At 59.5% G+C, this 107132-nt stretch carries 102 protein-coding genes, 1 tRNA gene and 1 pseudogene; 55 read left to right on the top strand and 49 right to left on the bottom strand.

Translation table 11 applies throughout. From position 1 onward, the window contains the following. The first annotated feature begins 354 nt into the window (after positions 1-354). The 6 genes from VE934_RS09750 to VE934_RS09775 all read left to right on the top strand — a co-directional run bounded on the left by VE934_RS09750 (position 355) and on the right by VE934_RS09775 (position 8220). On the top strand, positions 355-720 hold the full coding sequence (locus tag VE934_RS09750; protein WP_324886870.1) for a YciI family protein: 366 nt from the start codon (positions 355-357) through the stop codon (positions 718-720). A 3-nt stretch (positions 721-723) separates the two neighbouring features. Next, positions 724-1971, top strand: a complete 1248-nt coding sequence (locus VE934_RS09755) for an RNA polymerase sigma factor (protein ID WP_324886872.1) — start codon at positions 724-726, stop codon at positions 1969-1971. Positions 1972-2272: 301 nt separating this feature from the next. Next, entirely contained in the window at positions 2273-3010 is a 738-nt protein-coding gene (imuA, locus tag VE934_RS09760; RefSeq protein WP_324886874.1) for a translesion DNA synthesis-associated protein ImuA, read from the top strand. Further along, positions 2973-4319 (top strand): DNA polymerase Y family protein, encoded by a 1347-nt coding sequence (locus VE934_RS09765; RefSeq protein WP_324886876.1) that lies wholly within the window; start codon positions 2973-2975, stop codon positions 4317-4319. The genes imuA and VE934_RS09765 overlap by 38 nt, the downstream gene beginning before the upstream one ends. An 11-nt stretch (positions 4320-4330) precedes the next feature. Then, positions 4331-7477, top strand: a complete 3147-nt coding sequence (locus VE934_RS09770; protein ID WP_324886878.1) for an error-prone DNA polymerase — start codon at positions 4331-4333, stop codon at positions 7475-7477. 80 nt (positions 7478-7557) lie between these two features. Beyond that, positions 7558-8220: a DsbA family oxidoreductase gene (locus VE934_RS09775; RefSeq protein ID WP_324886880.1), complete on the top strand. Its 663-nt coding sequence runs from the start codon at positions 7558-7560 to the stop codon at positions 8218-8220. A 45-nt stretch (positions 8221-8265) separates the two neighbouring features. Here the strand turns inward: VE934_RS09775 and VE934_RS09780 are convergent, their stop codons facing one another. Genes VE934_RS09780 through argA form a run of 3 tightly spaced genes read right to left on the bottom strand, consistent with a single transcriptional unit; the run spans position 8266 to position 10528 of the window. Further along, a complete protein-coding gene (locus VE934_RS09780) occupies positions 8266-8898 on the bottom strand; it encodes a LysE family translocator (protein WP_324886882.1) in 633 nt (210 codons plus the stop codon). Further along, the gene (locus tag VE934_RS09785) at positions 8895-9143 is read right to left on the bottom strand and encodes a DUF1272 domain-containing protein (protein ID WP_324886884.1); all 249 of its coding nucleotides are present in this window, start codon (positions 9141-9143) and stop codon (positions 8895-8897) included. Before VE934_RS09785 ends, VE934_RS09780 begins: the two co-directional genes overlap by 4 nt. Positions 9144-9178: 35 nt before the next feature. Beyond that, the gene (gene argA, locus VE934_RS09790) at positions 9179-10528 is read right to left on the bottom strand and encodes an amino-acid N-acetyltransferase (protein WP_324886886.1); all 1350 of its coding nucleotides are present in this window, start codon (positions 10526-10528) and stop codon (positions 9179-9181) included. Positions 10529-10638: 110 nt separating this feature from the next. On the opposite strand from argA, the gene VE934_RS09795 reads away from it, so the two are divergent. From VE934_RS09795 to VE934_RS09805, 3 genes are all read left to right on the top strand, one after another. Further along, on the top strand, positions 10639-11862 hold the full coding sequence (locus tag VE934_RS09795; RefSeq protein ID WP_324886888.1) for a GGDEF domain-containing protein: 1224 nt from the start codon (positions 10639-10641) through the stop codon (positions 11860-11862). Between the two features lie 127 nt (positions 11863-11989). After that, positions 11990-15913, top strand: coding sequence for an ATP-dependent RNA helicase HrpA (gene hrpA, locus VE934_RS09800; protein ID WP_414693832.1), 3924 nt, complete (start codon positions 11990-11992; stop codon positions 15911-15913). A gap of 37 nt (positions 15914-15950) precedes the next feature. After that, entirely contained in the window at positions 15951-17450 is a 1500-nt protein-coding gene (locus tag VE934_RS09805) for a tetratricopeptide repeat-containing glycosyltransferase family protein (RefSeq protein ID WP_324886892.1), read from the top strand. Positions 17451-17518: 68 nt separating this feature from the next. On the opposite strand, the gene VE934_RS09810 is transcribed toward VE934_RS09805, so the two are convergent. Continuing rightward, a complete protein-coding gene (locus VE934_RS09810) occupies positions 17519-17677 on the bottom strand; it encodes a DUF3309 family protein (protein WP_324886894.1) in 159 nt (52 codons plus the stop codon). Between the two features lie 183 nt (positions 17678-17860). Here VE934_RS09810 and VE934_RS09815 point away from each other — a divergent pair, with 183 nt between their 5' ends. After that, complete coding sequence (locus tag VE934_RS09815; RefSeq protein ID WP_324886896.1) at positions 17861-18442, top strand: hemerythrin domain-containing protein; 582 nt, start codon at positions 17861-17863, stop codon at positions 18440-18442. Positions 18443-18505: 63 nt separating this feature from the next. Here the strand turns inward: VE934_RS09815 and VE934_RS09820 are convergent, their stop codons facing one another. From VE934_RS09820 to lptF, 5 genes are all read right to left on the bottom strand, one after another. Continuing rightward, the gene (locus VE934_RS09820) at positions 18506-19693 is read right to left on the bottom strand and encodes a pyridoxal phosphate-dependent aminotransferase (protein ID WP_324886898.1); all 1188 of its coding nucleotides are present in this window, start codon (positions 19691-19693) and stop codon (positions 18506-18508) included. A gap of 5 nt (positions 19694-19698) precedes the next feature. Further along, complete coding sequence (locus VE934_RS09825; RefSeq protein WP_324886900.1) at positions 19699-20643, bottom strand: CysB family HTH-type transcriptional regulator; 945 nt, start codon at positions 20641-20643, stop codon at positions 19699-19701. A gap of 71 nt (positions 20644-20714) precedes the next feature. Next, positions 20715-21077, bottom strand: a complete 363-nt coding sequence (locus tag VE934_RS09830) for a CbiX/SirB N-terminal domain-containing protein (RefSeq protein ID WP_324886902.1) — start codon at positions 21075-21077, stop codon at positions 20715-20717. Further along, positions 21074-22228 carry an LPS export ABC transporter permease LptG gene (gene lptG / locus VE934_RS09835; RefSeq protein ID WP_324886904.1) on the bottom strand — a complete coding sequence of 385 codons (1155 nt, stop codon included), beginning with the start codon at positions 22226-22228 and terminating at the stop codon, positions 21074-21076. The genes VE934_RS09830 and lptG overlap by 4 nt, the downstream gene beginning before the upstream one ends. Beyond that, complete coding sequence (lptF, locus tag VE934_RS09840) at positions 22225-23349, bottom strand: LPS export ABC transporter permease LptF (RefSeq protein WP_324886906.1); 1125 nt, start codon at positions 23347-23349, stop codon at positions 22225-22227. The genes lptG and lptF overlap by 4 nt, the downstream gene beginning before the upstream one ends. 100 nt (positions 23350-23449) lie before the next feature. Between lptF and VE934_RS09845 the strand changes: the two genes are divergently transcribed. The 4 genes from VE934_RS09845 (at position 23450) to VE934_RS09860 (ending at position 27194) form a co-directional block, all read left to right on the top strand. Further along, positions 23450-24952 (top strand): leucyl aminopeptidase, encoded by a 1503-nt coding sequence (locus tag VE934_RS09845; protein WP_324886908.1) that lies wholly within the window; start codon positions 23450-23452, stop codon positions 24950-24952. Further along, complete coding sequence (locus VE934_RS09850) at positions 24949-25386, top strand: DNA polymerase III subunit chi (protein ID WP_324886910.1); 438 nt, start codon at positions 24949-24951, stop codon at positions 25384-25386. Before VE934_RS09845 ends, VE934_RS09850 begins: the two co-directional genes overlap by 4 nt. Further along, on the top strand, positions 25383-25715 hold the full coding sequence (locus VE934_RS09855; protein WP_324886912.1) for a hypothetical protein: 333 nt from the start codon (positions 25383-25385) through the stop codon (positions 25713-25715). Before VE934_RS09850 ends, VE934_RS09855 begins: the two co-directional genes overlap by 4 nt. Before the next feature lie 237 nt (positions 25716-25952). Then, the gene (locus tag VE934_RS09860) at positions 25953-27194 is read left to right on the top strand and encodes a branched-chain amino acid ABC transporter substrate-binding protein (RefSeq protein ID WP_324886913.1); all 1242 of its coding nucleotides are present in this window, start codon (positions 25953-25955) and stop codon (positions 27192-27194) included. Positions 27195-27355: 161 nt separating this feature from the next. Here the strand turns inward: VE934_RS09860 and VE934_RS09865 are convergent. The 4 genes from VE934_RS09865 to VE934_RS09880 all read right to left on the bottom strand — a co-directional run bounded on the left by VE934_RS09865 (position 27356) and on the right by VE934_RS09880 (position 29291). Beyond that, positions 27356-27445, bottom strand: a tRNA-Ser gene (locus VE934_RS09865). Positions 27446-27481: 36 nt separating this feature from the next. Beyond that, positions 27482-27856: a DUF2237 domain-containing protein gene (locus tag VE934_RS09870; protein WP_324886915.1), complete on the bottom strand. Its 375-nt coding sequence runs from the start codon at positions 27854-27856 to the stop codon at positions 27482-27484. 18 nt (positions 27857-27874) lie between these two features. Continuing rightward, positions 27875-28792, bottom strand: a complete 918-nt coding sequence (locus VE934_RS09875; RefSeq protein WP_324887063.1) for a stomatin-like protein — start codon at positions 28790-28792, stop codon at positions 27875-27877. 70 nt (positions 28793-28862) lie between these two features. Further along, a complete protein-coding gene (locus tag VE934_RS09880) occupies positions 28863-29291 on the bottom strand; it encodes an NfeD family protein (RefSeq protein ID WP_324886917.1) in 429 nt (142 codons plus the stop codon). Positions 29292-29456: 165 nt separating this feature from the next. On the opposite strand from VE934_RS09880, the gene VE934_RS09885 reads away from it, so the two are divergent. Then, positions 29457-31733, top strand: a complete 2277-nt coding sequence (locus tag VE934_RS09885; RefSeq protein ID WP_324886920.1) for an arginine/lysine/ornithine decarboxylase — start codon at positions 29457-29459, stop codon at positions 31731-31733. A 36-nt stretch (positions 31734-31769) separates the two neighbouring features. Here the strand turns inward: VE934_RS09885 and VE934_RS09890 are convergent, their stop codons facing one another. Further along, a complete protein-coding gene (locus tag VE934_RS09890; RefSeq protein WP_324887066.1) occupies positions 31770-32630 on the bottom strand; it encodes a DNA ligase in 861 nt (286 codons plus the stop codon). Positions 32631-32861: 231 nt separating this feature from the next. On the opposite strand from VE934_RS09890, the gene VE934_RS09895 reads away from it, so the two are divergent. Continuing rightward, the gene (locus tag VE934_RS09895; RefSeq protein WP_324886922.1) at positions 32862-33602 is read left to right on the top strand and encodes a GNAT family N-acetyltransferase; all 741 of its coding nucleotides are present in this window, start codon (positions 32862-32864) and stop codon (positions 33600-33602) included. A gap of 72 nt (positions 33603-33674) precedes the next feature. Here the strand turns inward: VE934_RS09895 and fabI are convergent, their stop codons facing one another. Further along, positions 33675-34475: an enoyl-ACP reductase FabI gene (fabI, locus tag VE934_RS09900; protein WP_324886924.1), complete on the bottom strand. Its 801-nt coding sequence runs from the start codon at positions 34473-34475 to the stop codon at positions 33675-33677. A 104-nt stretch (positions 34476-34579) separates the two neighbouring features. Here fabI and VE934_RS09905 point away from each other — a divergent pair, with 104 nt between their 5' ends. From VE934_RS09905 to VE934_RS09960, 12 genes are all read left to right on the top strand, one after another. Further along, complete coding sequence (locus VE934_RS09905; RefSeq protein WP_324886926.1) at positions 34580-36334, top strand: extracellular solute-binding protein; 1755 nt, start codon at positions 34580-34582, stop codon at positions 36332-36334. Between the two features lie 6 nt (positions 36335-36340). Further along, positions 36341-37357: a microcin C ABC transporter permease YejB gene (locus VE934_RS09910; protein WP_324886928.1), complete on the top strand. Its 1017-nt coding sequence runs from the start codon at positions 36341-36343 to the stop codon at positions 37355-37357. Continuing rightward, the gene (locus VE934_RS09915; RefSeq protein WP_324886930.1) at positions 37350-38393 is read left to right on the top strand and encodes an ABC transporter permease; all 1044 of its coding nucleotides are present in this window, start codon (positions 37350-37352) and stop codon (positions 38391-38393) included. Before VE934_RS09910 ends, VE934_RS09915 begins: the two co-directional genes overlap by 8 nt. After that, a complete protein-coding gene (locus VE934_RS09920; protein WP_324886932.1) occupies positions 38390-40000 on the top strand; it encodes a dipeptide ABC transporter ATP-binding protein in 1611 nt (536 codons plus the stop codon). The genes VE934_RS09915 and VE934_RS09920 overlap by 4 nt, the downstream gene beginning before the upstream one ends. A 158-nt stretch (positions 40001-40158) precedes the next feature. Further along, the gene (rimP, locus tag VE934_RS09925) at positions 40159-40737 is read left to right on the top strand and encodes a ribosome maturation factor RimP (protein ID WP_324886934.1); all 579 of its coding nucleotides are present in this window, start codon (positions 40159-40161) and stop codon (positions 40735-40737) included. 20 nt (positions 40738-40757) lie between these two features. Beyond that, the gene (gene nusA / locus VE934_RS09930) at positions 40758-42284 is read left to right on the top strand and encodes a transcription termination factor NusA (protein WP_324886936.1); all 1527 of its coding nucleotides are present in this window, start codon (positions 40758-40760) and stop codon (positions 42282-42284) included. Positions 42285-42311: 27 nt separating this feature from the next. Continuing rightward, positions 42312-45206: a translation initiation factor IF-2 gene (gene infB, locus VE934_RS09935; protein ID WP_324886938.1), complete on the top strand. Its 2895-nt coding sequence runs from the start codon at positions 42312-42314 to the stop codon at positions 45204-45206. Between the two features lie 46 nt (positions 45207-45252). Continuing rightward, positions 45253-45627: a 30S ribosome-binding factor RbfA gene (gene rbfA, locus VE934_RS09940; protein ID WP_324886940.1), complete on the top strand. Its 375-nt coding sequence runs from the start codon at positions 45253-45255 to the stop codon at positions 45625-45627. A 173-nt stretch (positions 45628-45800) separates the two neighbouring features. Then, entirely contained in the window at positions 45801-46805 is a 1005-nt protein-coding gene (truB, locus tag VE934_RS09945) for a tRNA pseudouridine(55) synthase TruB (RefSeq protein ID WP_324886942.1), read from the top strand. A gap of 33 nt (positions 46806-46838) precedes the next feature. Beyond that, the gene (gene typA, locus VE934_RS09950; protein ID WP_324886944.1) at positions 46839-48662 is read left to right on the top strand and encodes a translational GTPase TypA; all 1824 of its coding nucleotides are present in this window, start codon (positions 46839-46841) and stop codon (positions 48660-48662) included. Between the two features lie 141 nt (positions 48663-48803). Then, positions 48804-49688: a DMT family transporter gene (locus VE934_RS09955; protein WP_324886946.1), complete on the top strand. Its 885-nt coding sequence runs from the start codon at positions 48804-48806 to the stop codon at positions 49686-49688. Next, on the top strand, positions 49685-50815 hold the full coding sequence (locus VE934_RS09960) for an enoyl-CoA hydratase/isomerase family protein (RefSeq protein WP_324886948.1): 1131 nt from the start codon (positions 49685-49687) through the stop codon (positions 50813-50815). Before VE934_RS09955 ends, VE934_RS09960 begins: the two co-directional genes overlap by 4 nt. On the opposite strand, the gene VE934_RS09965 is transcribed toward VE934_RS09960, so the two are convergent. Next, the gene (locus VE934_RS09965) at positions 50812-51186 is read right to left on the bottom strand and encodes a phosphopantetheine adenylyltransferase (RefSeq protein WP_324886950.1); all 375 of its coding nucleotides are present in this window, start codon (positions 51184-51186) and stop codon (positions 50812-50814) included. The genes VE934_RS09960 and VE934_RS09965 overlap by 4 nt on opposite strands. 73 nt (positions 51187-51259) lie before the next feature. After that, positions 51260-51814: an SsrA-binding protein SmpB gene (smpB, locus tag VE934_RS09970; protein ID WP_324886952.1), complete on the bottom strand. Its 555-nt coding sequence runs from the start codon at positions 51812-51814 to the stop codon at positions 51260-51262. A 55-nt stretch (positions 51815-51869) separates the two neighbouring features. Here smpB and VE934_RS09975 point away from each other — a divergent pair, with 55 nt between their 5' ends. Beyond that, the gene (locus tag VE934_RS09975) at positions 51870-52319 is read left to right on the top strand and encodes a type II toxin-antitoxin system RatA family toxin (RefSeq protein WP_324886954.1); all 450 of its coding nucleotides are present in this window, start codon (positions 51870-51872) and stop codon (positions 52317-52319) included. Next, complete coding sequence (locus VE934_RS09980; protein WP_324886956.1) at positions 52316-52657, top strand: RnfH family protein; 342 nt, start codon at positions 52316-52318, stop codon at positions 52655-52657. Before VE934_RS09975 ends, VE934_RS09980 begins: the two co-directional genes overlap by 4 nt. A gap of 21 nt (positions 52658-52678) precedes the next feature. Here VE934_RS09980 and VE934_RS09985 read toward each other — a convergent pair whose 3' ends face one another. Beyond that, complete coding sequence (locus tag VE934_RS09985; RefSeq protein WP_324886958.1) at positions 52679-53215, bottom strand: DUF4124 domain-containing protein; 537 nt, start codon at positions 53213-53215, stop codon at positions 52679-52681. Between the two features lie 143 nt (positions 53216-53358). Here VE934_RS09985 and guaB point away from each other — a divergent pair, with 143 nt between their 5' ends. From guaB to VE934_RS10015, 6 genes are all read left to right on the top strand, one after another. Then, positions 53359-54828: an IMP dehydrogenase gene (gene guaB / locus VE934_RS09990; RefSeq protein ID WP_324886960.1), complete on the top strand. Its 1470-nt coding sequence runs from the start codon at positions 53359-53361 to the stop codon at positions 54826-54828. 46 nt (positions 54829-54874) lie between these two features. Continuing rightward, the gene (locus VE934_RS09995) at positions 54875-55465 is read left to right on the top strand and encodes a hypothetical protein (RefSeq protein ID WP_324886962.1); all 591 of its coding nucleotides are present in this window, start codon (positions 54875-54877) and stop codon (positions 55463-55465) included. A gap of 23 nt (positions 55466-55488) precedes the next feature. Then, complete coding sequence (gene guaA, locus VE934_RS10000) at positions 55489-57108, top strand: glutamine-hydrolyzing GMP synthase (protein ID WP_324886964.1); 1620 nt, start codon at positions 55489-55491, stop codon at positions 57106-57108. 299 nt (positions 57109-57407) lie between these two features. Next, complete coding sequence (locus VE934_RS10005) at positions 57408-57638, top strand: hypothetical protein (protein ID WP_324886966.1); 231 nt, start codon at positions 57408-57410, stop codon at positions 57636-57638. Between the two features lie 96 nt (positions 57639-57734). Beyond that, positions 57735-59114, top strand: a complete 1380-nt coding sequence (gene tadA / locus VE934_RS10010) for a tRNA adenosine(34) deaminase TadA (RefSeq protein WP_324886968.1) — start codon at positions 57735-57737, stop codon at positions 59112-59114. 45 nt (positions 59115-59159) lie between these two features. After that, positions 59160-60110 (top strand): LD-carboxypeptidase, encoded by a 951-nt coding sequence (locus VE934_RS10015; RefSeq protein WP_324886970.1) that lies wholly within the window; start codon positions 59160-59162, stop codon positions 60108-60110. A 57-nt stretch (positions 60111-60167) separates the two neighbouring features. Here the strand turns inward: VE934_RS10015 and VE934_RS10020 are convergent, their stop codons facing one another. Next, the gene (locus tag VE934_RS10020) at positions 60168-60500 is read right to left on the bottom strand and encodes a hypothetical protein (RefSeq protein WP_324886972.1); all 333 of its coding nucleotides are present in this window, start codon (positions 60498-60500) and stop codon (positions 60168-60170) included. A 293-nt stretch (positions 60501-60793) separates the two neighbouring features. On the opposite strand from VE934_RS10020, the gene VE934_RS10025 reads away from it, so the two are divergent. Continuing rightward, the gene (locus VE934_RS10025) at positions 60794-62224 is read left to right on the top strand and encodes an aldehyde dehydrogenase family protein (RefSeq protein WP_324886974.1); all 1431 of its coding nucleotides are present in this window, start codon (positions 60794-60796) and stop codon (positions 62222-62224) included. Positions 62225-62270: 46 nt separating this feature from the next. Here the strand turns inward: VE934_RS10025 and VE934_RS10030 are convergent, their stop codons facing one another. Next, positions 62271-64445 carry a catalase gene (locus VE934_RS10030; RefSeq protein WP_324886976.1) on the bottom strand — a complete coding sequence of 725 codons (2175 nt, stop codon included), beginning with the start codon at positions 64443-64445 and terminating at the stop codon, positions 62271-62273. Positions 64446-64554: 109 nt separating this feature from the next. Beyond that, positions 64555-64812, bottom strand: coding sequence for a hypothetical protein (locus VE934_RS10035; protein ID WP_324886978.1), 258 nt, complete (start codon positions 64810-64812; stop codon positions 64555-64557). A 356-nt stretch (positions 64813-65168) separates the two neighbouring features. On the opposite strand from VE934_RS10035, the gene VE934_RS10040 reads away from it, so the two are divergent. Continuing rightward, complete coding sequence (locus VE934_RS10040) at positions 65169-65597, top strand: response regulator (protein WP_324887067.1); 429 nt, start codon at positions 65169-65171, stop codon at positions 65595-65597. Between the two features lie 544 nt (positions 65598-66141). Here VE934_RS10040 and VE934_RS10045 read toward each other — a convergent pair. Then, positions 66142-67035, bottom strand: coding sequence for a hypothetical protein (locus tag VE934_RS10045; protein WP_324886980.1), 894 nt, complete (start codon positions 67033-67035; stop codon positions 66142-66144). Between the two features lie 233 nt (positions 67036-67268). Between VE934_RS10045 and VE934_RS10050 the strand changes: the two genes are divergently transcribed. Beyond that, a complete protein-coding gene (locus VE934_RS10050; protein ID WP_324886982.1) occupies positions 67269-67592 on the top strand; it encodes a cytochrome C in 324 nt (107 codons plus the stop codon). Between the two features lie 225 nt (positions 67593-67817). Here VE934_RS10050 and VE934_RS10055 read toward each other — a convergent pair whose 3' ends face one another. The 6 genes from VE934_RS10055 to mltG all read right to left on the bottom strand — a co-directional run bounded on the left by VE934_RS10055 (position 67818) and on the right by mltG (position 72573). Beyond that, positions 67818-68489: an ankyrin repeat domain-containing protein gene (locus tag VE934_RS10055; RefSeq protein ID WP_324886984.1), complete on the bottom strand. Its 672-nt coding sequence runs from the start codon at positions 68487-68489 to the stop codon at positions 67818-67820. Continuing rightward, positions 68486-69283: a TatD family hydrolase gene (locus tag VE934_RS10060; RefSeq protein WP_324886986.1), complete on the bottom strand. Its 798-nt coding sequence runs from the start codon at positions 69281-69283 to the stop codon at positions 68486-68488. The genes VE934_RS10055 and VE934_RS10060 overlap by 4 nt, the downstream gene beginning before the upstream one ends. Before the next feature lie 91 nt (positions 69284-69374). Then, the gene (locus VE934_RS10065; protein ID WP_324886988.1) at positions 69375-69779 is read right to left on the bottom strand and encodes a PilZ domain-containing protein; all 405 of its coding nucleotides are present in this window, start codon (positions 69777-69779) and stop codon (positions 69375-69377) included. 48 nt (positions 69780-69827) lie between these two features. Next, positions 69828-70889: a DNA polymerase III subunit delta' gene (locus VE934_RS10070; protein ID WP_324886990.1), complete on the bottom strand. Its 1062-nt coding sequence runs from the start codon at positions 70887-70889 to the stop codon at positions 69828-69830. After that, positions 70886-71566, bottom strand: coding sequence for a dTMP kinase (gene tmk, locus VE934_RS10075; protein WP_324886992.1), 681 nt, complete (start codon positions 71564-71566; stop codon positions 70886-70888). Before tmk ends, VE934_RS10070 begins: the two co-directional genes overlap by 4 nt. Beyond that, positions 71566-72573, bottom strand: a complete 1008-nt coding sequence (gene mltG, locus VE934_RS10080; protein WP_324886994.1) for an endolytic transglycosylase MltG — start codon at positions 72571-72573, stop codon at positions 71566-71568. The genes tmk and mltG overlap by 1 nt, the downstream gene beginning before the upstream one ends. A 46-nt stretch (positions 72574-72619) precedes the next feature. Here mltG and VE934_RS10085 point away from each other — a divergent pair, with 46 nt between their 5' ends. Then, entirely contained in the window at positions 72620-73573 is a 954-nt protein-coding gene (locus VE934_RS10085; RefSeq protein ID WP_324886996.1) for a folate-binding protein, read from the top strand. Between the two features lie 177 nt (positions 73574-73750). Beyond that, entirely contained in the window at positions 73751-74581 is an 831-nt protein-coding gene (locus VE934_RS10090; protein WP_324886998.1) for an NRDE family protein, read from the top strand. Positions 74582-74609: 28 nt separating this feature from the next. Here the strand turns inward: VE934_RS10090 and VE934_RS10095 are convergent, their stop codons facing one another. Genes VE934_RS10095 through VE934_RS10105 form a run of 3 tightly spaced genes read right to left on the bottom strand, consistent with a single transcriptional unit; the run spans position 74610 to position 77305 of the window. After that, positions 74610-75467 (bottom strand): YbgC/FadM family acyl-CoA thioesterase, encoded by an 858-nt coding sequence (locus VE934_RS10095; RefSeq protein WP_324887000.1) that lies wholly within the window; start codon positions 75465-75467, stop codon positions 74610-74612. Beyond that, on the bottom strand, positions 75464-76438 hold the full coding sequence (locus VE934_RS10100) for an alpha/beta hydrolase (RefSeq protein WP_324887001.1): 975 nt from the start codon (positions 76436-76438) through the stop codon (positions 75464-75466). The genes VE934_RS10095 and VE934_RS10100 overlap by 4 nt, the downstream gene beginning before the upstream one ends. Then, on the bottom strand, positions 76439-77305 hold the full coding sequence (locus VE934_RS10105) for a fumarylacetoacetate hydrolase (RefSeq protein ID WP_324887003.1): 867 nt from the start codon (positions 77303-77305) through the stop codon (positions 76439-76441). An 87-nt stretch (positions 77306-77392) separates the two neighbouring features. On the opposite strand from VE934_RS10105, the gene VE934_RS10110 reads away from it, so the two are divergent. Continuing rightward, on the top strand, positions 77393-78529 hold the full coding sequence (locus VE934_RS10110; protein ID WP_324887005.1) for an iron-containing alcohol dehydrogenase: 1137 nt from the start codon (positions 77393-77395) through the stop codon (positions 78527-78529). Positions 78530-78550: 21 nt separating this feature from the next. Further along, complete coding sequence (locus VE934_RS10115) at positions 78551-78823, top strand: DUF2277 domain-containing protein (protein WP_324887007.1); 273 nt, start codon at positions 78551-78553, stop codon at positions 78821-78823. A gap of 10 nt (positions 78824-78833) precedes the next feature. Here VE934_RS10115 and VE934_RS10120 read toward each other — a convergent pair whose 3' ends face one another. The 4 genes from VE934_RS10120 to VE934_RS10135 form a co-directional block, all read right to left on the bottom strand. Beyond that, positions 78834-79976, bottom strand: a complete 1143-nt coding sequence (locus VE934_RS10120; protein ID WP_324887009.1) for a phospholipase — start codon at positions 79974-79976, stop codon at positions 78834-78836. Then, positions 79973-80407 (bottom strand): type II toxin-antitoxin system VapC family toxin, encoded by a 435-nt coding sequence (locus VE934_RS10125; protein ID WP_324887011.1) that lies wholly within the window; start codon positions 80405-80407, stop codon positions 79973-79975. The genes VE934_RS10120 and VE934_RS10125 overlap by 4 nt, the downstream gene beginning before the upstream one ends. Further along, positions 80404-80709, bottom strand: a complete 306-nt coding sequence (locus tag VE934_RS10130) for a type II toxin-antitoxin system prevent-host-death family antitoxin (RefSeq protein ID WP_324887013.1) — start codon at positions 80707-80709, stop codon at positions 80404-80406. The genes VE934_RS10125 and VE934_RS10130 overlap by 4 nt, the downstream gene beginning before the upstream one ends. A 165-nt stretch (positions 80710-80874) precedes the next feature. Continuing rightward, positions 80875-83226, bottom strand: a complete 2352-nt coding sequence (locus VE934_RS10135) for a Tex family protein (protein WP_324887069.1) — start codon at positions 83224-83226, stop codon at positions 80875-80877. 145 nt (positions 83227-83371) lie between these two features. On the opposite strand from VE934_RS10135, the gene VE934_RS10140 reads away from it, so the two are divergent. Beyond that, positions 83372-85249, top strand: a complete 1878-nt coding sequence (locus tag VE934_RS10140; protein ID WP_324887015.1) for a monovalent cation:proton antiporter-2 (CPA2) family protein — start codon at positions 83372-83374, stop codon at positions 85247-85249. A 73-nt stretch (positions 85250-85322) separates the two neighbouring features. Further along, a complete protein-coding gene (locus VE934_RS10145; RefSeq protein WP_324887017.1) occupies positions 85323-85862 on the top strand; it encodes a hypothetical protein in 540 nt (179 codons plus the stop codon). Between the two features lie 78 nt (positions 85863-85940). On the opposite strand, the gene VE934_RS10150 is transcribed toward VE934_RS10145, so the two are convergent. The 7 genes and pseudogenes from VE934_RS10150 to VE934_RS10180 all read right to left on the bottom strand — a co-directional run bounded on the left by VE934_RS10150 (position 85941) and on the right by VE934_RS10180 (position 91754). Further along, positions 85941-86456 (bottom strand): disulfide bond formation protein B, encoded by a 516-nt coding sequence (locus VE934_RS10150; protein WP_324887019.1) that lies wholly within the window; start codon positions 86454-86456, stop codon positions 85941-85943. A gap of 185 nt (positions 86457-86641) precedes the next feature. Continuing rightward, positions 86642-86923 (bottom strand): hypothetical protein, encoded by a 282-nt coding sequence (locus VE934_RS10155; protein WP_324887021.1) that lies wholly within the window; start codon positions 86921-86923, stop codon positions 86642-86644. A 164-nt stretch (positions 86924-87087) separates the two neighbouring features. After that, the gene (locus VE934_RS10160; protein ID WP_324887023.1) at positions 87088-88173 is read right to left on the bottom strand and encodes a sulfate ABC transporter ATP-binding protein; all 1086 of its coding nucleotides are present in this window, start codon (positions 88171-88173) and stop codon (positions 87088-87090) included. 111 nt (positions 88174-88284) lie between these two features. After that, positions 88285-89289 (bottom strand): sulfate ABC transporter permease subunit CysW, encoded by a 1005-nt coding sequence (cysW, locus tag VE934_RS10165; protein WP_324887025.1) that lies wholly within the window; start codon positions 89287-89289, stop codon positions 88285-88287. Beyond that, positions 89286-90167: a sulfate ABC transporter permease subunit CysT gene (cysT, locus tag VE934_RS10170; protein ID WP_324887027.1), complete on the bottom strand. Its 882-nt coding sequence runs from the start codon at positions 90165-90167 to the stop codon at positions 89286-89288. Before cysT ends, cysW begins: the two co-directional genes overlap by 4 nt. Positions 90168-90170: 3 nt before the next feature. Continuing rightward, positions 90171-91163: a sulfate ABC transporter substrate-binding protein gene (locus VE934_RS10175; protein ID WP_324887030.1), complete on the bottom strand. Its 993-nt coding sequence runs from the start codon at positions 91161-91163 to the stop codon at positions 90171-90173. Next, positions 91160-91754: pseudogene (locus tag VE934_RS10180) on the bottom strand (RBBP9/YdeN family alpha/beta hydrolase). The gene VE934_RS10175 and the pseudogene VE934_RS10180 overlap by 4 nt, the downstream one beginning before the upstream one ends. A 408-nt stretch (positions 91755-92162) precedes the next feature. Between VE934_RS10180 and VE934_RS10185 the strand changes: the two are divergent. Both VE934_RS10185 and VE934_RS10190 read left to right on the top strand, forming a co-directional pair. Then, positions 92163-93107, top strand: coding sequence for a YihY/virulence factor BrkB family protein (locus tag VE934_RS10185; RefSeq protein WP_324887032.1), 945 nt, complete (start codon positions 92163-92165; stop codon positions 93105-93107). A gap of 209 nt (positions 93108-93316) precedes the next feature. Beyond that, positions 93317-93574 carry a hypothetical protein gene (locus VE934_RS10190; RefSeq protein WP_324887034.1) on the top strand — a complete coding sequence of 86 codons (258 nt, stop codon included), beginning with the start codon at positions 93317-93319 and terminating at the stop codon, positions 93572-93574. Here the strand turns inward: VE934_RS10190 and alkB are convergent. The 6 genes from alkB to VE934_RS10220 all read right to left on the bottom strand — a co-directional run bounded on the left by alkB (position 93571) and on the right by VE934_RS10220 (position 98399). Further along, positions 93571-94224: a DNA oxidative demethylase AlkB gene (alkB, locus tag VE934_RS10195; RefSeq protein ID WP_324887036.1), complete on the bottom strand. Its 654-nt coding sequence runs from the start codon at positions 94222-94224 to the stop codon at positions 93571-93573. The two genes, VE934_RS10190 and alkB, sit on opposite strands and share 4 nt — an antisense overlap. Positions 94225-94245: 21 nt before the next feature. After that, positions 94246-94938, bottom strand: coding sequence for a 2OG-Fe(II) oxygenase (locus tag VE934_RS10200; RefSeq protein WP_324887038.1), 693 nt, complete (start codon positions 94936-94938; stop codon positions 94246-94248). A 194-nt stretch (positions 94939-95132) separates the two neighbouring features. Continuing rightward, positions 95133-95642, bottom strand: a complete 510-nt coding sequence (locus VE934_RS10205; RefSeq protein ID WP_324887040.1) for a hypothetical protein — start codon at positions 95640-95642, stop codon at positions 95133-95135. 18 nt (positions 95643-95660) lie between these two features. Beyond that, the gene (locus tag VE934_RS10210) at positions 95661-96821 is read right to left on the bottom strand and encodes a zinc-dependent alcohol dehydrogenase (protein ID WP_324887042.1); all 1161 of its coding nucleotides are present in this window, start codon (positions 96819-96821) and stop codon (positions 95661-95663) included. 129 nt (positions 96822-96950) lie between these two features. After that, positions 96951-97181, bottom strand: a complete 231-nt coding sequence (locus VE934_RS10215) for a hypothetical protein (RefSeq protein ID WP_324887044.1) — start codon at positions 97179-97181, stop codon at positions 96951-96953. 189 nt (positions 97182-97370) lie between these two features. Then, on the bottom strand, positions 97371-98399 hold the full coding sequence (locus tag VE934_RS10220; RefSeq protein ID WP_324887045.1) for a sulfate ABC transporter substrate-binding protein: 1029 nt from the start codon (positions 98397-98399) through the stop codon (positions 97371-97373). A 147-nt stretch (positions 98400-98546) separates the two neighbouring features. On the opposite strand from VE934_RS10220, the gene VE934_RS10225 reads away from it, so the two are divergent. Then, positions 98547-98819, top strand: a complete 273-nt coding sequence (locus tag VE934_RS10225) for an oxidative damage protection protein (protein WP_324887047.1) — start codon at positions 98547-98549, stop codon at positions 98817-98819. Positions 98820-98955: 136 nt separating this feature from the next. Continuing rightward, a complete protein-coding gene (mnmC, locus tag VE934_RS10230) occupies positions 98956-100818 on the top strand; it encodes an FAD-dependent 5-carboxymethylaminomethyl-2-thiouridine(34) oxidoreductase MnmC (RefSeq protein ID WP_324887049.1) in 1863 nt (620 codons plus the stop codon). A gap of 41 nt (positions 100819-100859) precedes the next feature. On the opposite strand, the gene VE934_RS10235 is transcribed toward mnmC, so the two are convergent. Further along, complete coding sequence (locus VE934_RS10235) at positions 100860-101660, bottom strand: response regulator (protein ID WP_324887051.1); 801 nt, start codon at positions 101658-101660, stop codon at positions 100860-100862. 192 nt (positions 101661-101852) lie between these two features. Between VE934_RS10235 and VE934_RS10240 the strand changes: the two genes are divergently transcribed. From VE934_RS10240 to VE934_RS10265, 6 genes are all read left to right on the top strand, one after another. Then, complete coding sequence (locus VE934_RS10240; RefSeq protein ID WP_324887052.1) at positions 101853-102644, top strand: sulfite exporter TauE/SafE family protein; 792 nt, start codon at positions 101853-101855, stop codon at positions 102642-102644. A 25-nt stretch (positions 102645-102669) separates the two neighbouring features. Beyond that, a complete protein-coding gene (locus VE934_RS10245) occupies positions 102670-104493 on the top strand; it encodes a nitrite/sulfite reductase (protein WP_324887054.1) in 1824 nt (607 codons plus the stop codon). Positions 104494-104503: 10 nt separating this feature from the next. Further along, a complete protein-coding gene (locus tag VE934_RS10250; RefSeq protein WP_324887055.1) occupies positions 104504-104899 on the top strand; it encodes a DUF934 domain-containing protein in 396 nt (131 codons plus the stop codon). Positions 104900-104904: 5 nt separating this feature from the next. After that, positions 104905-105525: a phosphoadenosine phosphosulfate reductase family protein gene (locus tag VE934_RS10255; protein WP_324887057.1), complete on the top strand. Its 621-nt coding sequence runs from the start codon at positions 104905-104907 to the stop codon at positions 105523-105525. A 3-nt stretch (positions 105526-105528) separates the two neighbouring features. Beyond that, on the top strand, positions 105529-106485 hold the full coding sequence (cysD, locus tag VE934_RS10260) for a sulfate adenylyltransferase subunit CysD (protein WP_324887059.1): 957 nt from the start codon (positions 105529-105531) through the stop codon (positions 106483-106485). Then, positions 106485-107132, top strand: a 648-nt coding sequence (locus VE934_RS10265; RefSeq protein ID WP_324887061.1) for a GTP-binding protein, incomplete at its 3' end; no start/stop codon positions are given. The genes cysD and VE934_RS10265, both read left to right, overlap by 1 nt.

Genomic DNA, 107132 nt, shown 5'->3' on the forward strand with positions numbered 1-107132 from the left:
ACTCCTTGCAACATGGCAACGCCCCGACAGACCACCTGTCGGGTGCACTGGTGTAGCTCGGCAGACCCCGTGTCCGCAACCTACGGCTTCGCAGGCGTCGGGCCGCCCTTGGCTACAAAGCCATTTTGTCTAGACAACACAAATCGGCGCTACGCAAAATTTGGTATCCAACACCGGTCACTCGCCAACGTCCGCTTCTGGCCCGACTGGTGGCGACCGGGCTGACATTTCGCAGGCCGCAACAAAAAATTTCCATGGCCTGTGTCGATTGCGCGCAAACTGGCGCATCCAGCTTGTAGGAACGCGATGGTCGCGGTCCACCCGCCACGTGCCACCGTGCACAGGAGATGACCCATGAAATACATGCTGATGTTCTTTGAAACCCCCGCTGAACTGGCCCAGCGCGACAACCCTGACACGGCTCCCGCCTACTGGGGCGCCTGGACGTCGTATATGGGCGCCATTTCCGCCAGCGGCACCATGACCTCGGGCAACGGCCTGCAACCCCGCGAGCTGGCCACGACCCTGCGCATGAAGGACGGCAAGCGGCAGGTCCAGGACGGACCGTTCGCCGACACGCGCGAGCACTTGGGTGGCTACGTCATCCTGAATGTCGATTCGATCGACCAGGCGCTTGAATGGGCGGCACGGGCCCCGTGCGCCGCCACAGGCGTCGAAGTCCGCCCGGTGATGCCGCCCCCGCCCGGCGCGCCGGTCTGAGCCATGTCAGACGCGCCGCCGCCCGGCTGGAGCGAGGCCGAAACCGCGGCGCGCGCGTCGTACGGCCGGCTGGTGGCGCACCTGGCTTGGCGCTGGCGCGACCTGGCTGCCGCCGAAGACGCGCTGTCGTCGGCCCTGCTCGCCGCACTCGAACACTGGCCTAGAACCGGCGTGCCCGATGCACCGGACGCCTGGCTCCTGACGACGGCCCGGCGCGAGCTGCTGCAGGCGGCCCGCCACCGCCGGGTGGAGCAGGCGCCCGAAACCTTGGCGGTGCTGGAGCCCGACCTGCTGACACCCGACACGCCCGATGTGCCGGACCATCGCCTGCGGCTCATGTTCGTCTGCGCCCACCCGGCGCTGGCGCCGGCGATGCACGCGCCGCTGATGTTGCAGGCCGTGCTGGGCCTTCATGCCGAAACGCTGGCTCAGGCGTTCCTCGTGTCGCCTACTGCCATGGCCCAGCGGTTGGTGCGGGCCAAGGCGAGAATTCGCGGGGCGGGCCTGCGCTTTGAGACACCCGAAGCGCGTGAGCTGCCCGAGCGCCTGTCGGCCGTGCTCGACGGCATCTACGGCGCCTACACACTGGGCACGCGCGACGCCGCGCCCGACGCTGCTAACGAGACCACGCACGGCCTGGCTTCGGAGGCGCTCTTTCTGGCCCGCCTGGTGGTGCACCTGCAGCCGGCAAGTGCAGAAGCCTGGGGCCTGCTGGCCTTGCTGCTGTATTGCGAAAGCCGCCGACCGGCGCGCTTCAACGCCGACAACGCCTTCGTGCCGTTGACCGGGCAGGACACCAGGCTGTGGGACCACACGCTGCTGCAGGAGGCCGAGCAGTGCCTGCATCGCGCCGCCGCACTGCGCCAGCCCGGCAGCCTGCAGGTGGAGGCGGCCATCCAGTCCGCTCACTGCCAGCGCGCGCACACCGGCCAGACACCATGGCGCGCCATCGCCCACCTGTACGGCGTGCTCGCAGCGCAGTCGCCCACGGTGGGCGCGCGCATCGGTCAGGCTGTGGCCGTGGGCGAAGCCGGCGAACCGGCGCAGGGGCTGGCGCTGCTGCTCACGATCGATGCGGCCGACGTGGCCGCCCACCAGTCGTACTGGGTGGCTATGGCCCACCTACAGCGCGCCTGCGGTCACGCCAGCGCTGCGAGGAGCGCCCTGTCGCGCGCCATTGGGCTGACTGCCGATGCGCGGGTGCGTGCCTATCTGGCGACGCAGGGCGCAGCTACCGCGGCAGCTGATTAAGGGCGAGCGGTGGCAGCAGGGCGTCGGTAGACCGCGCCCGTTGCCGGCGCTGTAAGCTTGAGCGCGGCCGCCACATCGGCAATGTTGCGCGCCTGGCGTTTACGGTCCACATCGGCCAACCTGGGACGCTCGCGCAGGTCTTTACAAAGGCCAAACCAGGAAAATTTTGCAGGTAGGCGCCTTCCAAAACCTGATTTCTTCCCAGAGCCCGGAAAAGCTGCAATACTGTACATATAAACAGTATTTATTGCTTTTCATGTCTGCCCGTTCTGCTCTTTCTTTAGCCCCAAATCCATCACCCTTGGTCACCAAGGTCTGGCACGCCCATGCCATGGACGTTGCGCTGGGCCGGACCACCGACACCGGTTACATCACCCTCAATGCCGTCCTGCCCGGGGGTGGCTGGCCGGTGGGGGCGCTGATTGAATTGTTGCAAACCTCTCCAGGTAGCGAATGGAATTTGCTGACTCCGGCGCTGGCGCGTCAGGACGCTGACAAGAGCGGGGGCGCCCAAGGGCCGGTGGTGCTGGTGGATGCGCCGTATCAGCCTTTTGGGCCTGCGCTGGCAGCGCAGCTGCTGGACCCGAACCGCCTGCTGTGCGTACAGGCCGGCGTGGCTGCAGCCCAGCTGTGGGCGACCGAGCAGGCGCTGCGCTGCACCGATGTGGCTGCCGTTCTGGCCTGGCTGCCGCGTGTGCAGATGCCGCAGCTGCGGCGGCTGCACATTGCTGCGCAGGAGCACGGCAAGTTGCTGTTTGTGTTTCGGCCCGTGGTGGCACGGGCCGAATCTTCGCCCGCGCCTTTGCGCGTGGTGCTGCAGCGTTTGCCGGGGTTATCACCGCGTTTGCAACTGGATGTTTTCAAGCGGCGCGGCCCGCCTTTGCAGCAGCCGCTGGAGCTGACCATTGGCCCGGCCCGCCTGAATGCGCTGCTGGCTGCCAGCCGCGCCCGGTCTTTGCGCCGCCGGCCCGCGGCCTTGCCTTTGTTGGGGGACAACAGCCATGCGCTGGATCGCCTTGTTGCCACCCACAGCGCCTGAGTTGCTGCCGGCCGAAGCAAGGGAGCTTCAAGAGCTGTTGGCTTGGCACGCCTTGCGCTTTTCACCGCGCGTCTGCCTGCAGGATGAGGCGGTGCTGGTGGAGGTGTCTGGCAGCACCCGCCTGTTTGGCGGGCTGGGAAAGCTCGCCAAGCAGCTTTCAAGCTTTGTTTATGAACAAAATAGCCCGCCTTCCCTTATTCCACGGGCGCAAGGCGCTACTTCTTTGATAGCAATCGGGCGCTTGCGGGCCAGCCTGACCGCACCCGGCGGCCTGCGCCTGCCAGCCGACGTCTTGCCCTTGGGCACGCTGACTGCGGCCCGTGCGCACCTGGGTGTGCTGGAGCGGGTGGGTTGCCGCACCTGGGGCGATTTGCGGCGGTTGCCGCGCGCCGGTGTGGCGCGGCGCTTTGGCCAGCCCTTGCTTGATGCGCTAGACCAGGCCTATGGCGAGCAGCCCGAAAGCCACCGCTGGCTGAGCCTGCCTGAAGTCTTTGAGGCCAAACTTGAATTGCACGCGCTGGTTGAAAACGCTGGCGCGTTGCTGTTTGCGGCCCAGCGTTTGCTGGCGCGTCTGCAAGCCTGGCTGGTGGCGCGCGGCAGTGGTTTGCTGGCGCTGCGGCTGGTGTGGCACCTGGACCCGCGGCGCAACGGGCCCACAACGGGCGAACTGGTGGTGCGCACCGCTGAAGCATCGCAAGACATGGCCCACGCCAGCCGCCTGATTGCCGAGCACCTGGCACATGCCACGCTGCCATCACCGGCGCACAGCCTGAGCCTGCATTCGCTGGAGGTGGCGCCGCTGGTGTCCAGCAGCCACAGCCTGTTGATTCAGGAGCACAAACGCGGCGACAGCCTGGCGCAACTGACCGAGCGGCTGAGCGCACGGCTGGGACCCCGGCAGGTCTTGCGATGGCAGGCGCGCGCCACGCATGTGCCAGAGCGCATGCAACGCTGGATCGCTGCACAGGGAAGCCGCAGCGTTGGGACGTCAAAACAGCCGTTGCAGCAGTTCTCACAGTTGCAACCTGATGCGCTGCTGCCATCCTGGTTGCTGGCCACGCCGCTGAAGCTGGCTGTGCGGCAAGACAGACCGTTGTGCCCCGGCCCCTTAAACCTGCTGGCCGGCCCGCAGCGGCTGGAGACCAGTGGTTGGGCTGCCTGTGGCCTTGCGCTAGCAGAACCGCTCGGCGAACAAGCCGCCATGCGCGACTACTTCATCGCCGTCAATGAAGAAGCCTGCCTGTTGTGGATTTACCGCGAAAGGCTGGCGCGCGCCAGCGGCTGGTATTTGCATGGGGTGTTTGTTTGAGCCTTCAGTTGATGCAACCCATACCGCCCAAACTTCCGGCTTATGCCGAGTTGCATGCGCTGAGCAATTTCAGCTTTCAGCGTGGAGCCTCGCACGCCGAAGAACTGGTTGAGCGCGCGCACGACCTGGGCTACACCGCACTGGCGATCACCGACGAATGTTCGGTTGCTGGTGTGGTGCGCGCCCATGTCGCGGCCAAAAAGTGCGGGCTTCAATTGCTGCCGGGTGCTGAGTTTTTAGTGCAGGCTTCCAGCGGCCCACCGTTCAGGCTGGTGGCGCTGGTTAACAACCTGCAGGGCTGGGGTAACTTGTGCGAGTTCATTACCGCTGCGCGGCGAGAGGCCCCGGGCGGTGAATATCAGGTGAGCCAGGATGCCTGTGATTTTTCCTTGCTGGCCGATTGCGAGGTGTTGCTGACGCCCATCCGGGGTAGCGACGCTATCAATACAGAAGCGCTCTGCGCCCGTGCGTACTGGGCAAAGAGCCAATTTGGCACTAAAGCGTGGCTGGCGGTAGAGCTTTTGCATGGTCTGGACGATGAGCTGCACCTGCAGCAGCTGGAGCAGGTGGCGCAGCTGACAGGCGTGCCGCTGGTGGCGGCCGGCAACGTGCTGATGCACGTCCGCTCACGCAAGCCGCTGCAGGATGTCATCACCGCCGTGCGCCTGGGCCAGCCGGTGCAAAACTGCGGTTTTGCGCTGCAGGCCAACGCCGAAGCACACCTGCGGCCGCGCATGCGGCTGGCCACCCTGTACGGCCCCGCGCTGATGGACGCCACACTGGAGGTGGCCAGGCGCTGCCACTTCAGCCTGGACGAAATCGCCTACCAGTACCCGCTGGAGACCGTGCCCGCGGGCCAGACGCCCGCCGAGGCGCTGGCCGGCTTGACCTGGCAGGGCGCGCAGCAGCGTTATCCCCAAGGCATGCCCGATACCGTGCGCCAGCAAGTGCTGCATGAGCTGGCCATCATCTCGGACCTGAAGTACGAGATGTACTTTTTGACGGTGCATGACATCGTCCGCTTTGCGCGTGAGCAAGCCATCCTCTGTCAGGGCCGCGGCTCGGCGGCCAACTCGGCCGTTTGTTATTGCCTCGGAATCACGGCGGTCAACCCTGAAAACGGCAACCTGCTGTTTGAGCGTTTCATGAGCCGGGAGCGCAATGAGCCGCCCGACATTGATGTCGACTTTGAGCACGAGCGGCGCGAAGAAGTCATTCAATACATCTACGGCAAATACGGGCGCGATCGCGCTGCCATTGCCGCTACCGTTATTAGCTATCGTCCGCGCAGTGCTCTGCGTGATGTGGGCAAAGCGCTGGGCATGCCGCCGGATTTGATTGCGCGTTTTGCAGGTGAGCATTTCTGGTTTGACAGCAAGGAGCATCTGGGCCAGCGGTTGATTGAAGCCGGGCTGCCGCCAGACGATGGCAGGGTGTTGCAGTGGCTGGAGCTTACCCAGCAGTTGATCGGGTTTCCGCGCCACCTGAGCCAGCACGTGGGCGGCTTTGTGCTGACCCAAGGCAGGCTGACGCGGCTGGTGCCGGTGCAAAACGCCGCCATGCCGGATCGCAGCATCATCCAGTGGGACAAGGACGACCTGGACGCCATGGGCCTGCTGAAGGTTGATGTGCTGGCGCTGGGCATGCTCTCGGCCATTCGCCGTTGCATTGATTTTGTCAATGGCTGGCGCGGCACGGCGCTGGCCCTGCACACCATCAAGCAGGATTGTGTGGCTACTTACGACATGATTTGCGCGGCCGACACGGTGGGCGTTTTTCAGATTGAAAGCCGCGCCCAGATGTCGATGTTGCCGCGCCTGAAACCCCGCTGTTATTACGACCTGGTGATTGAGGTGGCGATTGTCAGGCCCGGCCCGATTCAGGGCGGCATGGTGCACCCCTATCTGAAAAACCGCAGCCTCCCGCCCGATCAGGTGCCGTACCCCAGCGAGGCACTGCGCGAGGTGCTCAAGCGCACGCTGGGCGTGCCAATTTTTCAGGAGCAGGTGATGCAGATTGCCATGGTGGCGGCCAGTTTTTCACCTGACGAAGCCGACGGCCTGCGCCGCTCCATGGCGGCCTGGAAAAGGAAAGGCGGCGTTGGCAAATACCGCGACAAATTGATCAGCGGCATGCAGGCCAATGGCTACACCACCGAATTTGCCGAAAGCATCTATCGGCAAATTCAAGGGTTTGGCGAATACGGTTTTCCCGAAAGCCACGCCGCCAGCTTTGCGTTGCTGGTGTATATCAGTTGCTGGCTCAAGTGCCACGAGCCAGCCTGTTTTTTGGCCGCACTGCTCAATGCACAACCACTGGGCTTTTACCCGCCATCACAACTCGTGCAGGATGCGCGGCGGCACCAGGTGGAGGTGCGGGCAGTGGATGTGCTGACCAGCGACTGGGATTGCACGCTGGAGGCCATTTCTCTGTCAAGCCAACCTGCCGTGCGTCTGGGCCTGAGGCTGGTCTCAGGCTTGGGCGAGGCCGCTGGCCAGCGCATCGTCGCGGCACGCGTCGCATCACTCCCGGTCAGCATCGAAGACCTGGCCCTGCGTGCTCAACTGGATACCAAGGCGCTCAATGCACTGGCCTCTGCGGATGCACTGGCCAGCCTGGCTGGCCACCGGCGCCAGCAGGTGTGGCAGGCATCTGCACTCACACTGCAGCCCGCGCTGCTGCAGCAGGCACCCACCCATGAGGAGCCGCTGGCGCTGGCGCCTGCGCGCGAGGGCGAAGAAATTTTGTTTGACTACCGCGCCACCGGCTTGACCCTGCGTCGTCACCCGGTGGCCTTGCTGCGTCCCCGGCTGGCCAAAATGGACCTACTCAATGCCGATCAGTTGCGCTTGCTGCCGCATGGCCAGCAGGTAGCGGCCTGCGGGATTGTGACGGTGCGGCAGCAACCCCAAACCGCCAAGGGCACCATCTTCATCACGCTCGAAGATGAAACCGGACCGGTCAATGTGATTGTCTGGAAATCGCTGCGAGAAAAGCAGCGCAAAGAGGTGCTGCATGCCCGCTTGTTGGCGGTGTATGGCGAGTGGCAGCGCGACGTGGAAAGCGGCGGCAAGGTCCAGCACCTGATCGCACACCGCCTCGAAGATTTGTCGCCGCTGCTGGGGCGGCTGGGTACGGAAAGCCGCGATTTTCACTAAGAGTTTTGGAACGCCTACTGCCCATGGGGTTCCTCAATATCACCTAGCATGAAGGCACACGCAAACCAAAAGGCCGCCACATGACCACCCCCATCTTGCAGAAAATGAAAATCGACTTTGTCTCCGACGTCTCTTGCCCCTGGTGTGTGATTGGCCTCAAGGCGCTGGAAGATGCGCTGGGCCGGGTGGCCGGTGAAGTGAAAGCCGAGCTGCATTTCCAGCCCTTCGAGCTGAACCCGCAAATGGTGCCGGAGGGCCAAGAGATTACCGAACACCTGACCCAAAAATACGGCTCCACGCCCGAGCAGCTACAGCAAACCCGCGAGATGATCCGCGCACGCGGGCAAGAGCTGGGTTTCACCTTCACCGTCGGTGCCCGCAACCGCATCTACAACACCTTTGATGCGCACCGCCTGCTGCATTGGGCCGAAGAAGAAGGGCGCCAATTGGCTTTGAAAGAGGCCCTGTTCAAAGCCTATTTCACTGACGGTCTGAACCCCGGCTCGCATGAAGTGTTGGTGCGGCTGGCCGGGGAAGTGGGTCTGGACGTGACCCGCGCACAGCAAATCCTTGCCTCAGATGAATATGCCAGCGAGGTGCGCCAGCGCCAGCAGTTTTATCAGCAGCAGGGCATCCGCTCGGTCCCGGCCATCATCATCAACGACAAGCACCTGATCTCCGGCGGGCAGCCACCCGAGGTGTTTGAGCAGGCGCTAAGGCAGATTGCCGCGACTGGCGGCTAGCCGCAACTCCCAATGCGGGAGGTCCGCAGTGGAGGACCCTCAGACTCAGGTATTGGCGCGGCGATAAAAAGCCAGCGAGCCTGCCAAGCCCAGCAGAACACCACCGCACAGGCGGTCGACCCAGCGCAGCGCTGACGCTTTGAGCAGGCGCATGGCCCTGGCGCCGATGAAGGCATACGCCAGCATGATGGAGAAATCCATTCCCGTAAAAACGAGAGCAATCGCCAAATATTGCGGCACCTGGGCGGCAGCGGGGTCTATGAACTGCGGTAGCAGCGCCGAGCAAAACAGATAACCCTTGGGGTTGGTGACCGCCACCAGAAACGACTTCATGAAAATCGCGCGGCTGCCATGCTCGGCGCTGACGGCCCCGTCCGCCGGCAGATCCAGGCCGCCCTTGGAGCGAAGCAGGCGAATCCCCAGCCAGGCCAGGTAAACGGCGCCTACCCATTTCAGCACCGAGAACCAGAACTCCGATGCCGCCAGCAGCGCACCCAACCCGAGCGCTACGGCGCCCACCAGAATGAAATCAGACACGACAGCGCCCAGCATGCCTGGCAATGAGCGGCGCACACCGTAACGAGAGCCGTTGGCCAGCGCCAGCAGCACCGTCGGACCGGGCGTGGCTATGGCCACCAGTGCAACGGCGGCAAAAAGAAGCAGGGTGGTGGTGTTCATGCTGTTGCCTCACAACCGGCAGGCTTGAATACGCGCGTGGTCGACGCCGGATTTTTGGCCAGTTTGTTGGCAGGGCGCCGTGGGCGCGTCACCAGCTCACCGCCGCAATTGGGGCAGATGCCAAGGAGCTTGTTGCTGACGCAGTCACTGCAAAACGTGCATTCAAAGGTGCAGATACGCGCATCAAGAGATTCATTTGGCAGATCCTTGTTGCAGCATTCACAGTTGGGACGGAGCTCAAGCATGGCGATTTCCCCTTCAAAAATGAATCGGACGTAATTCAGCTCAACTTCTTGACCAGCACCTGGCTCTTTCGGTTGATGTTGTACTTGCGCTTGCGTGCATCGGGCAGCCACTCCGGGTCTACCTGAACAAAGCCGCGTTTGATAAACCAGTGCATGGTGCGTGTGGTCAGCACAAAAATGCTTTGCAGACCCATGCCTTTGGCGCGTTGCTCGATACGTTTGAGAATGCGCTCACCGTCGCCCTGGCTCTGGCTGTGGGGCGACACGGTCAATGCGGCCATTTCCGCGGTCTTCGCCTCGGGGTAGGGGTAAAGCGCTGCGCAGCCGAAGATCACGCCGTCATGTTCAATGACCGTGTAAAGGTCTGCGTCGCGTTCAATCTCTGTGCGGTCGCGGGTCACCAGCGTGCCGTCTTTTTCAAACGGTTCAATCAACTGAAGGATGCCGCCCACGTCATCTGCCGTGGCCTCACGCAGGCTTTCCAGTTTTTCGTCGATTACCATGGTGCCAATGCCGTCGTGCACATAAATTTCCAGCAACAACGCGCCGTCGACTGAAAACGGCAGGATGTGGCTGCGCTCAACGCCCGACTTGCATGCCTTTACGCAGTGTTGCAGGTAAAAGGCCGTGTCGGTGGGCTGCGTGGGGTTAGGCAGTTGGCCCAGCAATTTCTCGGCGGCGGCCAGCGGCAGTTCGGTGTCAATCGGGTTGTCCTCGCCTTCAGGCTCTGCGGGGTTGATGCGCACGCCGGGGATTTCAGTCATGAAAATCAGTTTGTCAGCCTGCAGCTCTATGGCTACGCTGGTGGCAACTTCTTCCATGGTCAGGTTGAAGGCCTCGCCGGTTGGTGAAAAGCCGAAAGGCGAGAGCAACACCATGGCTCCAAAGTCCAGAGTGCGCAAAATGCCGGCGGTATCCACCTTGCGCACCAGACCGGAGTGTTTGAAGTCAACGCCATCAACAATGCCTACCGGCCGTGCGGTGATGAAGTTGCCCGAGATGACCCGCACGGTGGAGCCGGCCATGGGTGTGTTCGGAAGCCCCTGGCTGAAGGCAGCCTCAATTTCATAACGCAACTGGCCCGCCGCTTCTTGCGCGCAGTCCAGCGCCACCGTGTCGGTGATGCGCATGCCGTGCGAGTACTTGGCCTCGTGGCCCTTGGCGGCCAGTTGCTCGTTAACCTGCGGCCGGAAGCCATGCACGAGGACGATCTTCACGCCCATGCTCTGGATCAAGGCCAGGTCTTGCGCCAGGTGCTGAAGTTTGCCGGCAGCGATGGCTTCGCCGGCAATCGCCACCACAAATGTTTTGCCGCGGTGCAGGTGGATGTAGGGCGCAACCGAGCGAAACCAGGGCACAAAGGTGAAGTTAAAGACGGCGGACATGGGTGCGCTTTCGGGTTCTGTACAGGCTTTTGGGAGCTATGGCAATGAGTGTAAGGGAGGACGTGGACCACCCCCATCGCGGGAGCCAAAGCCGGATAATGCCTTGAGATATGGACAAACTGGCGTACGGCTTCTGGGGTTTTTACTTCGGCTTGACGGCCTTGATACTGGCCGGCGCGGCGGTGACTTTTGCGCGCTCACTTCATCGCATATCCCTCAACGCCGCCTTGTCCGCCACCGCTTCCGCCTTTTTCGCCTTCGCCTTTCTGGGCGGGTTGCCTATTTCCGACGAAGACACCCTGGCGCGTTTTTTGGCGCATGTGGCACTGGTCGTATCGGCTGTTTTGGCCTACCTGCTCTTCATCATTGTTGGCACCGTCGCACGTCCGGGGATGCGCGACCGGGTCCTGCTGGCTTTGGCGGGCATGGTCCTGGCAGGTGTTGCGGTTGGCTGGCAGCTGTCCGCCCGGCACGCACTTGTTCTGAGTATGGCGACCGCATGCGCCCTGGGCGTGATTGCGCTGGTGGTGGCGGTGCGCCACGTTCTGCGTGGTGACAGGTTGGCGTGGACGGCGGCCGCCGGGGTGTTTTTCGTGCTGATTGCCATTGCTGGCATGGGCTGGATTGCGCTGGACAGGACGCACGTGCCCTGGCAAGTCCACGCCATCAGCGCCATGGCGGGCTCGGCCTACGTTGTCACCATGGCTTCGGCCCTGTGGATACGGTACGCGTATTTGAATGAATTGCATCAGGTGATGGTGCATGGACCAGGCTATGACCCGGTGACGCGCATGCGCTCCCACACGGAAACGGGGCACATGCTGGGAGACGCCTTCAAGCGCTACCGCAGCGAGCCGACCTCGATGGGGGTGATTGTCCTGAGCATTGGAAATTTATACGCTCTCGAGAAGCTGCATGGCATGGCGGCGGTCAACCATGCATTGTTTGTCTGCGCAGGTCGCTTGCGGCGCACCGCGCCCCTTCGGTACGAAATTGGCCGTTTGTCAACAGATGGTTTTGTCATGCTCCTGCGCAACTGCAACGACAGCGGGCAGTTGATTCAGCTGGCGCACCGCGTCGTGGCGCATCTCTCCAAATCTGTGGTCCTCAACACCAACCTGGACGCAGCCCGCCGTGAAAATGAGCAAACCCGCTGGGAGGCCGACATCGGTATCGGAGTGTTGCTGGTATCTGATCCGGCAGCCAAGGCTTCCATGACGCTGGCCACCTGCCGGGCCATGTCGCGCACCGCCATGACCTATGCCAGCCGGGTGGCCTGGTTTGATCAGCACAGCGGTGAGGCGGTTGAAATGCCGGTGTTCAAGCCATCCTGAGTTTCTCGCAGCGTCGATAATCGACGCTTTGAACCCCTTGCAGTCACCGCCCTTGTCCGTTCCCTTGCATATTGAATTTCCCGAGTCCCTGCCGGTATCAGGCAAGCGAGAGGAGATCACCGCCGCCATGACGGCGCACCAGGTGGTCATCATCTGCGGCGAAACTGGCTCGGGAAAAACCACGCAATTGCCCAAAATTGCACTGGCTATGGGGAGGGGCAAGCTCAACTACCCGGCCGGCCAGGGCAAACTGATTGGCCACACCCAGCCGCGTCGCATTGCTGCTTCCAGCGTGGCCAAGCGCATTGCTGAGGAGCTGAAAACGCCATTAGGCGACGTGGTGGGCTACAAGGTTCGGTTTCAGGACCGGCTCAGCCGCGATGCCTCCGTCAAGCTGATGACCGACGGCATCTTGCTGGCCGAGACCCAGACCGACCCTTTGCTCAGGGCCTACGACACCATCATCATTGACGAAGCCCATGAGCGCAGCCTGAACATTGATTTCTTGCTGGGTTATCTACGCCAGTTGCTGCCGCGCCGGCCCGATCTCAAAGTGGTCATCACCTCGGCGACCATTGATGCGCAGCGGTTTGCGGATTATTTTGCTTCGTCCAAAGGGCCGGCCCCGGTCATCATGGTTTCGGGGCGCATGTTTCCTGTTGAGCAGCGCTACCGGCCTTTTGAAGAGTCACGCGACTACGACCTTAACGACGCGATCGCCGAAGGTGTCGATGAGCTATGGCGCAACCCGCACAGTGCGGGCGACATTTTGATTTTCCTCCCCGGTGAGCGGGAAATTCGTGAGGCCGCTGATCACCTGCGCAAACACCTGGCACACCAGCCGCTGTTTCGTAATGCCGAGGTCTTGCCGCTGTTTGCACGCCTGAGCCAGGCCGAGCAGGACAGGATTTTTGACGGACACACCGGCAGGCGCATCGTGCTGGCTACCAACGTGGCTGAAACGTCGTTGACGGTGCCCGGTATTCGCTACGTCATTGACGCCGGCACAGCGCGCGTGAAGCGATACAGCTTTCGCAACAAGGTCGAGCAGCTCATGGTTGAGCCGATCTCTCAGGCCGCTGCGAATCAGCGGGCCGGGCGTTGCGGTCGTGTCGCCGACGGCATTTGCATACGTCTGTACGACGAACAGGACTTTCTGGGCCGTCAACGGTTCACCGATCCCGAAATCCTGCGGAGCTCGCTGGCGGCGGTGATTTTGCGCATGAAGTCGCTGCACTTGGGTACGATCGAAAGCTTTGCGTTCATCGAGCCACCCCAGGGCCGCGCGATTGCCGACGGCTACCAGTTGCTTGCCGAACTGGGCGCAGTGGACGACGACAACGAACTCACCGCGGTCGGCCGCAGCCTGGCCAAGCTGCCGCTGGACCCGCGTGTCGGCCGCATGATTCTGGAAGCCAAAGACCGGCAGGCGCTGGACGAAGTGCTGGTCATTGCCAGCGCGCTGAGCGTGCAGGACGTGCGTGACCGCCCCATGGACAAGCAGGCGCAGGCTGACCAGCAGCACGCCAAGTTTGATGACGAAAAGAGCGAGTTCAGCGGTTATCTCAAGCTGTGGAAATGGCTGGGGGACAGTCGGGGCGGAGCGGCTCATCCCGTCCCCGTTCGGGCTGAGCTTGTCGAAGCCGGTAAGCGGCATAGCCCTTCGACAGGCTCAGGGCGAACGGATATCGCACACACCCCTAGCCACAAGCTCTCGAATCGTCAATATGAGAATTTGCTCCGCGAGAACTACATCAACATCCGGCGCGTGCGCGAGTGGCGCGACATTCATTCGCAACTGCACAGCGTGGTTGGCGAGCAGGGCTGGCATTTAAATGACAAGCCGGCCAGCTACGAGCAGCTACACCTCTCAATGCTCTGCGGCCTGCTTGGCAATCTGGGCATCAAGAATGAGGAAGAAGACTGGTACCTGGGCGCGCGCGGCATCAAGTTTTACCGGCATCCGGGGGCAAAACTCAGCAAAAAGCCAGGGCGCTGGATCGTCGCCGCAGAGCTGGTGGAGACCACACGCCTGTTTGGCCGCGGCATTGCCAACATCGAGCCGCAATGGGTAGAGCAGGTAGCTGGCCATCTGCTGAAAAAGCAGCTGCTGGACCCACACTGGGAAAAGAAAGCCGCGCAGGTCACCGCGCTGGAACGTGCCACGCTGTACGGTCTGGTGATTTACAACGGCAGGCGCGTCAACTTCGGTCGGGTTGATCCGGTCACGGCACGTGAGATTTTCATCCGTGAAGCCATGGTGGCCGGCAACTGGGACACCAAGCTCACCTTTTTGGCGGCAAATCTCAAGCTGATCGAACAGGTACAGGACCTGGAGCACAAGGCGAGGCGGCAGGACGTGCTGGTCGATGAAGAGCTGATCTACGCCTTTTACGACCAGCAACTGCCGGCCGACATTTGCACCGGCGCCGGCTGCGAGCACTGGTACAAGGACGAGGTCAAGAAGCAACCGAAGTTGTTGCTGCTTTCCCGCGAAGAGTTGATGCGCCATGAGGCGGCCGGCATCACCACGCAGGCTTTCCCTAAAACCATGCGACTCGGCGGCGTGGACTGCAGCGCCACTTACCTGCACGAGCCCGGCGACGCCAAAGACGGTGTGACGGTGGACGTGCCGCTGTTTGCGCTGAACCAGGTCAACGAAGAGCGTTGTGAGTGGCTGGTACCCGGCATGCTCAAGGACAAAATTCAGGCACTGATCAAGACCTTGCACCAGCGGCCACGCTCACGCCTGGTGCCATTGCCAGAGACAGCCGCGCGCATGGCCGCTGAACTGCTGCAGCCCGAAAAGTTTGGCGCCGGTTCGCTGACGGACGCAGTGCTCAAGCTGGTGCGCGTTAAGACCTCGCTGGACATCAAGCGCAACGACATGAAGCTGGAGATGCTGCCACCGCATTTGTTCATGAACTTCCGCGTGGTAGATGAACATGGCCGTCAGCTCGGGGCGGGACGCAACCTGGGCGCGCTCAAGGGCGAGCTGGGGTCGCAGGCGCGGGGAGCCTTCCAGGCGCTGGCGGGGCTGAAGACGCGACCTGGGCCTGAAAGCGCCGAGTTGCCTCAAAGTATGGAGTCAAATCGGCATCCAACCCATAAAGAACGGGCGTCGAGCGCTACTAAAAATATAGCAGGCGTGCCGCCATCCGCAGCGCCCAGGGTGCCGGAACGCTACACCAGCTGGAGCTTTGGCGAGCTGCCGGAGCTGATGGAAATCAGCAAAGGCAAGCAGACCTTGATCGGTTTTCCGGCCTTGATCGATTTGGGCGACGGAGTCACTATTGAGGTTTTTGATGAGCCCGATGTTGCCGCTGCGAAACATCGCGCTGGCTTGCGTCGCCTGTTCGCGCTGCAAATCAAGGATGCGCTGAAGTATCTGGAGAAAAATCTGCCCGATCTCCAGAAAATGGCGACGGCTTACATGCTGGTGGGCCGCGCTGCAGACAACTCGGGTGGCGGCACGCTGGAAGAGCTGCGCGAACAGATCATTGAAGTGGCACTGGACCGCGCTTTTTTGCTGGAACCGCTACCCACGAACGAACTGGACTTTAAAAAGCGCATTGACGACGGGCGAGGGCGCCTGACCCTGATTGCCAGTGAAGTTGCGCGTTTGGCGGCCGGCATCTTGCTTGAGTTTGCTGCGGCCCAGCGCAAGATCAAGGACAGCAAAAATGCAACCGATGCTGCGCTCGATGCCGCGCAGCAACTGCAGCGTCTGGTTCCCAAGCGGTTTTTGACCATTACGCCCTACACCCAGTTGCAGCACTTCCCTCGTTATCTCAAGGCCATCACCTTGCGGCTTGAGAAGTGGCGCGCCGACCCTGCGCGTGACGCCTCACGCCTGGCTGAACTCCGACCTCAGGAGCAGCGTTACTGGCGATTGGTGGCAGAGCGCAAGGGTGCGATGGATGCCCGGCTGCAGGAGATGCGCTGGCTGCTCGAAGAATTGCGGGTTAGTTTTTTCGCCCAGGAGCTGCGCACGCCGCAACCCGTGAGCATCAAGCGGCTGGACAAGTTGTGGGGTCAGTTGAACAGCTAGTCTCCCGTGCTTTTGGCTCAATCTCTACAATTTCAGGATGACAACCGATCCCACGCCACCTGCGGACCATCCGGGTCTCGCGATCGATCAGCAGGTCGTGCGTGTCCAGGCTACTTTGGCCCAAGGTCAGGCAATGGTCAAAGCCCAGCGATGGGCGGAGGCCGCCGCACTGTTTCATCAGGTGCTGGCCGCCCGTCCCGGCCACTTTGAGGCGCTGCACATGCTGGGCGCAGTTGCGCTCAACACCAAGCAGTTTGTCGAAGCGCTTGCGTGGATCGAAAAGTCTTTGGAAGTCAACCCGACGAGTGCAGTGGCGTACAGCAATCGTGGCAATGCTTTCAAGAGTTTGAAGCAAGCCCAAGCCGCGCTTGATAGTTATAACAAGGCTATCGCCCTTAAGCCTGACTACGCCGACGCCTACTACAACCGCGCGGCGACCCAGAAAGAGTTACAGCAGTTTGATGCGGCTCTTGAAAGTTATGACAGGGCCATCGCCCTCAAGCCCGATTTTGCAGAAGCCCATTACAACCGGGGCAACCTGTTAAGGGATACGCGGCGGCCTGAGGCGGCCATTGCGAGCTACGAAAAATCCATGGCCTTGAAGCCGGGCTACACAGTTCCGAATTTGAATCTTGGTCTGTGCCATTTGCAGCTCGGCCATTTTGAGCAGGGTTGGGACAAATACGAGTGGCGTCGCAACGAGAATGCATTTCGCGATTTCCCTCAACCGCGGTGGACAGGCGCAGAGTCACTGGCAGGCAAGACCATTCTTTTGCACAGCGAGCAGGGGCTGGGTGACACGATTCAGTTTTCCCGATATGCCACGCTGGTAAGCAAGCTTGGCGCGCGTGTGGTGCTGGACGTGCAGGAGCCTCTGATGGGTTTGATGGCAGGTCTTGAAGGTGTCGAGCTACTGGTCGCCAAGGGCGGTGCGCTTCCGCCGTTTGACTTTCACTGTCCCTTGCTGAGCTTGCCCCGGGCATTTAAAACGACCTTGCAAAACTTACCTTCAGCGGACGGCTACCTGGCACCTCGCCCTGAAAAAGTGACTCAGTGGCAAGCGCGTCTCGGACCCCGGACAAAACCTCGCGTGGGTCTGGTGTGGAGCGGGAGCGCCGGGCACAAGAACGACCACAACCGAAGTATTCTTTTGTCTGAGCTTCTGAAAAAATTGCCGGGCAATTGTCAGTACATCAGCCTGCAAAAGGAAACACGACCGGCCGACCAGGAATGCCTGAATCGTCATCCGGAAATACTCCAGCTGGGGCAAGAGATAACCGACTTCACAGACACCGCGGCGCTGTGCGAACTGGTTGACGTGGTGGTAAGTGCCGACACAAGCGTGGTGCATCTGGCAGGTGCCACGGGCAGGCCGGTATGGGTGCTGCTTCCTTTCAATCCCGATTGGCGCTGGCTACTGGAAAGAAGCGACAGCCCCTGGTATGACTCGGCGACGCTGTACAGGCAGAGCTGCATGGGTGACTGGCGTGAGGTCTTTGACAAGGTTGGTGCCGACCTTGCGCGGCTGACCAGCTGATTCGTCAGCCATAAAAAAAGGGCTCAGCCTTTACGCTGAACCCCTTTTTCATTATTCGCAGTTGCTGTCTATATCTTGCCCATGAGCAGCAGGATGATCAGGATGATGACGACGAGACCCAAACCACCACTTGGCCCGTAACCCCAGCTGCGGCTGTGGCCCCAGGTTGGGAGAGCGCCCACCAGGATCAGGATGAGGACGATGAGCAGAATCATTGATATGGACATAAATACTCCTTGTTATTAGGTGAATTGATTCTTGCCGGTTTGTCCCGGAGGACAAGCAGGAAGGTGCGCTGAGTTGCCGTCAGGGGCTTCCTACAGTTTGTGGGCGCTGCCTCCCTCAGTTGCATACACCGGGAGTTGATGTGGATCAAATCGAATCGACGCCGTCTGTGTGAAGCTGCCGGGATGCCAAATACCACCCTTCAAATCATCCGCGACGAGCACGCGGCCGTGACAGCGGTGTTGCGCTCGCTGTCGATGATGCTGGCGCGCGGTCCGGGAGACGAACCCGAGCGCTTTTTTGACGTGTTGCGTGCGATGCTGTTTTACATCGACGAGTTTCCCGAGAAGCTGCATCACCCCAAAGAGTCAAATTTGCTGTTTCCGAGGCTCGCTCGTGCCGCAACCGATTTGATGCCCGTGATCCGGCGTCTGGAATTCGACCACATGAGGAGCGAGGGCAAGGTGCGTGAGCTGCAGCATCTGCTGCTGGCCTGGGAACTGGTGGGAGAACCACGGCGGGCGGCTTTTGCTGAAGCGGCCCAGGCCTATGTGGCGTTCTATATGGAACACATGCGCATTGAAGAAACGCAACTGCTGCCCGCAGCACAGAAAATCCTGACAGATGACGACTGGGCTGAACTGGACGCCGCCTTCCTGCTTGATCGCGACCCCCTGGCCGGCGGTGTGCGCGACCCGTCTTATGACCGGCTGTTTACGCGCATCCTGCTAACCGCCCCCGCACCCATCGGGGTTGGCGCCGCTTGAAGGTGACCGCAAAAAAAAAGTGCCAGTCTGCCCTTTACGGCCGCGGATAGTCCGCTATTGTTTTTATAGCTTGGCCAGCCGCTCAATCGCCAAATTCAAAGTTTCATCTTTCTTCGCAAAACAAAACCTCACGACCCTCTGGTCAAATCCGTCACCATAAAAAGCAGACAGCGGAATCGCTGCAACGCCGATTTCAGTGGTCAGCCACTTGCAGAAATCGGCTTCATTCATATCAGTTGCTTCTGATATGTCCACGCATTGAAAGTAGCTCCCTTCACTGGGAAGCAGCTTAAATCGGGTTTTGGCCAGCCCTTCACGAAACAGGTCGCGTTTGCGCTGGTAAAAAGCTGGCAAGTCCAGGTAGGGCTTGGGGTCAGCCATGTAGCTTGCCAGACCGTACTGCACCGGTGTGTTGACGGTGAACACATTGAACTGGTGCACCTTGCGAAACTCGGTGGTCAGAGGGGCTGGTGCCGCCACATACCCGACCTTCCATCCAGTGACGTGATACGTCTTGCCAAAGCTGCTGACGATAAATGCGCGCGCTGCCAGTCCTGCAAACCGGGCCGCACTTTCGTGCACGCGACCCTGGGCTGCATCAAACACCATGTGTTCATACACCTCGTCACTGATTAACAGGACGTCGGTGGGCGCGAGGATCTCCTCAAGTCGCAGCATGTCTTCGCGCGTCCATACGGTTGCGCTGGGGTTGTGCGGCGTGTTGATGAGGATGGCGCGTGTTTTGCTGTTGATGGCGGCAGATATCTTGTCGAAGTCCGGCCGAAAGCTGCCCGGCGTCAAAGGAACCCGCACGGCCACACCGCCAGCCAGTTCGATGTTGGGGACATAACTGTCGTAACACGGCTCCAGCACGATGACTTCGTCGCCGGGGTGAACCACCGCCAATATCGCGGTGATGATGGCCTGTGTGGCTCCAGCAGTGACCGTGATTTCTGTGTTGGGGTTGTAGGTTTTGCCGTGCAGTTGCTGCAACTTTGACGCGATAGCCTCGCGCAGAACCGGCACACCCGTCATGGGCGGATACTGGTTCAAGCCACGGGTCATGGCATCGGTCACCGCATTGACCAGCAGTGGGTCGCATTCAAAGTCCGGGAAACCCTGGCCAAGATTAACCGCGCCTTTTTCAAGCGCCAGCGTCGACATCACGGTAAAAATCGTGGTCCCGACCGCTGGCAATTTGCTTCGGAGAGGAGGCGTGCGCGTCAGGATGGTTGCTTGGGCAGTCGTCATGAGGGTCAGATATCCAGGTCGTTGGGGCGGCTGCTCATGGCTTTGGTGACCGCAGCGCGGTCAAGTTTGTCGCTAAGCAGTTCAGCAAATTTATAAACAAAATTACGCAGGTAGGCGCTGCGCTTGAAAGCCACGCGTGCTACGTTCACACCAAAGAGTGGGCCTGCCTCCCGTGACAGCAGGTCGCTGTTGGTGCCGTCGTCCTTGATGGCCATTTCCGCCACGATGCCTACGCCAAGACCCAGTCGAACATAGGTCTTGATCACGTCGGAGTCGATCGCTTCAAGCGCAATACGGGGTTGCAGGCGTTTGGCAGCAAAGGCCAGGTCGATCTTGGTTCGGCCGGTAAAGGATGGGTGATAGGTAATCAGCGGTTGCAGCGCCAGGTCTTCCAGCGTGATGTTTTCCTGTTTGGCCAGCGGGTGGTCAGCGGGCATCACCAGCATGTGCTGCCATTCATAACAGGGTAGGGTAACCAGTTCTTCGTACTGGGTAAGGGATTCGGTGGCAATGCCGATCTCGGCGACTTCATCAATCAGCATGCGGGCCACCTGATCGGGCGAACCCTGGTGCATGCTCACGTTAACTTTGGGAAAGGCTTCGCGAAGCTTGGCAACCGGTACCGGCAGCACATACCTAGCCTGGGTGTGGGTGGTGGCAATCGACAGCGTGCCACTGTCCTGGGCCGAAAACTGCTCGCCTATGCGTCTAAGGTTGCCTACTTCACGCATGATCAGTTCAATGCTTTTCAGGACGTGCTCGCCGGGCTCGGTCACGCGCTTGAGGCGCTTCCCGTGGCGCGCGAAAATCTCAACGCCCAACTCTTCTTCGAGTTCAATGATGGCCTTGGAAACGCCGGGTTGTGAGGTGTGCAGCGCACGCGCTGTTTCAGTCAAATTCAGGTTGCGCCGAACCGCTTCCTGGACAAATCGAAATTGATGAAGATTCATATCGTAATGAGGCTAATTATTCGCTTCATTATGCCCGTTTGAGACTAAGGACGGGCTTCGATGGGCCTGAATCACGACAAAGCTATATCGGCCATCAAGGTGGTCAGCTGGGGATGCTCCCCAGCGGCGGGGAGCAATTCCACGGGAATGTCGGGATGCAGGGCCTGTAGCTGCGCAATCAGGCCGGGCAAATCTTCACGTGCGTGTTTGCCTACACCCAAAAAGAGGGGAAACACCCTTATGTGGCGGGCACCATTAGCTATCATTTTGGAAGCAGCGCTCATCAGGTCAGGGCTGCTTAGCTCCAGATAGGCACAACTGACCTGAACGTCAGGCTGCCGTTCGCGGATGGCGCTGGCGACCGCCTCGATCGGCAGATGCCACAAAGGGTCGCGGGAGCCATGGGCAAAGAGGATGATTCCCGGCGTGGTCATCGTCTGAGCACCAGCCAGCCAAAGGCGCCCAGCGAAATCGCCATGTACAAGAGGCCCGGGGCAGCCGCAGCCAGCCAGGGCTGCCAGTTCTGCAGGTTGCCGATATAGCCGAAAACGTTGTTGAGCAAAAAGAAGCTGATACCGATCATGACCCCACCAAACACATAAGCAGCAATGCCGCCACTGCGAAAGTGCAGGTAAGCAAAGGGCAGGGCGAGAACCACCATCACAAGGCAGCTGAGCGGGTAAAAAACCTTCTTCCAGAATTCGATCTCATAACGCTGGGCCGTCTGACCATTGGCTGTAAGGTGCCGAATGTAGGTAAAGAGATCAATGGTGGACATGCGCTCCGGTTTGAGCACGGCAACGGAGACCATCTCGGCGCTGATTTCGGTGGGCCATCGGTAGGTATCAATCTTGTTGATGGTGATTTTGGCCGAGTCGCGGCCAGCCGTCGCACCTGTAGCCTGTCCTGCGTTCACGGCGAATTCCGTGCGGGTGCCGCCCTCGAGCAGCCAGGAGTCGTCCGACGCAAATTTGGCGACAGGCGAGCGTGTGATGGACACCAGCTGCCCCGTGTTGCCAAACTCAAAAACCCGTACACCCTGCATTTCGTTGTCTGCAGACAGGGCGCCTACGTTGACCACATAGCTGTTGTAAGCCTGCTTCTCCTTGAGCCAAGCGCCCGTCTGACCAATGGTGATGCGGCCCTGGTAACGGGCCTTGAGCAGCTGTGCAGCCCGGTCGGCAACGGGGGCCAGGTAGTCGCCAATCACAAAGCACAGAACCACAAAAAAGGCGCCCAGTGTCAGCAGCAGCTTGAGCGCACGCGAGGGGCCGAGTCCGCTGGTCCTCAAAATGGTGTACTCCGAACTCTGGGCCAGACGCGCCATTACAAAAATGGTGCCTATCAAGACGGAAATGGGAACCAGCTCATACAAATGGCTGGGGATCAACAGCCCGACATACATCAGTGCGTGTCGGATCTGGTACGAATTGGCGTCGGAGCTCAGTGCGCCAGCGGCGTTTTTGCCGAGGTATTGCAGCTCATCAACCAGATCGAAAAAGAAAAACAGCGCCAGAAAACCGACGGTCACAAATGCGATGGAGGCAAGCACCTCCCCGTATATCAGGCGGCGTACGGTTTTCATGGTGAGGCCTTGACGGGTTGCAGCCCAGTCCTGCGTTGACGCTGGCGGTTGGCTGCCCCTTTGAACGTCCAGTTCAGGTGACGCTTGGTCAACCAGGCCAGCGCAAGCAGCAGGGTGCCACCATGCAGCGCCACCAAAAACGAGCCGAAATTGGCTGCACCCACACTGATCCAGCTTTGGCCCAGGTTGAGCAGGTTGTGATAAACCACGAAGGTGAACAGAACAAAGATCAGGTTGCCGCTGCGGCCGGCGCGTGGGTTGACGCTGGCCAGCGCCAGGGCAATCACCACAAAGTTGATCGCGGCCAGGGCCATGCCCAGTCGCCATGCAAGCTCGCCTTGATTAATCGGTGTGGGTGCGCGAATAAGCTCACGGGTGGACATGGAGCGTTCAGGCAGCTTGCCATTAATGAGCGGGTCGTCACCGGCCTTGCTCCCGTATTCTCCGAATTCGGTGATTTTGATAGCCGATTTGCCGATCTGGTTCTCCAGCCGCTGCCCGTTGTCCAGCATGAGCACCTGCGAACCACCCACGGTTTCGATCCGGCCGGCGCGCGCCGTGGTGACCGAATGTTTCCCTTTTTCGGTGGAGGCGATAAAAACATTGCTGCTGGCTTTCTCCTGACTCAGGTCGCGGTCAATGAAAAACACGCGGTTTCCATTCGATGACTCCTGAAACTGCCCGGGAGAAATCCGGTCAAGGTCGCCGCGCTGTTCGTAGCGGTCTCTCATTTCCTGAGATTGCTGGTTGGACCAGGGCCACACAAACACCGACAACAGCGTGATGACCAGGAGCACTGGCCAGGCGAAGCGGAACAGGGGCTTCAGAAAAACAGCCAGACCGCGGCCGCTGACAAACCAGACCACCATTTCACTGTCGCGGTACATCCGGGAAAGCGTGCTGACCATGGCAATAAACAGGGACAGTGTCAGGATGATGGGCAGGCGCCCCAAGGCGGAGTAGCCCATGACCATCATCACATCCTGCGGGTTGACGCTACCGCGCGAAGCCTGCCCCAGCGTACGGATCAGGATGATTGTGATCACGATGGTCATCAAAACCACAAGGGTTGCCCCAAAACTGCGCGCCAACTCTTTGCGGATCGAAGATTCGAATAACATTACCTGAAACTTGCCTTTAAATAGCCCAGCGCCTGAAACCGGTGAACCGGCGCATTCCCCAACGTTTGCCTATCGCGCACTGGTCGCGCAATCCCCAATTATGGACTTTGAACTTAAATCCCTGACCCTTGCCCGAGTTTGCACTGAAAAATGCGACGCGCTGATCGTCCTGGTCCCGGACGGCCTGGCCTCCGCAGCAGATCCGGTATCCAGCCTCGTTGCGCAGGCAATTAAATCCGGAGACTTTGAAAGCAAGGCCGGCAAGTTGCTGGGTGCCTACGCTCCGGCTGGCATTGCGGCGACGCGTGTGGTGCTGGTAGGCGCCGGTGATGGCAGTGCAAAAAGTGTGAAGACTGCTGTTGCAGCAGCCATGGGCGCATTGAGGGGCGGCCCGGCACGACGTGTTGTGCTGGCCTTGAGCGCCTTGCGCGGGTCCGATTCCGAGGCGGCGCAGGCCGCCGTGCAGGCGTGTGACTACGCCAGCTATGTTTACACAACCACCAAATCAAAACCAGCCGCGCAGAAATTGAACCGGGTGGTCGTTGGCGTAAAAGCGCTTGCAGAAGCCCGAGCCGGTTTTTCGAGGGGCGTGGCTCTTGCCCAGGGCGTCTCGCTGGCGCGGGAGTGGGCCAACCGGCCAGCCAACCACGCCACGCCGACACTCGTGGCCCAGGCCGCCAGGGAACTGGGCAAGCTGCCCAACATCAAGGTCGACGTCCTGGGACCCAAAGAAGTCGCCAAGCTGGGCATGGGCTCGTTCATGGCTGTTGCGCAGGGTTCGGAAGAGCCATTGCGCTTCATCGTGCTGCGTTACGACGGGGGCCCCAAAACCGAGCCCCCCGTGGTTCTGGTGGGCAAGGGTATTACTTTCGATACCGGCGGCATTTCCATGAAACCCGCCGCCGAGATGGACGAGATGAAGTACGACATGGGCGGGGCCGCCAGCGTGCTGGGGACCTTCCGCGCGTTGGGCGCTCTGCAGCCCGCCCTTAATGTGGTGGGGCTGATCCCGGCATGCGAAAACATGCCCGATGGCCGCGCCGTCAAGCCCGGCGATGTGGTGACCAGCATGAGCGGACAGACCATTGAAATCCTCAACACCGACGCCGAAGGGCGGCTGGTGTTGTGTGACGCACTGACCTATGCTGAGCGTTTCAAGCCGCGTGCCGTGGTGGACATTGCCACACTTACCGGCGCCTGCGTGATCGCGCTGGGAAGCATTCGAAGCGGCCTGTTCTCAAGCGACGACGCACTGGCCCAGTCGCTGACATCGGCGGGGGACAGCTCGCTGGATCTGTGCTGGCGCATGCCGCTTGACGACGAGTACGCCGAAGGGCTGAAAACCAACTTTGCCGATGTGGCAAACGTCGCTGGGCGGGCAGGGGGCTCCATCACGGCGGCCAAGTTTCTCCAGCGGTTTACCGGCAAATTCCCGTGGGCGCACCTTGATATCGCAGGCACCGCCTGGAAGGGCGGCGCTGCAAAAGGCGCAACAGGAAGGCCCGTCCCGCTGCTCATTGATTTTCTGCTCGGTCAGGTTCAGGCTGCCAAAAAGCCGACGCTTAAACGCACGGCACGTCCTGCCGTTAAATCACGCGCATGACCGAAGTCGCCTTCCACTTCAACGTGCCGGACAAGCTGAGCTACAGCTGCCGGCTGCTGCGCAAGGCTTATTGCGGTGGTGCGCGGGTGGTGGTGACGGCGGAGCCAGAGGTCTTGAGCAGGCTGGATCAGATGTTGTGGACGTTCTCCGCGCTGGAGTTTGTGCCGCACTGCCAGTCCGGTGCACCGGCGTCATCTGTGGCGGCCAGTCCGGTTGTGCTGGCCAGTACGCTGGACGATTGCCCCCATCATGACGTCCTGGTTAATCTCGGAATTGGGGTGCCCTCTGGTTTTGAGCGTTTTGAGCGTTTTATTGAACTGGTCACCCGGGCCGACGATGACAGGGCGGCTGCGCGCGCCCGCTGGAAACACTACGCGGACCGTGGCTACGAGATGAAGCGTCACGATCTGGCCAACACAACGGAAAAACCATGACACGCTCAGCCTTGCCACCCCGTTTTGTACCCACTCTGACAGAGGTAGTTCAGGCCGCACCGTCTGCGGTTTCGCCCGCCCCCATACCGCAAACCGCGCCGGCTGCTGCAGATCTGATGCACACACAGGAACAGATGGTGCATCGGGTGATGCAGCGTGTCGACCTGACCTTGGACCGCCTTTTGAGGGAAACAGTAGGCCGGGTCGTACTCGCCCATACCCAGACGCTCGCACCCAGTCTGCGCGATGAAATCGAAATTGCCATCCGGCAGTCTGTCAACGAGGCTTTTGAGCAGGAACTGGCCATTCAGCTGGCAGAAAAATATTGAGCGACTTGCCGCCGGGTAGCCTCGCCAAGTCGGCCCAGGTCAGCCCAAAGTGGCGCCCACAGGGGCGGGTATCAGCTGCGCTAATCATGAGCAACAAAGAGGCTGAGGTAGCAGAACACGGTCACCTAGGGAAGCTTGCTATGGCGCGGGCGCGAGAATTGCGATATGTTCGGTCCCGTTGAGCAAAAAAAGTGTTCTCAACCTTTAAGGTAGTTTCCTAATAATTGGAGTGAATTTATGCAAATGAAATGGACTGCGGTTGCTTTGGCCGCCATGCTGGTCGTCGCGTGCGGAAAAAAAGAGACGCCTGCGCCTGTCGTCGTTGTACCGGCACCTGCTTCCCCTGCGGTGGTGGTTGCACCCGCTGGCCCTGCTGGCCCAGCCGGCCCTGCGGGTCCAGCCGGACCGTCTGGCGACTCGATTATTGTCAAAATCGGCCACGTTGCTCCAGTTTCTGGCGCCCAGGCTCACTACGGCAAGGACAACGAAAATGGCGTCCGCATGGCCATTGAAGACCTGAACAAACAGGGCGTCATGATCGGTGGCAAGAAAGCCACTTTCGAAATCGTGGCTGAAGATGATGCTGCCGATCCAAAACAGGGCACTGCTGCCGCACAAAAACTGTGCGACTCCAAAGTCGCTGGCGTGGTCGGTCACCTCAATTCCGGAACCACCATTCCTGCTTCCAAGGTCTACAACGACTGCGGTATCCCTCACGTTACCGGCGCGGCTACCAACCCTGACCTGACCAAGCCTGGCTACAAAACCACTTACCGCATCATCGCCAATGACTTGGCTCTGGGTGCTGGCTTGGCGTTTTATGCAGCTGACAAACTGAAGCTGAAAAAAGTCGCCATCATTGACGACCGTTCCGCTTACGGCCAGGGCGTTGCTGACATCTTCAAGAAGACTGCCAAAGAAAAAGGCATGACCGTGGTTGACGAGCAGTTCACCACTGACAAAGCCACTGACTTCATGGCCATCCTGACCGCCATCAAGGCCAAAGGCCCTGACGCTGTGTTCTACGGCGGCATGGACCCACAAGCTGGCCCTATGCTGCGCCAGATGGAGCAGCTGGGCATGAGCAAGGTCAAGTACTTCGGTGGTGACGGCATCTGCACATCAGAGATCGCCAAACTCGCTGGTGGCGCCAAGACTCTGGACAATGTGATCTGCGCTGAAGGCGGAGCATCTTTGGCCAAAATGCCAGGCGGCACTGACTGGAAAAAGCGTTACGACGAGAAGTACCCGAACCAGTTCCAGGTCTACAGCCCGTACACCTACGACGCCACGTTTGTTCTGGTTGAAGCCATGAAACGCGCCAACTCGATCGACCCCAAGGTCTACACCCCAGAGCTGATCAAAACCAGCTTCAAGGGCATCACGACCACCATTGAATTCCTGCCAAACGGCGAGTTGAAAAACCCGGCCATCACGTTGTATAACTACAAGGAAGGCAAGAAGTCTGCTCTGGAATAAATCCCATAGCTCACTAAAAAGCCACCGCGAGGTGGCTTTTTTTTGTCTGCTTTCCAGGTAGATTTGCTCGCTTGTCAGCGAGCGGGCACAAAAAAGCCCAGACATGCTGGGCTTTCAGGAGCTTTAACTGCTGTGTGGAAACTCACAGCAGCCATTACTTTTGGCGGAAGAGGCGGGATTCGAACCCGCGGTAGGTTTAACCCTACGCACGCTTTCCAGGCGTGTGACTTAAACCGCTCATCCACCCTTCCGCGAAGCCTCTGATTGTAGCAGTGCTTGTGAGCGGGTTAATGGGCGACGTTGTGGAAGCGGTGCTTTTCCAGCTGGGCCCGTGTCACAAATTCGAGTGCATTGATGTGGGTGGACTCCATCACCACAGGGGGCGCTGCGCGGGCTTCAAGCGCTTCGCGCCAGCGATTGGCGCACAGGCACCAGCGGTCGCCCGGCCTGAGGCCGGCAAAACGGTATTCGGGACGCGGCGTGGACAGGTCATTGCCGCGTTCCATTGAGAACCTCAAAAAATCCGGTGTCACCCGCACGCAAATGAGGTGCGATCCCAAGTCAGATTCGTCGGTATTGCAGCAACCGTCGCGGAAATAACCGGTCAGCGGATCGTATGAGCAAGGAACAAGTTCGGTGCCCAGCACGTTTTGGGTGGTCATTTGCGCGAGGGTTGAAACTTAGGCGGTTTTTGAAGTGGACTGAACCATCTTCATGGCAGAAGCAACCAGGGCAGAAACCTCGGTCATGTTGCTGGGCACAATCAGCGTTGTCGTGGCGTCTGCAGCGACGCGTGAATAGGCCTCCACGGCTTTTTCTGCGACCTTCAGCTGCACGGCCATTTCCCCGCCGGGCTGGCGAATGGCTGCGGCAACCACTTCAATGGCGCGCGCATTGGCCTCCGCCACAGCTGTGATGGCCGAAGCTTCACCTTGGGCGTTGTTGATGGCAGCGAGCTTTTCGCCCTCAGAGCGGGCGATAAAGGCCTCGCGTTCACCCGTGGCAATGTTGATCTGTTCCTGGCGGCGACCTTCGGAGGCGGCGATGAGGGCGCGCTTCTCACGCTCGGCGGTGATCTGCGACTGCATGGCGTGCAGGATTTCTTTTGGCGGCGTCAGATCCTTGATTTCGTAGCGCAGCACCTTAACGCCCCAGTTCAGCGCGGCTTCGTCAATGGCGGCGACCACTTGGGCGTTAATGATGTCGCGTTCTTCAAAGGTTTTGTCGAGCTCAAGCTTGCCGATCACGCTACGCAATGAGGTTTGGGCGAGTTGGGTTACGGCAACGATGTAGTTGGATGAGCCGTAGCTGGCACGCATCGGGTCAGTCACCTGAAAATACAAAATGCCATCCACCTGCAACTGGGTGTTGTCGCGGGTGATACAGACCTGGCTGGGCACGTCCAGTGGAATTTCCTTGAGCGAATGCTTGTAGGCCACGCGGTCGATGAAGGGGATCAGGAAGTTCAGGCCTGGTGTCAAGCTCCCGTGGTACTTGCCCAGCCGCTCAACCACCCAGGCGTTTTGCTGCGGCACCACCTTCATGCTGCGGATGATAAAAATCACTGCAATCACGAGAATGACGAGTGCAATTTCCATTTTCATTTTGTTTTCTCCGGTAAATCATTAAACAGGCGGCTTGGTCCCTAGCAAGACACCGCCGACTGTCTCACAGTTTGGCGACAACCAGCCGGTTGCCGTGCAGCTCCCTGACCTTGAAGAGCCCAGGCTCGGGTATCCCGTCACTGTCTGCAAGCACCACGGACCACTGCGACCCGCGGTATTTGACGTTGGCAGTCGCATCGGCATTCCATTGCGCCACGTGTACGGTTTCGCCAATGTCCATTTGCACGTCTGTGTTGGCCTGAGCATGCTCTGGTTTGGGCTCCTTGCTGCGCTTCCAGTGCCAGAGCACCACCGCACCGCCGCCAACCACGGCCGCTACCAGCATCTGCCCCGTAAGGTCCAGACCCAGATGCGCTGCTACGGCAGCAGCAGCCAAGCCCACCGCCAACATCAGCAGGTAAAACGTGCCTGTTGCCAGCTCCAGCGCCACAGCGCCTCCCGCCAGCAACCACCAGATTGTTGATTCAGCCATGTTCTGCTTCCTCCCGTTTCGTAAAAGCTACATTCTGGGCCACAAATGCCCGCTGGCAAGCTTAACCGCGCTTGATGAAGGCCCGTCCTTTCCCCCGGTCAACAAATGTCCTTACACTTCGGCCCTGATCCGTTTTTTTTGACCGCTCCAGGCAAAGGCCTTTTGATGAAATTCCGCTTCCCCATCGTCATCATCGACGAAGACTTCCGCTCTGAAAACACCTCCGGCCTGGGCATTCGTGCGCTGGCGCAAGCCATCGAAACGGAGGGCCTTGAGGTGCTGGGCGTCACCAGTTATGGCGACCTGTCGCAGTTTGCGCAGCAGCAAAGCCGCGCCAGCGCTTTTATTTTGTCGATTGACGACGAAGAATTTACGCCTGGCCCTGATCTGGACCCTGCGGTGCTGAACCTGCGCCATTTCATTGAGGAAGTCCGCCGCAAGAATCTGGACGTACCGATTTACGTCTACGGCGAGACCAAAACCTCGCGCCATATTCCCAATGACATCCTGCGCGAGTTGCATGGCTTCATCCATATGTTTGAAGACACGCCGGAGTTTGTGGCGCGCCACATCATCCGCGAGGCCAAGAGTTACCTGGAGGGTGTGCAACCGCCGTTTTTCAAGGCGCTGCTCGATTACGCAGAAGATGGCTCCTACTCCTGGCATTGCCCGGGGCATTCCGGCGGCGTCGCCTTTCTGAAAAGCCCGGTGGGCCAGATGTTCCACCAGTTTTTTGGCGAGAACATGCTGCGTGCCGACGTGTGTAATGCAGTGGAAGAGCTGGGCCAGCTGCTGGACCATGACGGCCCGGTTGGCGCCTCTGAACGCAATGCCGCCCGTATCTTCAATGCGGACCATTGTTTCTTCGTGACCAATGGCACGTCGACGTCCAACAAGATGGTCTGGCATCACACGGTGGCACCGGGCGACGTGGTGGTGGTGGACCGCAACTGCCACAAGTCCATCCTGCACGCCATCATCATGACCGGGGCGATACCGGTGTTTTTGAAGCCGACGCGCAACCACTTCGGCATCATCGGCCCGATCCCCAAGGAAGAGTTTGAGCAGGCCTCTATCCAGGCCAAGATCGCGGCAAATCCGCTGCTCAAGGGCGTGGACGCCAAAACCGTCAAACCACGCGTGCTGACCATCACGCAGTCCACCTACGATGGCGTGCTGTACAACACCGAAACCATCAAGCGCATGCTCGACGGCTATGTCGAAAACCTCCATTTCGACGAGGCCTGGCTACCGCACGCCGCCTTCCACCCCTTCTACGGCAGCTACCACGCCATGGGCAAAAAGCGGGTGCGTCCGAAGGAGGCCATGGTCTACGCCACCCAATCCATCCACAAGCTGCTGGCAGGCATCAGCCAGGCCAGCCATGTGCTGGTGCAGGACTCGCAAACCGTCAAGCTGGACAGGCACCTCTTCAACGAGGCCTTCCTGATGCACACCTCCACCTCGCCGCAGTACAGCATCATTGCCAGCTGCGACGTGGCTGCCGCCATGATGGAGCCGCCGGGCGGCACAGCGTTGGTTGAAGAAAGCATTGCCGAGGCGCTGGACTTCCGCCGGGCGATGCGCAAGGTCGATGAGGAATACGGCGACGACTGGTGGTTCAAGGTCTGGGGACCGGACAAGCTGGTGGACGAGGGCATTGGCCGATCGGAAGACTGGATCATCAAAGGAGAGTCAAAGAATGCCAAGGCCGGCGTCAACTGGCATGGCTTCGGCAAAATGGCCACAGGCTTCAACATGCTGGACCCCATCAAGTCCACCATCGTCACGCCAGGCATGGACCTGAACGGCAAGTTTGCCAAGACCGGCATTCCGGCCAGCATCTTGACCAAATTTTTGGCCGAGCACGGCGTGGTGGTCGAAAAAACCGGTTTGTACAGCTTTTTCATCATGTTCACCATCGGCATCACCAAGGGCCGCTGGAACAGCATGTTGACCGCGCTGCAGCAGTTCAAGGACGACCACGCCAAGAACCAGCCGATGTGGCGCATCCTGCCGGAGTTCTGTCAGAAATACCCGCGTTACGAAAAAATGGGTCTGGCCGATTTGTGCCAACACATCCACAGCCTGTATGCCAAGTACGACATCGCGCGCCTGACCACCGACATGTACCTGAGCGACCTGAAACCGGCCATGAAGCCTAGCGACGCTTACGCGCACATTGCGCTGCACAAGACCGAGCGGGTGGAAATTGACCACCTGGAAGGCCGCATCACGGTCGGCCTGGTCACGCCTTACCCACCGGGCATTCCGCTCTTGATTCCGGGCGAGGTCTTCAACAAAAAGATCGTTGATTACCTGAAGTTCTCACGCGAGTTCAATGCCCAGTGTCCGGGCTTTGAGACCGACATCCATGGCTTGGTTGAAATGGAAGACGAGAGCGGCAAGAAGCACTATTTTGCGGACTGCGTGAAGGAGTAAGTGCGAAAGCCAAGCCCGGCACTTGCGCCATGGCACTCAGGGGCGGGCCGGAGCCGCATCTTCCCGCACCCGCATGAAGCTGGCAAAGCGTGGAATGCCGCTGTCGTTCAATCCCCGAAAGCGGTAAGTGACAGTGCTGCCCACTGAGGGCGGGTGCTGGCGCTGCTCGTCGCTGAAGCCGGTGCCAAGCTTGAACTGCGGGCCGGGCTTGCCTGCCGACCCCGGCATCTCGACCAGCAATGCGCCCATCATGCCGGTGTACTTGCCCTTGCCGGGGATGTGGGCAACAACGCGTGCCTCCGTGTCTTCATGCGTCTTCACCTTGAGCAGATCGTCGCTGCGCACGCCCTTGTAGAGCGACTCACCGCGGTGCAGCATCAGGCCTTCGCCACCGAGCTTGACGGTTTTTGCCAGCAGGCGCTGCAACTCCGCATGGCTGGCCACGCGAAACTGCGGAACCGCCTGCACCCACGGTTGGCCGATGCGGCTGACCAGCCCGTTTAGCACTGGAATGCGCTGAGTGAAAACGCCGGGATGGGCGGGCATGTCAAACACCATGAACCGGATGGCGCGCCACGCCGCATCGTCAGCGGCCTGCTGGCGCACGGTGGACACGGCTTTGGAGAACTGGCCGCGACCGGCCCAGAGCTCGCCGTCGATGGGTTCCTGCGGCCAGCCCGAGGTGAACCAGGCCGGCGCCATGATGCGCTCACCGCCGCGCGTCAGCAGTTTTTCGCCATCCCAGAATCCCCGGACGCCATCATATTTTTCGCTGACCCAATAGTCCTGCAGCGCGATACCGGGGTGGTAAACATTGGCCAGCATCAGGGCGGGGGTGCCAGTTGCAGGTGCGGCCGCAGCCACCGGCAGCGAGGCCACGAGCACGCTCGCCAGCATGAACAGCCCACGCAGGATGAGGTTGGCGGCAACAGTGCGGAAAGGGCGCTTGCCGATGGAGCAGTGGTTTGGTGTCATGGTGGTAAATTCATGCATGATTTACGCCGCAGGCCAGGTACGGCGGTCGCCGCCAGCTATCAAAACAATAGTATCTTTGCTGTTAATCCGGTTTGCCGCGTAGCGATGCGGGCGATGACTGGGTTGTCGCATTTTTTTATCCACGGATCCTGAATGAATGCTGATGGTATTGCCTCCATAGAACGCGCCACCCTGGCTGCAGTTTCCCCCGAAACGCTGGAGGAGCGGGAGGGCTGGCTCCTGCCGGTGGACAGCGGAACGGTGGGCCGTGCAAAAAGTGCGGTTCCGCTTCAGCACACATCCTGCGACCTGCGGGTGATTGAGTGGATCGAAGCGTATTACGCCGAAAAGGGTTTCCCGGCGATTTTTCGTGTTGCCACTGCCCCTTGTTTTGACGCATTGCGCCGAGAACTGCGCAAACGGGGTTACAGCGCCCACAAACCGACTCTCGTGCAGGTGGGCACGGTGCAACACATGCGACAGGTGTCGGGGCAGCCTCCCGCTGCATGTGCCGACGCTCCGGATGCGGCGTGGACGGCGCTTTTCCTCGGCGAGGGTTTTGACCCGGTCGATGGCGCGAGCCGGGTCAAAACACTGAGCCGCGCGCGGGATTCTGTTTATGCCGGTATCTCGGGCGGCGCCGCAGTGCTGGCTGGCGGCGCGGCGGCGTTTGGTCATGGCTGGGCCAGTGTGCACGGCATGCGCACTGCGCAAAGCCATCGCGGACAGGGGCTGGCGGGCAGAGTGCTGGCCGGTCTGGCTGATGCCGCGGCGAGCCGAGGCATCGAACGTGTTTTTTTGCAGGTGGAAGCCGCCAACACCGCGGCCCAGGCGCTTTACCGCCGGGCGGGTTTTACGACAGCTTGGCGGTATGACTATTGGCAACGCCTTTGACATCCACCTATCCGCCATTGATTTCATAGCTACCAGCGCCCGTAACCAAAGGGCCGGAAGCACTTTTTAACCCTAAACCACAGCAGGGTCGGTCTCGCGCCCTATGCCCGCGGTGTGACTGAAGCCGCCGTCTACGTAGGTGATTTCAGCGGTTACGCCGGAAGCCAGATCGGACAGCAGGAAGGCCGCCACATTGCCCACATCTTCAATGGTGACGTTGCGGCGTAGCGGGGAAGCTGCAGCCACCATGCCCAGCAGCTTGCCGAAATCCTTGATACCGCTGGCAGCCAAGGTCTTGATCGGCCCGGCGCTGATGCCATTGACCCGCATGCCTTTGGGGCCCAGCGATTCGGCCAGGTAACGAACGCTGGCCTCCAGGCTGGCCTTGGCCATGCCCATGGTGTTGTAGTTGGGAATCGTGCGCAGGGCGCCCAGGTAGGTCAAGGTGAGCAGCGCGGACTTGGGGTTGAGGTAGGGCAGCGCCGCCTTGGCCATCGCGGGAAAGCTGTATGCGCTGATGTCATGGGCAATTTTGAAGCCCTCGCGCGACAGGCCTTCTAGGAAGTCCCCCGCAATGGCCTCGCGCGGCGCGAAACCAATGCTGTGCACCAGCCCGTCAAAGTTTGGCCAGGTTTTGGAGAGGTCCGCGAAAAGCTTGTCAATCTGGGCATCGTCACCGACATCGCAATCAAAAATCAGTTTGGAGTCGAAGTCGGCAGCAAATTCGGTGATGCGGTCCTTGAAGCGCTCCCCGACATAGCTGAAGGCCAGTTCGGCGCCCTGAGCGTGGCACGCCCTGGCGATGCCATAGGCGATGGAGCGGTTGGACAGCACGCCCGTGATCAGTAATTTTTTGCCGGTCAAAAAGCCCATGAGTGTTCCTGTGAGAGTTGATGCAGAATTGTCGCATGCGTAGTTTGCTGGTTTGCGTGCTCTGGTGGGTCTGTGGGTCGTCATGGGCGGCTCACGGCTTAGGCATGGGCTACGAACCAAAGTATCCGGCGACGTTTACCCATTTCGACTATGTCAACGTGGACGCGCCCAAAGGCGGGAGTCTCGTCCTGTCGGCCAGCGGCAGCTTCGACAAGCTCAATCCTTTTACCCTCAAGGGTTTACCGCCAGTCGGCATGGGGCGTAGCGGCAACGGGTTTGTTTTTGCCGAATATGGTCTGATTTTTGATTCACTGACCACACCCAGCGAAGATGAGCCCTTTTCCCGCTACGGTTTGATTGCGCAGGACATCGAATTGGCGGCGGACAAACTCAGCGTCACCTTTCGACTCAATCCTAAGGCCCGGTTCTCCAACGGTGATCCCGTCCTGGCGCTAGATGTCAAACACTCGTTTGACACGCTGATGAGCAAGCAGGCGGGGCCGACCTTCCGGTCGTATTGGTCCGACATCAAGCACGCGATTGTGGTCAACGAGCGAACCATCCGCTTCGATTTCAAGCGCAAAAACTCCGAGCTCCACATGGTCATCGGGCAACTCCCGGTGTTCTCCCGCAACTGGGGAGGGGGCAAGCCCTTGGACCAAATTGTCACTGAGCCACCGATAGCCAGTGGTCCGTATGTGGTGGACACACTGGATTTTGGCAAAACCATTTCCTACCGTCGCCGGGACGACTATTGGGCGGCCAACCTTCCCGTGCGAAAAGGCATGTTCAACTTTGACCGGGTGACCTACCTTTACTTTCGTGACAAATTGGGTGAAGAAGAGTCTCTCAAGGCAGGGGGACTTGACGCATTGGAAGAAAGCTCGATCAGTGCCTGGGTAAGACGCTATCGCGGTCGACGCTTTGATTCGGGAGAGCTGGTTAAGGCCGAGATTGCACACAGCCGCAGCACCGGAATGCAGGGACTCATTTTCAATCTGAGGCAAAAGCGATTTGCAGATATCCGAGTGCGGCAGGCACTCGCGTTGGCGTTTGATTTTGACTGGTTGAATCAGAAGATTTTTTACAACCGCCGCGCCCGGACTCTCAGCTACTTCCAGAACACGCCTGACCTGATGGCGCAGGAGGCGATGACGGCTGAAGAATTGGTGCTTATCGACGGCCTCAAACTTAAAGACAAACTTCTTGAGCGAATTCAAGGCAATTTGCCACGGCCTGCCTCCAGCGGTGCGACAGCCCAAGGCCTTCGCACCAATCTTTTAATTGCGCAGCAAATGCTTAGAGCGGCCGGGTGGTCGTTTCGTGAGGGGGCCTTGCGAAACTCTGCTGGACAGGCATTCGTTATCGAGATGGATATTTCGGACCGAAGTTCTGAGATCGTCCTTTCTCAATATGCACGAAATCTGTCCAAGCTAGGCATAGATTTCCAGGTGCGATTAAGAGACGCGAGCCTGATAAAGAAGAAGCAGGACGAGTTTGACTTCGACATTGCGGTCAATATTGTTGGAGGTTCGGGAAGCCCTGGCAATGAGTTGTACGATGATTTCGGGTCTAAATCTGCGGATGAAAAGGGCAGTCAAAATCTGAGCGGAATCAAGGATGAAGTGCTTGATGAATTGATAGAAGTTATCGTCAACAGCCCAGATCGCAAAGCGATAGCTGCCGGTGCTCGGGTGCTTGACAGGTATCTGTTGCACAGCCATTTTCTGGTACCCATGTATTACGGCAAACAATTTTTCATAGCCCACAAAAACCACATGAAACATCCCCCTGGCTTGCCCCCGCACTTGCTGGCAGGTTCCTGGATGTTGACCATGTGGTGGACCGACCGCAGGTAAGTACCCATGTTCCTGTACCTCTTGCGTCGTCTGATGTTGATGATCCCCACGCTGTTTGGGGTTTTGCTCATTAACTTCGCAGTGATTCAGTTCGTACCGGGGGGGCCCGCAGAACAGCTTATTTCTCAATTGACCACCAAGGAAGGCGGGATTTCCGGTAACAGTTCAGGGCAGCGCGCGCTCGACGCCAAGCAGATTCAGGAGGTCAAGGCCCTATATGGGTTTGACAAACCGGCTCATGAGCGCTTTTTGCAGATGATGGGGCAGTTTCTGCGCTTCGATTTGGGTAAGAGTTTTTTTCAAAGCAGGGACGTCTGGACGCTCATCAAGGACAAGCTCCCGGTCTCCATCAGTCTAGGCCTCTGGACCTTTTTCATCAGCTATCTGATCGCTGTACCGCTGGGCGTCGCCAAGGCGGTGCGGGCGGGCTCGCATTTTGACTTTATAACCACGCTGTTTGTGCTGGTCGGTTATGCGATTCCCGGGTTTGTGCTGGGCGTTGCGCTACTGGTGATTTTCGGCGGGCAGTTGCAGTGGTTTCCATTGCGCGGTCTGACCTCCCCCAACTGGGAGACGCTCAGTTGGGGCGCCAGGGTAACCGATTATCTCTGGCACATTACGCTGCCGGTGACCGCCATGGTGCTGGGCAGTTTTGCCGTGACGGCCATGCTGACCAAAAACTCTTTCCTTGAGGAAATCCGCAAGCAGTACGTGCTGACCGCCAGAGCCAAGGGGTTAGCCGATCGGCAGGTGCTCTGGAAACATGTGTTCCGCAACGCGCTGATTCCCATCATCACCGGCTTTCCCGCCGCCTTCATCGGCGCCTTCTTCACGGGCTCGCTGTTGATCGAAACGCTGTTTTCGCTCGACGGGCTGGGCCTGCTCAGTTACGAGAGCGTAATCCGCCGCGACTACCCGGTGGTGCTCGGCACGCTCTACCTATTCACGTTGATCGGGCTGGCGACCAGGCTCCTCAGCGACCTTTGTTATGTCTGGGTCGATCCCAGGGTGAAATTTGACTAGCGCATTACCTATTTCACTCAGTCCGGGCCGACGTGCCTGGGGCAGGTTTCGCCGAAACCCGTTGGGCTTCTGGAGTTTCCTGATCTTCTGCGCACTGGTGGTGTTGAGCCTGTTCGCCGAGGTGCTATCGACCGACAAGCCGCTTGTAGTGCGATACGAGGGTCAGACCTACTTCCCGGTACTGCGCGACTACGCAGAAAAAACCTTCGGCGGAGACTTTGAAACACCCGCAGACTACCTTGACCCATTCGTCCGCGAGCGCATCACCCAGGGCGGCAACTGGGCAGTCTACGCGCCCAACCCATACGGCCCGAAAACACTCAACTACTTCGCGAAACTGCCCAACCCGTCGGCCCCTTCGCGCGACAATTTTTTCGGCACCGACGACCGAGGTCGCGACCTGCTGGCGCAGCTGATCTATGGGTTTCGCGTCAGCGTTCTATTCGCTCTGGCACTGACGGTGCTGGGGATGGTTCTGGGTATCGTGACCGGGGCAGTCCAGGGCTTTTTCGGCGGCAAGACTGACTTGGCCTTCCAGCGTTTCATCGAAATCTGGAGCGCCATGCCCGAGCTCTACCTGCTGATCATCTTCAGTGCCATATTCAAACCCAGCGTGGCGCTATTGCTCATTTTGCTGAGCCTGTTCGGTTGGATGGGGCTGTCCGACTATGTGCGCGCCGAGTTTTTGCGCAACCGCCAGATGGATTACGTGCGCGCTGCAAGGGCTCTCGGGGTCAGCGCGCAGCAAATCATGTGGCGCCACATCCTGCCCAATAGCATGACGCCGGTCGTGACCTTTCTGCCGTTTCGCATGAGTGCGGCCATCTTGGCGCTGACATCGCTGGACTTCCTAGGGCTGGGTGTGCCGCCGGGGACGCCCTCGCTTGGCGAACTGCTGTCTCAAGGCAAGGCCAACATCGATGCCTGGTGGATTTCGCTGTCCACCTTCGCCGTGCTGGTGATCACGCTCCTGCTACTTACTTTCATGGGAGATGCCTTGCGTGACGCGTTGGACCCCCGGAAGGCCGACAAGTGACGGCCCCACTGCTCGACGTCAAAGGTCTACGCGTCTCCTTCGGCGGCAAAGAAGTAGTTCACGGCATCGATTTCCACATCCGATCCGGCGAAAAGCTGGCTCTGGTGGGGGAATCCGGCTCGGGCAAAACCGTCACAGCTCTGGCGCTGTTGCGGCTGGTGTTGAATGCCGATATTTCTGGATCCGCGGTCCTTTCAGGGCCTCCGCCCTTGTCGGACGGGCTGGACCTGCTATCCATTTCAGAGCGCGAATTGCGCGCGATCCGGGGCCGGGAAATCGCGATGATCTTCCAGGAGCCGATGACGGCACTAAACCCGGTGTACACCGTGGGAAACCAGATTGCCGAGGTGCTGCAGTTGAAGCAGGGGCTGTCCAACCGCCAGGCTTGGGACTCGGCTATCGAGGCCTTGGCCGCCACCGGCATCCCCGAGCCCGCTCGTCGCGCTCAGGCCTATCCGCATCAGCTCTCGGGTGGGCAGCGCCAGCGCGCCATGATTGCCATGGCATTGGCCGGGCAACCCAAACTGCTGCTGGCCGACGAGCCCACCACCGCTCTGGATGTGACGCTGCGGGTGCAAATGCTGGAGCTGCTGGCAGACCTGCAGCGCCAGACCGGCATGGCCGTGCTGTTGATCACCCACGACCTGAACATGGTGCGGCGCTTTGCAGACAGGGTCGCGGTGATGGAAAACGGCCACATCGTTGAAAGCGGGGGCGTCAACGTGGTGTTTTCGCATCCGCAGCACGCCTACACGCGCAAGCTCATCGACAGTCGACCGCAAAAGGCGCTCTTCGAAGCTGCTCCCGCGTCGACAGCGCCCGTGATGCAGGGGCGGGATTTGCGGGTGAGCTACCCAACCCCCATTCCCGGCATCCGCGGCTGGTTCAAAAAGGGGGAGTTTGTAGCTGTCAAAGGGGCCAAATTCGTGATCCAGCCCGGCCGCACCCTGGGCGTGGTTGGAGAGTCCGGCTCGGGCAAGTCCACGCTCGCCTTGGCCGCGCTGGGTCTGATTCCCTACAAGGGGTCGCTTGACGTGGTCGGTACTCGCTGGGGCCCGGACGCTGCCGGCAATCAGGCCATACGCCGGTTGGTGCAGGTGGTTTTTCAGGACCCGTATTCCTCGCTTTCCCCGCGCATGACGGTGGAAGAAATCGTGGGGGAGGGCCTTCTGGTGCATGAGCCCGGCCTCAACCGCGACGGACGGCGCGAGCGCGTTGTGGGAGCATTGGCAGACGTTGGCTTGGGGGAGGAACAGTTCCCGGGCCTGCTGCAGCGTTATCCGCACGAGTTTTCTGGCGGACAGCGTCAGCGACTGGCCATCGCCAGAGCGCTGATCGTTCAGCCTCAGTTGCTGGTGCTGGACGAGCCCACCAGTGCGCTGGACGTCACCATCCAGAAACAGGTGCTGGCGCTGTTGCAGCGTCTACAGGCAGAAAAAGGGCTGGCTTACTTGCTGATCACCCACGACGTGGACGTGGTTCGCGCGATGGCACACGACGTCATCGTCATGAAAGACGGCGAGGTGCTTGAGTCTGGCACCGTGGACAAGGTGCTGCAGCAGCCCGAACACCCCTATACCCGAACGCTGGTCTCGGCACATTTGTAGGGGGTCTGCGTCTGTTCGGGCATGCAAACTGCTTGCAAGGGCGCAGCTGAGGGGGTAGAATACGCGCTTCACGACCAAATGGGCGGGTTTTCACCGCCCATTTTTTTTGGGCGTTTGTTTTTACACCCCTGATTTTTCAGAGCGACTTTTACAACTGAATGGCATTGCACGACACGATTGAGCAGACAGTCACGGGACTGGGTTACGAGCTGGTGGACATTGAACGGACCACCGGGGGCTTGCTGCGTGTGACGATTGACCAGCCATTTGTACCAGGGACTGAAGAGCAGTTCATCAATGCGGAAGATTGCGAAAAAGTCACCCGTCAGTTGCAGTTTGTGCTTGAGGTGGAAGCCGCGCCTTATTCCCGGCTCGAGGTGAGCTCGCCGGGCATAGACCGGCCTTTGCGCAGTGAAAAGGATTTTGAGCGCTTTGAGGGCGCCCTGGTTGACATCACGTTGAAAGCACCCATCGGTACGGTGGCAGCTGCGGGATCGGCAGTGGCGGCCAACCGGAAAAAATTTCGCGGAACGCTGGAGCGTGCCGCCTCGGGATGGCAGATTGTCTGGAGCGACGAGCCCGAGACCAAACCCGGACAAAAGGTAAGCAAGAAGCGGATTCCCGCGCCGCTGCAGGCGCTGGGCTTCACGCTCGACGAAATTATGCAGGCGCGTTTGGCGCCTGTGGTTGACTTCAAGGGGCGCCGGCCAAAAGCCGCGCCTGGAACAGAGATATAAAAGAAAGGCAGGCTTGTGAAATGAATCGCGAACTGTTGATGTTGGTTGATGCCATATCGCGTGAGAAAAATGTTGAACGTGACGTCGTCTTTGGCGCGGTCGAGCTTGCGCTTGCCTCTGCGACCAAGAAGGTGTACGCCGAAGGCACGGACATCCGTGTCGTCGTGGACCGCGACAGCGGCAACTACGAAACCTTCCGCCGCTGGCTGGTCGTTCCCGATGAAGCCGGCCTGCAAAATCCTGAGGCTGAAGAGCTGGTCAGCGATGCGCGTGAAGAGCTTGCCGACATCGAAGAGGGCGATTTCATCGAAAAGCCGGTCGAAAGCCTGCCGATTGGCCGCATTGGCGCGCAAGCAGCCAAGCAGGTCATCCTGCAAAAAATCCGCGACGCCGAGCGCGAAATGCTGCTCACAGACTTTATGTCTCGCGGCGACAAGATTTTTGTTGGCACCGTCAAGCGCATGGACAAGGGCGACATCATTGTCGAATCCGGCCGTGTTGAAGGCCGCCTGCGCCGCGGCGACATGATTCCAAAAGAAAACCTGCGCTCCGGTGACCGCGTCCGCGCCATGATCATGGAAGTCGACACCACCCTGCGTGGCGCGCCCATCATCCTGTCGCGCACTTCGCCCGAGTACATGATCGAGCTGTTCCGTCAGGAAGTGCCCGAGATTGAGCAAGGCTTGCTGGAGATCAAGTCCTGCGCCCGTGACCCCGGTTCACGCGCCAAGATTGCCGTGCTGTCACATGACAAACGCGTCGACCCGATCGGCACCTGTGTCGGTGTCCGCGGAACCCGCGTCAACGGCGTCACCAACGAGCTCGCTGGTGAGCGAGTAGACATCGTGCTGTGGAGCGAAGACCCAGCCCAGTTTGTGATTGGTGCCCTGGCGCCAGCCAACGTGTCCTCCATCGTGGTGGACGAAGAGCGCCACGCCATGGATGTGGTGGTGGACGAGGAAAACCTTGCCATCTCCATCGGTCGCGGTGGCCAGAACGTGCGTCTTGCCGCCGAGCTGACCGGCTGGAAAATCAACATCATGACGGCCGACGAGTCTGCTGAGAAGCAAGCCACCGAAACCGACACCAGCCGCAAGCTGTTCATGGAAAAGCTCGACGTCGACGAGGAAATTGCCGACATCCTGATCTCCGAAGGCTTTACCAGCCTGGAAGAAGTTGCCTATGTGCCACTGCAGGAGATGCTGGAGATCGAGTCCTTCGACGAAGACACCGTCAACGAGCTGCGCACCCGCGCCAAAGATGCGCTCCTGACCATGGAAATCGCCAAGGAAGAAGACGCTGAAGGCGTCTCGCAGAACCTGCGTGATGTTGAAAGCCTCACGCCTGAGCTGATTGCCAAGCTGACTGAGGCGGGTATCACCACCCGCGACGACCTGGCCGATCTGGCTGTCGACGAACTAACCGATATCACTGGCCAGTCTGCGGACGAGGCCAAAGCCCTGATCATGATTGCACGCGCCCATTGGTTTACCGATGAAGCTGCAGCCACTGAAAGCCCTGCACCTGCAGCGGCCCAAGAGCAATGATCATGAAGGCCGCCAGGAAAACAACATATGTCCAGTACCACTACCGTCGCTGAATTCGCAGCTGAACTGAATAAACCCACCGCCACACTGATCGAGCAATTGACCAGTGCAGGTGTTGCCAAGGCGCAAGCCGATGACCACCTCTCCGAGTCGGACAAACAGAAATTGCTGAGCTATCTGCAGGCCAGCCATGGCACGGCCACGGCCGAGCGCAAGAAAATTACGCTGGTTAAAAAGTCGACCAGTGAAATCAAGCAGGCTGATGCCACGGGCCGGGCCCGCACCATCCAGGTGGAAGTCCGCAAAAAACGTACCTTTATCAAACGTGATGAGGGCTCGGAAGCGGTCGCTGAAGAAGCGGTTGCTGCAGAGCCCGTCGCTCCGCAAGCGCCCGTCGTTGACGACGCTGAGCTGATTCGCCGCGAGGAAGAGGCCAGCCGCCACGCAGAACTGCTGCGCCGTCAGGAAGCCGAACTGGTTGAAAAGCGCCGCTTGCGTGAAGAGCAGGACGCCAAAGATGAAGCGCGTGAGCAGGAACGTGTAACGGCTGAAGCGGCCAGTGCCGCTGCCCTGGCCGCAGAAGCTGCCAAAAAGGCCGAAAAACCCAAGCGCACCATAGGCAAAATTATTCCTGAAGAGGCGCCGGTTGTGGACAACACCGCTGCACTGGAGCGCGCTGCCGCCCTGGCCGCCGAAGCCACCGCTGCGCAGGCCGCGGCCAAGGCCAAAGCCACGGCTGAGTTCCAGGCTGATGCCGCCAAAGAGCAAGACCTTCAGGATCGCCGCAAAAAGGCTGAGGCAGAGGCCGCCGGCATTCGCGCCATGATGAACGCGCCAAAACGCGTTCTCGTGCCACACGTCGATCCGAAAGCACCGATCAAGGGCACGCTGCACAAGCCTGCCGTTGTGCCGGGCGCTGCCAAACCAGCAGCACCTGGCGCGCCAGGCGCAGCTGGTGCCGCCGGCAAGAAAGAAATCAAGTCGGAGAACCTGTCTTCGACCTGGAAAGATGATGCCGCCAAGAAAAAGGGCGAGATCAAAACCCGCGGCGCGCCTGTCGTACCTGGCCGCGGCAATTTCCGCGGTGGACCACGTGGCCGTCGCAGCTCGGACCGCGATGCGCGTCCCGAGTCGAACTTTGTCGCGCCCACCGAGTTCAAGGTCATTGAAGTCCATGTGCCAGAAACCATCACTGTGGCCGAACTGGCACACAAGATGAGCGTCAAGTCATCCGAGGTGATCAAACACCTGATGAAGCTGGGTCAGATGGTCACCATCAACCAGCCTCTGGATCAGGACACGGCGATGATCGTTGTGGAAGAAATGGGCCACCAGGCCGTGACTGCGGCGCTGGACGATCCGGAAGCGTTTGCCGACGAAGACGTTCAAGGCCAGCAGGCCGAGCTGCTGCCGCGCGCACCAGTGGTCACCGTCATGGGTCACGTCGACCACGGCAAAACTTCCCTGCTGGATTACATCCGCACTGCCAAGGTTGCCGCAGGCGAAGCCGGCGGTATTACCCAGCACATTGGCGCCTACCACGTGGAAACTCCGCGCGGCATGGTGTCCTTCCTGGACACGCCGGGTCACGAGGCGTTTACCGCCATGCGTGCCCGTGGCGCCAAGGCTACCGACATTGTGATTCTGGTGGTCGCAGCCGACGACGGTGTGATGCCGCAAACCAAAGAGGCGATTAAACACGCCAAGGCAGCAGGTGTACCCATCGTGGTGGCGATCAACAAGATCGACAAACCCGATGCCAACCTGGACCGCGTCAAAGGTGAGCTGGTGACCGAAGAAGTGATTCCCGAAGAGTTTGGCGGCGACGTGCCTTTTGTAGGCGTATCGGCCCGCACTGGCGCTGGTATCGACGCGCTGCTGGAGCAAGTGCTGTTGCAAGCGGAGGTTCTGGAGCTGCGCGCGCCGGTTGACGCGCTTGCCAAAGGCCTGGTCATTGAAGCCCAGCTTGACAAAGGCCGTGGCCCTGTCGCCACCGTTCTGGTGCAAGCCGGTACGCTGAAAACTGGCGACGTGGTGCTGGCCGGCTCGACCTATGGCCGCGTGCGCGCCATGCTCGACGAAAACGGCAAGCCTATCAAAACGGCAGGTCCGTCGATTCCGGTTGAAATCCAGGGTCTGACTGAAGTGCCACAAGCAGGCGATGAGTTCATGGTTATGACCGATGAGCGCCGCGCCCGTGAAATTGCCACCTATCGTGCCGGGAAGTTCCGCAACACCAAACTGGCCAAGCAACAGGCCGCCAAGCTGGAGAACATGTTCTCCGACATCGGCGCCGGCGAAGTCAAGATGCTGCCCATCATCGTCAAGGCCGATGTGCAGGGTTCACAGGAAGCGCTCGCGCAATCGTTGCTCAAGCTCTCAACCGACGAAGTCAAGGTTCAGCTGGTTTACTCCGCAGTGGGCGGTATTTCCGAGTCCGACGTCAATCTGGCAATCGCTTCCAAGGCCGTGCTGATCGGGTTCAACACCCGTGCCGATGCCCAGGCCCGCAAGCTCGCAGAGAACAACGGTGTGGACATTCGTTACTACAACATCATTTATGACGCTGTGGACGAATTGCGCGCCGCCATGTCGGGCATGCTGACTCCGGACAAAAAAGAAGAAGTCATTGGCAATGCCGAGATTCGCCAGGTGTTCAAGGTCAGCAAGATCGGTTCGATCGCTGGCTGTATGGTCACCGCCGGTATTGTTCGCCGCACCGCACGTCTGCGCCTGCTGCGCGAGAACGTGGTCATCTTCACGGGTGAACTCGACTCTCTCAAGCGCTTCAAGGACGATGCCAAAGAGGTCAAGGAAGGCTTCGAGTGCGGTTTGAACGTCAAGGGCTACAACGATATCCAGGTTGGCGACATCCTGGAGTTCTTTGAAATCCGCGAAGTGGCAAGGACGCTGGAGGTCTAAGACCGGGCGGTGGCCTGCCACCGCCTGACTAGCCATCACTTTTGACATGCGCAAAAAATCATCTACTCCCAACCGCGGCTTTCGCGTCGCCGACCAGATCCAGCGTGATCTGACGACGCTGATCGCGCGCGAGTTGAAAGACCCGCGGGTCGGGATGGTGACCATCCAGGCGGTCGAGGTGACCCCGGACTACGCACATGCCAAGGTGTTTTTCAGCGTGCTGGTCGGCGACCCGGTGGAGTGCGAAACCGCGCTCAACCAGGCCGCGGGTTTTCTGCGCAATGGCTTGTTCAAGAAGTTGATGATCCACACGGTTCCAACACTGCATTTCCAGTTCGACCGCACCACAGAACGTGCGGCCGACATGAACGCCTTGATTGCCAAGGCGGTTTCTTCCCGCGCCACGGACGACGAAGGCTAGCGATGCGTAAAACCGGGCCGCCCCAAGGAGCGAACGCCCCCTTGGAGGGGCAGGTGATTCCACGTGCCCAGGCGTTGGGGGTGGCCCCGACTTCAGACCAGCGGGGGCCGCGGAACGGGCTCTGCCCGGCCGCAGGCGCAGCGGCCCCCTCGGGGGGCAGGGAGTTACACGCAGTGAACGACCGTGGGGGCAAAAAAATTCAGCGACGTCCCGTGCACGGCGTGCTGCTGCTCGACAAGCCGCTGGGCCTGTCAAGCAATCAGGCGCTGCAAAAAGCCAAGTGGCTGCTGCGGGCGGACAAGGCTGGCCACACGGGCACGCTGGATCCGCTGGCCACCGGCGTGTTGCCGCTGTGTTTTGGTGCGGCCACCAAGTTCAGCCAGCTTCAGCTTGACGCTGACAAGACTTACGAGGCCGTGTTGCTGCTGGGCCAGAAAACAAGCACTGCCGACGCCGAGGGCGATGTCATCGAAACCCGTCCCGTGCCAGCCATCACGCAGGAATTACTTGACGAGCTGACGCAGCGTTTCACGGGACCGCAAACGCAAGTGCCACCCATGTACTCAGCGCTGAAAAAAGACGGCAAGGCGCTGTACGAATACGCCCGCAAAGGCGAAGAAGTCGAGCGGGAAGCCCGCCACGTCATCATTCACAAGCTAAATATGGCTCTTGCCCAGGATCCGCGGGCGCCAGCAGCTATCAAAATCATAGTATCGTGCAGCAAAGGCACGTACATCCGCACACTGGGCGAAGACATCGGCGAAGCCATTGGTTGCGGCGCCCATCTCGGATCCTTGCGGCGTCTCGAAACGGGTGGCTTCACCGACGGGCAGTGTGTTGACCTACCGGCGCTGGAGGCCATGAGCGAGGCGGAGCGCGAAGCCTGCCTGTTGCCAGTCCAATCGCTGGTGGCTTCGTACCCGGTTGTCACACTTGATGCCGACAATGCAGGGCGCTTCCTCAGTGGTTTGCGTCGGCGCGGTACGCCGGGCCAGTGGGGCTCTGATGCGGAAATGGTGCAGGTCTACGGCACTGAGCCTGCAGCGTTTCTGGGTTCTGCCCACATCACCGCCGATGAATTGATACCTACCCGCCTGCTCAGTCCTATTGAAATTCAGGACATGCTGGCCGCCAGGCCCCCAGTTTCCAGCCCTGCGGCGCTTGCCGCCGTGGCTTAGCCAGATCATTTTGAAGTTTTTAGAAAGCGAACCATGAGCATCAAACAAATCCGCAATATCGCCATCATCGCCCACGTTGACCACGGCAAAACCACCATGGTTGACCAGCTGCTGCGCCAGTCGGGCACCTTTGCCGAGCACGAAAAAGTGGTCGACACCGTGATGGACAACAACGCCATCGAAAAAGAGCGTGGCATCACCATCCTGGCCAAGAACTGCGCCGTGACCTGGGAAGGTACACACATCAACATCGTTGACACCCCAGGCCACGCGGACTTTGGCGGCGAAGTGGAACGCGCCTTGTCCATGGTGGACGGTGTGGTGCTGCTGATCGACGCGCAGGAGGGCCCCATGCCCCAGACGCGTTTTGTGACCAAGAAGGCCCTGGCCCTGGGCCTCAAGCCCATCCTGGTCGTCAACAAGGTGGACAAGCCCGGCGCGCGCCCTGATTACGTGGTCAATGCCGCTTTCGATTTGTTCGACAAGCTCGGTGCCACCGATGAGCAGCTTGACTTCCCGGTTGTCTACGCCTCCGGTATCAACGGCTGGTCTTCGCTGGAAGAGGGCCCTCCCAATGAGCAGTGGGGCCCCGACATGTCGGCCCTGTTCAACACCATCCTCAAGCACGTGCCGCACCAGAAAGGCGACCCCGCCGCGCCGCTGCAACTGCAGATTTCTGCACTCGACTTCTCGACTTTTGTCGGTCGTATCGGCGTTGGCCGTATCAGCCAGGGCACGATCAAACCCATGATGGACGTTGTCGTCATGGAAGGCCCAAACGGCAAGGCCGTCAAGGGACGTGTGAATCAGGTGCTGACCTTCCAGGGTCTGGAGCGCGTGCAGGCAACCGAGGCCGGCCCCGGCGAAATCGTGTTGATTAACGGCATTGAAGAAATCGGCATCGGCGTCACCATCACTGATCCGACCAACCCTGCGCCACTGCCCATGCTCAAGGTGGATGAGCCAACGCTGACCATGAACTTTTGCGTCAACACCAGCCCGCTGGCTGGCCGTGAAGGCAAATATGTGACCAGCCGCCAGATCTGGGACCGCCTGCAGAAAGAGCTTCAGCACAACGTGGCATTGCGCGTCAAAGAGACCGACGAAGAGGGTATCTTTGAGGTGATGGGCCGGGGCGAGTTGCACCTGACCATCCTGCTGGAAAACATGCGCCGCGAAGGTTTTGAGCTGGCTGTTTCCAAGCCGCGCGTTGTGATGAAGGAAGTCAACGGCGAGAAACACGAGCCAATCGAGCTGGTCACGGCCGATATTGAAGAAACCCATCAAGGCGGCGTGATGCAGGCTCTGGGCGAGCGCAAGGGCGACCTAGTGAACATGGAATCAGACGGCCGTGGCCGTGTGCGACTGGAGTACCGCATTCCGGCGCGTGGCCTGATCGGTTTCACCAATGAATTCCTTAACCTGACACGTGGTTCGGGCCTGATTTCCAACATTTTCGACAGCTACGAGCCGCACAAGGGCGACATCGGCGGCCGCAAGAATGGCGTACTAATTTCCATGGACGCTGGTGAAATTTTCACCTACGCACTGGGCAAGCTCGATGACCGTGGCCGCATGTTCGTCAAGGCCAACGATCCTGTGTATGAAGGCATGATCGTCGGCATTCATAGCCGCGACAACGACCTGGTGGTCAACGCCACGCGTACCAAGCAGCTGACCAACTTCCGCGTGTCCGGCAAGGAAGATGCAATCAAGATTACGCCGCCAATCGAATGCACGCTGGAATACGGCGTGGAGTTTATTGAAGACGACGAGCTGGTCGAAATCACACCCAAGTCGGTTCGTCTGCGCAAGCGTCACCTGACCGAGAGCGAGCGCAAGCGCGCTGGAAGGTAAAGCCCCCACGCTTGTCACTGCATGTACTGCGCTGCCCCCCGAGGGGGCGCTGCGCCTGCGGCCCGGCGAAGCCGGTTCCGCGGCCCCGGCTTGGTTTAAGACAGGCGGGGCTGATGGGCGTGTCAACGTTCGGAACAAGAAATGAAGCTAACCCACAGCCGCGCCGTACTGCTCATGATCGCGATCACGCTGATGTGGTCAATCGCTGGCGTGGTGACGCGCCATCTGGAGTCTGCAAAGAGCTTTGAAGTGACCTTCTGGCGCAGCTTTTTCACGATGCTGTCGCTGCTGGTCATTCTTCCGGCGTTTCAGGGTCGGCAGGTGTTCTCAAAAATTCGGCATGCTGGTCGTTTTCTGTGGCTGTCTGGCGTGTGCTGGAGCGTCATGTTCACAGCTTTCATGCTGGCGCTAACGATGACCAGCGTGGCAAATGTGCTGGTCACCATGGCGCTGGGGCCTTTTCTCACGGCGCTGATTGCCCGCGTATTTATCGGGCACCGCATTGCGCCTCGCACCTGGTTTGCCATCGCGATGGCAGGCGTGGGTATCGCGTGGATGCATGGCAGTCAGGTGGATCTTGGCGGAGGTTTCGAACAGTTTGCGGGCACGCTGGTCGCGCTGCTGGTGCCTATTGCCGCCGCTGTGAACTGGACGGTGGTGCAACGCAGTCAGGCGCATGGCGAAAAAATCGACCTCGTACCGGCTGTTCTCGTCGGTGCCGCGATCTCATCGCTGGTCACTTTGCCGCTGGCGTTCCCCTTTGCCGCAACGCCACACGACATCGGTCTGCTGGCCTTGCTGGGCTTGGTGCAACTAGCCATCCCGTGTGTGCTGTCAGTGATTTGTGCCCGTGTGCTCAAAGCACCCGAGATATCGCTGCTGGCTCTGCTGGAGATTATTTTCGGAATTCTGTTGGCGTGGGTAGGCGCTGGTGAAGTGCCTGCGCCAAGCGTGTTGACCGGTGGCGTCCTCGTCATCGGGGCGCTGGTAATCAATGAAATCCTCGGATGGAGACAACGCGCATGAACCACTACACCCTTAAAACCACCGGCGATGTGCTGACCGAAGTTCGCGGTCGGGTTGGAATGATCACCCTGAATCGTCCCAAGGCGCTCAATGCGCTGTCGCTGGCCATGGTCAGGGAACTGACCAGCGCGCTGACGGCATGGCGCGATGACGCCTCCGTTGTCGCCGTGGCCATTCGGGGCACAAACAAAGTCGGCCGGCCCGGAACGCCGGAAGCCCTGTTCGGCGGGTTTTGCGCAGGTGGTGACATCCGTTTTTTCCACGAGGCCGCGTTGGCGGGCAATCCGGAACTCGACGCATTTTTTACCGAGGAATACCGACTCAATCATCTGATTCACAACTTTCCCAAGCCCTACATCGCCTTCATGGACGGTGTGGTCATGGGCGGCGGCATGGGGCTGAGCCAGGGAGCGAAGGTCCGTATCGTCACCGAGCACACCAAAATGGCCATGCCTGAGACCAACATCGGACTCTTTCCCGATGTTGGAGGCGGATACTTCCTGAGCCGCTGTCCCGGCAGCACGGGCGAGTATCTGGCATTAACAGGGGCCGTTATCGGCTCAGAAGAAGCGCTGTCTTATGGGCTGGCAGATGTCCACGTGCCTGCAGCCGGCTTGGCGGCCTTGTGGCAAAAACTGGGTGATCAGGAGTTTGCTGACGTCGCTGCTGCGGAGCGATGGATTGCTACTGATTTGATAGCGCCTTCCGCCCGTACTGAAAGGGCAGAGAGCCGATTTGATGCCTATTTTTCACTGACACGCGTGAAACACATCGTAGACGCGCTTGAAACCGCCAAGGAAGACGAGTGGGCGCAAAAAACAGCAGTCGTCCTTCGCAAACGCTCACCCCTGATGCTGCACGTCACACTGGAGCAGATCCGTCGCGCACGAGGTATGAGCCTGGCAGACGATCTGCGCATGGAGCGCGACATGGTTCATCACTGCTTTCATTTGCGGCCGGGCGCGGCAAGCGAAACCGTTGAAGGCATACGCGCACTGGCGGTCGATAAAGACTACTCACCCAAATGGCAGCCAGCGAAGATTGACGAGGTCAAGCCGCAAATGGTCCAGGCCTTCTTCAACAGTCCGTGGACGGCTGCGGATCACCCGCTGGCCGACTTGGGCTAACGCAGCCCCCGCAAGTGCAGTGCTGCCGCCACAACCAGGCAAGCCAGGGCCGCCCAGTCTGCAACGACCACACGGCCGATCAAGGCGTTGTGGCTTGGCGCTAGTAGCGCAAACCCCAAAAACGACAGCACACTGACAAAGCCTGCAATCAGCGCCAGCGTGACCAGGGCGGGTCTGAACGCAGCCCACAACAGAAACCCTCCCAGCAGACCAAACAACACGGCGCGGTGTTGCATCAGTATCAGGATATTGGGCTCGTCGAAAGTCAGGCCGTACAAGGCTTGCAGGCGTTGCGGCCCCAGCGCACCGGTTAGCGGAATCAGATGAATGATCGCGACCACGACAAGTAAAAGCGAGACAATTTTCTGCATGGCGAACTCCTGAGCGCGAGTGTCCGCCGCGCATGGAATGCCGGCCATTCCCTCAGAGGTAATGGCCGCGCTCTTAGCGGCTGCGGCTTTTCATTGCACGCTCAACCTCACGCTTGCCTTCCCGGTCCTTGATGGTGTCGCGTTTATCGTGTTCGCCCTTGCCCTTGGCCAGACCCACTTCGCATTTCACCTTACCGGCTTTCCAGTGCAGGTTCAGCGGCACCAGCGTGTAGCCCTTTTGCTCGATCTTGCCAATCAGGCGGCGGATCTCCTCTTTGTGCATCAGGAGTTTTTTCGTTCGTATCGAGTCCGGCCTGACGTGCGTGGAGGCGGTGCCCAGCGGATTGATCTGGCACCCGATGATGAAGAGCTCGCCATTTCGAATGACAACATAGCCGTCGGTCAGCTGGACCTTGCCTTCGCGCAGCGATTTGACCTCCCAACCTTCCAGAACCATGCCGGCCTCGAAACGCTCCTCAATGTGATAGTTGAACGTGGCTTTTTTGTTGTCGGCAATACGCACCGCCGCGGCAGCGGCCTTGGGGGTGAGGTTGCCGGCGGGCTTGCCAGCGGGTTTTCCGGATGACGCGGCGGCTGGTTTTTTGGAGGATGCTTCTTTGGTGGCCATGAATAGAGGTAGGGGCGGCACCGGCTAATACAATCGATGCGCAGCCCATGATTGTATGAAAACCGTTAACAAGTCCGTTCTTATCTGGTACAGCGCAGCCGAAATGTTTGCCCTGGTCACCGACGTTGCAAGTTATCCGCAATTTTTGCCTTGGTGCGATGAGGCTGAAGTCATCAATGAGACCGCCGCAGGCATGACCGCCAAGGTTGGCATGGCCATTGCGGGGATCCACCAGAGCTTTACCACTGAAAACACGCACGTCGTGGACCGGAAGGTCTCGCTCAAGCTTGTGGACGGACCCTTTTCAAAACTCGACGGCCATTGGGACTTCACCCCCCTCGGTGACGGCACAGAGCGCGCCTGCAAGGTCAATTTCAGCCTGCGTTACGACTTTGACAACGCGGCGCTTGCCGCCCTCGTAGGCCCCGTGTTCGACAAAATCGCAGGCAGTCTGGTCGATGCGTTTGTAAAAAGGGCAGGGCAGGTCTACGGCGAGCCTGCATGAGTACCGAACTGCATGTTTTGCTGGTGTATTCGCCTGCTCCGCGCCAGGTACGGGAGTGGCACCAGACACTTCCTGCTGGGAGCACAGTGGAGCAGGCTATCCAGAGCAGTGGAATCCTGGAAGAATTTCCTGAGCTTTCCGCCGGCCGCTTGTCTGCCGGAATCTGGGGCCGAAAGACAAATTTGCGCCACTTGCTGCGTGATCAGGACCGCCTCGAAATTTACCGTCCGCTCAGGGTCGACCCGAAAATCGCGCGGCGCGAGCGCTTTACCAAGCAGGGTGTGAAGAAGTCCGGGCTGTTTGCGGCTAAACGAGTGGGCGCCAAAGCGGGATACTGAGAATTTCTTTAACGTTCTTACCTAGTTGACTTTGCATTCAGTGTCCCGAATAGCTTCGGCGCGCTTGATCTCGGCGGCTCGAGTGGCGTCATCCATCGGCTCCCGTTCACCCTTAGCATTGGTGGTCGACATGCGAGTCCCCCCCTGCAATGTCACCAAATTCTTTTTGACTCGCTCGCAATTTTCCGCTCTGCTTTGGGCGGCCTTTTCCTCATCGGCCTTCTTTTTAGCCGCTTCCTCCTCCTCCAGCTTCTTCTTTTTGGCTTGCAAGTCTGCGTCTTTACCGGAGATTCTTGGCGCGTTCACTTTGGCTGCCGAAGCAGCAGAAGCGGGCAGGGCGGCAGCTACCGCAGCCTCCACAGCTACGGCCGCCGCGACCGGACGACCGCCCGGCTGTTTCAAAATATCTCTTTGTGGAATGTCCGAGCTCGGCGGCCGGTCGCTGAAGACCCTGCGGCCATCCTTGCCAATCCACTGCCACTGGGCCGCTGCGCTCAGGGCAAACGTCAACCCGGCGAGTGTCAGGACAAGGAGTTTGGAAGCGGTTTTCAGATTCATAACTGAGTGTAGCGTCGAGCGCCCCCGGTAGAGATGCCAAGCGCCTGTATCAGCCGCCTTTTTTGTAACGCGGCAAGCCTTGTTTCAGCGCTAGGGTTTGTACCGACCGGCGCGGGTACAATCGTGTTTTTGGAGCCATCCCTATGCGCCTACTCGGCAAAGCGCTCACCTTCGACGACGTATTGTTGGTGCCAGCGTTCTCCCAGGTCCTGCCCAAGGACACCTCGCTTTCCACCCAGTTCTCAAGAAACATCCGCCTGAATCTCCCCTTGGTATCGGCCGCCATGGACACGGTGACCGAGGCCAGACTGGCGATCGCCATTGCCCAGGAGGGCGGCATCGGCATCGTTCACAAGAACCTGACACCGCAGCAGCAAGCCGCCGAGGTAGCCAAGGTCAAACGTTACGAAAGCGGTGTTCTTCGCGACCCGGTTGTCATCACGCCCACACACACCGTGCGCCAGGTCATGGCCCTGAGCGAGCAGCTCGGGATCTCCGGCTTTCCGGTCATTGATGGCGGCAAGGTCGTCGGTATCGTCACGGGGCGAGACATGCGTTTTGAGTCCCGCATGGACGTGCCGGTCAGCACCATCATGACGCCGCGCGAGCGCCTGATCACCATTTCCGAAACAGCTTCGCTGGCCGACGCCAAGGCCTTGTTGAACAAGCACCGGCTAGAGCGGGTGCTACTTGTCAATGACGATTTTGAGCTCAAGGGCCTGATCACCGTCAAGGACATCACCAAGCAAACCACCTTCCCATTTGCGGCGCGCGATGCGCGTGGCCAACTTCGTGTGGGGGCTGCTGTGGGGGTCGGTGAGGGCACTGAAGAGCGGGTTGAGGCATTGGTCAAGGCCGGTGTTGATGCCATCGTGGTGGACACTGCTCACGGCCACAGCAAAGGCGTGATCGAGCGCGTGCGCTGGGTCAAGGAGAACTATCCACAAGTCGATGTGATTGGCGGCAACATCGCCACCGGTGCAGCCGCTTTGGCCCTGGCCGAGGCGGGCGCCGACGCGGTCAAGGTTGGCATCGGCCCTGGCAGCATTTGCACCACTCGCATCGTGGCTGGGGTCGGTGTGCCGCAGATCATGGCCATCGACAGCGTGGCGACCGCGTTGCGCGGCACTGGCGTACCTCTGATTGCCGACGGCGGTATCCGCTACAGCGGCGACATCGCCAAAGCCATTGCAGCTGGCGCCGGCACCGTCATGATGGGCGGCATGTTTGCTGGCACGGAAGAGGCGCCGGGTGAAGTGATTTTGTTTCAGGGCCGTAGTTACAAAAGCTACCGCGGCATGGGCAGTATTGGCGCGATGCAGCAAGGCAGCGCCGACCGTTATTTTCAGGAAGCGACCACCGGCAACCCGAATGCCGACAAACTGGTCCCCGAAGGTATCGAAGGCCGAGTGCCCTACAAGGGCTCGATGGTCGGCATTGTTTTCCAGATGGCAGGCGGATTGCGCGCCAGCATGGGCTACTGTGGATGCGCGACGATTGAAGACATGCAGGGCAAGGCCGAGTTTGTCGAGATCACGGCAGCAGGCATTCGCGAAAGCCACGTGCACGACGTTCAGATCACCAAAGAAGCCCCGAACTACCGCGCAGATTGAATGAGCTTGTGATCGAGGCGAGGACCGTCGTTGCAAAAGGGGCTGCATGTTTTTCTTGACGCGCGCATACCAACATGTTCTCTTGCGGGAAGCACGAGAATCCCCGGAATTGTTTATTCCGCTGGAAGATTATTCGTCGGCCAACGCCATGAAAGCGGATGTTCTGGACTGGTTTTCCAACGATCACGGGCAAGGATTGCCCGTCCTCAACGAACTGGTCAAGCTTTTGTTGCTGCCTGCATTTTTTCTTTTTTGGTTTTGGCGGCGGGCTCGAAAACCGCCGGGGTGGCTGGTCAACTTTCAAAATCAGACGTTCATCCCCATTGCACAAAATGGCCAAGTTCAACTTCAGGGCTCTGATCTTCTTGGGGTCCATTTGTATGAGCAAAAAATTGAAATCACGCATCCCGCCAAGGGCCCGCTTATAACGTTGCATAAATTCTCCCGCATAGGCGACGAAAATGATTTGGCAGCCTTGAACCAACTTTCAGAGCGTCTGGCCACTCGCCTGCGGTTCCGCGTAGTGGGTCAGCGAGCGAGTCTGCTCCCTGCGGGGTATGAAGTTTTATTTATCGTGTTGAAGATGTTCGTGGCGCTCTCGTTGCTGGCCGCGCTTGTCTTTCACGCAGAAATTTAATGAAGTTGTCAAATCCAGTATTCATGCAACACCAAAAAATCCTCATTCTCGATTTCGGCTCCCAGGTAACCCAGCTGATCGCCCGTCGCGTTCGCGATGCCCATGTGTTTTGCGAAGTCCACCCTTGCGACGTCACCGACGAATGGGTTCGCGAGTACGCCAAGGACGGCACGCTCAAGGGCGTTATCCTGTCCGGCAGCCACGCCAGCATCTACGAAGAAACCACCGACAAGGCGCCGCAAGCCGTGTTCGAGCTCGGGCTTCCGGTGCTCGGCATCTGTTACGGCATGCAGGCCATGGCGCACCAGCTGGGCGGCAAGGTCGAAGGCCACCACAAGCGCGAGTTTGGCTCGGCCGACGTGCGCGCACGCGGCCACACCGCGCTGCTGAAAGACATCGCTGACTACACCACGCCTGAAGGGGCTGGCATGCTCGATGTCTGGATGAGCCACGGCGACAAGGTCACCGAAATGCCGCCAGGCTTCAAGCTCATGGCTTCCACCGATTCATGCCCGATCGCCGGCATGGCCGATGAAGATCGCCGCTTCTATGCGGTGCAATTCCACCCCGAGGTTACCCACACCAAGCAGGGAAATGCCATCCTCCAGCGCTTTGTGCTGGGCATCTGCGGCACCCGCCCGGATTGGGTCATGGGCGACTACATCAGCGAAGCTGTCGAAAAAATTCGCCAGCAAGTGGGCGACGAGGAAGTCATCCTCGGACTGTCGGGTGGCGTCGATTCATCGGTAGCCGCGGCGCTGATTCATCGCGCCATTGGCGATCAGCTGACCTGCGTTTTCGTTGACCACGGCCTGCTGCGTCTGAACGAAGGCGACATGGTGATGGACATGTTTGTCGGCAAGCTGCATGCCAAAGTCATCCGGGTGGATGCGGCCGACCAGTTTCTCGGGCACCTTGCAGGCGTGAACGAGCCCGAAGCCAAACGCAAGATCATCGGCCGTGAGTTCGTGGAAGTGTTTAAAGCTGAAGCAGCACGCCTGAAGGCCGGCACGGGCGGGCACAAGGGCGCCAAGTGGCTGGCTCAGGGCACGATTTACCCCGACGTGATCGAGTCCGGCGGCGCCAAAAGCAAAAAAGCAGTCACGATCAAAAGTCACCACAACGTGGGCGGCCTGCCAGAGCAACTGGGCCTGAAGCTCCTTGAACCGCTGCGCGAACTGTTCAAAGACGAAGTACGCGAGCTTGGCGTAGCGCTGGGTTTGCCCCACGACATGGTTTACCGCCATCCATTTCCCGGACCAGGCCTGGGCGTTCGGATTCTTGGGGAAGTCAAAAAAGAGTACGCCGACCTGCTGCGGCGCGCCGATGCGATCTTCATCGAAGAGCTGCGCAACTTCAAGGATGCTGAAAGTGGCAAGAGCTGGTACGACCTCACCAGCCAGGCGTTTACCGTCTTCCTGCCTGTCAAAAGCGTGGGTGTGATGGGTGACGGCCGCACTTACGACTACGTCGTAGCTCTGCGCGCGGTACAAACCAGCGACTTCATGACAGCGGACTGGGCTGAGTTGCCCTATGCGCTGCTCAAAAAGGTGTCCAGCCGCATCATCAACGAGGTCCGCGGCATCAACCGCGTGACCTACGACGTGAGCAGCAAGCCGCCGGCTACTATTGAGTGGGAATAAGGCTCGGAGCTAAGGGGGTGGGACCCGCGCAGCGGGATCGACCGGCGTAGTGACTGGCGAGTGGATTGCCCTCAACGGGCAATGTGCAAGCGCGGGCCAGGGACAGCGACCAATGCCTCCTGCCCATTTCGTCGCATACTCACGCCATGTACCTTCCATCCCACTTCAAAGGCAACCGCGCCCAAGCCTCGGCGTTGATCGCACAACGCCCGTGTCAGTCTCATCGGCGGCGTTGGCCGGCTGGACGGATAGCCTTGGCATGAACGCTGGCGTTGCAAAGGAGAGCTGATATGCGCGCTATGTTGAGCATTGCCAGCCTGATGATCGTCCTTGCCATCGTGGCCGTACTGGCGAAAAAACAGCTGTCACCCACGACGGTAAAACCTGCATCGACCGATGGAGCAATGATCCTGCCGCCTCCTGCACCTGATACGACGCCGCAGCAGCAAAGCCAACAAATCCAGCAGCAAGTTCGCCAACAGCTGGACGCGACGATGCAGCGGGCCCGTCCCATGCCTGAAGACAAATGAAACTGGTTGCAGAACGCGTTTCGCCGCAAATATGAATGAAATATGCGTTTTGCCCAGTATTGACGGCGGCAGTTTGCTATCAAAACGGAAGCAGTGATGAGTGATGCTGACTTGATGCAACTGGCGCTGGCGCAAGCCGGGCAGGCTGCTGCTGCGGGAGAGGTGCCGGTTGGCGCCGTGGTGGTGCGACACGGGCAGGTGATTGCCACCGGGCGTAATGCTCCCATTGATGGGCACGACCCGACCGCACACGCCGAGATACAAGCGCTACGCGCAGCGGCCCAGGCCTTGGGTAATTACAGGCTCGACGATTGCGAACTGTTTGTCACACTGGAGCCCTGTGCCATGTGCGCTGGGGCCATGCTGCACGCGCGGCTCAAACGGGTGGTGTTCGGCGCCGCCGATCCCAAAACAGGCGCCGCGGGCTCGGTGGTGAATCTGTTTGCCAACAGCAGCCTGAACCATCAGACCGAACTGCAGGGCGGAGTGTTGGCTGGCGAATGCGTGGCCGTGCTTCAGGATTTTTTTCAGAAGCGGCGGGGCGACCAGCGTGACGCGGCGCGGGCCGCCCATCCCTTGCGGGACGATGCCCTGCGCACACCGGATCATGCCTTCGATGGATTGCCGGGCTACCCCTGGCAGCCAAACTACATTAGCGATTTGCCTTCGCTTGACGGTCTGCGCATGCACTATCTGGACGAAGGGGACGATGGGCGGCTCACCTATTTGTGCCTGCACGGCAACCCGGCCTGGAGCTACCTCTACCGAAAAATCATCCCCGTCTTTTTAGCCGCGGGTCATCGGGTGGTGGCGCCTGACCTGATTGGATTCGGCAAAAGCGATAAGCCGAAAAAGGACAGCTTCCACAACTTCACCATTCACAGGCAGCATCTGCGGGAACTGGTTGAACGGCTCGACTTGAAGAATGTTGTCCTTGTCGTGCAGGATTGGGGAGGCCTGCTAGGCCTGACCCTGCCCATGGCTGAGCCCCACCGCTACAAGGGTCTCCTTGTCATGAACACCACTCTCGCCACGGGAGACGTACCGCTGTCGGCGGGGTTCATTGCCTGGCGCGAGATGTGCGCGAAGAACCCGGAGTTTGACATTGCGCGCCTTTTTGCGCGCGGCAATTCGCAGATGAGCGCCGAAGAATGTGCCGCCTATGTCGCCCCGTTTCCCGGCAAAGGCCATCGCGCTGCACTGCGCGCATTCCCGGCCATGGTGCCGGAGTTTCACGATTCACCCGGCGCAGATCTGTCTCGCCAAGCGCGAGATTTCTGGCGCGAGCAGTGGCAAGGCCAGACCCTGATGGCTGTGGGTGAGCAAGACCCCGTGTTAGGGCCGACCGTGATGCGGAAGCTTCAAGCCATGATTCGCGGCTGCCCCGAGCCCTTGGTGTTGCCAGAGGCTGGTCATTTTGTGCAAGAGCATGGCGAAGAGATCGCACAGGCGGCGGTCCATTTTTTCAAGAGTTAATTTCCCATCCCCGGGGAGCCAGTGCGCAGTGGGATACTCCATCTCGTGAAAAAACATATCTACATCTACTCCCCCTCCAGCGCAGTTCGTGACAAAACGGCGTTCAAACGAGGTGTTTCGCGCCTCAACGCATTGGGCTACAGCGTCGAAGTGGATGAAGCCGCGCTGAGCAGCCACCAGCGCTTTGCGGGTGATGACGAGACGCGCTTGGCCGCGATCCACCGAGCCGCAGCAAGCGGTGCGGACCTTGCCCTGATTTCGCGCGGCGGGTACGGGCTGACGCGCATCCTTCCGGCCATCAACTACAAGGCCTTGGCCAAGGCAGCCGCCAAAGGTACCCGTTTTGTAGGCCTGAGCGATTTCACGGCCCTGCAAAACGCCTTGCTGGCCAAAACCGGAGCTGTCAGTTGGGCTGGGCCAGCCGTGGGCGAGGACTTCGGCGTCGAAGGCGAACCCGATGACATCATGGAAGCCTGTTTTGACGACCTGATCACAGGGCAGGGCGAGGGGACGGGCTGGCGTCTGCCCAAGGTTGCTATGAAAACAGGAGCTAATGGCGCCGGCGTTGCTGGGGTAGAGGCAGGTTTAACCGTTAAGAACGCCGTTTTGTGGGGCGGCAATCTGGCAGTGCTGTCCTCATTGGTGGGTACGCCCTATTTTCCAGCGGTAAAGGGCGGCATTTTGTTTTTGGAGGATGTGCATGAACATCCTTACCGGCTGGAGCGCATGTTGACGCAGCTATTGCACGCCGGCGTACTTGCCCGGCAAAAAGCAATTGTTTTGGGGCAATTCACCAACTACAAGCTGGTTCCTCACGACAAGGGCTACAAACTGGCAACGGTGGTTGCCTGGCTCCAGAGTCAAATCAAGGCGCCGATTCTGACGGGCCTGCCGTTTGGGCATGTGGCGACGAAAGTGGTGTTGCCGGTGGGGGCTCAGGTCACATTGGCCGTTGAAGACCGTGATGCGTTTTTACTGTGGGGCCACAGCCATTGATTGAGGGGGCGGGAAGAGGGCGAGGGAGTAAGTGCAGGAAAGCCGGACAGTAAAGGCCTAGACTGTCAGCGAACTGCGGCGTGAACCCAGACTGCCGGGGAGCAGGCCATCAAACATCTTGGTGATGCTGCTGACCTTTTGACGCGCGATGGTTTCGCCCTGCTTGGCAGAAATAACAGCCATCACATCACCTCTGGCGTACCACAGGCCTTGCGCGTCCTGAGCGTAGCGCACCCGCAGCGCGATCTTTGGGTAGTGCTTTTCACCAAATTCGCCCAGCTCGTCCAGCATCAGTTGGCGAATACCTTCCGTTCGGTTTTGCTTGGCAGCAGGAGTTACTTCGCCGCCGTTGAGCAAGCCAAGCAAACTGCTTTTTAAACTAGGTTTCATCCAACGCATAAGACTGAAGGCTTTCAATTCATGGTTTACAGCGAAGCATCCCGATCTGCTAGATTAGTGCAGAGCTCCCTCCCGCGCAAGATGCAATACGTGACGTGGTTAACGGAAAACAACAAATGAATCAACGTGTTAGTAACCAAATGTCAGGTTGTTTCTAACATTTCTGGCCGCTGTAATACTTTTGGTTTGTTCTTCGTAAGATTATTTCAACAATGTACCAATACCAAAAGTTGTGATGAAGTAACCGAAAAGAGTTTTGAATTTTCATTAAAGATACCCCCTCCATGACCAAATACCCGTCCCACTACATCAACGGCCAATGGGTCGCTGCAAGCTCACTAGACGAATTGCCGGTGCACGACTCCAGCACTGAAGAAATAATGGCGACCGTACCGGCTGGCACTTCCGCAGAGGCCGAAAACGCTGTACTGGCCGCGCGGGCAGCGTTTGATAGTTGGTCCAATTTACCCGTTGAGACGCGCGCAGCCTATCTGGACAAAGTTGCAGCGGGCCTGAAGGCGCGTACGGACGAAATGACACTGGCCATTGCGCGTGAAGTCGGCATGCCCGTGAAAATGGCGCGCGCCGTGCAGGTTGGCGGCCCGACATGGCACTGGGGAAACTTCGCCAAGGTAGCCCGCAACTTCGAGTGGGAGAAGAAAGTGGGCAACTCTCTTGTGGTTCGCGAACCCATTGGCGTGGTCGGTTGCATCACCCCCTGGAATTTCCCACTCAGTCAGATCACACTGAAAATCGCGCCGGCCCTGGCGGCTGGTTGCACCGTGGTGCTCAAGCCCAGCGAGATCGCTCCAGTCAACGCCATGATCCTGGCTGAAATCATCCACGAAGCGGGTCTGCCACCGGGTGTTTTTAATCTGGTTAACGGCCTGGGCCCGGTGGTGGGCGAGGTCTTGGCCACACATCCGGAAGTAGACATGGTGAGTTTTACCGGCTCCACTCGGGCCGGCAAACGGGTGGGCGAGTTGGCCAGCCAGTCGGTCAAGCGGGTCGCGCTGGAACTGGGCGGCAAGTCTGCCAGCATTATTCTGGAGGACGCTGATTTTGAAGCAGCCGTGAAGGGCACCATTTCCGCCTGCATGCTTAACAGCGGGCAGACTTGCTCGGCGCACACACGCATGTTGGTACCGGCAGGGCGCTATGACCAGGTCAAGACACTGGCTCAAGCGGCCATTGCAAAATTCAGCGTCGGCCCCAGCCTGGAAGAGGCCAGCAGGTTAGGCCCACTCGTCAGCGCCGATCAGCGCGACCGTGTGCTTGGCTTCATCCGGACCGGCATTGACGAAGGTGCTGAAGTGATCGCGGGGGGTGCAGAAGCGCCGCCCTTAGGCAAAGGCTACTTCGTGCAACCGACCGTTTTGGGGATCAAGGCCACCGACACATTGGCACAGGAAGAAATTTTTGGCCCGGTGCTGGTCGTCATTCCCTACAAGGATGAAGATGAGGCCGTGGCCATAGCCAACAACACAATTTACGGGCTGGGCGGTGGCGTCTGGAGCGCCACCGATGAACACGCCATCAAGGTGGCGCGCCGCCTGCGGACCGGACAGGTGGACATCAATGGCGGGCCGTTTAATGCCAACGCGCCGTTTGGCGGGTACAAACAATCGGGCAACGGCCGCGAAGCTGGGGTTTATGGATTTGAAGAGTTTCTGGAATTCAAGTCACTTCAGCTAAAACCCGCGGTGGCCGCCTGAGACAGGCGATCCGGCAATAGAAGCCGGATCGGGTCCGAGCTGGACGTCAGGCGGGTATGGCGTCCACGTTCAGGCGCTCCCAGTGCCGATGACAAGCGATCGCTGCGATGAGGGTCTGGGAGATTTGACCTTCAGGAGCCTTGCGGGCATCGGCAAGCAACACACCCACTGTGGGCTCCAGCACCTTGTCACCGTTGCCTTTGAGCGCAAATCCCAGCGTGGCCATCAGCTGGGTTCCATCGTCCAACGCACAGATGGACTTGCAATGTTTGTAGGCTTCCAACACAAAATGAACCGCATCGCCCAGCTGCGACAGCGCGGCTGCGCTGTCGGCGCCGCCCGGAATCACCACGGCGTCGAACATCAGGGAAGTGCTGGTAGCAAACGTCTGGTCAACGGCCAATTGCTTGCCGGATGAGGTCGTGACTGTTCCCAGCTGGGGGGCGATCAACTTGCACTGGGCGCCAGCTTCCTGCAGATCAAGTTGAAGACGTTTAAACGTCAACAGGTCAACCCCGTCAGCCACCAGAATGGCCACTTTTCGGGTTTTGATATCGGGTGCAGGGCGGCTCGTCATACTCAAGGCCGGGTCTTGTTCCACGGTGTTCGAAATTTTGTAGTCCCGAAACCCCAGTCGTCCGGCCGCAGCCTTGGCGTCCGGCGCATTGATTCCCAGACCGCTAGCAACCCGTGCCGCCAGTTTGGAGTCCACGTGGGCCAAATTATCGACCATGCGCTGGCGGATATCCGCAACTTCCACTCGCGACAACTCATACCGGAAGGCCGAGACAATGTGGTCCTTTTCCGAGGGGCTCTGGCTGTTCCAGAAAAGGGTGGCGTGCGAGAAGTGATCGTCAAACGAAGGACTGCGTCTGCGGATCTTGGGCGACTCCAGCTGCTCGGGATGAGACTGAAAGCCCTGCTCACCGCCGTCTACACGAAATTCCGATCCAGTCGCAAGCGTGTTGGGTTCGTAGGCAACGCGGCCTTTGTTGACGGTTTGGCGGTGCAAACCGTCGCGTTGAAAGTTGTGGAACGGGCAAACCGCTTTGTTGATTGGAATTTCGTGAAAATTCGCCCCGCCCAAACGGGAGAGTTGAGAGTCGGTGTACGAAAACAAACGTCCCTGCAATAAAGGATCGGCGCTGAAATCAATGCCGGGAACCAGGTGCCCGGGATTAAACGCGACCTGCTCGGTTTCTGCATAAAAATTGTCAGGGTTGCGGTTGAGCACCATCTTCCCGATGATCTGGACCGGCACTACCGACTCGGGAATGAGCTTGGTGGGGTCAAGAATGTCAAAACCCAGCTTGCCCTCCTTGCCTTCCTCTACAACCTGGACACCCAGCTCCCATTCCGGAAAATTGCCCGCATCGATTGCGTCCCAAAGATCGCGGCGGTGGAAGTCAGCGTCTTTGCCGGCGATCTTCTGCGCCTCATCCCACGCCAGGCTGTGCACCCCAAGCTTGGGCTTCCAGTGAAACTTCACAAAGTGGGCGTCGCCCCGGGAGTTGATGAAGCGAAAGGTGTTGACGCCAAAGCCCTCCATCATCCTGTAGCTGCGGGGAATGGTGCGGTCTGACATGGCCCACATCAGCATGTGCGTTGACTCGGGCATCAGAGAAGCAAAATCCCAGAATGTGTCATGCGCACTTGAGGCTTGCGGCATGTCGCTGTGCGGTTCGGGTTTCAGCGCATGGATCAGGTCGGGGAACTTGATCGCGTCCTGAACATAGAACACCGGGACGTTGCTTCCCACCAGGTCGTAGTTTCCCTGGTCTGTGTAAAACTTGACCGCAAAGCCGCGTACATCACGCACCGTGTCGGCCGATCCTCGCGAACCCGCCATCGTTGAAAAGCGCACAAACACGGGGGTCTCCACCTCAGGGTTTTGCAGAAAACCTGCGCTGGTGAACTGCGAAAAGGGCTTGTAAACCTTGAAGTAGCCATGGGCGCCCGTACCGCGCGCGTTCACAACGCGCTCGGCTGTCCGCTCGTGCGCAAAGTGGGTGAGCTTCTCACGCAGGATGAAGTCTTCAAGCAGGGTGGGTCCACGTGCGCCCGCCTTGAGCGAGTTGTGGTTATCGGCAATTTGCAAACCCTGGTTGGTGGTCAGCGTGGTTCCATTGTCGGAAGTGTTTGCCTGAAGCTGCTTTTGCTTTTCTGCAGATCCGGAAAGAGGTTTAACCGGGCTGGCTGTATTGCGCTTGGCTTGCGACATCTAAAGTCCTTGAAAGAGGCTGAAAGTAAAAAAGAAATGGAGGCCGATGGGTGATCGCCTCCGATGCGCTGACTAATGGCTGGCTAATGGGCTGGCTCCCGGCCAGCGCTTAGCTGGCTTCGCAGTCCAGCAGGCGCTCAAGTACTTTGACGATGGTGACAATGGAAACGACTGCCGCGATACCGACGACCAGCCAGCCCACCAGAACCTGAACCGGATCTGCCACACCGTCAGGCAAGAGGACCAGCAAGGCGGTCAAAGCGAGACACAGGGCAATCAGGACTGCCCACGCGCGAGGAAACGAATGACCATGCAAACGATGATCGACGTCGCTGGGTGTCGCGTGCGATGAAGTTGCAGTTGTCATGGTTTCTTCCCCGGTGTGTCAACGTTTTGAGAGGCGATACGAATACCTTACAAGCGCTTCGAAAAAACGGAGTAGCTTCCCAACGTCATAGGGTGTAAGGCCTCTCGCTTTCGGTTGTAAGACAGTTCTTACGGTTGAAAATGTCGGGGCCCCGGGTTGTCTATTTGGGGGGCGCGTTCGCGGAAACAGCTGCAGCTTGGCTTCTCACGTTACATTCGCAAACGGCTTTCTTCCTACAGACGTGCGCTCGGCTATCCCGCAGAAGGCTTATCACGCCATTCATAAAGTTGGAGGATCAAAACAGGTCACCAAGGGGCCACCAAGACCGGGTCAAAAACCAGGTCAAAGGAGCAACAATGAAAATGCGGGCTTATTTCATTGAGGACAACGAAACCATCCGGGAGCATCTCATCGATACTCTTGAGGGGCTTTCCTGTGTTCAACTGGTTGGTACCGCCGACACCGAAGAGGAGGGCGCCGACTGGCTCTCTCGCAACAGTTCTGATTGGGATTTGGCCATCGTCGATCTGTTCCTGAAACAGGGCACCGGTCTGGGCATCGTCAAGGCCTGTCGCTATCGCAACCCTGAGCAAAAAATGGTTGTTTTGAGCAATCATGTATCGCGTGAAATTCGGTCCCGTTGCGCGCAATTGGGGGTAGACGCTGTTTTCGACAAATCAACTGAGCTGGAGGCCCTGATGCAGTACTGCGTTTCCGCCTCCGAAAAACTGGAGCGGCCCGATGGGCGCGGCGCCGCCCTACCCAATCCTCGTTCCCTGCATTAAAACTGTTCGAAAGACTTCGTATGACTCTGCCTCCTGCTAATCCAGTTTCTCCACCGCTCGCCGCGGCACCGCGGCAATTGTCCGACGACGTATTGCAATCTGCAGAGGAGGCGGTCCTGGTTGATCCCGTTTCTGCAGAGGGGGTCCAGTTTCTGGGTAATCCCCCTGGGCTTGAGGGTGAACCCATCGCAGTGGCGCCTCGCCGACGTTCACTAGGGGAGTTTGTCGCCGCGCGACCAGGACAAGCCGCGTTGGCTGCTGCGGTGGCGGGAGGCGTTCTCGCCGGATTTCTCCGCCATCTTTGGTCGGGGCGGAAGGCAGCACGATGAAGCAACATTTTTCTACCGATCCTGAGCCGGGTGGCAGTGTCCCGCCTGAAATGCCTCCTCCTGTGATGCCGCCAGCCCCCGAGGCAACTCCTGAAATCGTGGAACTACCGCCGACCCAGCCGACGGAGCCCATCCGGGAACCGGGCAAAGTCGTGCCGGTTCAGGCAAGGTTTAGTTAGACCCATACAAAGAGCAGGTGGGTTCCGCGCCCCGGGTTATTTAGCGGCGCGCTGGTGCTCGGCGCGCTTCATGGTCAGGTAGGCGGCACGATCTACTTCACGTAATTGCCGCGGGTACTGCTCCGTGGCGTCAAACCAGTGCTGCAAGCGCCTGTCGAGCTGCTCGGCAGGTGAGGTCGTCATTGAGGCGAGATAGGCGTCGATGGCCAGGTAATAACGCATGGTATTGCGCTCAACTGCGCCGCGCATGCCATCGACATATTTCTTTTCGCCAGCATTTTCCGTCCGGGTGAAGCCCAACTTGCCGCTGCCAATTGTTGAGAGATACCCCTGCATGGCTATGCGTCCGGCCATGCCGTAGCCGTATGAATACTGCAGGTGCATGAAGGTTTTGCCTCCCGCGATCGGCGTGGCCTGGAGGTTAATCCTGTAGTTGTTTGTGCCCAAAGGACCCTTGTCGGCGTTCAACCGCACAGACATGTAATCTGGCGTCGCGGCTGCGGGCCTGAAATCAAAAGTCAGCGAATAAGCATCCTTGATTTCCTGAGGGGTTTTTTTGCCAACACTGACCTCCAGCTTTGAGGGTCCCACTTCATCGGCTGCGCGGCAGAACTTTGTGTTGAGGTGAAGCATGAGCACGTCACACCAGTTGGCCGGATTCTTGAAAGCGTCACTGACCGTGGCAAATGGGTAGTTGATGACAGCATAGGCATTGCCACTGACTGCATTGGAAGATTCTGTCGATTCAATAACCAGCGGTCTCTGAAACTCATTTCGCGCCAGTTGCGGGGCGAGGGCGGTGTACCTGGCTTGCAGGGCTGCATTGCCTGATTCACCATTGGCGGCCAGGGCACCCACGGAGCAGGAAGTCGCTGCGGCGAGCATGGTGGCGGCCACGAAAGATAAGGGTTTTCGCTTTGTTTTCTGCATGCCGACAGTTTGCCCGCAGCAACGGAGCGAGATTCCAATTTGCTGCCTTGTCCTACGAGAGTTGGGCCCGCAGGGGAAAGCGCCTGGCGCAGCCAACGGATGTCGGGGTATCGCCGTCCTTCCTCATCGGTGCGCGCGTCATGGCGGCGGTCTGTCAAGTCCGGTTGATTCATCTCAACTCCGCGCCACCGAAGGGTCACTAAACTGAATTCGTCTTTAAGCTGGATGCCATTTTGAAAACTGCCCTTGTTCCACTAATCGTCGTTCTTGCCTGCTCGGGTAATGCACTCGCAAGCGAAAAGCTTGCTGCAGAAAAACAATGTTTGCAGTGTCATGCCAAGGACCGGCATTTAATCGGACCCTCCTTTAACGCCATCAGGGATGTTTACAAGAGCGTGAAGCGACCTGAACAGCGTCTCATGGAGGTCATCAAAGGCGGAAGCAGCGCCAACCTTGGCCCCTATTGGGGGCACGTGAGGATGCCGGACGGCAGCGAGCGCCCGGCAATCACGGATGGAGAAGCGCGACAGTTGGCGCGCTGGATCCTCCGAGGATAGAGCCAGGCCGGTTACCGAATAAGAGCATCAGCTCGACCAATTTCTGCTTATGGGAAAGCCCCCGGCGATTTCCAGTTCGCTGACAGCTGTTAGCCATTCGCAGCGATGAGGAGGTCTGAGTTGATCAGAGGGGTCACTTGGCAATCCCAGCGACTGAGCGCCATATGTTAGTTAACATAATATACATCGTAGAAGATGATTCAAGAACCTGTTAGAGCGGGCTTTTCACCATTTACCCGTTGACCGGCTACGCCGTACGTACCCTGTAATCAGCTCTATCGAATCAGTCCGGCTGGCGCGTTGGGCAAACTGGATTGCAGTCAAACCTTGTTGGTTTTTGAGCGTGGCGTCTGCACCTGCTTCAAGAAGGAATTTGACGGCGGCTGCGTTGCTGTATTGCGCCGCCATCATCAAAGGCGTCGTTTTGTTGGGTGACTCCGCGTCGATGTAGGCGTGGTTCTCGAGCAGGAAGCTCATGATCTCAATATGGCCGCTGCTGGCGGCGTAATGCAGTGGCGTCCAGCCGGTTTTGTTGACGTCTGCGTCTTTTTTGACCAACTTGACCACAATGTCCTGATGACCCCGCAAGGCGGCGATCATCAAGGCACTTTCTCCTTTGGCGTTGAGTTTGTTCACGTCCGTTTTAGGCCAATCCGCCAGAACCTGGGCAGCCTTGAGTGATGGCTCCTGCAAAGCCAGGTACAGCCCATGCTGACCATCGGGGTTGAGGGTATTGGGATCAAAACCGCGCGCCAGGAGCTGGCTGATGCCTGATCCGTTGTCCCGTTTGATGTACTCGAAAAAATCCTCGTACGATCCTGCGCTAACTGAAATAAACCCAGTTAAAACAAATAGATATGCAGCTTTTCTAAAGTAATTTATGAAGATATTCTTCATGCCAAGACTCCCTTGAACAGACTTTCAAAGTTCCGATCCGATGCCTCAGCGATGGTTTCAACGGATGTCTCTTTGAGTTCAGCAATCTGCTTGGCCACGAATGGAACATACGAGGGATTGTTGGTTTTACCGCGGTACGGCACGGGCGCCAGATAGGGGCTGTCGGTTTCGATCAGGACGCGATCCATGGGTACAAAGCGCGCGACCTCCCGCAAATCTGCTGCATTTTTGAAGGTCAAGATACCCGAAAACGAGATGTAAAACCCCAAATCCAGCGCCGCCCTGGCCACGGCCAGGGTCTCGGTGAAACAGTGGAACACGCCGCCTGCCCTGCCCGGCTGCCCCATCCCCTCGCCCTCTTCTTTCAAAATGGCCAGTGTGTCCTCAGAGGCGCTTCGGGTATGAATCACCAGTGGCTTGCCAGTCTGTCGCGCCGCCCGGATGTGGACGCGGAAGCGCTCCCGCTGCCATTCCATGTCGGCCACGCTTCGCCCGTCCAGGCGGTAGTAGTCCAACCCGGTCTCGCCGATAGCCACCACTTTGGGCAGGGCCGCGCGGCTGAGCAAATCATCCAGGCTGGGCTCGGTGACTCCTTCGTTGTCCGGATGGACCCCCACGCTGCACCAGAAGTTGCTATAGGTGGTGGCAAGAGAGTGCACGGTTTCAAACTCTTCGAGCGTCGTGCAGATACACAGCGCACGGTCTACCTGGGCCTGCGCCATGGCCTCACGGATCTCGGGTAGACGTGCGTGGAGTTCAGGAAAGCTTAAGTGGCAATGGGAATCGGTGAACATGGAAAAACGAGGTAAATGCTGTGCTTGCCCAATAAAGACGGGCGAAGAAAGCTATAAAAACAATAGCGACCGGCGGCCGCCCCGAGGCAGGCTAGATCGTCTGCGTCGGCCGGTCGGACGCGAGATGGGCGCCCAGGATTTCTTCGATCTTGAGTTTAAGCAAGCGGGACTTTTCGTCCTTGGGAAAACGCACACCTACACCCTGCGTCCGGTTGCCTGCTGCGCGTGCCGGTGTAACCCAGGCAACCTTTCCGGCCACTGGATAACGCTGCGTGTCATCGGGCAGCGACAGCAGCACATACACGTCATCGCCCAGTTTGTAGTCGCGAGCCGACGGTATGAAAACGCCGCCTTCCGTGAACAAGGGAATGTAGGCGGCGTACAGCGCCGCCTTTTCCTTGATCGCCAGCTGAATGACGCTGGGCCGTACGGCATTCGAAGCGCTTGCGGTGGTGCCGAGGGCACCGGCCGCGGTGGCAGGAGGCGTTGTACTCATGGCGCTAGTTTATAGGCTTGCCCAGAGCGCTGTCTGCAGTAAAAACGATTATTTTGAATTCAGCGCGAGTTGCGCGCGGCTCACCAGCGCTTCCAGCATCAAGCCGGGGTTATAGGGATGCTCAACTGTGCGGGCAGTCGCGGCCAGCTCTTTGGACCAGGAACCGAGGGCCATGACACCCGGTGCTGCGCGCCCGCAGGGTAGATCTGCAGCCCGGAAGAACCGGGGTTGCGCCCCGACCTTGACGCTGAGCACGTCATGACAAAGTTTTTGCAGCGCATCTACCGCCTGGCTGGGCGTCCAGTCACTCAAGCCACTGACATCGCCGCGCGCCATGGCCTTGGGCAAGGCCTGCCAATGCTCAGCGGCTGCGCTGCTGGACCCGGCGCGAAGGCGGTCCAGTGCGTCTGCCGGCCTGCCACCCGCCGCGGCCAGCAAGGTATGAAGGTCGGCTGCGGTTGGAGCCACCCCGGCTTTGCCTTGCGGCGGGGCTTGTACGGTCAGCCATTCAAGGGCCTGCTCCTGCGCCGGCCAATGCATGGTGTGACCCTGGCAGCGGCTGCGAATGGTGGGCAGCAACTGATGCGCGGCCTCTGTCGCCAGAATGAATTTGACCGCGCCCGGCGGCTCTTCCAGCGTCTTGAGCAAGGTGTTGGCCGTGATGCCGTTCATGCGCTCGGCTGGATAAACCAGTACCACCTTGGTTGTCCCGCGCGAGCGGGTGAATTGCGTGAAGGACACCGCCTCCCGGGCTGCATCAACCTTGATCTCCTTGCTGGGCTTGCGTTTTTTGCTGTCCAGGTCGTCCTGTGTTTTTTCGTCCAGCGGCCAGCCCAGTGCAAGCGAAAGTGTCTCGGGCATCAGTGCACACAGGTCAGCATGGGTATGAACATCCACCGCGTGACAACTGCCGCAGTTGCCGCAGGCTCCCTCGGGCGTGAGTTGCTCGCAAAGCCAGGCTCGGGCCAACGCCAGCGCAAGATCAAACTGACCGAGGCCCGACGGGCCGCTGAGCAGCCAGGCATGTCCGCGCTGGATCAACAGGCTTTGCAACTGGGTTTGTAGCCACGGCGCAAGTGGTGGCAGTTGGACCACATCCTCTGCACTCACGGCAACCAGCCTTTATCCGCAAACACCTGGTAAACAGAGGCCCAAACGAGCTCCCGCGGGGGCGATGAGTCGATGCGCGCAAAACGCGAGGAGTCCCCCCGCATGCGGTCGGCATATCCCTCGACTACGCGGCGGAAAAATTCTACCGGCTGGGATTCAAATTTGTCCGGCACCCGTGCACCCACCAGGCGTTGCGCAGCCTCTTCGGGCGGCAGGTCGAACCAGACCGTCAAGTCTGGCTGGAGGATAGCCGCAGCCTCCCCCTTTTTACCCAGCTCTTGAAGAAAACCATTGCCCAGCCCTTGAATATCCTGGGCCCATAGCTCTAGTTTTGATAGCACTTCCAGGTCAAAGCCCCGGCCCCCGCCCTGGTAGGCAAAGGTGGCGTCGGTAAAACGATCACACAAAACCACCTCGCCACGGGCCAGCGCTGGGGCGATGACCGTCGTCAGGTGGTCGCGCCGTGCTGCAAAAATCAACAGCGCCTCCGTTAACGCGTCCATGCTGTCGTTCAGAATCAGGGCCCGCAGTTTTTCCGCAAGCGGCGTACCGCCGGGTTCGCGCGTGAGGGTGACGGTCCTGCCCCGCGCCTTGAAAGCCTCAGCAAGCGCGGCGATGTGGGTCGATTTGCCTGCGCCGTCTATGCCTTCGAAGCTGATGAACAGACCATTCATCATCACTTGTTTCTTTGGAACTTGTTAACCGCCCGGTTGTGCTCATCAAGAGTCACGCTGAACTGGCTGGTGCCGTCGCCACGCGCCACAAAATAAATCGCCTTGGTAGACGCGGGCTTGACTGCCGCCAGCAGGGCGGCTTTGCCGGGCATGGCAATAGGCGTGGGCGGCAGGCCGGCCCGGGTGTAGGTGTTGTAGGGCGTATCGGCCTGCAGGTCGCGCCGGCGCAGGTTGCCATCAAACTTCTCGCCCAAGCCGTAAATCACCGTGGGATCGGTTTGCAGCAGCATGCCCATGCGCAGGCGGTTGGTAAAGACGCCGCCAATCTCGGCCCTGTCGCTCGGTTTGCCGGTTTCTTTTTCAACAATGCTGGCCAGAACCAACGCCTCATCGGGCGTTTTGAGTGGCGTGTCGGGGGCGCGTTGAGCCCAGGCAGCCTCCAGCCGCTTGTCCATGGCCCTTGCCGCGCGTTTGAGCACGGCCAAGTCACTGGCCCCCTTGCTATAGGTATACGTGTCGGGGAAAAAACGGCCCTCGGGATGGACTCCGGGCTTGCCCAGCTGGGTCATGATGGCCTCGTGGCTCAGGCCCACCGAGTCCGGCTTGAGCGCCTCGGCTTTCTGGAGAGCGGCCAGCACCTGCCGGATGTTCCAGCCTTCAACAAAGGTGATGCTTTTCAGGCTTTCTTCGCCGCGCACCAGCATGCTGAGCAGTTTCCGAGGGGTGGTGCCAGGCGTTACTTCATAGCTGCCGGCCTTGAGCAGGCGCGCCTGACCCGACAGCCGGAACCACGCATACAAGAGAAGGGGCGGTACATCGACACCGCTGGCCACCGCATCCTCGGCGACACCCTGGGCGGATGTGCCCGGTTCGATTTCCAGATCCAGCACCTGGCTGCCGGGCGGAATCTTCAGGGCCAATGGTTCGTGCAACCACCAACCCCCGTATGCAAATACTGCGAGGCCGGCCACAAAGACCAAACCAAATAAACCCGTGAATAAGCGTCTCAAACCCTGCTACCTTCCGGAAAACGATAGGTCTATGATAATTCAGGGCATGTCTACCTCCCCCTCCCATTTGCCTCTGGTTTCCTCTTTTTCCGGCGTTGTGCCCATGACCCACATGGGCGTGATCCGTGTGGCGGGTGATGACGCCGCCACCTTTTTGCAGGGGCAACTGACTCAGGACGTCGCACAGTTGGGGCTGGCGGAAGCACGCCTGGCAGCTTTTTGCAACGCCAAAGGCCGCATGCAGGCCAGCTTTATTGTCTTTAAACGCAGCCAGCAAGACATCCTGCTGGTGTGCAGCCTGAGCATTCTGGCCACCACGCTCAAGCGCCTTTCCATGTTTGTGATGCGAGCAAAAGCAAAACTCAGCGATGCGAGTGCTGAGTTTTCCCTTTTTGGCGTCACCGGTGATGCTAATGAATCAGTAGCAGACATTTCCGGTGATCCCTGGGCGAAGGCCGATTTTGGTTCAGCACATCTCATCAGCCTGTACCCAGGCGCCGGTGTAGGGCGCGCCCTGTGGTGTGCCCCTGCCGGGACGGCAGCACCGGAAGGTACCGTCTTGCCGCTGGACGTGTGGCATTGGCTTAGCGTCCAGTCCGGCATTGCGATGATCACGCAGCCGATTTATGAGGCCTTCGTGCCGCAGATGCTCAACTACGAATCCGTGGGCGGCGTCAGCTTCAAAAAGGGGTGTTACCCGGGCCAGGAAATCGTAGCGCGCAGCCAGTTTCGGGGCACGCTCAAGCGCAGGGCCTATTTGGTCCATACCGAGGGAACTCCCGCCGTTGGGCAGGAAGTGTTTCACGCATCCGACGCCAGCCAGCCCTGCGGGCTGGTTGCTGCAAGCGCGCCGCATCCCGTCGGTGGTTTTGACGCGATCGTGTCCATGCAAACATCAGCCGCTGGCGATGCCGGGGCGGGCCAGCTGACTCTGGGCACCGCTGCGGGCGCGGCGTTAACGCTGCTCCCCCTGCCCTATCCCCTGCTCCAGGACATTTAAGCCGTGCGCTGCGCCGGGCCGCCCCAGGCAAGCCCAGCCCCCTCGGGGGGCAGCTTATTACACGCAGTGATAAGCGTGGGGGCGTCAATTCCCCGCGCCGAGCCGCCCCAAGCTAGCACAGACCCCTCGGGGGGCAGCGAACCACGCGCCCAGCGGGGAGCATGGGGGCCTCATTAGATGTGCCTCATCGCTTTTGCCATTGGGGCGTCTGACAAATGGCCGCTGGTTGTGGCCTCCAACCGCGACGAATTTTTGGATCGCCCTACCCTTCCGCTGGCCCGCTGGACCACCAGTGCAGGAAAGGAAGTGATTTCAGGACGCGACGAACGCGCCGGCGGCACCTGGCTCGGCCTGAGCCCGGGTGGCCGGGTGGCGATGCTGACCAATGTTCGGGAGCCTCAGCCTTCCAATGCAGAAAAGTCCCGCGGCGAACTGGTGATGCAGTGGCTTGAGGGAGAGTCAGACCTGGCCAGCTTTATGACCAAAACCGACGGAGCAGCCTATGGTCCGTGCAATCTGGTGTTGGGGAGGCTTGGGTCGGCCACATGGCACTGGCTCACCAATCGGGGCGAGTCGGCGGGATGGTCTTCGCAGGTTCTGGCGCCCGGTACCTATGGCTTGTCGAACGGTGCACTGGACGCACCGTGGCCTAAAACGCTTGCACTAAGACAGGCATTGCAAACGGTGCTTGCGGTTGATTCACAAGAAGAATTGGAAGATGGCCTGTGGGCGGCATTGATGAACGGCAGGCGGGCCGAGATAGACGATCTGCCTGACACCGGAGTTCCACTGGCACTGGAGCACGCGCTGTCCAGCGCGTTTGTAGAGTTTCCAGAGCATGGCTACGGCACACGCTGCAGTACTCTGGTCGTGGTTGAACGCCTAGAAAATGCTACGGGGAGTGTCACTCACCCGGTGTCAGTCAAAGAGCGGTCCCACACCCGGTCGGCTGCGGGGATTCAATTTCTGCAGACCAATGTTGGGCTGGGCTGGCCATATCCGACCTGAAGGGCTTGGCGCGTCGGGCCGCAAAGGCCTAGAGCTCCGACACCATGTCGATATGCGTGATGCCAGCCTCTACATAAGGCTCCCCTTCCGCCTGAAACCCGAGACGGTTGTAGAAAACCTCGGCGCTGCGTTGCGCATGCAAGCGAATCCCCGTGTCCCCTCGCTCCCTGGCGGCACCCATCAAGGCGTGCAAGACCTCTCGACCCAGGCCTGAACCGCGAAGTACGCGGGTGACGGCCATGCGGCCAATTTTTGCCCTGCCTGCAACGGCCTGCAGCAACCGGCCGGTGGCCACTGGCTGGCCCAGCCCGTTGTACGCCACCGCATGAAGGGAGGTGTTGTCGGCTTCGTCCGATTCAACTTCCGGCGGCACACCCTGCTCATGCACAAACACCTCTTTGCGCAGACGATCGGCGTCAACACCCAGCTCAGCCCAAGGCCCAAGCTTGACCGTGACCATCGCCTCGCCAGCTTCAAAGCCCGTGAGGATGCGGCGTAACTCCGGCGGCACCGGTTTCGAGGTCTGGGTGGCCGGGTCGGCAAACACATAAACCAGCTCGCCGGTGATCAGCAACTGATCGCCGCGGAAAATCGCGCCGGTGAATGACATTGACGAAGTGCCAATTCGCGCGCATTTCATGGCAACGTCCAGCTGGTCGTCATAACGAGCGGAAGCGTGAAACTCGATTGTGGCCTTCTTGACATACAGCTCGCCACCCAGCAGTTCAAACGATTCCTCATAGGGAAGCGCAAGTGCGCGCCAGTAATCGGTCACGGCCGTGTCAAAGTACATCAGGTAGTGCGCGTTGAACACGATCTTTTGCATGTCCACCTCGGCCCAGCGAACACGGAGGGGATGAAAAAAGCGGAAATCCTGTCGAGTCATGGGTGAGAGTCTTTATCAAAGGCCTTGCGAATGGCCCGTGCAGCGTCGGCAACGGCCTGCCTGGCTTCTGGAATGATGCGGCCCATTTTGATGAACTCGTGGGTCACGCCGCGGTAAATTTCGAGATCAACCGCCACCCCTGCGGCCCGTAGTTTATCGGCATACAGCACGCCTTCATCTACCAGCGGATCACACTCGGCCAAACCAAGCCATGCAGGGGCCACGCCGTCCACATCCGGCGCGTTGAGGGGAGAGAACCGCCAGTCATCGCGGTCTGCTGGGGTGCGCAGGTATTGCCCAAAAAAGTAGCGCATGTGCTCAACCTCCAGCACAAAGCCTTTTGCAAAGAGCTGGTGCGAAACTGAGTCCTGACGCGCCGCGCAGCCGGGGTAAAACAGCAGCTGTAATTCGAGTGGAAGAGCCGCATCGCGGGCTTGCACAGCGCAGGCCGCAGCCAGCGTGCCGCCCGCGCTGTCACCGCCAATGGCAAGGCGCGTGCCGTCCAGCCCTTTTTCATCGGCATGAAAAGACAGCCATGCCAAAGCGTCCCATGCGTCATTGGCGGCGATGGGAAACTTGTGTTCAGGCGCCAGACGATAGTCCACTGAAATCACGCTACAACCGGCTTGCTGGCTCAGCTGGCGACACAAAATGTCGTGCGACGCTACGCTGCCGATGGTGAAGCCGCCGCCATGGAAATACAGCAAAACCGGTAAACAGGCGTGGGAAGGCGCGTACAGGCGCAGCGGCAAATCGTAGCCATCACGCGTGGCAATGGTGAAGTTTTCGACGCGGGCCAATGGCGGCGTGGACACCTCAAGAACATTGGCGCCCGCTTCGTAAGCAGCGCGAGCCTGCTGTGCGCTCAAGGTATGAATAGGCGCGTGTCCCGCACGCACCATGCGGGCGAGCACGTCACGCATGGCTGGCGTCAGCAGGCGCCGCGGGTCCTTCAGGTTGGTAGCGTGCATTTATTTGAAGGTCACAGATACTGGCTGGGCGCCCGGCAAGCCGCGGTAAGTAGCGGTGGCTTTCAAGCCCGCTTTGGGCGGCAGCAAGGGCGAAAAGGACCCCAGACTGATCAAATCTCCGGGCTTCATCGCAAGGCCCTCTTTCCCCAGCGCCCCGGCAAGCCAAACGACGGCATTGAGTGGGTGCTCCAGAATGTCACTGCCCTTGCCCCGGCCCAACTCTGCGCCGCTTTCGTCGGCAAGCACCACGTTCATGTCGCGCAGCGCATCCAGCATGGCGTAGCGCTCAGCGCGCGTGGCGGGCACGGCCAGCGGCACGCCAGCCACACCCAGCCGCGCCCCTACGTTAATGGCGCTGACCGCTGCGCCATTGAGCTTGGGCGGCGCCTGCACCACCAGATCGGGTAGCTCCATGAAGGGGATCACCTGGTCAATCGCCCTGAGCACATCCATGGGCGTTTTGGCCTGGTTGATGGCCGGGCTTTTGACGCGAACCAGCATGTCAGCCTCAAACAAGGGCCGCGCACCAAAGGCCGCGTCCACCGTCGCTCCGTTGGCCAGCACCATACCCTCGTACAACTTTCCCCACACGGGTTCGTCGGCATTAAAGCGTTTTTGCACGGCCGGATTTGTCAAGCCTGCCTTGTAGCCAATCACTTTGCCCAAGCGCTTTTCGAGCAAGCCATTGAGCTTGGCCCGGCTGCAGGCGCCATCGGCCGCGCTAAGCCCTTCAGGTGTGGCGGCAGGTGTTTTGGCCGCCATGTTGGCTGCCATCTCATTCACCTCTGCATCACTCAGGCAGGCGGCGCCAACGTGCAAGGTGCTTATCACCAAGGCGACCAGGGTCAGGGTTTGCTTGCAATTCATTGCGTCTCCAGCCATTAAAGTTGAGGGTGGTACTGTTTATTGTTTTCAGATCCGAGCTCATCGTACAACGCGAAAGATTGCAAAACCATGGCCTTCATTTACTACGTGACACAGATTCAGTTTGACTACGGCGCGGTCAAGCTGCTCAAGCAGGAATGCGAGCGCGTTGGCATCACCCGCCCGCTCATCGTGACTGATGCTGGCGTCAAAGCGGCAGGCGTGCTGCAAAAAGCGCTGGACGCCCTGCCCGGCATGACAGTGGCAGTGTTTGACCAGACACCATCCAACCCAACCGAAGCGGCAGTCCTTGCCGCCGCTGCGATGTACAAGGCCAGCGGTTGCGACGGCCTGATCGCCGTCGGCGGCGGGTCGGCGATTGATTGCGCCAAGGGTGTGGCGATCGCGGCTACCCATGAAGGCTCCCTCACCACTTACGCCACTATCGAAGGCGGGTCGCTGAAAATCACAGACCGGGCCGCACCGCTGATTGCTGTGCCCACGACCAGCGGCACCGGCAGCGAGGTGGCGCGCGGCGCCATCATCATCGTGGACGACCACCGCAAGCTGGGCTTTCACTCCTGGCATCTTGTGCCCAAAACCGCCATCTGCGACCCCGAACTCACCCTGGGCCTGCCTTCCAAGCTGACTGCCGCTACCGGCATGGACGCCATTGCGCACTGCATGGAAACCTTCATGGCGCCCGCATTCAACCCGCCTGCCGACGGCATTGGCCTGGACGGCCTGCAGCGCGGCTGGGCACACATCGAACGTGCCACCCGCGACGGCAGCGACCGCGAGGCGCGCTTCAACATGATGAGCGCATCCATGCAGGGCGCCATGGCTTTTCAGAAAGGCTTGGGCTGCGTGCATTCGCTGAGCCACAGCCTGGGCGGCGTAGACCCGCGCCTGCACCACGGCACGCTGAACGCCATGTTTTTGCCGGCGGTGGTCAGCTTCAATACGAGCGCCGAATCCATGCAAAAAGAAAACCGCCTGAACCGCATGGCGCAAGCCATGGGCCTGACATCAGGCAGCGACATCCCGGAAGCCATCAAGGACATGAACGCCCGCCTGGGCTTGCCCGCAGGCCTGGCCGCCATGGGTGTGCAACGCGAACAGTTCAGCAAAATCATCGCTGGTGCGATGGCTGATCATTGTCACAAGACCAATCCGCGAATTGCTACGGCTGGTGAATACGAAGAGATGCTCTCATCGTCGCTTTAACGCGGCACAACTGGAGGCAGCATGTGCAGAAACATCAAAACCCTGTTCAACTTTGAACCACCCGCCACCGAGCTTGAAATACGCGATGCCTCGCTTCAGTTCGTCAGAAAGCTCAGCGGCTTCAATGTGCCGTCAAAGGCCAACGAGGCCGCGTTTAATCAGGCGGTTGAAGATGTGGCCGTTGCGGCCCGGAAAATGATCAGGTCACTGGTGACAACGGCCGACCCGCGTGACCGGGAAGTAGAAGCCGGCCGGGCGCGAGCCAGGTCAGAGGCCAGATTCGGCACCCGCTGAACCATCTCATTCAAAGCGCCTCTATTCGCCCCATTTCAGGCTTGCCCAGCCACTCCTGAAACTCATCCGCCAGCCGGCGGCTTGCTGCCACGGCTTTAGTCCAGACTGTCATCCTTCCCTGCGGGTCGGCGGCGTAGCGAACGAAGTCGTTTCGATCTGGTAGCTTGCTGTTGGGCAGCGATTTGATCCACGCCGGGTCCGGTGCCAGCAGCACGGTGCTGTCCAGAAACGGCGTGGAACCGTGGCGCCACTTCAGGCTTTTATCAAGCCAGCCGGGCACCACGGCTTTCTGGAAGTGGGGATACAGCACCAGGCCCTGCTTGGCAGTACTTTGTGAAGCAAATGTGCCATCGGCCCTTATTCCACTTGCGCCAGCCGCTATCAATTCAGAAGCATAGTCCAGATGCAGGTGGTAGTCAGTGATGCCGCCGTCCCAGTATGCGCCGGGTGGCGCGCCGGGGATGTTGTGCACCGCTTTGAGCAGAAAGGGGATGGAGCAACTGGCTTGCAGCGCGGGGTTGAAGTTGGCCTCGGTCAGTGGCAACTGCCGAGTGCGGTAATCGCCAGTGGCAAATGGCAAGGCGGCGTCCTGGCTCGAAAACACCACGCGCTCCAGCCAAGCACCCATGGCTTTGCGGTGCAGGGCGTTGGTGACAAACGCCCCCAGATAACCCAGTGGCGTTGCCACACCGTTTTCACGACGCATCACATGGCGCCCTCGTGAAGTCACGATATGCAGGCGGTAGCGCGGGTGCTGCAGCACCTGGTTGATGCGGCCGCCGTAAAAATCTATCAGACTCTGGCCGAACTGTTCACTGACGATCTGGGCCGAGGGCAGTTTTTTGCCGGGCGCTGCCGTGATGTACTGCTGGATGTAATCGTCTTCCAGCTTCTGGAAGGCTGTAACGGGGTCGTCCAGACAAGCCGTTGCCATGCGCCAGGCGCCGATGGATGCGCCGACGAGGTGAATTTCCTGCTGACTGGCTGTCAGCCAGTTGCCAAAGATAAAACGGTCCAGCGGCCCGAGCACCAAACCCTTGGGGCCACCCGCAGCGCCCGGCACCACCCGCACATCCTGCGGGTTGAGGCCGTGCTGTTCAATGTGCCGGCGCGCTTTGGGGCCGGCGTAAATGCGAAGGACTTTGGCGCTCATGTCGCCAGCGCCCACGGGTTGAACACCTGCGGATAGCGCGCAAAGTCCGCCACGTTGCGTGTGACCACAGTCAGGCCGTGACATTGGGCGGTAGCCAGCAGCAAACCGTCCAGGGGCGAGACCGGCTGCCCTTCCAGCTCGGCCTGCGCGGACTGCTGCGCCCAGACGCGCCAAACGGCCGCGTCCACAGGCAAGGTGCGCGCGGCAAAGCGATCCGTCAGCTTGCCCAGCCATTCGGTCAGGTGCGAGGCGCGCGCGGCGCCGGGCTCTTTGGCCGCAAGCTTGAAAATGCCCTTTTCAATTTCGGCCAGGCTCAGGGCGCTGATAAACAGGCCGGACTCGGTCTGCGCGTCCAGCCAGGCGATGACACCCGCGTGCGGTTCGCGTTTGGCGTACTCTGACAGCACGCAGGTGTCGAGCAAGGCGTTCACAAGCGCAGCTCACGCGCCAAGTTGATCGTGCGATTGCGCTCGAACAGCGCTTCGTCGGCAGCGTCCAGTTCAGGACAGCGCAGCGCCTCCGAAAGGCTTTGCGCCGGCGCCGCAACCGCCACCAGCCGCTCATAAGTTTCGGGTGACAAAACAACGGCGGCTGGCACGCCATGCACCGTGACGACCTGGGCCGGGCCAATGGCTGCGGCTTTAACGACGGCGCTGAAGCGGTTTTTGGCTTCCTGAAGCTGCCACTGTGGAAGTTGGATATCGGTGATCTTGCGTGTAGGGGATGCTTGCATGGGGGACCTCCAGCGTTAAATTATGGCTAGACCGTCTAGATTATAGACTTTTCCGATTTCAATACACGCCAAGATTCGGCGCCTCATCCGCTATTCTATTGATAGCTGTTTGCTCAGCCCCATCAAGGGCGAGCGGCATATCTGGCGCTTGCATTTCGCGACCCACTATTTCTTGAGCCCCGCCAGCTTGCTGAAGGCCGATCCCATGGCCGTTGATGTGGCCGGTTCCGGCGCCCGTCCATGTCCACTGTAGGCACCACTGCGGTTTTGCCCCTGGCCGGGTCGTGCGCCTTCAAAGCGGTTGTCGCGCGGGGCGTCGCGTCTGCCTGGTGCGGCGTCCAGCTTCATGGTCAGGCCAATGCGCTTGCGCGCCACGTCCACCTCTGTGACACGCACGGTGACGATGTCCCCGGTTTTAACCACTTCACGCGCATCGTTGACAAACTTGTTGGCGAGCTGGCTCACATGCACCAGGCCGTCCTGGTGCACACCAATGTCGATGAAGGCGCCAAAGGCGGCGACGTTGCTCACCGTGCCTTCCAGCGTCATGCCTTCTTTCAGGTCCTTGATGTCTTCCACGCCGTCGTTGAAGCGCGCAACCTTGAAGTCAGGGCGCGGGTCGCGACCCGGCTTTTCCAGCTCGGCAATGATGTCTTTCACCGTGATCACGCCAAACTGCTCATTGGCAAACAGCTCGGGTTTGAGCGTCTTGAGCATCTCGGCGCGGCCCATCAGCTCGGCCACCGGTTTACCGGTGTGTGCCATGATTTTTTCGACCACCGGGTAGGTTTCGGGGTGCACGCCCGTCATGTCAAGCGGGTTGCTGCTGGCATGCAGGCGTAAAAAGCCGGCGCTCTGCTCGAAGGTCTTGGCGCCCAGGCCGGTGACTTTCAGTAAATCGGCCCGACTGGCAAAAGCACCATTGGCGTCACGCCAGCGCACCACCGCCTTGGCAACGGTCTGGCTCAGGCCAGACACCCGCGCCAGCAGCGGCACGCTGGCTGTATTGAGGTCCACCCCCACGCTGTTGACGCAGTCCTCCACCACGGTGTCCAGGCTGCGCGCCAGGTCGCTCTGGTTCACATCGTGCTGGTACTGGCCCACGCCTATCGACTTGGGGTCAATCTTGACCAGCTCGGCCAACGGGTCCTGCAGACGCCGCGCAATACTGGCTGCACCGCGCAGGCTCACGTCCACGTCGGGCATTTCCTGGCTGGCAAATTCGCTGGCCGAATACACCGAGGCGCCAGCTTCGCTGACCACTATGCGTTGCATACCGTCTATGCGTTTCATCAAATCGGCGGCCAGCTTGTCGGTCTCGCGACTGGCTGTGCCGTTGCCAATGGCAATGAGGTTGACACCATGTTTTTCGCAGAGTTTGGCCAGGGTATGGAGAGAACCGTCCCAGTCTTTACGCGGCTCGTGCGGGTAAATGGTGGAGGTCTCAACCAGCTTGCCGGTGGCGTCCACCACGGCGACTTTCACGCCGGTGCGTATGCCGGGATCCAGGCCCATCACCACGCGCGGGCCGGCTGGTGCGGCCAACAACAGATCACGTAAGTTGTCGGCAAATACCTTAATGGCGACTTTCTCAGCCTCTTCGCGCAGGCGGCTGAACAGGTCACGCTCTATCGACAGGCTGAGCTTGACGCGCCAGGTCCAGGCGACGCATTTGCGCAGCAAGTCGTCGGCCGCCCTTCCCTTGTGGCTCCAGCCCAGGTGCAAGGCAATCTTGCCTTCCGCAATGCTCGGCTGCCCAGCCTCCGGCGGCACGGGCAACATCAACTTCGCATCCAGAATTTCAAGCCCGCGACCGCGGAACACGGCAAGCGCCCGGTGCGACGGCACGCGGCCTATCGGCTCGTCATAGTCAAAGTAGTCGCGAAACTTGGCGTGGTCGGGATTGTTCTCATCCTTGCCCGCGACCAATTTGGAAGAAAACAGACCTTCGTTCCACAGCCACTGCCGCAGGCCCTGCAGCAACGCGGCATCTTCAGCCCAGCGCTCACTCAAGATATCGCGCACGCCATCGAGCACCGCTTGAACGGTGGTGAAGTCGTCGCCGTTCTCTGTCTTTTCGGCCTTCAAAAAGGCCACGGCTTCGTCTGCGGGAACCAGGGTCGGGTCGGCAAACAGTTTGTCGGCCAGCGGCTCGATGCCAGCCTCGCGCGCCATCTGGCCTTTGGTTCGGCGCTTTTGCTTGAAGGGCAGGTACAGGTCTTCCAGTTCCTGTTTGGTCGGCGCGGCCTCAATGGCGGCGCGCAGCTCGGGCGTGAGCTTGCCCTGCTCTTCAATGCTTTTGAGTACAGCTTCACGCCGCTCCTGCAACTCGCGCAGGTAGCCAAGGCGAAACTCCAGCTCGCGCAGCTGAATGTCGTCCAGACCACCGGTCACCTCCTTGCGGTAACGGGCAATAAAAGGCACGGTGGCCCCGCCGTCCAGCAGCTCAACCGCTGTTTTGACTTGATGTTCCTGGACTTTGATTTCTGCCGCAATCTGGCGGATGATTTTTTGCATGTATTCCTGAAATTTCGCTGATGCGGTGAGTGATGCGGTGAGAGGGAAAGTCGGCGAGTGTGCCACACCCGGCGCCACCGCCTTGACAACAAACTCCGCTACCATCCTCAGCTCTTATTTCCACAACGCGGCGCTCGGGAGTTTCATGGCAGTTGAACAAGGCAGTGAGCTGGTCAAAGTGGTGGTTTTGCTGGGTGCTGGCGTGTTGGCTGTGCCAATCTTCAAACGCCTTGGCTTGGGCTCGGTTCTTGGCTATCTGGCCGCCGGACTGGCGATAGGCCCATTTGGCCTTGCATTTTTCAGCGAAGCCGGGACCATCCTCCACATCGCCGAACTCGGCGTGGTGATGTTTCTTTTTGTCATCGGCCTGGAAATGCAGCCCACCCGCCTATGGACGCTGCGCCGGCAGATTTTTGGCCTGGGGTTGCTGCAAGTTGCCGTGTGTGGCGCGCTGCTGACCGCGCTGGGAGTCGTGGGAGGGCTTAAGCCGGTGGTGGCCTTCATCGCAGCCATGGGTTTTGTGCTCTCGTCGACAGCGATCGTGATGCAGCTTCTTGACGAACGGGGGGACACCTCCACACCGCGCGGACAGCGAATGGTGTCCATCCTGCTGCTTGAAGACCTTGCCATCGTGCCCCTGCTGGCCATCGTGGCCTTCCTGACGCCTGCGCCCGCCGATGGTACAGGCGTCTCGCGCTGGGTTGCAATCGGGGCGGCGCTGGTCGCCGTTATGGGTCTGGTAGCGGTCAGCCGCTGGCTGCTCAACCCCCTGTTCCGAGTGTTGGCCAAGGCCAAGGCGCGCGAGGTGATGACAGCTGCGGCACTGCTGGTGGTACTGGGCGCGGCGCTGGCCATGCAATGGGGTGGTCTCTCCATGGCGCTCGGCGCGTTTGCTGCGGGGGTGATGCTCTCAGAGTCCACCTTCCGCCATCAGCTTGAAGCCGATATCGAGCCTTTTCGCGGAATCTTGCTGGGCCTGTTTTTCATGGGTGTTGGCATGTCGCTGGACCTGAAACTGGTTATGGCTGACTGGCCGCTGATCCTGGGAGGCGTGCTGGCCTACATGTCACTCAAGGCGGCGGGCATTTATGCGGTGGCACGCGTCACCCGCTCCAGCCATGCAGACGCACTGCAACGCATGGCTTTGATGGCCCAAGGGGGCGAATTTGCCTTTGTGCTGTATTCGGCAGCCGCTGCCGCCGGAATTGTCGAGGCCAATGTCAATGCCGCGCTGACCGCAGCCATCATCATCTCGATGGCGTTGACACCGCTGGCAGTATTTGCCCTGCGCTGGGTCACGCCCGCCAAGGCCGAGCAAGACATGGAAGGCGTGGAGGTGGCACAAGGCCTCAAGGGCAGTGTGCTCATCATCGGCTTCGGGCGCTTTGGGCAAATCGCCAGCCAGGCTCTGCTGGCGCGCGGCATTGATATTGCCATCATTGAAAACGACACCGACATGATTCGCGCAGCGGCGCGGTTTGGCTTCAAGGTGTATTACGGCGACGGCACCCGGCTGGACGTTCTTCACGCCAGCGGCGCGGGACACGCGCGCGCCATCCTGGTCTGCGTGGACAAAAAGGAAGCGACGACGTGTGCGGTAACGCTGATTAAACATGCCTTCCCCCTGACTCCGGTGCTGGCGCGCGCCTACGACCGGCAACACGCCATCGAGTTGATGCGCCTGGGCGTGGACTATCAGCTACGGGAAACCCTGGAGTCCGCCCTGGCCTTCAGCGCTGAAGCCCTGCGGCAATTGGGGGTGATGGAAGTAGACGTTGCCGAAGTGGCCGAGGATATACGCCGACGCGACAGCGAACGCCTCCAGCTCCAGATGGGGGGTGACATCAGCGCCGGTATCAACCTCATGCACGGCGGCCGGTGGACACCCACCCCCCTGACCAAACCGCAGCGCTCTGCCAAGGCCCTGAACGAGGAAGCAGCCGAGGCCATGGAATCCCAGGTAGAGGACGGGTTAGCCGAGAGTACCGCAGAGAGCCAAAACCCGGTGAAGCCAGCCGCGTAAACAGGCCTTTTGCCTACAGACCGCTCAGCCTGGCGCAGTGACCATAAGACTTCCGTTTTTTGGAGTCTTGAATATGCGTACCCGAACCATTGTTCTGATTGTGGCCATCCTGTTGGTGGCCGGATTTGCGGCACTGAATGTCGATGAATTTACCCGCTCATCCCTGTTAAGCGTCGGTTTTGCCACCGTGCAGGCACCGCTGGGTTTGTTGCTACTGGTTCTGCTGCTTGCTGTGATGGCGATGTTTCTCGCGACCACGCTTTATATGCAGGGCAGGCATCTGCTCGAGACTCGCCAGTACGCAAGGGACCTGACGACGCAACGTGATCTTGCCGACAAGGCAGAAGCTTCGCGCTTTACCGAACTGCGGCAATTTCTCGATGCCCAGACAGCAACTGCCCTGAACCGGGAGTCCGCACAGGCAACTGTCCTGGCTGAACGGCTGGCGCAAACCCAACAAGTCCTCATCGACAAAATTGAACAGTCTGAAAACGCAACGGCAGCTTACATCGGCGAGCTGGAAGACCGGATGGAGCGCCGCGATGTGGCCAACAAGCCACCCGTGCTCGCTGATGAGCCCGTTCTGTACAAGCAGTCGCCGCAAACCGTTTAAGTAGCCGCCCGCAACGTTTCCGACCCTTCGACAAGCCGAGGGCGAAAGGACAAGAAACTTACGATTATTCGGGCCGGATCAATATGCGGCGGGCTTGCGTGATCGCGACACCAGCAGAGCCAGCATGACCAAGGCGATGGCCACAAAACACAAGAATGACCAGTTGGCGATTGAAAGGCCCAGGAAGGTCCAGTCTATCTTTGTGCAATCGCCGCTGCCTTTGAAGATCATGGGGATGGCGCGTTTGAGTGGAAAAGTCTCAATCATCCCGTAAAAATCACGCCCGCAAGAGGCCACCTCAGGCGGATACCACTGGAGGAAACTCTGGCGTGCGGCCACAAAGGCGCCGAACGCCGAAAACAGCAACGTGACCAATGCCCCCGTGAGAAGCAAAGCGCCCCGCTTTGTTATGGCAGTCAGGCCGCAGCTCAGGGCAACCAGAATCAGTGCGTAGCGCTGGACGATGCACATGGGGCACGGCTCGAGCCCAACAACGTGCTGCAGATACAAGCCAAAGGCCAGCATTGCCAGACAAGCGACACACACCAGACCAAACACGCGGCGCGGTGCCGTCGCCAGAAAATTGAAAAGCATCACGACCTTGTTAATTCAGGAAATTCCCGAAGGTTCGTGAGTTTAGTGGGAGATTAGTTCCCGAGTCTGAACACGACTTGTTGGCGCGCACAGATGGCGGGACCGGGGAACAAAGATATGCCGCAAATACGGCGATACCAGCGCACAAGAGCGGGTTTACGCCCGCTCTTGTGGCGACATGATGTTTACTTCTTGTCAGGCGCCGGAGTAACGGTCACGGTAGGAACCGAAATGGTTTTTTCTTCGGTTTTCACTGTTGGCACTGTCACGGTCTTGTCCGTGGTACCGACTTTGACGTCAGGAGGTGTCACGTCATATTTGGGCAGAGTGACGTCACCCTCTTTGGTCTTGGTCACTTCCACTTGAGGAACGGTGACATTGCCCTCCTGGGTTTTTTTAACGTCGCAGGCTGTCAGGCCGATGGCACCGAGAGAAACAACGGCAATGGCGAGAGTGGTTTTCAGCATAAAGGCTCCCAATGTTGGAAAACTGATGGTTAATAAAAGGTGTGTTTGTTCCCTCGAACAAGACACCTTGAATAAATTTTCCCCTTGGTTTGCACGCCCAAGCTGTAGGGCGACGTCTTACAAAATTGTGCGAAGAAGCCGCTTCGCCGCACTGCCAAAAACCACTAAATTCCCTCTCCCGCATCCACGAAGACCCGCGCATGGCGCGGGCTCAACACCAGCATGTCACCCTCACGCAAGCCCATCTCCCGGTATTGCTGCGAAGGGATTTGCGCCTCAATCAGAGGGTCGGCTCGCTGACTTTCCTCCGAAGGCATCAATTCAAGACGCGCAATGGGACCAATAACGATGGCGCGGCTCAGTTGCACGGCGATGCCTTCTGCCCCGGGGGAGTAGCGCTGCACATCAAAGTCATGCGGTCGCACGTAAGCAAACGCTTTGGCGTTTTGCGCGCCAAGGAGCTCAGGAGAGTCCAGACGCATGCCTTCCAGCTGGATCTTGCCCTCATGCGCCCTGCCCTGAAACAGGTTCACGTCGCCCAGAAAACCGTATACAAACGGGCTGGCCGGGTGATCCCAGACCTGCTGGGGGGAACCAATCTGCTCGACCTTGCCCTGGTTCATCAGCACCACGCGGTCTGCAACCTCCAGCGCTTCCTCCTGGTCGTGCGTCACAAAAATGCTGGTGACATGCAGGTCGTCGTGCAGCCGGCGCAGCCAGCGACGCAACTCCTTGCGCACTTTGGCGTCCAACGCGCCAAACGGCTCGTCAAGCAGCAGCACCTTGGGCTCTACCGCAAGGGCACGCGCCAAAGCTATGCGCTGACGCTGCCCACCCGAAAGCTGTGACGGGAAGCGGTCAGCCAGCCAATCCAGTTGCACCAGACTCAGCAAATCGTGCACCTTCTTTTTGATTTCAGCCTCACTCGGACGTAGCCCACGTGGTTTTACCCGCAGCCCGAAAGCCACGTTTTCAAACACTGTCATGTGGCGAAACAGCGCGTAGTGCTGAAACACAAAGCCAACCTGCCGCTCACGCACATGCACATCGGTCGTGTCTTCGCCACTGAACAAAATACTTCCCTGATCGGCTGTCTCCAGCCCGGCAATGATGCGCAGCAAGGTCGTCTTGCCGCAGCCCGATGGACCCAGCAAGGCAACCAGTTCGCCAGATTCAATGTCCAGGCTCACATCGCCCAGCGCCTGAAAGTTGCCAAAATGTTTGCTGACGTTGCGGATTTCAATGCTCATGATTTTTCTTTCTGTCTTTCCCGTTCGGGCTGAGCCTGTCGAAGCCTGCCTGTGGGAAAAGGAGACCCTTCGACAAGCTCAGGGCGAACGGTGGGTAGTTATGTTTGACATCTAAGCACTGGCGGCGATGACCGCTGTTTTTGATGCCGGGGGCCGCTCGGGCGGCAGTTCGGCTGCCGCTTTAAGCTCCTGTGCGGCGCGCCACTCGGCCACCGACTTGATGACCAGGGTGACCAAAGCCAGCAGGGCCAGCAGCGAAGCGACAGCAAACGCAGCCACCGACTGGTATTCGTTGTACAAAATTTCCACGTGCAGGGGCAGGGTGTTGGTCTGCCCCCGGATATGGCCGGAGACCACAGATACAGCACCAAACTCGCCCATGGCCCGCGCGTTGGTCAGGATCACGCCATACAGCAGACCCCACTTGATGTTCGGAAGCGTTACATGCCAGAAGGTTTGCCAGCCGGTGGCGCCCAGCACGATGGCGGCCTGCTCCTCGTCGTTCCCCTGGGCCTGCATGAGCGGGATCAACTCCCGGGCAATGAAAGGAAAGGTCACAAACACCGTGGCCAGCACAATGCCCGGCACTGCAAAAATAACCTTGATGTCGTTGGCCAGCAGCCATGGGCCGAACCAGCCATTGGCTCCGAAGACCAGCACGTACATCAGACCCGCCACCACGGGGGACACCGAAAACGGCAGGTCCACCAGCGTGGTCAGAAAGGATTTGCCACGAAACTCGTATTTGGCAATGGCCCAGGACGCGGCCACACCAAACACCAAATTGAGCGGCACCGCAATCGCGGCGGCAATCAGTGTGAGTTTGATAGCCGACCAGGCGTCGGGCTCTTGCAATGCGGCGAGGTAAGCGCCGAATCCCTTGCGCAAAGCCTCGGTGAAGACTGCGGCCAAGGGCAGCACGAGAAAGAGGAAGAGAAAAACCAGCGCAATCCCGATCAGGGTGTACCGAACCCACGGCGCCTCCGTGGTGCCGGAGCGAACTGCGGCCGTGCGCCGCGAAGGGCCACCCGGAGCAGGCACAGCCCCTCGTTCTTGTGCAAGGGGCGGCGCATTGCCGGAGGCTCGCGCAGCGACAAGCGTGGGGGCCTGTTTCATGCTGGTGCTCCCGTGTTGCGCCGTTGCCAGGCTTGCAAAGCATTGATGATCAGCAGCAAAGCAAAGGAAATAACCAGCATCACGACAGCCACGGCGGTTGCGCCGGCATAGTCGTACTGCTCAAGCTTGCCAATGATGATCAGCGGTGTGATCTCCGAGATCATGGGCATATTGCCGGCGATGAAAATGACCGAGCCGTATTCCCCAATGGCGCGCGCAAAAGCCATGGCAAAGCCGGTCAGCAACGCAGGCGCAATGTGCGGAAGAATCACCTTGGTAAAAATCTGCAGACGGGTTGCGCCCAATGCCGTAGCGGCTTCCTCAAGCTCTTTTTCAGCGTCTTCCAGCACCGGCTGAACCGTGCGCACCACGAATGGCAGGCCGATAAAAATGAGCGCAATCACCACACCTGCCGGCGTAAACGCCAGCTTGATGCCCATGGGCTCCAGGTATTGGCCCAGCCAGCCGTTGCTGGCCAGCAAAGCCGTCAGTGAGATGCCGGCCACTGCAGTCGGCAGCGCAAAGGGCAGGTCCACCAACGCATCAATGATTTTTTTGCCGGGAAACTTGTAGCGCACCAGCACCCAGGCGACCAGCAGGCCAAAAACCAGATTGACCAGCGCCGCGATCAGCGACGCGCCAAACGTGAGACGGTACGAGGCCATCACGCGCGGCGAGGTTACTGCGGTAACGAACTGATCCCAGCTCAGCGAGAAAGTCTTGAAAAGCAGCGCAGACAAAGGGATCAGAACAATAATGCTCAGGTAAAACAGGGTGTAGCCCAGCGTCAGGCCAAAGCCTGGCAGGACTCTTTTGGCGGCGCGCCGCACCGGTGCGGCTGCAGGAGGATGCGCCGCAGAAAAAATGGCTGCAGTCATCGATCAGCGAACGGTGTAGAGCTTGTCGAACTGGCCGCCGTCATTGAAGTGCACTTTTTGCGCTTCGCCGAGTGATCCGAAATAGTCCTTGACCGTGAACAGCCGCAGCGGCTTGAAGGTGCTGGCGTATTTTTTCAGCACGGTTTGCGAGCGCGGACGCAAGGCATGGCGTGCAGCGATTTCCTGTGCTTCTTCCGAATAAAGGTAATCAAGGTAGGCCTTGGCGAGTTCCGTCGTGCCTTTTTTGGCGACCGTACGCTCCACCACAGCCACCGGGTTTTCTGCCACGATGCTGGACGACGGATACACCGCATCAACCTTGCCCTCACCAAACTCGCGGTTGATGGAGACCACCTCGGATTCAAACGTCACCAGCACGTCGCCGGTATTGCGCTGCAGAAAGATGCTGGTTGCGTCGCGCCCGCCCTTGCCAAGCACAGGCACGTTTTTGTAGAGCTTGCCAACAAACTCGGCTGCCTGCGCGTCGGTACCGCCCTTTTTCCGTACATAACCCCAGGCGCCCAGATAGGCATAACGACCGTTGCCGCCGGTTTTGGGGTTGACCACCACCACCTGAACGCCAGGCTTGATCAGGTCGTCCCAGTCCTTGATGTTTTTTGGATTGCCATTGCGCACCAAGAACAACATGGTCGAGGTGGTTGGCGACGCGTCGTTGGGAAAGCGCTTGGCCCAGTCTTTGGCCACCACGCCTGTGCCTGCCAAAAATTCAATGTCGGTGGTGGTGTTCATGGTCACCACGTCAGCCTCCAACCCGTCGTTGACCGAGCGCGCCTGCGCGCTGGAGCCGCCGTGCGACTGGTCGATCTTGATGTCTTTGCCGGTCGTTTTTTTGTAGTGCGCAACAAAGGCGGTGTTGTAGTCCTTGTAGAACTCACGGGCCACGTCGTAAGAGACGTTGAGCAAGGTCTGGGCCGAAGCCAGGCTGCTGGAGGCCAGTGCGAGTGCGGCCAGAACAAGTTTGAATTTGGAAGTCATGCGTTTACCAGGGAGGAAAGTGAGGAGGAAGAAGTTGAAGAGGAAATAGGTGAATGCAGCTGTATGGCCACCGGCGCATCTGCCGCCAGCGACTGCAACAGGGCCACGCCCAGCGGCCATTCGCCGTGGCCGGACTCGATGTTGATATGGCCGCCGTCCTGGATCCGAACAAATTCGCTGCCCCAGGCACGCGCATAAGCGCCCGCCAGGCGCACCGGGCAATACGGGTCGTTGCTGCTGGCTACCAGCACGCTGCGGTAAGGCAGCTTTTGGTAAGGCACGGGCGCAAAGTCGCTGAGGATGGCGCGTCGCTCGGGGTCGGCCGGGGCCACCAGCAAAGCGCCCTGGATGCACGCCGCAGCTTCAGCAGGAAGATGCGCTGTGGCGATGCATCCAAGACTGTGGGCTACGACGATGACGGGACTCCGCTGCGCAAGAATGGTGTTGGCCAGCGTTGACACCCATGCCTGCTGCGAAGGCGTGATCCAGTCGTCCTGCTGCACGCACGGCGCCCTCCAGGCGCTCAGCCCACAGGCTTTGCCAGTGGCCGGGGCCGGAGTCGCGCCAGCCGGGGACGATGATGAAACGCACTTGTCTCCTCGACCTTTAGCGGCGGACCAACTGAATGCGATGAATAACGGGGACGGGAACGATCATGAAAACTCCGGCCAATGCATATTCGAAAAACGCATTTTGGGGAGTTGTTCTTAAAACTCAAAAGAATATATCGTTCTTAATTTATGCCCGATTCGTACTAAGAGAGCACTTCCGCACTGCCTGCGACGCGTAACGGTCCCAGCAAAACTGCCGCCGTCAACGCAGCCGATGTTGAAATCAAGGCCTTGCCCGCCACGGAGGCCTACCAGCCAAACACCCGCGAGGCAGCCCGAGCGGCCCGGCCCGGATGGGGCCGACGCCTACATCAGACGCAAAAGCAGGCTGACGGCTTCAGAGCGCGGCCTTTGCAACACTGGCGCCTCGGCATAAACCGGGATCGCCATGAAACTTCAGCGCTTTTATCAGCTCGCCAAAAAATCAGTTTTTGCATGGATCGACGATTACGCACCCAGCATGGGCGCCGCCATTTCTTACTACACGGTGTTTTCGATTGCGCCGCTGCTCCTCATCGTGATTGCCGTGGCCGGACTGGTCTGGGGTCGGGACGCGGTGCAAGGCGAAATCGTCGCCCAGCTCTCTGGGTTGATTGGGGATGAAGGGGCCAAAGGGGTTGAGGCCCTGATTAAAAGCGCCAACAAGCCGGCCAAGGGTCTTGTGGCTACCGGCGTGAGCATTGTGGTGCTGATCATTGGCGCCACCACGGTGTTTGCCGAGCTTCAAAGCGCGCTGGACCGGGTATGGCAAGTGCCTGAAGAGCAAAAAAAGAGGTCTGGCATCTGGGACACACTGCGCAGCCGCTTGCTCTCGCTAGGTTTTATTCTGGGTCTGGCTTTTCTGCTGGCTGTGTCACTCGTGGTCAGTGCGGGACTGGCCGCCTTTGGCGGGTGGGCCAACGGCCTTCTTCCCGGCTGGGAGGTGCTGCTGCAGATTATCAACATGTTGATTTCCCTGGGCGTAGCCACGGTGCTGTTTGCCATGATTTTCAAGATCATGCCGCAGGCAAAGGTGAGCTGGCGCGACGTATGGATTGGGGCCGCCGTAACCGCTGTTTTATTTGAAATCGGCAAGGCGCTGATTGGCCTCTATATTGGTAAAAGCAGCGTCACTTCCTCGTTCGCAGCGGCAGGTTCGCTTGTGGTGCTGTTGCTGTGGGTGTATTACTCGGCACAGATCTTCCTGCTGGGCGCCGAGTTCACCTGGGTCTACGCCCACGAGCATGGCTCGCATGCGGACAAGCCTCAGCCGGAAGCGTTGCCTCCGCGTCGCAGTGCCAATGCGGATGCGCCGGCGGCTGGAAAGCGGACTGAGCCAGTCCCCACGAAGTAAAGCGCGATAAGCCGTTTTGCTACATGTTTAGTAGCATTAGCCGACCGTTCTATATGGGCTAGAGGCATTTTTTTACCCTCCTCGTCCCCCCTGCAAGCTGAGACCTGCTCGCCAGGATTGGCCATCCAAACCGGTCCTTTGCGGGTTTGATGGACTGTACGCAGGGCAGCCGCTCCGCTACCCTTGTCGGATCTTCAGGAGGGAATCCCATGGATGCGTTCTTTGATGTCGAAGACCACGGCGAATGGCTGAACTTTTCAATGCTGCACGCGGGCGTGAAAATTCCAGTCAGGATTTCACGCGGGGCCATGGAAGATCACTTTGGCGCGATGCAGGGGCCGGACTCCCTGAAAAAAGCCTACGAACTCGACGCTGAAATGATTCACGCGCGGGCTTTGGACGTGATGGTGGCGGGCGTAACTTACACCGCAGACAACCCACTGCTGCTCAAGACAGAAGATTTCTAGCCGGCACGACGAAAAGTCAGGTTGATGCGGCGCCTGCCCAGCAAGGGGTGCTCGCCATCGGCCAGCGGTGCCACACCGTGGTAGGCCAGACGCGCCGGTCCACCCCAGACCACCACGTCCCCATGAACCAGGCGATGGCGTTGCGGCTTGTCGCTGCGACTGCCGGTGCCAAACAGAAAAGTTGCTGGAAGCCCCAATGAGACCGAAACAATGGGCGCTGAAAAATCTTTCTCGTCCTTGTCCTGATGCAGCGAAAGCTTCGCGCCTGGCTCATACATGTTGACAAGGCAGGCGTCGGGCTGAAAACGTTGGTACCCGGCCTGCACCGCTGCCTCCACAGCCAGATCCATCCAGCAAGGCGGAATCACAGGCCACGGGCGTACTGACAAGGGATCCAGCGCCTCATAACGATAGCCGCTGCGGTCTGAAACCCAGCCGAGCGGGCCGCAGTTGCTCATGGCAACCGACATCGTGTAACCACCGGGTGTGGTCAAGTGGCGTAGCGTAGCGCTGGCAATGACGTCCTCTAACCCCCGCAAGAGTGCCGCGTCAACGGCCCTCGCAAGGCCATGCAAGAGCATTGCGCCCGGTGCCATCACCGTCTGCGCGCCCTTTTCCGGCGCCATGTCTTCAAAAAGTTCAGCAGTCACCGCTTGATTGCATGCGCCGGGCTACTGCGCATCATGAAAAATAATGCCCAGTGTGTGGCGCTGGCCTGAGCGCAGCTGACTCACGCCGTGGCGCATGTTGACACGGTAAAAGCCCCGGCTCCCCTGCACCGGCCGGTGATGCACGGCGAAAACCACGGCATCACCTTGGGTCAATGGCACCACCTCAGCCCGCGACTGCATGCGCGGGCGTTGCTCGGTCACTACAAACTCCCCACCTGTGAAGTCCGCGCCAGGCTGCGACAACAACACGACCACCTGCAGCGGAAACACGTGCTCCCCATACAGATCCTGGTGCAGGCAGTTGAAGTCGCCCTCTTCATAACGCAACAGCAGCGGCGTAGGCAGGGTTTGACCGGCAGCATGGCAGCGCGCGAGGAAGGCGGCGTGATCTGGCGGGAAACGAACCGGAATATCCATTGCTTCGTTCCAGGCGTTGGCAACGCCCACCAGTTGTGGGTACAACGCGGTACGCAGCTCTTGCACCAGCTCCGGGAGTGGGTAGCTGAGATACTGGTATTCACCTTTGCCAAAACCGTAGCGCGCCATGACCACGCGGCTTCGAAAGCGGGTGTTTTGGGGATACAGCTTGACGATGTCGCGGCACTGTTCAGGGCTCAGCAACCGCGGCAAAACGACATTGCCGCTGTCCTTCAGCTTGCGAATGGATGGGCTCCAGTCAATGCCGCTCAACATGCTGGCGAGTCAGGAAGATGGTCAATAACAAGATGCATGGCTCAAGTCTGCCCCATGCCACACCGCTACGCCAGCCAAAAACGGACACCTGCAGATGTTTATGACGTTTTTGGCACCTGGCCCTTTAAACACGGGAATAGTTTGCTATCGATGTCGTAGCACTCTCGCTGATTGCCAACAATCCCGCCATTGCTTCAGCGTCGGCGTGATCGCATCCACAAGACGATCAACACGCCAGCTGCGGAAGCGACAGCCACCTTGGTCACAAAGGCCGGTCGATTGTGTTTGAACTCTGCCTTGATACCCATCTCGGCGAAGACGTTGGGAATGTGACCTTTCTTGAGGTCAGAACCCAAACCCTCCACAACATTGACCCGATCGGCGAACAGAAGAATCATCCAGTGGCGGATGTCGTTTTCGCTGAACCGAAAGGCGAAACGTCGCAGCATGCCGCTCAGACCCGAGGGCGGCAGCGTGGTGCCGAACAGGGGCGTCATCGCAGGCCGCTCGCTGGACAGCAGGACCTCAACGTTCTGCTCTTGCGGCACGGGTTCGTGCTGATGCGCGCCCTCCAGTCGCGCCGGCATGCGTTCCATCGGATAGGCGGGACGATCTGCATGGTCAAGGTCTGCCCCCCAGCCCGGGATGTGGGCGTATTTCGCAGGGATTTCCCGGGGCGCCTGAATGCGTGTTGCTGTGTCCATGGTGCGTGTCCTTGTTGGTCAGGCTGCGGCCATGGCGCGCGGCGGAATCAGCACAGTCTTGATGCAGTTATCAAGCTTGCTGGAGAAGATGTGATACGCGTCCGAGACTTCTTCGAGCGGCACGCGATGGGTGATCACCTCGCTGGGTTTGATACGGCCAGCCTGGATGTGCTCGATCAGACGCGGTAGATGGCGCTTGACGCTGGCCTGGTTCATGCGAAGCGTCAGGCCCTTGTTGATGGCGTTGCCAATCGGAATCGCGTTGAACGTGGGGCCATACACGCCAACAATCGACACCCTGCCGCCTTTGCGCACGCTGTTGATACACCAGTGCAACACGGTGGCCGCCCCACCCTGCAGCTTGAGTTTGACGCCGGTCAGCGACTGCGCAAAGCTGCCCGCTGCCTCACAACCCACCGCGTCAATACACACGTCTGCGCCCAGCCAGTCGGTCATCTTTTTGATATGGATGGCCATGTCGGCCACGTCCTTGAAGTTGACGACTTCGCACTGCGCAAATTTCTTGACAAACTCCAGCCGATACTCCACATGGTCCACCACAATGACGCGGCCCGCTCCCAACAGCCACGCCGACTTGGCGGCAAAAATGCCAACCGGCCCGGCGCCAAATACCACCACCGTGTCGCCCTCTGCAATATCACCCATTTCTGCCGCCTGATAACCCGTTGGGTAAGCGTCGGTAAGCAGCACCGCGTCGTCCAGGTCCAGGTCAGAAGGGATGACGGTTGGCCCGACATCAGCCATGGGCACGCGGACATATTCAGCCTGGCCGCCGTCATAACCGCCCGTGGAGTGCGAATAGCCGTAAATACCGCCTATGGCGCTGGCCTCTGGATTGGTGTTGTGGCAGTTGCTGTAAAGCTCGCGCTTACAGAAATAGCAGGAGCCGCAAAAAACGTTGAATGGCACCAGCACGTGGTCGCCAACCTTGAGGTTTTGCACCGCTGTGCCAACCTCTTCCACCACGCCTGTGAATTCATGGCCAAAGGTCGAACCGACCCGTGTATCGGGCATCAGCCCGTGATAGAGGTGCAGGTCTGACCCACAAATGCACGAGCGTGTGACGCGGACAATGGCGTCACCCGGGTGTTCAATTTGTGGATCGGCTTTTTGCTCAGCGCGGACCCGGTAAGGCCCGCGGTAATTCATGGCCAGCATGGAAGCTCCTTGGATGGGGAAACTTCCACTCTAGAAATGCGACCCACTCAGGCGAGTAGGACGCTTCCGACGCTGAACGTGCGCCTCTACTAAGGCTGGCTAACGCCTCAGGAGTTCAAATCCGGGAAATCAGCCTGCAGCCTCATCCAGCGCCTTGCAGGAAGGCGAGCAAACCGCATGGGATTTGCCCAGGACTTTGCGTGTACCCATCAGGGAACGGGGGCGGTGCTTACCGCACATGAAACAGGACATGGTGGCGGCGCCAAAGGAGGCGGAGGCTACGAAGGGAGAACCCGACACCTTTGACTTGTAGCGCAGCCCGTCTGCGAGTACGGTGGTTTTGGCATCAGCTCTGGCCATGGTGGCTCCTTCTATGTGGTTGTGGCGCCGTCGCGCCTAGCCAGTATTTTAACCGGATTCATGAGCCAAAACCGGCACTGGCCCAATAACCATAAGCGCAGGCAGCTATTTTTTTTATAGCAAATAATACCGCCCCGCCGGGGCTCTCCCGCCTACAAACTCACTGGGCTGCCACTTTTCGACATGTGATTATTTGTTTTTGTAGATTTGGTCAAAACTGGCGCCGTCGATGAAGTGCTCGTTGTTGGCCTTCGCCCAGCCACCAAAAGCCTGATCAATGCTGAAGAGGTTCAGTTTGGGAAACTGTTTCGCGTACTTGGCAATGGCCTTTTGCGAAACAGCCGGACGATAGAAGTTTTTGCCAGCAATGTCCTGGCCTTCTTCGGAGTAGAGAAACTTCAGGTATTCCTCTGCAACTGCGCGGGTGCCCTTTTTGTCTACGTTTTTGTCCACGACTGCAACGGCTGGCTCGGCCAAAATGCTGATGGACGGAGCCACCACATCAAACTTGGCGCCAAATTCTTTCTCAAGCAGGTAGGCCTCGTTTTCCCAGGCAATTAGAACGTCGCCCTGGGCGCGCTGGGCAAAAGTGATGGTGGAGCCGCGTGCGCCAGTGTCCAGAATCGGCACATTGCCGTACAGCTTGGCCACAAACTCTTTGGCTTTGGCATCACTGCCGTATTTGCGTTTCGCAAACTCCCAGGCGGCCAGGTAGTTCCAGCGCGCGCCGCCGGATGTTTTAGGGTTGGGCGTGATGACCTTGACGTCAGGGCGAATCAGATCATCCCAGTCCTTAATGCCCTTGGGATTGCCCTCGCGCACAGCCAAGACGATGGTCGAGGTGTAAGGCGAGGAATTGTGCGGCAGCTTCTTCTGCCAATCGGCAGCCAGCCAGCCGCCGTTCTTGACCAGCGCATCGGTGTCGCCTGCCAGTGCCAGGGTGGCCACATCGGCATCCAACCCGTCAATAATGGAGCGGGCCTGCTTGCCCGAGCCGCCGTGGGATTGCTTGATGGTGACGTCCTGGCCGGCCTTGGCCTTCCAGTGCTTAGCGAATGCGGCGTTGTACTCAACATACAGTTCGCGCGTAGGGTCGTAAGACACATTGAGCAATGTCACTGGGGGTTTCTGGGCCAGCGCAACGGCGGCTGACCCTGCCAGGCCCACGGCCAATGCCAGGTGGACGGAAACATTCATAAAATGGCGGCGTGTAGTCATGGTCTGCTTTCTTGTTCCAGGTGCATTTGCATGCGATTTAAATAAGAAAATGGATTCTGGAAGCATCGAGCCAAAACAGGAACGAATAAAAAATCGTTTCTTAATACCCAGATCATCTATAACAACCCCGTCACGAAAGAATTCCTAATGGCACGCACCGTCAATTGCATCAAGCTCGGCAAGGAAGCCGAAGGTCTGGACTTTCCGCCCTACCCCGGCCCTTTGGGCAAACGCCTCTGGGAAGAAGTCAGCAAACAAGCCTGGGCGGACTGGATGAAGCAGCAAACCATGCTGGTCAATGAAAACCGCCTGAATCTGGCAGATGCACGCGCCCGCCAATACCTGGCCCGGCAGATGGAGCAGCATTTCTTTGGAAGTGGTGCGGACAAGGTTCAGGGATACGTTCCTCCGACTGAGTAATTAGGGCCCCCACGCTTGTCGCTTCGCGTGCCTTCGGCAGTGCGCTGCCCCTTGCACGAAAAAGAGGGGCGCTGCGCCTGCGGACTGGCAAAGCCAGATCCGCGGCCCATGCTGGTCTGGATCCGGAAACCGCACCGTGGCTGAGCCGATCGAATGGCTAGAAGACGGCACACCTTACAGCCCGCGCTACGGCGACCGCTACCGCAGCGAGTTGGGCGGATTGGCGCAATCGCGCGAAGTTTTTTTGCACGGTTGCGGACTTCCCGCAGCATGGGCTGACCGGCCGCAATGGCGCATCCTGGAGACGGGCTTCGGTCTGGGGCTGAACTTTCTCGTCACCTGGCAAGCGTGGAAGGCCGACCTGCAGCGCCCTCGCCTGCTGCATTTCGTGTCCACCGAAGCCCATCCAGCCAGCGCGGCTGACGTGTTGCGCGCAGCGGCCGCACATCCCGAGTTGATGCCTCTGGCTGAGCAGCTTGCGGCGCAGCTGTGGGGGCTTCTACCGGGTTTTCATCGCCTGGTGTTTGAAGAGGGACGCGTTCTGCTGACCCTCTGTATTGGGGACACCAAAGCCGTGCTGCGCGAGCAGGTGTTTGAAGCTGACTCTGTATATCTGGACGGATTCAGCCCATCCAAAAATCCCGACATGTGGGACCTGCACACCCTTAAAGCCGTAGCGCGGTGCTGCCGCCGTGGCACTCGCGTTACCAGTTGGACCGTCGCCCGCTCGGTGCTGGACGGCCTGACCCATTGCGGCTTCTCGGTCACCAAAACAGCCGGCCTTCCGCCCAAACGGGACAACCTGCACGGCGAGTTCAACCCGCGGTGGGCGCCGCGCAAGGCGGAGCGGCCCGCGGCAGTGACGCCGACAACCTGCATCGTCATAGGCGGTGGTCTGGCTGGCGCGGCCGTTGCAGCCAGCCTGGCCAGACGCGGCTGGCAGGTAGAGGTGCTTGATTCAAACGAAGCGCCAGCCGGTGGAGCCTCTGGCCTGCCAGCTGGCCTGCTGGTGCCGCATGTCTCGCCAGACGACAGCTTGTTGTCGCGCCTGTCGCGCTGCGGGGTGCGCGCAACGCTGCAACAGGCGCAAACCTTGTTGCAGGAATGGAGCGACTGGCAGGCAAGCGGCGTACTGGAGCTTCGGCTGGACAACAGCCGCGGCCTGCCGTCCGACTGGAGCGAAGCGGGAAGCGATTGGAGCAGCCTCGCCACAAGAGCGCAAATCGGGTCCGCGACCTCAACGTCTGCTTCAGCTTGCTGGCACCGAAAAGCAGGCTGGATCAAACCGGCCCGATTGGTTGAAGTCCTCTTGTCGCAGCCGGGCATTCAATGGCGGGGCAACGCGGACGTATCGCAGTTGCAGCGCGACGCCACTACCGGGCTTTGGCATGCGCAAGATGCGAACGGCGGCAGCCTTGCGAAGGCCGATCTGGTGGTGCTGGCGGCGGGGTATGCAAGCAAGCTGTTGGTAGATGGCGGACTTCCTTTGCAAGCCATCCGCGGACAGGTGTCCTGGGGCTGGCGGGATGGCGAGGACACCGCATTTCCAGCTTTTCCAGTTAACGGTAACGGGAGCTTTATTCCCGACGTACCAACGCACGAAGGCAGGATGTGGCTGTGCGGCGCCAGCTTTGAGCGGGACCAGAACAACACGGAGTTGCGCCCGGACAATCAACAAGAGAATCTGTCACGGCTGCAATCCTTGCTGCCAGCCGTAGCTTCCCAACTGGCTAATGAATTTCAGAAGGGCACTGCCTTGGCCTGGGCTGGCGTGCGCTGTGCCTCACCCGACCGGTTGCCTTTGGTGGGGGCAGTAGATGGAGACCTGTTGCCGGGCTTGTGGACCAGCACGGCCATGGGTTCGCGCGGGCTGACCTTTGCCGTGCTGTGCGCCGAACTGCTGGCAGCTCAACTGCATGGCGAACCGCTTCCGGTTGAATCACGCATGGCCCGCGCGCTGTGGGCCGGTCGTTTTCGCATTCGGGGGCCAGGGTATTAAGCCGTTTCGGCGCCTCGCCCTTTAACCACGGTCAATGTTAGCTATACTTTTTGTAGCAACTCATTGAGACGGGCCGGTAGCAAGGGTTTCTTCAAACTCGCCTCTGCGCCGGCAAACCAGGCTCGCCAACCCTGGTACCAGGCCAGCTTTGTGCCAGTAACCCACACATGAGCAATGACAGGACGGGTGCGCTCAATGGTTTGCATCAATTGCCAGCTGTCCATGTCGCCCAGCTCGAGGTCTACGGTGATCAGGTGGTAATGACGCCGCCGCAAAAACTCCAGTGCTTCCGCACCACTTGACGCTTCATCAATTTCAAACAAGCCCGCAGTCGCCAGTTTGGCTCTGAGGTAAAGCCGGTCCTCCCGATTTTGATCGACCACCAACACCCGGCGCTCCGGTTCGGGAGGGAGCTCAGGCTCCAGTTCGGAGGGTGCGGTGTTGTCCTCTTCGTCAAACTGCACGCGCATGTCTTCTTCGTGCAGAAGATCCAGATCAATGGGGGCGTCGTCCATGGAAGCTTGAGGCGGAGGTGAAAACTCCTCGTCCATGGACTCAATCACCGCTGACCACTTCACCGGGGCAGGAAAAACCCGCCACGCATGAGCCGGTGCATCCACTCCCACCCAGATCAGCTTGAGGCCATCATGTACAGGATTGGCCAACTCCAGCACCGCCTCCCAGCTGTCGCCCTCAATCAACAGAATGTCGGGCTCGTCCGTGGACTCCGGAGTCCAGGCCGAATAAACGGTGTCGCGCGATTCGGACAGACGAAACACGGTTTCCAGCGAGCGAAGCTCGGTTTCATTGAACCCATAGAACTTGACGGAAACCTTTTTCACACCGCTCCTCGTTGTCATTTTTGATTGATTATGGGGCCGCCACGATGGCGTTCCGCAAGACGCTCTTTATGAGCTAGCGCCTCAATATCGTCCCGTATGCCGCATAAACACTGGGGAATAAGCTTATCCGCATAAGCGCTGAACAAAACTGTAGTTTGTTTTTATATGCCTCAGTTTTACAGTCTCCGGCTTATGCACGATTTCGCTTTTGTATTTGCTGGGTTTGCCGTGGGTCTCATCGTGGGGCTGACCGGCGTCGGTGGGGGCTCCCTGATGACGCCGCTGCTGATCTTCTTTTTCGGTGTCAAGCCGCACCTCGCCATCGGTACCGACCTTCTGTTTGCTGCTTTTACCAAGATGGGAGGCACTGTGAGCCTGGCGCGCCAACGGATTGTGCCGTGGCGCCTGGTGGGCACCCTTAGCGCAGGCAGTATTCCGGCGGCTCTGGTTACCTTGTACGTGTTGCATACCCTGGGACCCGGCAATCCGGCTGTGCAGCGCGCCATGACCATGACCTTGGGCGTCGCCCTGCTGCTGACCGCCGCCGCCACGCTTTACAAAGCCATTCGCGGCAAGCAGATACTTCGCGGCATTCCGGATGCAGAGCTTGCGCAGGCCACCCGGCCACGGCACTGGAGCCTGCCCATTCTTTTTGGTGCCTTGATCGGTACGCTTGTCACCTTGACATCCGTCGGCGCGGGGGCCATCGGCGTCACCGCATTGATGCTGCTGTATCCTCTGCTGCCTCTGCCCCGCATCGTCGCTGCGGATATTGCCTATGCCGTTCCCCTCACGCTGGTGGCGGGTCTCGGGCATGCATCCCTCGGATCCGTCGATTGGCCACTGCTTGCCAAGCTGCTGCTCGGCTCGTTGCCCGGCATCTGGCTGGGCTCGCGACTGGTGCAGAAGACTCCCGACCGCGTCATTCGCTCGCTGCTCTCTGTGCTGCTTGCTTATGCCGGCGTCAAATTAATCGCCATCTGAATCCACTTTTTGATCTCTGACAGCCATGTATCAATACACCGAATTTGACCGCCAGTTCGTCCAGGCACGCGCTGACCAGTACCGTGACCAGCTCACCCGCTGGCAAGCTGGCCAGTTGCCTGAAGACGAGTTTCGCCCCTTGCGTCTGCAAAATGGCTGGTATGTCCAGCGTTATGCACCCATGCTGCGTGTGGCCGTTCCTTATGGCGAGCTCTCGAGCGCGCAGGTGCGCGTGCTGGCCAAAATTGCACGCGAGTACGACCAGCCCAATGCCGCGCTGTTTAATGAGGCGCAAGCAGCGCAAGACAAGCTCGGCCCGGTCAACCTCAAAAACGGCCTCTCGGTTGCGTCCAAGTTGACTACCGGCTACGCCCATTTCACAACGCGCCAGAACGTCCAGTACAACTGGATTCCCCTGGATAAATCTGCTGACGTGATGGACCTGCTGGCCAGCGTCAACATGCACGGCATCCAGACCAGCGGCAATTGCATCCGCAACATCACCAGCGACGAGCGGGCGGGCATTGCCGTTGATGAAATCGCCGATCCGCGTCCGTTTGGCGAAATCCTGCGTCAGTGGAGCACGTTGCATCCCGAGTTTGCATTCCTTCCCCGCAAGTTCAAGATCGCCATCAGCGGCGCCCTTGAAGACCGCGCCGCAACGGCCTGGCATGACGTCGGCCTGTACATGGTCCGCAATGCCGATGGTGAGCTGGGCTTCAAGGTGCTGGTGGGTGGCGGCATGGGTCGCACCCCGATCACCGGGACTGTGGTCCGCGAGTTTTTGCCGTGGCACCAGATCATGAATTACCTGGAAGCAGTTGTCCGTGTGTACAACCGCTACGGCCGCCGCGACAACATGTACAAGGCGCGCATCAAGATTCTGGTCAAGGCAGAGGGCCAAAAATACATCGACGATGTCGAAGCTGAATACAAGCAGATCATGGAGCACGACGGTGGCCCGCACACCATCACCCAGGCAGAGCTGGACCGCGTAACAGCCTGCTTTGTGCCTCCCAAGCTCAACTGCGACCGCAAGAGTGCTGACGCCAAAATTGCGAATATCCTGCGCGCCGCGGCTGAAGACGATGTTGAGTTTGGCCGCTGGCTCAAGCAAAACGTGGCGCCGCATCAAAACCCTGATCTGCGCGCAGTGACGCTGTCATTCAAACGTCTGGGGCAAGCCCCTGGCGATGCCACTGCCGATCAGCTCGACATAGCGGCCGACCTGGCGGATCAGTTCAGCGCAGGTGAAGTGCGCGTCACGCACGATCAGAACCTGCTGCTGCCATGGGTGCGTTGCGACGAATTGCCAGAGCTCTGGCGCGCCGCCCGCAAGGCTGGTTTTGCCAAACCCAACATCCGACTGTTGACAGACATGATTGCCTGCCCGGGCGGCGACTTCTGCTCGCTGGCCAATGCGCGCTCCATCCCGATTGCAGAAGCCATCACCGAGCGTTATCAAGACATGGACGAGCTGCACGACCTGGGCGAGATCGACCTGCACATCAGCGGCTGCATCAACTCCTGCGGTCACCACCACAGCGGCCATATCGGCATTCTGGGTGTGGATAAAGACGGCCTGGAGTGGTACCAGGTGTCGCTGGGCGGCTCCGATGGTTCCGCACTGAGTGGCAACCCGGTTCCCGGCAAGGTGGTGGGGCCCTCGTTCTCTGCGGCTGAAGTGCCTGAGGTGATCGAGGCTGTGCTGGACACCTACCGCAGCCAGCGCGAAGCAGGCGAAACCTTTATTTCAACCCTGCGCCGCGTCGGCATGGATCCTTTCAAGGAAGCCGCCAAGGGCGCACGCTTTCCCGCTCCTGCCACCGTGGCTGCTGTAGCCGCCTGAGGAGAACCACATGAAACTTTTGCCATTTGCCGATCACGTTGCCACCGAAAACACCGCCGTTCTGGTGCTCGCCAACGACGCCGACCCGTTGCTGGTCTCGCTTGAAGGCGTGACCCGTATCGACCTTCATTTTCCAAAATTCTCCGACGGCCGCGCCTTTAGCCAGGCCTTTTTGCTCCGCCGCCGACGTGAGTTCAGCGGTGAAATCCGCGCCACCGGCGATGTGCTGGCCGACCAGTTGGCCCAGATGGAACGCAGCGGCTTTGACGTTGCAGTGCTGCGCGCCGACCAGGACAGGGCCATTGCCGAGCGCGTGCTGGCGTCCTACCCCGGGCACAAAGTGGGCCGCTACCAGGGTGACGCGGTACAAGTACAACCACATTTCACCGAGACGGCGGCTGCCTGAACACCATGACTCTCGACCTTGCAAAAATCAACGCAGAACTAGGCCGCAATGCACAGGGCCTGGTGGACTGGGCCATAGCACTGAGCCGGCCAGCCATCGTCACCACCAATTTTCGCCCCTTCGAGGCTGTCATCCTGCACATGGTAACGCGCGCCAACCCTCGCGTTCCGGTGGTATGGATGGACAACGGCTACAACACCGAGGCCACTTACCGCTTTGCCGACGAAGTGACCAAGCTGCTCAAGCTGGACCTGCACATTTACTTGCCGCGCCGCTCTCGCGCGCACCGCGAAGCCGTAGAGGGGTCGACCCCGGCGCTGGATGATCCCCGCCATGCGGCCTTCACCGAAGAGGTGAAGCTCGAGCCCTTTACCCGCGCCCTGCGCGAAACTGCGCCGCAGGTCTGGTTCACGGCCTTGCGCGCTACCGACACCGCCGTACGCGCCCAGATGGATCCCATCAGCGTCAACCCCGACGGTCTCATCAAGGTCGCGCCGCTCCTGCACTGGTCGTCCAAAGAGCTCTACCAGTACTGTGAGACCCATGGCCTGCCCAATAATTTTGACTACGTTGACCCCACCAAGGGCGAGGACAACCGCGAATGCGGTCTGCACCTTGCACACTGACTTATGAACGCCCGTACACCATCCAAACTGTTGCCAGCCGACCCGGAGCTCTCCATCGCCCGGCTGTCCAATTCTCACCTCGATGCCCTCGAGGAAGAAACCATCTTTATCCTGCGCGAAGTGGCGGCAGCTTTTGAGCGCCCCGCCCTGCTGTTTTCAGGCGGCAAGGACTCGCTGGTCATGCTCAAGTGCGCCGAGAAGGCCTTCGGTGTGGGTCGTATTCCCTATCCGCTGTTGATGATCGACACCGGCCACAACTTCCACGAGGTCACGGATTTTCGCGACTTGCGCGCAAAAGAATTGGGCGCCGAACTGATCGTGCGCAACGTTGAAGATTCCATGAAGCGTGGCACCGTGCGCCTGGCCCACCCCGGCGAATCGCGCAATGTGCACCAGTCAGTGACGTTACTGGAAGCCATTGACGAATTCCGTTTTGACGCGCTGATAGGCGGCGCTCGCCGCGACGAAGAAAAGGCCCGCGCCAAAGAGCGCATCTTCTCGCACCGCGACAGCTTCGGCCAGTGGCAACCCAAGGCCCAGCGGCCCGAGCTCTGGACGCTGTTCAACACCCGGATTCAGCCCGGAGAACACTTCCGCGTGTTCCCAATCTCCAACTGGACCGAGCTGGATGTGTGGCAATACATCGAGCGCGAGCAGATCGCTCTGCCCTCGCTCTACTACGCTCACCAGCGCAAAGTGGTGGAGCGCAAAGGCTTGCTGGTGCCGGTGACCGAGCTGACACCCGCGCGCGAGGGTGAAGTGGTGGTTGAAAAAACCGTGCGTTTCCGCACTGTGGGCGACATCACATGCACCTGCCCGGTGGACAGCCCGGCTGCAACAGCGGCGCAAATCGTGATTGAAACACTGGCTGCCGACGTGAGCGAACGGGGCGCAACGCGCATGGATGACAAAACCTCCGACGCTTCGATGGAAAAGCGCAAGAAAGACGGGTACTTTTGATGAGCACTACTGATTTGATAGCTGAAAGCGCCCGATTAACGAGGGCTACAGGCCAAAATGACTTGCGGTCTGCGCTGAAATTTATCACCTGCGGGTCTGTCGATGACGGCAAAAGCACCTTGATTGGCCGCCTGCTGGTGGACAGCAAAGCTGTGCTGCAAGACCACCTGGCCGGCGTGCAACGCCAGGGGGAAACCGATCTGGCGCTGTTGACGGACGGCCTGAGCGCCGAACGCGAGCAAGGCATCACCATCGATGTGGCCTACCGCTACTTCTCCACCGAAAACCGCAAGTTCATCATTGGCGACGCGCCTGGCCATGAGCAGTACACACGCAACATGGTTACCGCAGCGTCCAGCGCTGACGCCGCTGTTGTGCTCGTCGATGCCACCAAGCTGGACTGGAAAAACCCGTCCATGGAGCTGTTGCAGCAAACCCGCCGCCACTCGCTGCTGGTTAACCTGCTGCGGGTGCCCTCCATCGTGTTTGCCGTGAACAAGCTTGACGCTGTGGATGACTCCACGGTGGCGTTCAAAAACATCAGTGCAGCGCTAACCGCCTTCGCCAAGGCCGCGAAAATTCCAGTCAAAGCCGTCGTGCCCATCTCTGCGCTGATCGGCCACAACGTGGTGGATGCCAAACCAGGC

The sequence above is a fragment of the Polaromonas sp. genome (genome assembly GCF_035638815.1).
In the GTDB taxonomy this organism is placed as follows: domain Bacteria; phylum Pseudomonadota; class Gammaproteobacteria; order Burkholderiales; family Burkholderiaceae_C; genus Polaromonas.

Coding starts and splice junctions, on each gene's coding strand:
- VE934_RS09815 (WP_324886896.1), top strand. CDS start 17,861: ATGCCAAATACCACCCTTCAAATCATCCGCGACGAGCACGCGGCCGTG.
- VE934_RS09820 (WP_324886898.1), bottom strand. CDS start 19,693: ATGACGACTGCCCAAGCAACCATCCTGACGCGCACGCCTCCTCTCCGA.
- VE934_RS09870 (WP_324886915.1), bottom strand. CDS start 27,856: ATGACCACCCAAAACGTGCTGGGCACCGAACTTGTTCCTTGCTCATAC.
- VE934_RS10100 (WP_324887001.1), bottom strand. CDS start 76,438: ATGCACGCTACCAACCTGAAGGACCCGCGGCGCCTGCTGACGCCAGCC.
- VE934_RS09985 (WP_324886958.1), bottom strand. CDS start 53,215: ATGAATCTGAAAACCGCTTCCAAACTCCTTGTCCTGACACTCGCCGGG.
- cysW (WP_324887025.1), bottom strand. CDS start 89,289: ATGAAACAGGCCCCCACGCTTGTCGCTGCGCGAGCCTCCGGCAATGCG.
- guaA (WP_324886964.1), top strand. CDS start 55,489: ATGCAACACCAAAAAATCCTCATTCTCGATTTCGGCTCCCAGGTAACC.
- VE934_RS09905 (WP_324886926.1), top strand. CDS start 34,580: ATGGGCTACGAACCAAAGTATCCGGCGACGTTTACCCATTTCGACTAT.
- VE934_RS10250 (WP_324887055.1), top strand. CDS start 104,504: ATGAAACTTTTGCCATTTGCCGATCACGTTGCCACCGAAAACACCGCC.
- VE934_RS10030 (WP_324886976.1), bottom strand. CDS start 64,445: ATGTCGCAAGCCAAGCGCAATACAGCCAGCCCGGTTAAACCTCTTTCC.
- VE934_RS10215 (WP_324887044.1), bottom strand. CDS start 97,181: ATGGCCAGAGCTGATGCCAAAACCACCGTACTCGCAGACGGGCTGCGC.
- VE934_RS10040 (WP_324887067.1), top strand. CDS start 65,169: ATGAAAATGCGGGCTTATTTCATTGAGGACAACGAAACCATCCGGGAG.
- tadA (WP_324886968.1), top strand. CDS start 57,735: ATGAGTGATGCTGACTTGATGCAACTGGCGCTGGCGCAAGCCGGGCAG.
- VE934_RS10220 (WP_324887045.1), bottom strand. CDS start 98,399: ATGACTACACGCCGCCATTTTATGAATGTTTCCGTCCACCTGGCATTG.
- nusA (WP_324886936.1), top strand. CDS start 40,758: ATGAATCGCGAACTGTTGATGTTGGTTGATGCCATATCGCGTGAGAAA.
- smpB (WP_324886952.1), bottom strand. CDS start 51,814: ATGGCCACCAAAGAAGCATCCTCCAAAAAACCAGCCGCCGCGTCATCC.
- VE934_RS10200 (WP_324887038.1), bottom strand. CDS start 94,938: ATGTTGAGCGGCATTGACTGGAGCCCATCCATTCGCAAGCTGAAGGAC.
- VE934_RS09795 (WP_324886888.1), top strand. CDS start 10,639: ATGGACAAACTGGCGTACGGCTTCTGGGGTTTTTACTTCGGCTTGACG.
- VE934_RS10065 (WP_324886988.1), bottom strand. CDS start 69,779: ATGAGTACAACGCCTCCTGCCACCGCGGCCGGTGCCCTCGGCACCACC.
- cysD (WP_324887059.1), top strand. CDS start 105,529: ATGAACGCCCGTACACCATCCAAACTGTTGCCAGCCGACCCGGAGCTC.
- VE934_RS09755 (WP_324886872.1), top strand. CDS start 724: ATGTCAGACGCGCCGCCGCCCGGCTGGAGCGAGGCCGAAACCGCGGCG.
- VE934_RS10110 (WP_324887005.1), top strand. CDS start 77,393: ATGGCCTTCATTTACTACGTGACACAGATTCAGTTTGACTACGGCGCG.
- VE934_RS10120 (WP_324887009.1), bottom strand. CDS start 79,976: ATGAGCGCCAAAGTCCTTCGCATTTACGCCGGCCCCAAAGCGCGCCGG.
- VE934_RS09765 (WP_324886876.1), top strand. CDS start 2,973: ATGCGCTGGATCGCCTTGTTGCCACCCACAGCGCCTGAGTTGCTGCCG.
- VE934_RS09910 (WP_324886928.1), top strand. CDS start 36,341: ATGTTCCTGTACCTCTTGCGTCGTCTGATGTTGATGATCCCCACGCTG.
- hrpA (WP_414693832.1), top strand. CDS start 11,990: ATGACGGCGCACCAGGTGGTCATCATCTGCGGCGAAACTGGCTCGGGA.
- VE934_RS09850 (WP_324886910.1), top strand. CDS start 24,949: ATGACCGAAGTCGCCTTCCACTTCAACGTGCCGGACAAGCTGAGCTAC.
- VE934_RS10020 (WP_324886972.1), bottom strand. CDS start 60,500: ATGAAACCTAGTTTAAAAAGCAGTTTGCTTGGCTTGCTCAACGGCGGC.
- VE934_RS10185 (WP_324887032.1), top strand. CDS start 92,163: ATGAAACTTCAGCGCTTTTATCAGCTCGCCAAAAAATCAGTTTTTGCA.
- VE934_RS09975 (WP_324886954.1), top strand. CDS start 51,870: ATGAAAACCGTTAACAAGTCCGTTCTTATCTGGTACAGCGCAGCCGAA.
- VE934_RS10095 (WP_324887000.1), bottom strand. CDS start 75,467: ATGACTCGACAGGATTTCCGCTTTTTTCATCCCCTCCGTGTTCGCTGG.
- VE934_RS09890 (WP_324887066.1), bottom strand. CDS start 32,630: ATGCTGGCGAGCGTGCTCGTGGCCTCGCTGCCGGTGGCTGCGGCCGCA.
- VE934_RS09955 (WP_324886946.1), top strand. CDS start 48,804: ATGAAGCTAACCCACAGCCGCGCCGTACTGCTCATGATCGCGATCACG.
- VE934_RS10105 (WP_324887003.1), bottom strand. CDS start 77,305: ATGAATTGCAAGCAAACCCTGACCCTGGTCGCCTTGGTGATAAGCACC.
- VE934_RS10115 (WP_324887007.1), top strand. CDS start 78,551: ATGTGCAGAAACATCAAAACCCTGTTCAACTTTGAACCACCCGCCACC.
- VE934_RS09960 (WP_324886948.1), top strand. CDS start 49,685: ATGAACCACTACACCCTTAAAACCACCGGCGATGTGCTGACCGAAGTT.
- VE934_RS10255 (WP_324887057.1), top strand. CDS start 104,905: ATGACTCTCGACCTTGCAAAAATCAACGCAGAACTAGGCCGCAATGCA.
- VE934_RS10175 (WP_324887030.1), bottom strand. CDS start 91,163: ATGACTTCCAAATTCAAACTTGTTCTGGCCGCACTCGCACTGGCCTCC.
- VE934_RS09780 (WP_324886882.1), bottom strand. CDS start 8,898: ATGAACACCACCACCCTGCTTCTTTTTGCCGCCGTTGCACTGGTGGCC.
- VE934_RS09895 (WP_324886922.1), top strand. CDS start 32,862: ATGAATGCTGATGGTATTGCCTCCATAGAACGCGCCACCCTGGCTGCA.
- VE934_RS10145 (WP_324887017.1), top strand. CDS start 85,323: ATGCGTACCCGAACCATTGTTCTGATTGTGGCCATCCTGTTGGTGGCC.
- VE934_RS10130 (WP_324887013.1), bottom strand. CDS start 80,709: ATGCAAGCATCCCCTACACGCAAGATCACCGATATCCAACTTCCACAG.
- VE934_RS09750 (WP_324886870.1), top strand. CDS start 355: ATGAAATACATGCTGATGTTCTTTGAAACCCCCGCTGAACTGGCCCAG.
- rimP (WP_324886934.1), top strand. CDS start 40,159: ATGGCATTGCACGACACGATTGAGCAGACAGTCACGGGACTGGGTTAC.
- VE934_RS10025 (WP_324886974.1), top strand. CDS start 60,794: ATGACCAAATACCCGTCCCACTACATCAACGGCCAATGGGTCGCTGCA.
- VE934_RS09810 (WP_324886894.1), bottom strand. CDS start 17,677: ATGTCCATATCAATGATTCTGCTCATCGTCCTCATCCTGATCCTGGTG.
- VE934_RS10060 (WP_324886986.1), bottom strand. CDS start 69,283: ATGTTCACCGATTCCCATTGCCACTTAAGCTTTCCTGAACTCCACGCA.
- VE934_RS09845 (WP_324886908.1), top strand. CDS start 23,450: ATGGACTTTGAACTTAAATCCCTGACCCTTGCCCGAGTTTGCACTGAA.
- VE934_RS09875 (WP_324887063.1), bottom strand. CDS start 28,792: ATGGAAATTGCACTCGTCATTCTCGTGATTGCAGTGATTTTTATCATC.
- cysT (WP_324887027.1), bottom strand. CDS start 90,167: ATGACTGCAGCCATTTTTTCTGCGGCGCATCCTCCTGCAGCCGCACCG.
- VE934_RS09855 (WP_324886912.1), top strand. CDS start 25,383: ATGACACGCTCAGCCTTGCCACCCCGTTTTGTACCCACTCTGACAGAG.
- tmk (WP_324886992.1), bottom strand. CDS start 71,566: ATGATGAATGGTCTGTTCATCAGCTTCGAAGGCATAGACGGCGCAGGC.
- argA (WP_324886886.1), bottom strand. CDS start 10,528: ATGTCCGCCGTCTTTAACTTCACCTTTGTGCCCTGGTTTCGCTCGGTT.
- VE934_RS10035 (WP_324886978.1), bottom strand. CDS start 64,812: ATGACAACTGCAACTTCATCGCACGCGACACCCAGCGACGTCGATCAT.
- VE934_RS10055 (WP_324886984.1), bottom strand. CDS start 68,489: ATGAAGAATATCTTCATAAATTACTTTAGAAAAGCTGCATATCTATTT.
- VE934_RS10210 (WP_324887042.1), bottom strand. CDS start 96,821: ATGCTGGCCATGAATTACCGCGGGCCTTACCGGGTCCGCGCTGAGCAA.
- VE934_RS10190 (WP_324887034.1), top strand. CDS start 93,317: ATGGATGCGTTCTTTGATGTCGAAGACCACGGCGAATGGCTGAACTTT.
- VE934_RS10085 (WP_324886996.1), top strand. CDS start 72,620: ATGTCTACCTCCCCCTCCCATTTGCCTCTGGTTTCCTCTTTTTCCGGC.
- VE934_RS10090 (WP_324886998.1), top strand. CDS start 73,751: ATGTGCCTCATCGCTTTTGCCATTGGGGCGTCTGACAAATGGCCGCTG.
- VE934_RS09965 (WP_324886950.1), bottom strand. CDS start 51,186: ATGCAGAAAATTGTCTCGCTTTTACTTGTCGTGGTCGCGATCATTCAT.
- VE934_RS09775 (WP_324886880.1), top strand. CDS start 7,558: ATGACCACCCCCATCTTGCAGAAAATGAAAATCGACTTTGTCTCCGAC.
- lptG (WP_324886904.1), bottom strand. CDS start 22,228: ATGAAAACCGTACGCCGCCTGATATACGGGGAGGTGCTTGCCTCCATC.
- typA (WP_324886944.1), top strand. CDS start 46,839: ATGAGCATCAAACAAATCCGCAATATCGCCATCATCGCCCACGTTGAC.
- VE934_RS10045 (WP_324886980.1), bottom strand. CDS start 67,035: ATGCAGAAAACAAAGCGAAAACCCTTATCTTTCGTGGCCGCCACCATG.
- VE934_RS10160 (WP_324887023.1), bottom strand. CDS start 88,173: ATGAGCATTGAAATCCGCAACGTCAGCAAACATTTTGGCAACTTTCAG.
- VE934_RS09880 (WP_324886917.1), bottom strand. CDS start 29,291: ATGGCTGAATCAACAATCTGGTGGTTGCTGGCGGGAGGCGCTGTGGCG.
- VE934_RS10005 (WP_324886966.1), top strand. CDS start 57,408: ATGTTGAGCATTGCCAGCCTGATGATCGTCCTTGCCATCGTGGCCGTA.
- infB (WP_324886938.1), top strand. CDS start 42,312: ATGTCCAGTACCACTACCGTCGCTGAATTCGCAGCTGAACTGAATAAA.
- VE934_RS09995 (WP_324886962.1), top strand. CDS start 54,875: ATGTTTTTCTTGACGCGCGCATACCAACATGTTCTCTTGCGGGAAGCA.
- VE934_RS10225 (WP_324887047.1), top strand. CDS start 98,547: ATGGCACGCACCGTCAATTGCATCAAGCTCGGCAAGGAAGCCGAAGGT.
- lptF (WP_324886906.1), bottom strand. CDS start 23,349: ATGTTATTCGAATCTTCGATCCGCAAAGAGTTGGCGCGCAGTTTTGGG.
- VE934_RS10135 (WP_324887069.1), bottom strand. CDS start 83,226: ATGCAAAAAATCATCCGCCAGATTGCGGCAGAAATCAAAGTCCAGGAA.
- VE934_RS09885 (WP_324886920.1), top strand. CDS start 29,457: ATGAAATTCCGCTTCCCCATCGTCATCATCGACGAAGACTTCCGCTCT.
- VE934_RS09830 (WP_324886902.1), bottom strand. CDS start 21,077: ATGACCACGCCGGGAATCATCCTCTTTGCCCATGGCTCCCGCGACCCT.
- VE934_RS10140 (WP_324887015.1), top strand. CDS start 83,372: ATGGCAGTTGAACAAGGCAGTGAGCTGGTCAAAGTGGTGGTTTTGCTG.
- fabI (WP_324886924.1), bottom strand. CDS start 34,475: ATGGGCTTTTTGACCGGCAAAAAATTACTGATCACGGGCGTGCTGTCC.
- VE934_RS09980 (WP_324886956.1), top strand. CDS start 52,316: ATGAGTACCGAACTGCATGTTTTGCTGGTGTATTCGCCTGCTCCGCGC.
- VE934_RS09825 (WP_324886900.1), bottom strand. CDS start 20,643: ATGAATCTTCATCAATTTCGATTTGTCCAGGAAGCGGTTCGGCGCAAC.
- VE934_RS10150 (WP_324887019.1), bottom strand. CDS start 86,456: ATGCTTTTCAATTTTCTGGCGACGGCACCGCGCCGCGTGTTTGGTCTG.
- VE934_RS10155 (WP_324887021.1), bottom strand. CDS start 86,923: ATGCTGAAAACCACTCTCGCCATTGCCGTTGTTTCTCTCGGTGCCATC.
- VE934_RS10205 (WP_324887040.1), bottom strand. CDS start 95,642: ATGGACACAGCAACACGCATTCAGGCGCCCCGGGAAATCCCTGCGAAA.
- VE934_RS09785 (WP_324886884.1), bottom strand. CDS start 9,143: ATGCTTGAGCTCCGTCCCAACTGTGAATGCTGCAACAAGGATCTGCCA.
- VE934_RS10240 (WP_324887052.1), top strand. CDS start 101,853: ATGCACGATTTCGCTTTTGTATTTGCTGGGTTTGCCGTGGGTCTCATC.
- VE934_RS09770 (WP_324886878.1), top strand. CDS start 4,331: ATGCAACCCATACCGCCCAAACTTCCGGCTTATGCCGAGTTGCATGCG.
- VE934_RS09805 (WP_324886892.1), top strand. CDS start 15,951: ATGACAACCGATCCCACGCCACCTGCGGACCATCCGGGTCTCGCGATC.
- guaB (WP_324886960.1), top strand. CDS start 53,359: ATGCGCCTACTCGGCAAAGCGCTCACCTTCGACGACGTATTGTTGGTG.
- VE934_RS10245 (WP_324887054.1), top strand. CDS start 102,670: ATGTATCAATACACCGAATTTGACCGCCAGTTCGTCCAGGCACGCGCT.
- VE934_RS09860 (WP_324886913.1), top strand. CDS start 25,953: ATGCAAATGAAATGGACTGCGGTTGCTTTGGCCGCCATGCTGGTCGTC.
- rbfA (WP_324886940.1), top strand. CDS start 45,253: ATGCGCAAAAAATCATCTACTCCCAACCGCGGCTTTCGCGTCGCCGAC.